The sequence below is a fragment of the Bacillus sp. ME78 genome (assembly GCF_903970865.1).
Lineage (GTDB): Bacteria > Bacillota > Bacilli > Bacillales > Bacillaceae_G > Bacillus_A > Bacillus_A cereus.
This window is the reverse complement of sequence record NZ_CAJCKK010000015.1, coordinates 1-115343: the sequence shown is the minus strand read 5'-3', so window position 1 is coordinate 115343 and position 115343 is coordinate 1. Positions and strand designations below refer to the sequence as shown.

Here is a 115343-nt window from a genome sequence, read left to right as displayed (position 1 = left end):
AGCAGCTCTTACACCGACTGGACTTACTTCATCTTCATGGAAAATAAGTGCATATGCACCATGTGTAGCAAGAACGATATCACTCGTTCCATCTGTCGCAAATATATCGACAACTTCATCATCTTTTTTTAAGTTTACAGCAACGAATGCCCTTGAATAACGCTGAACTTTATATTGATTTAATTCTGTTTTCTTTATCATACCATTTCGTGTTACAAATACGATAAATCGTTTTTCTTCCTCAAAGTTCGGTACAACCGTTGCCCAAATGATCGTTTCATCTCGGTCGAGTGAAACGATATTTGCAACGTGCTGACCTAAATCTTTCCAACGAATATCTGGCATTTCGTATACTGGAAGATATATATAGTTCCCTTTACTTGTGAATAAAAGAACTGTTTCAGTCGTATTCGTATCGAATCGTTCAAGTAAGATGTCACCCTCTTTCATACCGAAGTCTTTGCCGTTTGATGCATTATGTGAGCGCCATCCAGTACGTTTCACATATCCTTCTTTCGTTACAGTAACGATGACATCTTCTTGTGGAATCATCACTTCTACGTCTATTTTAATTTCTTCAATTTGTTCTTCAATAATAGCACGGCGATCATCACTATATGTTTTCTTAACTCTCTTCAAATCAGTTTTAATGACTTGAAGTAATCTTTTTTCACTTTGTAAAATTGACTGTAGCTCTAGAATTTTCTTATTAAGCTCATCTGCTTCTTCTTGTAACGCCGTAATGTCTGTATTCGTTAAGCGATATAATTGCAAGGAAACAATTGCTTCCGCCTGTGCTTCTGTAAAGCCAAATTTTGCACTTAAATTATCTTTCGCATTACGTTTATCTTTTGAAGCTCGAATTGTCTCGATTACTTGATCTAAAATCGATAATGCTTTCTTTAAACCTTCTACAATATGTTGACGATTTTCTGCTTTTCTTAATTCATATTGCGAACGTCTCGTAATAACCTCTTTTTGATGTCCAATATAAGCATCCAAAATTTTTGGTAATGTCATAAGTGTTGGACGACGATTATTAATCGCTACCATATTAAAGTTATATGGAATTTGTAAATCTGTATTTTTATATAAATAATTTAAAATACCTTCGGCGTTTGCTTCTTTCTTTAACTCAACAACAATTCGTAAACCAGTACGATCTGTCTCATCACGCACTTCAGCAATACCATCTAACTTTTTATCTAGACGTAATTCATCCATTTTCTTTACAAGGTTTGCCTTATTCACTTCGTAAGGAATTTCAGTGATTACAATTTGTTGTTTCCCACCGCGCACTGTTTCAACTTCTGCTTTTCCGCGAATAATAATTTTACCTTTACCTGTTTCATACGCCTTTTTAATACCATCAATCCCTTGAATAATACCGCCTGTTGGGAAATCTGGTCCTTTCATAACTGTTAATAAATCATCAACAGTACTATTTGGCTTATCAATACGCATCATTGTAGCATCAATAACTTCTCCAAGATGATGCGGAGGAATTTCTGTTGCATAACCAGCGGAAATCCCTGTAGATCCGTTCACTAATAAATTCGGGAACGCTGCTGGTAATACAACTGGTTCTTCACTCGTATCATCAAAGTTTGACACGAATTCAACTGTTTCTTTATCAAGATCACGTAATAATTCAGATGCGATTGGTGATAAACGAGCTTCCGTATAACGCATTGCTGCCGCTGGATCCCCATCTACACTACCATTATTACCATGCATTTCAACTAAAACATTACGTACTTTCCAAGTTTGGCTTAAGCGTACCATTGCCTCATATACAGAGGAATCTCCATGTGGATGATAATTACCAATAACGTTACCTACTGTTTTAGCTGATTTACGAAACGCTTTATCATGTACATTACCTTCTACATACATAGAATATAAAATACGTCTTTGTACTGGCTTTAAGCCATCACGTGCATCTGGAAGTGCACGATCTTGAATAATATATTTACTATAACGTGCAAAGCGATCACCTAACACGTCTTCAAGCGGGAGGTCATGAAACTTCTCTGCTTGCATGTTATTCCACCTCCGTCTCCATAATCATTTCATTTTCTAAAATATTTCCTTCTTCTTGCATACCAAACTGTACATTACGTTCAATCCATTTACGGCGCGGTTCTACTTTATCGCCCATTAATGTTGTAACGCGACGCTCTGCTCTTGCTGCATCATCAATTTTCACGCGAATTAATGTACGCGTTTCAGGATTCATTGTTGTTTCCCATAATTGATCCGCATTCATTTCACCAAGCCCTTTATAACGTTGTAACATATAGCCTTTTCCAACTTTTTTCGTTACACCGTCTAATTCCTCATCTGACCAAGCGTATTCAATTACTTCACTCTTACCTTTTCCTTTACTTACTTTGTATAAAGGAGGGAGTGCGATAAACACTTTACCCGCTTCGATAAGTGGCTTCATATATCTGTAGAAGAACGTTAATAACAATACTTGAATATGAGCTCCATCCGTATCGGCATCGGTCATAATTACAACTTTATCGTAGTTAATATCTTCAACATCAAATTCATTTCCTACACCGCCGCCAATCGCATAAATGATTGTATTAATCTCTTCATTTTTAAAGATATCAGCAAGCTTTGCTTTCTCTGTATTAATTACTTTACCACGTAATGGTAATACGGCCTGGAAACGACGGTCTCGTCCTTGTTTCGCTGAACCACCAGCAGAGTCACCCTCTACTAAATACAATTCGTTTTTCTGAGGATTACGTGATTGTGCAGGTGTTAACTTCCCGCTTAACGTACCTTCTGATTTTTTCTTCTTCTTACCACTACGTGCTTCTTCTCTCGCTTTACGAGCAGCCTCACGTGCTTGCGCTGCTTTAACTGCCTTTCTCACAAGAAGTGTAGCTACATCCGGGTTTTCCTCTAAAAAGTAAGCTAAATGCTCTGATACAATGGCATCAATTGAAGAACGAGCTTCACTTGTACCAAGTTTCCCTTTCGTTTGTCCTTCAAACTGAAGTACTTCTTCTGGTACACGTACAGAAACGATAGCCGCTACACCTTCACGAATATCTGTACCTTCTAAATTTTTATCTTTTTCTTTTAATAATGAAACTTTACGAGCATACTCATTGAACACACGCGTCATTGCTGTTTTAAATCCAGCTTCGTGTGTTCCACCATCTTTTGTACGTACGTTATTTACAAACGAAAGAATATTTTCTGAGTAACCATCATTAAACTGGAATGCTAGTTCTGCTTCAATCCCGTTTTGTTCACCAGTGAAATATACAACCGGGTGAATTGAATCTTTTTCTTCGTTTAAATATGAAACGAAAGCTTCGATTCCTGTTTCATAATGAAATATATCTTCTAAATCATTACGTTCGTCTTTTATCGAGATTTTCATTCCTTTTAATAAGAATGCAGATTCACGTAATCTCTCACATAATGTTTCATAATTGTAATTTGTCGTGCTGAAAATCGTTGTATCTGGTTTGAAGTGCATTGTCGTACCAGACTCTTTTGTTTTCCCAATTTTCTCTAACGTTGTTGCAGGAACGCCACCATTTTCAAAACGTTGTTCATAAATGTTACCATCACGCTTAATTGTTACTACTAACCATTCTGACAAGGCGTTTACAACTGATGCCCCAACACCGTGTAAACCACCACTCGTTTTATAGCCACCTTGACCAAACTTACCACCTGCATGAAGTACAGTTAAAATAACTTCAGGTGTAGGTTTCCCAAGTTTATGCATTCCCGTAGGCATTCCTCGCCCTTTATCTATAACGCTAATACTATTATCTTTATGTATTACGACTGAAATTTCGTCGCCAAATCCCGCTAACGCTTCGTCAACGGAGTTATCTACTATTTCATATACTAAATGATGCAATCCACGGCTATCCGTACTCCCGATATACATACCCGGGCGTTTTCGAACGGCTTCAAGTCCTTCTAACACTTGAATCGCATCTTCATTATATTGGAACTGATGCTTCGCCAAACTCCTTGCCCCTTTCCTAATCCAAAATCAGAACATATGTTTCTATTATAGAATAACGCCTCGACTATAGTTTTGGCAAGTTATCTTATCTCTTTTATATACCATCTTCAATAGAAAAATCCTTGTTTTCTCACAAGGATTCCTCTAGGCTACTATTTCAGAAAAATAATCGTTTGTCAACGAGAAATGGATATGTATTCCAAGATTACACATTCCAAACCTTTATTATGATCCAAATGATCAAGATCCAAAATGGGATTACAAATAACAATCCCCAAAAACAGCCTTTAAAAAATCTCATGATGAACACCTCGTTCATCGGCCCTACTTATCTATAATGAGGGCTGAATCAATCTTTCTACTTTTAAATCTATACTATTTTGTCATCGCATGTTCTACTTTAATACAACGATCCATTATTACAGTATAGTCTTTTTCTTTTAAAAGTTTATATGTATCTTCATCTTGTACTCCTAATTGTGCCCAAAAAACATCTGCATCAATCTCTACAAATTCTTTTGCAACATCCATTAAAAACTCTGAGCGACGAAATACATTTACTATGTCAACGTGTTCCTTAATATCCTTTAGTGAAGAAACTGCCTTTTCTCCAAGCACCTCATCTACTGTTGGATTAACTGGAATAATACGGTATCCAGCATCTTGCATTGCTTTGGAAACCATATACGATGTACGTTCTGGCTTATCTGATAATCCAACAACCGCAATTGTTTTGCTTTTCTTTAACACTTCACCAATTTCCGTACGAGTTGGGTTTTCAATTGTCATAATTAATCCCTCCTATTCCTTTAGTATAGCCGATAAAGAAAGTCTCTTTCAATATGAAAGAGACTTTCTTTTATTTCGATTATTGATTCTTTGTAGCTGAATTATCTGCTAAAGTAGCCGATTTCGTCATTTTTTGACCGTTACGGTAGAATGTAACTTCTACTTTCTCGCCTACTTTTTTCTTTTCATATAAATATTTACGGAATTGAAGTGAGTTTTCTACTTTTTGATCATCTAATGCTACTACAATATCATATTGCTCTAAACCAGCTTTTTCTGCCGGTGATATTGGGTAAATTTTACCTAATACAACACCATTCGTTACTTCTTTCGGTACTTTCAATTGATTGACTGCATAAGCTTGCACATCTTCTAACGAAACGACACCTACTCCAAGAGCTGGACGTTTTACTACTCCGTCTTTTTCAAGTGATTCAATAACTGGCTTTGCGATATTAATTGGAATAGCAAATCCAATTCCTTCAACTTCTTGCTGTGCAATTTTACTTGAATTAATCCCAATTATTTCACCATTTTGGTTAAATAATGCACCACCACTATTACCTGGGTTAATCGCTGCATCTGTTTGAATAACTTGTGCTTGCCAATCTGGTCGTTTATCGCCATCAATATCAACTGGAATTTCACGTTCTTTACTACTAATAATGCCTTCCGTTACACTTCCATCAAATCCTAGTGGGTTACCGATTGCAATTGCTTTTTCACCCGCACGGATTTTACTTGAGTCACCTAAAGTTGCAACTTTATTCACATTAGAGCCGTCAATTTCAACAACAGCTAAATCTAACCAAGGATCTTTCCCTACTAACTTTGCATCTACCTTTTTACCATCACTTAGTTTTACAGCAAGTTTATTTGCACCATCTACTACGTGGTTGTTTGTTACAATATATGCTTTATTTCCTGCTTTTTTATAAATAACACCTGATCCTGAACCAGCTTGTTGTTCTTGACCTGTCGGTTGCATTGCAAATGGATCAACACTTTGCTGCATATTAATAACACCTACAACAACGTCTTTCGCTCCTTCAATCATACCAGGTAAATCAGTTTCATTTTTCGCTTTATTTACAACAGGAACTACAGTACCTTCTACTTTTGAATCCGAACTAAATGATGATACTGGTGCTCCATTATTTTGAGCCCATGGCATATATGGTGCTGCAAAACTAATCGAAACCGCTCCGACTACAGCTCCCACTAAACCTGTGAAGAAATAGCCTTTTTTACTACCTGATTTTCTCACTTCTCTCGTTTCACTATGCTCTTCATTTAAATTTGGTCCGTCGTAATATCCCATGTTTTATTTCCCCTCTCTGGTGAATTCGTATTTTCAGTATAGTCACGTTTTGTGTCCTTCTTGTGAACTCATCGTGAAATCCAATTAAAAAAATACTCCTATCTAACATTGTAGACAAGAAAAGTATTTTTTGTACATTCTACCTTCAAAAGAGAGTATAAAATCGCCATTTTCCTAGGCTAAATTACACAAATCGTTCTAGATTATTCTTCAAATTTATAACCAACTCGAATAACAGTACCGATATGCTTCGCTTTATCTCCTAACTTATTTCGAAGTTTTTTAATATGGGTATCAACCGTTCGGTCATCACCGTAATAGTCATATCCCCATAACTGGTCTAATAAATGTTGACGTGATAAAACGATTCCTTTGTTCTCCATTAAATAAACAAGAAGTTCAAATTCTTTATGTGTCAATATAATTTCTTCTCCATCTACTAAAACAGTTCTAGATAGACGATTCACTTCAATTCCAGCTAAAGACATAGCATTTTCTTCCGCTACACCTACCGCACCATCCGCACGTTTCAATAACGTCTTTGCACGAGCTACTAACACTTTCGGGCTAAATGGTTTCGTTACATACTCGTCTGCACCTAATTCGAAACCTAGCAATGTATCATCCTCATCCGAACGCGCTGTCAACATAATAATTGGTACTGCTGATTCTTTTCTAATTCGTCTACAAACAGACCATCCATCTATTTCCGGTAACATAATATCTAACATAATTAAATCAATTTCATGCTCTGCAAATAACTCTAACGCTTTTTTCCCATCTTCTGCTTCGATTACTTCAAAGCCTTCATTACGAAAATAATCACTAACAATTTCACGTAATCTTCTTTCATCTTCAACAAGCAATACTGTTTTATTCATATAATCTATCCCGCCTTTTTACTCTTTCAATCGAATAATACGTTGATTGGAGCTTCCGCGAAATGGAAGTGTTAAATCTTTTTTCTCAATTTCATACCTTCCATCGACTAAAACATCCCCATAATGTAACAACTCTATCATATCATTATTTTGAGAACTCTGTATCTCTTCTAACGTATAACCTGTATACATCCATAGGTTTTTTTTCAAATCTTTCACGATTTTTGCTACCTTTTTCACTTCAGCAGCTTGAAAAAATGGATCTCCACCTGAAAATGTTACATCAGTTAATGGATTACTTGCAATCTCTTTCACAATTTCTTCTACTGTCATTTCCGTTCCGTTGCAAATATTCCACGATTTTGGATTGTGGCAACCGACACAACGATGCGGACAGCCCGCAAAAAACACGACTGTCCGCAATCCTTCTCCATCTACTACACTATCATGAATAATATTCATCACTTTCATTTATGTTTCACCCGATCTATCTCTTCACTACGTTTCGCACTATTCCACTTCGACATATCTCCTACAAGATAGCCTGTTATACGGCGAATTCTTTCTATATTAGCCTCATCTTCATTCCCGCAACTTGGACATTCATTTCCAATAACCCCGTGATAACTACAGCACTTACAACGGTCAACAGGATGATTAATTGAACCGTATCCAACGCCATGTTCTGCCATGGCTTGTACAATTTGTTTTAATGCCTTTTTGTTATGCATCGCTGCTCCGTCTAGTTCAATATACGTAATGTGTCCTCCATTACAGAGAGCATGAAACGGGCCTTCTAAACGGATTTTATTTATCGCTTGAATGTTATAATAAACTGGAATATGGAATGAATTCGTATAGTAATTATGGTTCGTTATACCGCTAATCACGCCAAATTCTTCTCTATCTTTTTTCACAAACTTTCCTGATAATCCTTCTGCTGGAGTTGCAATTATTGAGAAATTCAGTTGATGTTCTTCTGTCGCTTTATCCATTCTATCTCTCATAAAGGAAATAATTTCATACCCAAGTTTCCATGATTCTTCATCTTCTCCATGATGCTTTCCTGTTAAAGCTACTAAACATTCCGCAAGACCGATAAAACCAACACTTAACGTCCCTTGTTTTAAAATCGAAGCTACGGAGTCTTCAGGCTGCAATGCTTCTCCACCACGCCATACACCTTGTGAATATAAAAACTGAAAATCTCTTGCTCGCTTCGTACATTGATACGCAAATCTTTCTAATAACTGCTTAATTCCTAAATCTAAATAGTAGTTTAGCGCTTCAAAAAATGCTTCTTTTGAACCACTAATTAACGCTAATTTCACTAAATTGATAGACGTAAATGATAAATTCCCTCTACCAATCGCTGTTTCTTCTCCATGTATATTAGACATAGCACGGGTACGACATCCCATGTAACATACTTCACTTTCTGGTCTTCCATCATAATGCACTGCATTAAACGGAGCATCTAAAAATGAAAAGTTAGGGAATAATCGCTCTGCAGTTGTCTCTAATGCTAATTCAAATAAATCGTAATTCGGATCACTTTCTTCAAAATTCACACCTTTTTTCATCTTGAAAATTTGAATCGGAAAAATTGGTGTCTCTCCTTTACCAAGTCCAGCTTGTGTTGCTTTTAATAGTTGTTTAATTAACATTCTTCCTTCTTTTGATGTATCTGTTCCGTAATTAATAGAAATAAACGGTACTTGTCCTCCGCCCCTACTATGCATACTATTCGAATTATGAACGAAAGCCTCACACGCTTGATACGTATCATTTTCCGTTTCTTTCCATGCAAATTCTTCTATTTGTTCTTTCGTAAGCGGATATGATTGTAATCGTATTTTATGTCTCTCAATTGTTTTTCGTACATAAGGTGCTAAATCAATATCAAAGAGTGCAAACGATTGACCGCCATGCTGCATATTTTGATTCGCTTGAAAAATAATAGACGAAAGAGCCAATGCACTTTTAATGTCTTGTGGTTGTCTCATATGTCCATGTCCAGTATGAAAACCGTTAGCAAGCATTTGCGCTAACGGAATTTGCGAACAAGTCGTCGTTCCTGTCGCATAAAAATCTAAATCATGTGGATATAATATATTTTCATTTATCGCTTTTTTCACTTGATCTGACAATAAATTCTCAACAGCATAATATTTTGCACTCTCAGATGCGAACGTTCCCATTACACCCATTGGAGAGCGGCCGTCTACATTTGCATTTTCTTGCATTAAATCTTGTTCATTGCCGTGGACTATCGTCTCGAACACTTTCATTAATTCTTCTCCACGTATATTATTTTGTAACATTTATAACCCTCCACCAATATGTTGTTGTCTTTTGATTAAAATGTTACTACATATAGTCTTGCTGTTTCTGTGAGAAATGTAACATTACTGTGAAATTTTTTTCACGAAATAATGAATTTTTCATTTACAAAAAAGAAATGTGCTCTTTACAAATGTATGGTACAATATACGGGAAAAACTCTTTTTACCCTTTATCAACACATTTGAATAAAGGAGACTGAACTTATGGTTACTACATATCTTTTATTTATCGTTGCCTACTTGCTTGGCTCGATTCCATTTGCACTAGTTGTTGGAAAAATTGGCTACGGAATCGATATTCGTGAGCACGGGAGCGGTAATCTAGGCGGAACAAACACATTCCGTACATTAGGGAAAAAAGCAGGTTTTACCGTTACAATTGCTGACATTTTAAAAGGGACATTAGCAACAAGTCTACCAATGATTTTCGGATTAGATATTCACCCCCTATGGTTCGGATTAGCGGCTGTTCTTGGACATGTCTACCCGATCTTCGCGAAATTCCGTGGTGGTAAAGCAGTTGCAACTTCTGCTGGGGTGCTATTATGCTATTCACCAGTTGTTTTTGCAATATTGGCTGTTGTATTTTTCACCCTTTTATTTACAACAAGATACGTATCACTTTCTTCTATGGTAACAGCAGTTGTTGCTGTTATTGCATCCATTGTTAGCGGGGATAAAATCTTCATTATTGCGATGTGTTTATTAGCAGGTATGGTTATTTATAAACACCGTGCAAATATCGGACGAATTATAAATAAAACTGAACCAAAAGCAAACTTTTCAAAAAAGCAAAAATAAGATCGTAACCCACATAACGCAAAAAGAAAACGTGAAGCATATTAATAGCGTCTTTTTGCGTTATTTTTTATACTAAAGAAAAAGCAACATAACTTGGAGGAACTATACATGAATCTTTCCGTAACAAAAGAAGCAGCACAATGGTATAAAACTGAATTAAACTTACAATCAAATGAAACACTACGCTTTTTCGTACAATACGGTGGTTGTAGTACTGTGCAAAAAGGACTTTCTTTAGGTATTCGTAAAGATGATCCTGCACACCCTGCTGTTCAAATTCAAGAAGAAGGTATTAACTTCTTTATTGAAGGCGATGATGAATGGTTCTTCGATGGACATAATTTATCTGTTACACTTAATGAAGGTGACGACTTCCCACAATTTAATTATGAAAAATAAAAAAGCGCGGCTTCTGCCACGCTTTTTTATTTTTTCTTAATTTCCTCATATTTCGCATACCACTCAGGATATAACTTTTTAAATGATACAGGGCGGAATCCTTCTTTTTTCGCACAAATATTCGTCGTACTTGCAGTAATACAAAGATCACCATCACCATTATATATTTCATATCCATATACAACGCGAAGCGGGCTCACAGTATCTACCCATGTTTTTACGATTGCCTTTTCTCCATAACGCATCGCTTTACGATATGAAATTTGTAAATCTAACACAGGAGAAATAATTCCTTCTTTCTCCATTTCAACATATGAAAAACCTAAATCTTGTATAAGTTTCGTGCGACCTAACTCAAGCCACACTAAGTAGTTTGAATGGTAAACAACACCCATTTGATCTGTTTCCGCATAACGGATTTCAACTTCATGTTCTGCTACAAACATATGTATTCGCCTTCTTTCACTTCTGCTACCTTGCATACATTTAATCATAATACAGTAACATCAAAAATAAAATAAAAACAGTGAATCTTTTACTGAAAGGAGCCAGCATATGATTCAAATTGTAACTGTTCGTAGTGGTGATAGCGTATATAGCTTGGCATCAAAATATGGATCAACACCTGACGAAATAGTAAAAGACAATGGACTAAATCCAGCTGAAACGCTCGTTGTTGGTCAGGCACTTATCGTTAATACGAAAGGAAATAATTATTATGTACAGCCTGGTGACAGCCTATATCGAATTTCTCAAACATATAATGTCCCCCTCGCTAGTTTAGCTAAAGTTAATAATTTATCTTTAAAATCTATTCTCCATGTCGGACAACAATTATATGTACCAAAAGGCACAAAACGAGCTGTAGAATCCATCGCTTATTTACAACCTTCAACTATACCGATTAAAGAGAGTTTAGTTAATGCGACACGCGCCATCAATCCATTTTTAACATACTTAGCCTATTTTAGTTTTGAGGCAAAAAGAGATGGCACATTAAAAGAACCTACTGAAACAGCTAAAATTGCTAATATTGCAACGCAAGGTAAAACAATCCCTATGCTCGTTATTACAAATATTGAAAATGGTAATTTCAGTGCCGATCTAACATCAGTTATTTTACGCGACGCAACGATTCAAAACAAATTTATTACTAACATTTTGCAAACAGCTCAAAAATATGGCATGCGAGACATTCATTTCGATTTCGAGAGTGTAGCACCTGAAGACCGCGAGGCGTATAATCGCTTTTTACGAAATGTAAAAACACGCTTACCTAGCGGGTACACATTGAGCACAACTCTCGTACCGAAAACAAGTTCAAATCAAAAGGGAAAATTTTTCGAAGCTCACGATTATAAAGCGCAAGGGCAAATTGTTGATTTCGTCGTCATTATGACATATGACTGGGGATGGCAAGGCGGTCCACCGATGGCGATTTCTCCTATCGGTCCAGTGAAAGAAGTACTTCAATATGCAAAATCTCAAATGCCTCCACAAAAAATTATGATGGGGCAAAATTTATACGGGTTTGATTGGAAGCTTCCATTTAAACAAGGAAATCCACCCGCAAAAGCAATTAGCTCTGTCGCAGCTGTTGCACTAGCTCGTAAATATAATGTTCCTATTCGTTATGATTTCACAGCCCAAGCTCCTCATTTTAATTATTTTGATGAAAACGGCGTGCAACACGAAGTTTGGTTTGAAGATTCACGGTCTGTTCAAAGTAAATTCAATTTAATGAAAGAACAAGGTATAGGTGGTATTAGTTACTGGAAAATCGGTTTACCATTCCCGCAAAATTGGCGTTTACTCGTTGAAAATTTCACGATTACGAAAAAGGGCTGACAAAAGTCAGCCCTTTTTTTCATATTACTGCTAAAAACTCATCTTTCATTTCCTCACAAAAAAGAAGAATGATAACATTCTCCTTTTTAACCGTTATCAACAATCGGTTGTTTACCTGTTTGATCTTGCATTTGCTTTCCTTTATTTCCACCAGCTTTTTTCGATTGTGTTCCAATATGATTTGGTGCAAAGTCTTTTGAATTTTTTTTCGGATTACCCATTACTATCGCCTCCTTAACACTAGTATCGTACTAGTGTTAAGAATTATTCAGCTTGCTTAAAAAGTTTCATTTCATAACGTTTTTCAATGCGCTCTTCAATGCGATCAATTGCATCACGATCGCTTAATAATTGTTGTTTATTTTCATTTACAAGTTCTTCAAACGATTTACGGCGACTTCTTCTCATGTTGTTCACCCTCTCTCCTTCGCTTTCTTATTACATAGTATGAGCAAACGAAAAACTCTTTAATCAGATTTGTAAGAAAATTTTATGTTTTAGTACTCCTAAAAAAACTCCGTGTACAATATATTGTACACGGAGTTTTTTATACCATAATATTTAAATACTCTTTCAACTTTTCATCTGCATTCATTTCATTTTCTTTATAATCATGAAGCGCCTGTAACACAAAATCATACTGTTCTAAAATATAACTTTCTAATTTCATAACATCCTCTAAGCTATTAAGCATAATTCTCGTATTACCAACTTCACTTTTTAACGCTGGTTCACATTTTAAGCTTGTACATATTTCTTTCACATCATCTTCTAATATCTCTGTTAATATATATTTCTTTCGCCCTTTTACCTTTACTCTCATAACTGGATAAAAAGCTTTTATATCTAAATAACTTCCTACATTCATACAACGTAGCCATTCTACATTACGTTTATTACGTGCAAGCATTTCTTTCACCGCTTCGTATACTACGATTTCATCAAGTGAGACCTTATTTACTTTTCTCTGTCCTTCTTCTTCAATAGCTGCACACTTTTGATAAACAGCAGCACACGTAATGCAATCGTCAAATGCATTATGAGAGCTTAAACGAATTCCAAGCATTCGCTTTAACGTTTCAAGTTTATGATTAGGCGCATGCTTCATGTATTTCTTCGCTAAAAATACAGTATCAATTACTTTATTTTTAGGTTCAGGTAGCCCTAGCATATTTACATTACTTTTCAAAAAGCGCATATCAAAAGAAGCATTATGGGCCACAATAACATTTGTATGTAAAAATGCTAAAAATAAAGGTAATACCTCTTCAATCATCGGTGCATCTGAAACACGATAATTGGTAATACCGGTTAAACTCGTTATTCGGTCCGGAATTGGCCGCTCTGGATTCACGTATGAAACAAATTGATCTACCAGTTCATGATTACGATATTTCACCGCTGCAACTTGAATAATTTTATCATTATAAGGGTTAAATCCTGTTGTTTCAAAATCAATTACAACATAATCTAACGGTAAGGATACATTCCCCACTCCATACACTCCTTTATCTCTAAACGATTATATTTCTTACATCATATCATGAAGTTATTACTACTTGAAAAAGAAAAGGCAGAAATGGGAACTCTCCACCTCTACCTTTTCACCATTATTTTAATTTAGCAACCCTTTTCTCCATCTCTTTTTGCGTCATCGGCCCAATAAACTTATCTTGAATGACACCTTTTGTATCTATAAAATACGAAGTTGGAATCGTAATTACTTTATACGCTGTTGTCACATCAATGTTCTTGTCCAATAAAATAGGAAAAGTAATTCCTTTTTCTTTAGCAAAATTGCTTACCTTTTCTTCCCCCCCACCTTTTTCTGAAGGCGTATAGTTGATTGCTAAAATTTCTACGTTTTCTTTATGTTCTTTATAGAAAGCCTCCATATCCGGCATTTCTTGTTGGCAAGGTCCACACCACGTTGCCCAAAAGTTTAAAATCACTTTCTTTCCTTTTAAATCTGATAGCTTTACATTCGTTCCATCTAACTTCGTTAATTCGAAGTCTGGCGCACTCTTCCCTATTTCAATACCATTCCTTGCGATAATCTCTTTCATCGCAGCTTCACTTTTTTCTTGCTTCACTTTTACCGCCTGCTCTTTATTACCAAACTGTTCATAAGCTGCGTATCCCGCTAAACAAAGTAACACTACAATAATCGTAAGCTTCCGCCACATTTTATATCACCCTAACGTATTATCTTCTTTTAACACATTCATCAAAATACTATATACCTTATTTTAGCTTATACGGACAAGCTTGGAAATATTCAGAGTCGAAATAATTAGAATATTCTTATTTAAAGTCTAATTTTTTCCTTTTTATCATATAATTAGAAAAACAGATGAAGTGTTGTTTATCTTCTTATGGGCCCATTCACCTTTTTACTTTCGTACTTATATAAACTTCAACAAAAGGGGGATTTTTTATGAATTCATTCGAAAAAATAACATTATATATTCTTAGTTTTCTTTTATACCCAATCGGTATTATTACATGGATCATTTCACTCTTTAGTAACGATCTTGAAAAAAAGAACATAGGGCGTATTTGTCTTTACATCTCTCTAGTCTCATTCGTCCTTTTCTTAATCCTTGGAATTGCAACTTTCCTTATGACTGCTACCTTTAACGTAGATCTAAATCATTCAGAATCTATCCAATATCAAATAAATGATGTTGAATAAAGATAAGGTCACTGCTCTTATCTTTATTCACATCTCTTTCAAAATGAATGACTATTTATTAATTCTTCAGGACTTCCACATGCAACAATACTTCCTTCTCTCATTATGACAACACGATCCGCTAGTATCACTTTCTCTACATCATGTGTTGCCACAATTCTCGTTACATCTCTTCCTAGTCCTTCAATCATATTCCAAACAGTTTCTTGATTACTCGGATCTAACCCCGCAGTCGGTTCATCTAAAATAATAAGATTCGGATTTGAACCAATTGCTCGTAATAATGCAAGACGTTTTCTTTCTCCTCCCGAAAGCTCTTCTCCACTTTTATGTAGTACAGTTTGAATCCCCTTAGGTAAATCTCTAATTATCGGCTTCATATTTATAAGGTCAATATTTTTTTCTAATTCGTTTTCTAAATACTCCTCCCGGAAATACATATTCTCTTTTACTGTCGTCCGAAAGAAACGAGGTTCTTGCCACACTGTAGTCATTCGAGCCTTTTGACCATAATAAACAACACTACCGTTAGATGGTTTATACAAACCTGTCATTAATTTTAAAAGTGCTGTTTTTCCTGCACCACTTTCTCCGACAATGATAACGAATTCACCAGGATTAATTTGCAAATCAATATTATTAATTCTACATTTCTCTTCTTCACTCTCCTGAAATGAAACATTTGTTATTATCATCCCCATCGCTCTTTCTACATTACTATCTGCCACTCTTTTATCTAAAAAGGAAAAAACTCTATTTGCCGAAGCGACTGCAACTTGTGTCATCATTAATAAATCGCCCACGTAACGGACTGGGAAAAAGAGCATTTCAATTGTAGCTAACACTGCAACAAGTGAACCAACTTCCATTTCCCCTTTCATTATTTTTTGTGCGCCTACAATGAGAACAACGATATATGCTCCTGTTTCAATCACTGTTCCAACTACTCCAATGCAATGTTGCATCATCGTCTTCTTTACTTCCGATTTATAAGATTGTGCCGTTACTCCTTTAAATAAGCGAATGGCCCATTTTTCTTTTTGTACACTACGTAAATCTTGTATACCCTTTACAAACTGTGACACCATCTCTACAACACTCGATTGATTTTTTTGAGCAATGCTTGCAATATCCCTTACCTTTTCTCCCATCAGTATTGGAACAATTGCACTGAAAAATAAAAACGGAGTTACCCACAATATAAACTGTATATCTATATGTTGTAGTGCTATGAAAGCTCCAATAAATTGGGCAATAGCGTGTATATACTCTATTAATATAGAACCATATAATCTGACCCAGTTCGGAATATCAGATACGACCAAAGTTTCTAACTCCCCTTGCTTAATCTTCTCACTCTCTTCAAACGGTAATGAGAAATAGTGACGCAATAATTCTATACGTTTCGTTTGTAATATACGTTGACTGGCTTTTGAGCTTATATAACCAAATAAAAGATTGTTCGTCCACATTAAAAAGCGAATACCCGCAAACAAAGCTATATATAAATACGCACCTTTTAGCTCCCTTTGAATAAGATTGTCTACAATTAATCCCATGAAAATTGGGCGTGATAAATTTAAAATGGCAGCAATTATCCCACTACATACAGCTGCCATTACTAATATTTTCTCTTTTCGTAACGGCCACAATATTCTTTTATATTCTTTCATGACGTTCCCTCCACTTTTCGTAGTAAAAAGAAAGGGATGAAACCATATGGTTTCATCCCTTTCCATAAAATAAGGAAGCTAACTATTGTTAGCTTCCTTATTTTTCATTTCAATTATTTAGTTTGACACTTTTGACTCTTCGATTTTCTCACGAAGAACCATTTGCAGAATACCACCGTGACGGTAGTAGTCAATTTCTACTTCACTATCGAAACGAGCTACTACTTCAAATTGTTTTTCGTTGCCATCTAAATCGGTTGCAACTACTTTTACAAGATCGCGTGGTCTAACTGTTTTGTCGATTTGAATTTCAAATGACTCGTTACCAACAAGACCTAATGTTTCAGCGCTTTCGCCATCTTTAAATTGAAGTGGTAATACGCCCATTAACACTAAGTTACTGCGGTGAATACGTTCGAAGCTTTCTGCGATTACTGCTTTAATACCTAATAAGTTAGTACCTTTCGCAGCCCAGTCACGTGAACTTCCCATACCGTAATCTTTACCAGCAACAACTAGAAGACCAGTTCCATCTTCTTTATATTTCATAGCAGCATCATAGATAGATGTTACTTCACCAGTTGGCCAATATGTTGTATATCCGCCCTCTGTTCCTGGTGCGATTTGGTTTTTAATACGGATGTTTGCAAATGTACCACGCATCATAACTTCATGGTTACCACGACGAGAACCGTAAGAGTTAAAGTCAACTGGTTGTACGCCGTTTTCTAATAAGTAGCGTCCAGCTGGTGTGTGCTTACCAATTGAACCTGCTGGTGAAATGTGGTCTGTCGTTACAGAATCACCAAATTTACCAACTATGCGTAAACCTGATAACGTTTCAACTTCACCTGGCTCTTTAGATAATCCTTCAAAGAATGGTGGGTTTTGAATGTATGTTGAATCATTATCCCAAGTATATAAAGCTTCGTTTGAAGTTTGGATTTCATTCCAACGCTCATTGCTATTAAATACTTGTGCATATTCTTTCTTGAATAGTTCAGATGTAACAACGCTTTGAACTACATCTTCAATTTCTTTAGCTGATGGCCAAATATCGTTGAAGTAAACAGCCTTGCCATTTGCATCCTTACCGATTTCATCATTTTTCAGGTCAATATCAACAGTACCTGCAAGTGCATATGCCACAACAAGTGGTGGTGATGCTAAGTAGTTTGCTTTTACAAGAGGATGAATACGACCTTCAAAGTTACGGTTACCAGATAAAACAGATGTTACTAATAAGTCGTTTGCTGCGATTGCTTCTTCTAATTCTGGCGCTAATGGACCAGAGTTACCGATACAAGTCGTACAGCCGTAACCAACTGTTTGGAAACCTAATTGATCTAAATATGTTGTTAAACCAGACTTATCTAAGTACTCTGTAACAACTTTAGATCCTGGTGCTAATGATGTTTTTACGTACTCAGGTACTACAAGTCCTTTTTCAATTGCTTTCTTCGCAACTAGACCTGCCCCAATTAATACGTATGGGTTTGATGTATTTGTACAGCTTGTAATTGCAGCGATTGCAATTGCACCTGTTTTCATCGTTACTTCTTTATCTTCTAATGTAACCTTCACTTCTTTATCGAACTCTTGCTCATTAAATCCAAGTCCTTGTGTTCCAACTGGTGCTACAACAGCTTTGTGGAACGCATCTTTCATGTCTGAAAGTGGAATTAAATCTTGTGGGCGTTTCGGTCCAGAAAGGTTAGATTCAATTGTATTTAAATCAATTTCAACCAGATCAGTGTAGATTGGATCTTTACTGTCTGCTGTATAGAATAAACCGTTCGCTTTACAGTATTCTTCAACAACGCGAATTTGTTCTTCATCTCTACCTGTTAAACGTAAGTATTCTAATGAAATATCATCGATTGGGAAGAATCCACAAGTTGCGCCGTATTCTGGAGCCATATTTGAAATTGTTGCACGGTCAGCTAAAGGCATGCTCTTTAGTCCATTACCGAAGAACTCAACGAATTTACCAACTACACCTTTTTGACGTAATACTTGTGTTACTTTTAATGCAACGTCAGTTGCTGTAGTACCACTTGGAAGTGTACCAGTTAATTTCACACCGATTACTTCAGGTACTGGGAAGTATGAAGGCTGTCCAAGCATTCCTGCTTCTGCTTCAATACCACCAACGCCCCATCCAAGAACGCCGATACCGTTAATCATTGTTGTATGTGAGTCTGTTCCAACTAATGAATCTGGGTATGCAACTAAGTCACCTTCAGCATTTTTCACAGCATGAACAACTGGTGCTAAATATTCAAGGTTTACTTGGTGTACAATGCCAGTAGCTGGTGGAACTGCACGGTAGTTATCAAATGATTTTTGTGCCCAGCTTAAAAATTTATAACGTTCTTCATTACGTTTAAACTCTAAGTCCATGTTGAATGCAAGCGCGTCTGCCGTACCCGCTCTATCAACCTGTACAGAGTGGTCAATTACAAGGTCTACAGTAATTTCAGGATTAATTTTGTCAGGATCCCCACCCATGTCTGCCATTGCTTTACGAAGCGAAGCCAAATCAACAACAGCTGGAACACCAGTGAAATCTTGTAAAATTACACGAGATGGTTTAAATGGAACATCGATATCTTGCACATCTTTCGTTCCCCATTTCGCTAAATTTGTAACATGCTCTTCTGTGATTACACGTCCGTCTACTTGACGAAGTACTGATTCAAGTAAAACTTTCACGGAATATGGTAATTGAGATACGTTGCCAACCCCTGTATTTTCAAGCGCTTTCAAATCATAATAATGATACGTTTTTCCATCAACTTCAAAAGTTGCACGTGATTGAAATGGATTATGTTTGACCATTATGTTTCCCCCCTGTTAAACGTGACTAAGTTGTCTGAATATAAAATGTAGACAAACTTTTCAATACCTTACGATAATATCTTATTACAACTTTCTAAATAAGTAAATAATAAGAAACTTATAGATTATCATAAGTTTTCTTTATGTTTCTAAATTTGAATAGCTTTCATGCTCCTTATGAATACTATTATCATAAAGTAAAGTGCTCTATCAGCAGTTTACTTACAGTTCATACATACTATGAGCTGCTCATCATGCAACATACAAAAAATGTTATAGAGGTGAAATAAAATGGGTAAACGAAAAGCAAATCATACTATTTCAGGAATGAATGCTGCATCCGCACAAGGACAAGGTGCTGGTTATAACGAAGAATTTGCAAATGAGAATTTAACTCCTGCAGAGCGACAAAATAATAAGAAACGCAAAAAGAACCAGTAACGAAAAATCCCAAAAGGTCTATTTTCCTTTTGGGATTTTTTCTAATGTTTATAACGTAGTAATTCCGAAACCGTTACAAATCGATAGCCCTGCTTTTTCAGCTCAGGCAAAATTTTTGCTAGCGCTGCTACTGTTTGACTACGATCATTTCCACCATCATGTAACAATACAATATCGCCACTTTTAGCATTTTTCACTACATGATTGACAATGGATTCAACCCCTGGATTTGCCCAATCACGTGGGTCTTGATGCCACGACCATAGAACGGTTTGATAACCGGCTTCTTTAGCTGTTTTAAATACAGCATCGTTAATATATCCGCCTGGAGGACGGAATAGCAAAGGCTCTTTCACCCATTTTTCAAAATATTTCTTTCCATCCAGAATGTCATTTTTTAATTTTTCATCTGATGAGTTATTTGCATACAAATGATTCATCGTATGATTTCCAATTTCATGCCCATCTTTTAAAACTTGCTTTACTAAGTATGGATTACGCTGAACTCGAAATCCAATCATAAAAAATGTCGCTTCAGCCTTATATTGACGTAATAAATTTAAAACTTGTGGTGTATACGTTGGATCTGGTCCATCATCAAATGTAATTGCAATAATTTTTTCATTATTAGGTACTTCCCATGTTACATAACCGGTTGGTTCTAGCTCTTTTCTGAGCAACATTTTCGCTTCCACTTTTTCCACTTGAAATATATGTACTGCGCATAATAAAGAAAAAACGATTAAAAAAATCTTCTGTTTTAACATAACGTTCATGAAAGCAACAAGGTTGTCGAATACACAACAACCTTATTTACTTTTCTAATCGATCTACATTCTGCATAATATTTTGGAGATTATTTTCATATTGCTCAAGTTGTGGACGTTGTGTTTCTGAAGCTACCTCTAGTGCATTTTGAATTTGTTCATATGCTTCCTGAACCTCTTGGCGTAACTCTTTTAAATCATGACCGTAGTTAGGGTCATTTTTCACAATATTATTAAATGCATTTTCTGCTTGTGTAACTCCTTGCTGTGCCGCTTGAAAGGCTTGTTGCTTATCTTTATGATATGGCATTATATAATCCCCTTTCTATAATTGTTAGTCCCCTTTATCTTTACCTTTTTTTCTAAAAACATTCTCGTATAAAATCGTCAACTTCTCTCATTCTAAAAAGAAAGAGGAGGTGTCATATACAATGGGTAAAAACAATCGTGAATCTAAAGAAAAAAAAGGACAACCAGAACCATTAAGCGGATCTCATAAAGTGAAAAACCGTAACCATTCACGCCAAAAAAATCATGCACATCATGATATGTAATAAAAAACATTCACATACCGTGCACATTCAACATAAAATGTTTGTATTTCATCATTTATTCTTCACCTCTGTTTCATTCATGCATAACATGATATGAATTGATATTTTACGGAGGGTGTCTTACATGGGCAAGAAAAAGAAGAATTGTCTTTTTCATGTTGATGGTTTCGAAGAATGGATGGATCAATTTTGTTCCGATTCTTATAGTAACTTTAGCTTTCCAAATCAAATTTACATCGATCTTTGCGAAACCGAAGAAGAATATATTTTGGAAACAGATGTACAAAATGTCACGGAACAAAATGTACTCATTAAAAAGTTAGAGACAGGCCTAGCTATATGCATACTTCATAAAAACATTTCCTTGCAACGAACAATCCCTTTACCTACTACTATCATTTATAAAAAGATGCTAGCCTGCTTAGAAAACGGATTTTTAGCCATTCATATTTCCAAAAATGAAGTTGCTGATAAGCATGAAAAGAAAGTTCTTTTTTCAAATTAAGAGTTAATATAATACAAACTGAGCCCCAGTTGGTTACTGGGGCTTATGTTATTTCGCATGCATTCCTATATTAGAATTTCTATCATATCTTTTTTTCGATAAACCTTTTGTAACTAAAAGCACAGGAAATGCCACAGTTGAAAATATAGCTAGTGCTGAAAATACTACAAACCCATTTTGGTAGCCGTAGTAATCGAGAAGTACTCCTCCAAACCACGGACCTATTACTGCTCCAATTCCCGAAAAGCCCATCGCACCGAAGTATGTTCCTTTTAGATGCGCAACAGCAATATCATCAATAAATACATCCGTCATCGAAAACATTAAGACTTCTCCAATTGTAAAAATAATTGTACAAACGGCAGCACCTAGCATAGATTCTACTATTCCAAAGCCAAATAATCCCCCGCTCACAAATAAAGTCCCAACCATAATTGATGTTAACGGTGTATACTTTTTGCACATTTGAATAACAGGGTATTGGATAATCACTACAACAATTGCATTTAAAGCGAGCATATATGAGAATAGCTTCACTCCATCCTCAAATATATGTGCATTTGCAAAATATTGAGATACTGTGGTCGTTAAATGTGAAAAACCACAATTACTCAAAATAATACCGACTAAAGCAACTAAAAATACTATATCTTTTCGCAATATACGCATTGCATTTAGCATTGTAACAGGTTTTTCTTTATTCACTTTCTTTTTTTCTATTGGATACTTCTTAAATTGGAACGCTAATATAGCTGTATATAAAATATATACCCCAGCTGCTACTAAAAAAGGAATTGTAGATTTTGCGCTTCCGATTTGTAATCCGACAAGTGGGCCAATCGCTACTCCAACATTGATTGCACCATAACGCAAATTATATACGAGTAAACGATACTCTGGTTTCGTTAAATCTGATAATAATGCTCTTGATGTTGGCTCAAAAAACGACCTACATAATCCATTTAAAGCGTTTAATAAAAAGAAACTTAAAACATGATCCGCAAGTGAAAAACCTATAAACACAAAAATCCAAACGATCATGGACCAGAGCATAATCGTTTTCCGGCCAAATCGATCTGATAAATTCCCTCCGATAAAACTAGCAAAAACACCTACAAGTGCACTCGTTCCAATAATAGCACCAGTCATTCCAGCTGATACACCTTTAACAGTCGTTAAATAAATCGCTAAAAAAGGGATACTCATTGAAGTTGCAAACCTAGCAAACAATGTCCCTAAAATAATACTCATTCCAAGCGGATGAATATGCTGTAACTTCCCCTTCATCGTTAAACCTACTCTCTCTATTTTCACAAAAAAAAGAAAGCAAAGGATCTGCTTTCTTTTCCTTTTTCTATACTTGAGCTGTTGATACCCGAGTTGTTCTCGTTATGTCCATATCAATTCCATATGTGAACTGTAATTCTTTACACACATCTTTAATTAAGATTGCAACATTATACTTTTCATTAAATTGTAAAACTATGTTTTCTACTTCTTCATATGTATACTTATATTCCCCTGTAATGACACTTTTTAGATCAAAGCATTCGTTAATACAAAGTTGTACAAGTAGCTGATCATATTTCTCTATTACATCTTCTTTCTTCCAAAGTAACTCTTTTACATATAATCGATCAAACTTCACACTTTCTCGATTACAATCCGTTAAAATCCGGGTCATTTCGTTTAATTCTCGATATAATTCGGAAATATTTCTACTTAAACTAAGCAGTTTATCTACGCCGTTTTCATATAACATATTTATTCCACCCCCGCATTTTCTTTCCCTTATTATAGCAAGAAAATTCTAAAAATAGTTTCTTTCTTCTGAAATATTAGGAAACTAATTTCAATTGCATTACAATGAAACTAGTTAATGCGAGAGGAGAAAGAAAATTGGAGCACAAATTATATTACACTGACGCTTATAAGCAAGACTTTACTACTAAAATTATAAAGCAAGATTATGATAAAGACGGTAACTTATACGTTGTTTTGAATGAAACAGCATTTTATCCGACAGGTGGCGGACAACCATATGATACTGGTACATTAAATGATATCAATGTAATCAATGTAGAAGAGATAAACGGAGAAATTCGTCACTACATTGCAGAACAATTACATACAGAAGACGTAGAAGGTAAAATCAATTGGGAGCGCCGTTTTGATCATATGCAACAACATGCAGCTCAGCACATTTTATCTGCTGCTTTTTGGGACCATTTTAACATGCCTACAATTGGATTCCATCTTGGTAAAGAAACAGTAACAATTGATTTAGAAACAGAAAATCTTCATGCAGAAACGGTTGAAAAAGCAATACAAATTGCAAACAAAATTGTTTTTGAAAACCATCCAATCCGCATCCAGTGGATGGACTTAGAAGAAGCGAAAACGTTGCCCCTTCGTAAAGAACCGACTATGACAGAAAATATACGGGTTGTTATTATCGAAAACTTTGACTACAACGGCTGTGGTGGAACGCATCCGAAACGAACTGGTGAAGTTGGTCCTATTCAAGTACTAGGATGGGAGCGCAATAAAGGTGGTATACGCTTAACGTTTATCGCTGGTTGGCGTACACTTAAATTAATGGGACAACAGCAACAAATTATGAAAGATGTTTCTAAACAATTAAACAGTAGCGAAAATGATATTCCAGCAAAAGTGGCGCAACTGCTTACTTCTCAAAAAGAAAACGAAAAAACAATACAAACAATGAATGAAAAATTATTATTTGCAGAGGCAAATGAACTACTTCTACAACCTATAAAAATTCATGCCGGCATACTTATTTCTAAAGTATTTACAAATCGTTCTATGCAAGAAATCGCAAAACTTTCCGCTATTATTACAGAACAACAAGAGCATGCAATTACGTATTTCGTCATCGAAAATGATGACAAACTACAATGTATTCTCGCTTGCGGAAAATCAGTATCACTCGATATGAATGCTCTTTTAAAAGACGCTCTTCCTACAATCGAAGGAAAAGGTGGCGGAAATAAGAAGAGTGCTCGCGGTGGCGGGAAAGCAATTATGAGCGGAGATGAATTTTTAAATCAGCTTGTTTCTTCTTTACAGTCGGCGGTGTAAAGCATTTTTAGTAAGGATAGCTAACAGCTATCCTTACTCTATACTTACAAACCAATATTTTGTTTCAATCCTTGGTAACTCCCTGCATTTGAAAAACCTTCACTTATAAGAGTTATAAAAGTTTCTGAAAAACCATAATGACTTATATCTTTAATCGGCACCATTTGCACATCATGAATTGGATTATGATCAAATTCATTTGAGGGTAACGTAATTTCCCCTGTAATCTTTTCAAGTAGAAATGTAATATGTAGTAAAGATGGACTGGCATCCGGTTTATCACAAACATAGAGTAGCTTCTTAATTTTAACTTCTAATCCCGTTTCTTCTCTCATTTCTCTAATCATCGCCTCTTCTAACATTTCACCATTCTCCACTCTTCCTCCAGGTAAAGACCAATTTCGATTAGCCACTTTTTGCTTTACTAGCAATACCTTTTCATCTTCAATTAAAATTCCTGTAACACGAACTTGCATTACATTTTCCATATGCAATCTCCTCTTCCCATTATATTTACAAATTAACCCTTCCATAAAAAGAACATACGTTTTATAATTGAAGAAAATTATGGAAGAAAGTAGTTGTTACATTCATGCGTCCACCTTTAACAAAGTCTATATCACTTGAAGATTTCCAAAACTATTATTGGTTAAAAGCAGAACTCCAAACATTTTGTCGTGAACATGGGTTGCCAGCTAGTGGCTCTAAGATCGAAATAACCGAGCGTATCTCACATTATTTAACTACTGGTAAAATATTGAAAAACAGCTCTGTTCAAAAGGTGAGTAAAGCTTCCCTATCCTATAAAGACCTTTCTCTTCAAACGATTATTACTAACAATCACCGCTGTAGCGAAGATGTTCGTGCTTTTTTCAAAGAAAAAATCGGAACAAACTTCCGCTTTACAGTAGCTCTTCAAAAATTTTTCAAAGAGAATGTTGGAAAAACATATGAAGACGCGATAGCTTTTTGGCATGAAGAAAACGAACGAAAAAAAGACCCTACATACAAAACAACTATCGGTACACAATTTGAATACAATCGCTTTACTCGTGACTTTTTCGAAGATCCAAATAATAAAGGGAAAGCAAAAGCTGATGCGATTGCTGCTTGGAACGAAATGAAAGCGAAGCCTGGTAGCAATATTTATGTTCCTCAAAAAGTAGAAAACTAGTTACTTCGCTAGTCTTCTACTTTCTCAAATAATAGCGCAATCCCTATCCCGCCTCCAATTCCTAATGTAGCAATTCCATATTTCATAGACTCTCTTTGTGCCTGATAAAACAAACGTGTTACAAGCATAGCACCAGATGCACCGTACGGATGACCGAGCGCAATTGCTCCACCATTTACATTTACTTTTTCGTACGGAATTTGTAACTCTTTTGCGCAAGCAACAACTTTTGAGGCGAATGCTTCATTTATTTCAAAATAATCGATGTCCTCTACTTTTACATTCATTTCGTTTAATAATTTGTTCACCGCAAATATCGGACCAGTCCCTGGAAGCTTGGGATCCACTCCCACTACAGCACTACGAACGAAACGAAGGACAGGTTTATAACCTAACTTTCGGGCTTGTCCCTCTTCCATTACAAGAACAGCACATGCCCCATCATTTACACCACATGAATTACCTGCCGTCACTGTTCCATTTTGTAAAAATGCGGGCTTTGTTCTTTTAATGATTCGTTCATAATTCATTTCTGGCTTTATAGATTCATCTAATAATCCATTAAAAGAAAATATTTCATCATGTATATATCCTTTTTCTAACGCTTGCAGTGTCCGCTTATAACTAAGACAAGCATACTCGTCTTGCATTTCTCTCGTTATATTATAACGCTCCGCAACATATTCAGCCGCTACTCCCATGTCAGGATCACCAATTGTTTCAGGTGAAAATCGTGCTCTTTTTTGAAAAGGTGACGTACTTGTACTCTCTACTCCCCCGGCGATATAACACTTACCTGCCCCGCCTTGAATGAGATGACACGCAGTTCGAATTGCTTCTAAACCAGCACCACATTGCCGATCAATCGTTACACCAGGAATATGATAGCCAAGTCCCGCCTCTAAAGCAGATAGTCTCGCAACATTCCCTCCTGGCCCAACAACATTACCTAATATGACATCATCTATTTCCCTCTCAATCCCTTTACTTAAAAACGTAAGAAGCGGCGTTGTTAATTGCTGAACTTCATACTCTTTTAACATCCCATTCTTCTTACCAATAGGTGTTCTTTTCGCCTCTACAATGACTGCTCTATTCATATATTTTCTCCCGGTTTTCAATCATACTTTTTGCTTCCATACGAGCGATTTTCCCACTATTTGTATAAGGTATTCCATCTACAAAATGCCATTCTTTCGGTATTTTAAAAGAGGATAATCTCTGTAAGCAAAAACTCTTTAATTGTTGTTTCGTAGCACTTCCTTTTACGATCGCGACGGGCTTTTCACCCCAGTAACTATCTTTCACACCAATTACAACTATTTCATCAACAGCTGGGTGTTCATGTAATACACTTTCTATTTCTTCTGGATAAATATTGATTCCTCCAAATAAAATCATATTCTTCTCTCTACCAACAATATATATAAAGCCTTCTTCATCTTCATAGCCTACATCTCGCACTGTCATCCAACCTTCTGCATTCAACTCCCGTGTTAAAACCCCATCTATTATGTATCCCATAAAAAACTGATCACTTTTCACATAAACAGTTCCTATTTCACCTTTTTGTACTTCTTCGCCTGCTTCATTACATATTCGAACTTGCACATTATGACAAGGTTTTCCCACTGAATTTGGCCTTCTTTCGCTTTCTGCATCGACTAGTGCTGTTACAAAACTTAACTCTGATGCACCATAAAATTCATATCTTTTCGCATAAGGAAATATATTCTTTATTTTTTCTTTCGCTTCAGCTTCCCATTTCGCTCCTGACGAAATAATTTTCACTTTATTTTCTATTAATCTACTTTCTTTATATAAAGATTCAAGCATTGTCGGAACTGTATACATAACTGATATATTTTCAGTTTCTAACTTATCTAATACTTGATTTGGAAAGAACTTTCTCATAATGTGCACTGTTTGTCCTACATATAATGCACTTATTGCCCCGTATAAGAAAAGAGAATGAACGAGCGTCCCAGCTATTAAAATCGAATCCTCCCTTTTCATATGAAAGTCATGTACATTACAATCAAAACTATGAACCCACGATTGTTGTGCACGTAAAAATGCTTTTGCTGTTCCTGTTGATCCTGATGTAAATCCAATATAAAAAGGAGCATGTTGTACACTTTCTACAGTGGAATATGTAGGAAGATATTTCTCTATCATTCTTTTCCACTCATCAATTTCAATTACTCTTCCTTCTTCATCCAATAGATCATTCACCTTATATCGTTCTGTCACAATCATATCCGGATTACTAATTTCAATTCTTTCTCTGAGCTCATCTTGTTTCCACTTTATATCTAACGGAACACAAACCCACCCGGCCATAGCGGCACCAGAAAATAGTTGTAAAAACTCTATACGATTTTCTAATAGGATTGCTATCGTTTTATTCTTCGATTTTTTTTCATTTAACCAGCTTGCTACTTTACAAACTGATTCAAACCACTCTTTATATGTTAAAACTCTATCATTTTCCTTTATCGCTATTTTATTTGGTTGTAAAGAGGCATGCTTTTTATATTCTTTTGTAATCCCCATATGAGACGTCCTTTCTTTACAATAATAATAAAAAGAAACACGCAATTAACGTGTTTCTTCCCTTTATCATCCCGCATTTGTATATTTTCCATTCTTTAAAGCGGGCGTAATAATATGTTTCAATGAACGATGTAATTTTGTTACGAGAACTGCCGCAATAATTGCTTTTATACAATCCCCTGGTAAAAACACAGCACTCACTTTCATTGTCTCCCATACAGAAACATCCATTAAGAACGCTTGTACAGTAATACCAAATACATAAACTACGAAAATACCACCAATTATATTAATACATAATACTTTTATAATAGAAACTTCACGTAAACGCTCAATTAAATAACCAATGACAAACGCTCCAATGATATAACCAAGTAAATATCCTGCACTTGGTCCAACAAATACACCTGGGCCACCGCGTCCACCAGCAAGTAATGGTGCTCCAACTCCTACAATAAGTAAGAAAATAAGCTGACTTATTGCACCTAGACGTGATCCTAACAGTCCACCAGCAAGCATAACACCGAGTGATTGTAATGTAATCGGAACTGGTGTAATAGCAAGAGCAATCGGAGGTATTAACCCTAACACTCCCATAATAGAACTAAATAAAGCGACAAAAACTAAGTTTTTTGTATTCATATTTGCTTCTCCTATTTGTAAACTTAAAATTTATTTTAGGTAACATATCACAAAAAATATATTATCTTTCCACTCCTCTTTTGTCAACTATTAATGTATTAGAGTTTACAAATAGAAGTTCACTTATTTCTCTCTATGCAAATGCTCCAGTTCTTTCCGAAGCGCCTGTTTTAAAAACTTCCCAACAGATGTTTTCGGTATTTCTTCCATAAAGACAATATCGTCTGGCAACCACCACTTCGCAAACTGTGGTTTTAAAAACTCATATATTTCTTCTTTTGTAACCGTACTATTTTTCTTTTGAACAACGCAGGCAATTGGTCGCTCTTGCCACTGAGGGTGAGGAACTGCAACGACAGCCGCTTCAAATATAGCATCATGTGCCATTAAAGCATTTTCAAGATCGACCGAAGAAATCCATTCTCCCCCGCTTTTAATAACATCCTTCGTACGGTCAACAATTTTCACGCAACCTTCCTCATCCACTGTGACAACATCACCAGTATATAACCATCCATCGCGAAAACCTTCGACAGTACGATCATCGTTATAATAGCTTTCAGCGATCCAAGGTGCTCGTAAACATAGTTCTCCCATCTCCGTACCGTCCCACTTCACTTCACCATTTGTACCGACTACTTTCATCTCTACACCAGGGACAAGATACCCTTGCTTCGATCTAATTTCTAATTGCTCTTCATACGATAATTCTGTTTCATAACTTTTTAAACGTGCAAGTGTTACGAGTGGGCTTGTTTCGGTCATACCATATGCATGGATGAAAGGAACATTGTGTTTCTGTTCAAATGCTTTAATAACACTTTTCGGTGCGGCTGCACCACCACATAGTATTCTCGTCATACTAGATAAATCATAACTATTATTTTCTAACTCTTGTAATACACCGAGCCAAATTGTCGGCACACCGGCAGCTAACGTCACTTTTTCAGATTGGATCATTTCTAATAAAATTTTCGGCGTAAACATCGGTCCTGGAAGAACTTGTTTTGATCCAAACCAAGTAGCAGCGAAAGGAAGTCCCCAAGCATTCACATGGAACATCGGTACAATTGCCATCGCCGCGTCACTTTCCGATAAAGCAGCTGTATCCGCTAAACCGAGTGCCATGCAATGCAGTACAGTACTACGATGCGTATATACAACACCTTTCGGATTTCCTGTAGTCGCTGACGTATAACACATACCAGCAGGTGTATTTTCATCAATATCTTTTACAAATTGGAAAGTTGGATCGCCTTCTTCTAATAGCTTTTCATAATGATATACAGGCTTCAGCGTAGTATTTGGGAGTTCATCTTTATCAGTCATAATAATGTAAGCTTGTACAGTTGATAATTGTGATTGAATATTTTCAACAAGCGGTATGAGATCTTCATCTATAAGTAGAATTCGGTCTTCTGCGTGCTGAATAATGTATGAAATATGTTGAGGAGATAAACGAATATTAATTGTGTGTAAAACGGAAGCAATACCAGGAATAGCAAAATACGCTTCCACATGTCGATGATGATTCCACGCTAACGTTCCTATACGCTCGCCTTCCTTAATCCCAAGCTTTTTTAACGCACTAGAAAGTCTTCTCGTCCTTTCTCCTAACTGCTTATACGTTAATGTCGTAATGGTATCATGTGTGCGAGAAACAATTTCTTTCTTTGAGAATAACTTTTCTGCTCTTTCCATCATAGAACTAATTGTTAGCGGTACATTCATCATCATATTGGTTATATCCCCCTTTAAAGCGTTTTCATTTTTCGTTTATTATAACAGACTTCTACAAATGATTACGATATTTTTCTGTATTTTCTGAATTATTCCTTTGGAAATAAATCTAAAGTAGAAATTCCAGGGTGTTTACATAAAGAAGTATATTGCGCTATATACCACTTATAAGTTCGGGATTTACGGATTTGAAATTTCCAATGGTTTGTTACCTTATTTATAGGATCTAGGTGGGATAGCAAAATGGGCAATAGGGGTATTTGTCAAAACTTATTTTGCGGTCCATCTTCAAATTCCACCTCCAATTTATAAAGGTAAGGGGATAATTATGAAAAAACAAGCAATCACTGTCATTGCAACCGTGTTAACGTATTTTTTATTTTTAAATGTAGGACATGCTCAAGAAAAACCTAAGCAATATTACACCGTTTTATTAAAAGACCCATCAAAATTAGACCAAGGCATTACCGAAATAAAACAGAAGGATGGAGAAATTACTTACACTGTCCCGGAGATAGGACTCATTCAATTCAAAGGAGATACACAAGTGTCTACAAATCAATCTCCTTTATTCGAATCAGTTAATCCTTCTTTGCAAGTCGAAACACCAGAGATTTCTCATTCCATAAAGATACCTAATTTATCTAATTTTTCAACAAAAACCTTAGATACAAACCTACCTCCCTTATGGGATATGCAGTGGGACATGAAGGAACTTACTCATAATGGAGAAAGTTATAAAAAGGAAACTGGCTCTCATAATGTGGTTGTTGGAATTATTGATTCGGGAGTCGATGTGGATCATCCTGACTTAGTAAAAAACCTTATTCCCGGATCTAAAAATTTCGTTCCAAAAGGAGGATTGAGAGGTACTGAACCTGAAGAAACAGGCGATATTAATAATATCAATGATATCAACGGCCATGGAACTCTCGTTACTGGATCTATTGCTGCAAATGGGGAAATAAAAGGTGTTGCTCCTAATACGGGAATCAGAGCATATCGTGTATTTGGAAATAAATCAGCTGATGCAGCTTGGGTCATTAATGCCATCATCGAAGCAGCTAAGGATGATGTAGATGTCATCAACCTTAGTCTTGGTTCCTATTATGTAAATGGAAAAGTCTATGAAAATGGAAAACTTGTAGACAATGGATGGGCAGAAGTAGAAGGTTACAAACGTGCTATAGAATATGCCAATCAACGTGGTAGTATAGTAGTAGCTTCTGCAGGAAATGATTCTATAAACGTGGCTAATAAACAGGAGCTAAATAACTTTCTTAAACAAAAATATGAAAAAGAGGGTAAAACATATACTGGTGTAGGAATAGAAGCACCTGGGGAATTACCAGGAGTAGTAACAGTATCGTCTACTGGTCCAACTGGACAACGTTCTGTATTCTCTAATTACGGAGAAGGATTCATTGACATATCTGCTCCAGGAGGAGATTATCGTTTGTGGCAACAATATGGCGAAGAGGTATGGTGGAATACTGGTCTTTTCCGACAAGAAGAAGTACTGACAACTTTTAATACTGGAAGATACTTATTTGCCGCTGGAACATCGATGGCAGTTCCGAAAGTATCCGCTACACTAGCTCTAATTATCAATCACTATAATTATAAAAATCAACCAAATCGATCAATTTCACACCTTTACAAAAATGGAATAAAGAAAGATATAGCACCTGATAAAGCTTCTTGGGGGTACGGACAGCTGGATGTATATAATGCTATTAAATAACGGAGAAGGAACTATGACAATTCATAGTTCCTTTTTTTATTACTAAACAGAGCGTGTATCGTGAATGAAATCCGAGCTCCTTGAATCTCATTATTTTCAGCATGAATTTCTCCACCATGTTTTTCAACCAATTTTTCTACAATATACAAACCTAGTCCATGATGTAGTTGATTTGACCTTGAAAGATCCCCTTGGTAGAATTTACTAAATAAAAATGGAATATCTTTAGTATTAAATCCAACTCCAGAATCCGAGATAGAAAAAGACATAACGTCTTTTTTCACCTCCACTTGCACATTAATCCTTCCTTTTTTTGGCGTAAAGCGAATACTATTAGAAATAATATTCGTCAGAATTTGATGCAAGCGATTTGGATCAAGTGCAAACTTAAGATTTTTTTCTTCTGGTTTAATAAGTAAAGTATAGGTTAATTGGATATCTTCATTTTTTGCCAATTCCTTAAACTCTTCAAGCATTTCTGGAATCATTTCAGCTGGAGCTATATTACAAATCATAAGAGTGAAATCAGGGTTATCCACTTCAGAAATTCTTCTCATCTCTTCGGTTAAATGCAATACTCTTTCGGTATTATTCTTTATTGTTTGTAAGTAGTGATGAAGTCGTTTTTGATTATTTGGCATGGGCTCCATTAATACTTCTACATGAGACAAAATAATAGTTAGCGGTGTTCGCAAATCATGTGCAATGGAAGCAACCATATCCCGACGTTCCTGTTCTAATTTCCATTGAACATATAATGAATTTTTTAATTCTTCCTTCATACTGTTAAATGAATCAATTAATATACCTATTTCATTTTCACTTTCATATTTTATTTCAAAGTCTAAATCTTTGTTTTTAATTTTTTGTGAGGCCATTATTACTTCTTTAATAGGTTTATTCAATTGTTTTCCTAAACGTTTAGCTAATAGATAAGAATAAAGCGTTAAAAATATAAAAGGAATAAGAAAAGCAATAATAAAAACATATTCTATGTAATAATCAATAGATGCAGCTAGTATGTATCGTACAGCAAGCACACCAACTAGTTGATCATTACTCATAATTGGAATGTATTTTGTAATTAGTTTACCATTTTGAGTAGAGGTATTTATTTTATGATACACTTCTTTATCGTTTTTCAATAATTCATCACTCAATGTACCATATAACCTATTTCCATTCGTATTCATAACTTGATAAGTAATTCCTTGCATTGGAATCACTTTCTCTATTTTTTTTTGATAGGATAAATCTACTATTTTATCTCCATTCATTTCTACAAATTTTTCAATGCTAGGCACTTGTTTTTCATAATGGTTGGCAGGTAAAACAGATTTTTCATTATAAATAAAAAGAAAAGAGTATATTAAAATTAACGTACAAACCGTACTGACAATACTTAAAAATATTACAGCTGCAAATGTTAGAATAAATTGGTTTTTCAACGATAATTTTTTTAACATTAACATTTCTCCAACTTATAGCCAACTCCCCATACGGTTTTAATATGGTAAGTTGACATACCCAAACTTAATTTAGCTCTTAAGTTATTAATATGCACTATTATTGTATTGAGATCTCCTACTGCATCCAATCCCCAAATTTTCTCATAAATTTGTTCCTTAGAAAAAATTTGTCCTAAATTTACCGTTAAAAGCTCTAATATTTTAAACTCTTTACTCGTTACATCTATTTTTACTCCATCAATAAAAACATCATGCTGTAAATAGTTAATGGTCAAGTTTCCTAAGAAACGTTGATTTTGCAAGTTTACACGTTCTCTTTTCTCACGCCTCAAGTGGGCCTCCACACGTGCGATGAGCTCCTTAACTTGGAATGGTTTTGTAATATAATCATCTCCACCTAAAGTAAAGCCTTTCACTTTATCTATTTCTGAATGTTTAGCACTCAAAAATAGAATCGGGCATTTTATTTGTTCACGAACGACCTTACAAAATTCAAAACCGTCCATTTTTGGCATCATAATATCTAAAATGACTAAATCAACTTGTGTTTTCAAATGATTTAGAGCTTGTTCTCCATTGTAGGCCTTGAGAACTTTATAACCCCGATCACAGAATATATCAGAGAGTACATCTACAATTTCTGACTCATCATCTACAACAAGAATCGTTCCATTCAAAAAAACACTCCTCTCTAGTTTATTTTAAAACTCTTATTATTTTGTGAAATATATTTTCTTGCTAATTAATATTCTTTTCATGAACAACCTTCTTATAATAAACGTGGTTTGAAATGAAGCAAAATACCAATTGGAATACCAAGAAAATAAAAAATATTAATATTATTGAGTAAATTTTAAATCCTCCCAATATATTTTGCAAGGCATAGATTGCTATGAATAGATTTATTCCCCCGAGAATAATTGGTACAAAGAAAATTATTGCAATTTGAACTCTTAATGTTTTTTTTATTTCATTGAAATTCAAACCAATTTTTCTTAAAGCGTGAAATATTTTTCTATCATTAGATATATCTTCGTATAACTTAAACCAAAGAAGACTGGATAAAGCAATTAGCAAGATAAAACCAATAAATAATGCTATTATCCATAAAACTGAAGTTAATTGAACTGTATTTTCATAATGAAGAAGACGAACGCTGGACTGTTCCTTTATCTCTAAAGGGAGTGCCTCAAATAAAGTTTTTAGTGCACTATAACTCTTATTATCTTCCTTGAAATCTAATGTATAAAATGAAACATGTTGAGTAGGTAATATTCCCTTCTCTAATTCATTAAGTATATCTGCTGGTACAAAAACTACATTATCTATCCCAGATACCGGGTTTATCGCATGTCCTTCAACTACATTTTTTACTATCAATTTTGTATTCCCTTTATTTGTTTGGATATTCAACTTATCGATATTAGCATTTTTTTTACTAAATAACAGGTTATCTTTTTTTGTTTTTGTCCAGTTCTTTATAAAGAATGAATTTGTTTGTAGTATAAGAGTTTGTCCTTCTTCCTTTGATGATTTCAGTAATACACCTTCCCATTTTTTCTTATGAAATCCCTCAACCTCTCCTTTGAAATTTTTTTCTAAATCAGATTCTAATGTATTCTCTTGTTTTTTATCAACAATAAATACAGCTGGCTGTGGGTGGCTACTTCGCATTCTTTGATCATTCAACTCCGAATATAAATATATAGAGCTGATTAATATCATTATCATTGATAAGAATATTGAAACAAGAAAGATGATTTTAGCATTATAATAAAGTTTTTTCCTTAGACTTATAAATATTAGCATTCGAATGCCATTTAAATGTTTTTTTTCTTTATTAATTAAATACGATACAGTTCCTACTAATCCGTGTGAACAAAAAAGGTACGTCCCTAACAATAAAAGAGCAGATAAAGGCAAAAAAGAAAATAATAGTACAGGTAAAGTTGCATAAAGGATAAAAACATACGAAATAACCAAAATTAACAGGGAAATTATGAATTTCTTCTTAGAAAACCTAGGTAAATCTTTTGTTTTTTTTGTCTCTTGAAATAACTCCAAAACAGAAATGCGTCCAATTTTATAATAACTACGTAATGAAACAAAAAAGAATAGAACTCCAAACAAAATAACTGTAAAAAAAGTAGCAATTGGAGAGAAGAAATAGGAAAATGACTCACTTAAGAAGAGCGATTTCCCGATGAATTCAAAAAAGCTTTTTGATAGTGCTATACCAAGTATAATTCCAATTACGATAGAAATTGCTCCAATTATCGTATTCTCTAAAACAATGATAATAAATAATTGTTTTTTAGAAGCTCCGAACGTTTTCCAAATACCAATTTCCTTTTTCCGTTCAGTAAGAAAATGGTCATAAGAATAGGAAATGAAAAAACATGAAAATAGCAGGATAATGAATTCACATGCAATTAACAGTTGCTCTATTCCAGAAACTTTTGGATATGAAAGAAATGCTGCATACATATAAAAAATTGTAACTGATAGAATACTACTTACAAGATACACTATATACAGTGAAAAATTGCGAGTTATATTTTTAAGTGCGAGTGAAAATATTGACATCATTCTCCCCCACTTCTTTAGAGATATACAGTAGTATACGTTGATTGAAACTGAATTGCTTTTCTTCATAGGAACGTTGCATCTCATGAACAATCTTGCCATCTTTCAAAAATATGACCCTGTTGCAAAAACTAGCAGCTACAGAGTCGTGAGTTACCATTAAAATAGTTGTTTTATGTGTTTCATTCAATGTTTTTAGTATATTCAATACATCATAAGCAGATTTTGAATCTAGATTTCCCGTCGGTTCATCAGCAAATAACAGATAAGGATCATTAATTAATGAACGGATAATAGCTGCTCTTTGTTGTTGTCCCCCAGAGATTTCATAGGGATACTTTGGCAAAAGTGATTCAATATTTAGTTCATTCCCTAATGTATTGAGTTTATCCCTGACACCTTTTTTACTCCCCATTCTTAAAGCTGCGGGTAGAAGAATATTTTCTTCAATTGTTAAATGATCTAACAAATTATAATTTTGAAAAATAAAACCAATATTTTCACGACGATAATTGCTTAATTGATCACCATCCATATTAGTTAAATTTTGTCCTTTAATTGTAATATCTCCATTTGAAGGAAAATCAAGAGAGGAAAGTACATTTAAAAGTGTAGACTTTCCACTCCCTGAAGGTCCCATAATTCCTACAAAATCTCCTTCATGAACAGTTAAGTTGACATTATTTAAAACTGGATATTCTCGGAATTTAGTTTTGTAAACTTTTTCGATTCCTTTAGCTTCTAACATAATCATGGTATACCTCCATTCTATCCTGTGCATTAACATGTAAATTCTTTTTTATTCCAAATGCTTATACAAACGCTAACACTAATAATCATGATACCTAGAATCAGAACGTATAAAGTGTTACTTCCTGTGCTGAGCGCATGGAAGATACTCTGGACAGATAATAAAAAGAACGATAATTGACTAATGTACAAGCACCCGATGTAGATTCCGATCAGAAGGAAAAAGCTAATAACTGCATTTGAAATTATGACACTTATTAAACTAGCAAGAGCTAAGCCACACATTTGAATAATAAAAAACAATCCATATACTTGTACTGTATATAATATCGCTTCTATCGCGGTCTTTTGTTGGCCGTAGAACATAAAAGCATCATCGGCTTTAAAAAACACCAACCCAAGTACTATGCCAACAAAAAGAACAACAAATAAGTAGAGTAACACCATTATAGAAAGAGAAAACCATTTTGACATAAGAAAGGTTATACGTTGAAAAGGCCTAATTAAAAATAGACGATATGCTCCTGAGTTGTATTCTACATTTAAGCTATTCAAGAAACATACAGGCATGAAAATCAAAGTAATTAAGAAAGAAGATTCCTTTAATAAAAACCATGAAAAATTCCAAGAATTTAGTGGAACTTGTTGCCCATCATTATAAATCCCCACTCCATAGTACTTTAAAAACCAAGCCTGAAGAAAAACAATGACAGTAAAAATCCCCAACATCCATTTGCTTTTTTTCTGATTCCATAGTCGTTCCCATTCACTTATAACTAATGCTTTCAATTAAACTCCCTCCTAGTTTTCAAATAAAATAATCTCTTTTCACAAATGACAGGTATGCGAACATTCCAAATAGGAAAATATAAATCGCTTCCACTATAACAATATAAATGTTTATACTATTACTTGTTGAAAGTATAAATGCTATACCTGTATGCTGAATTTTAACGATTGACATGTACATAAGGTGTAGTACAGTATTAGCGCTAATTATCGTTTGGTTAGAGAATTCTAAAATCTGTGGAATTGCAATAGCAAAGAAAATAAAGGCTACTCCTGATCCAAGAGTAATCATCGTACTTCTACTTAACGCCCCTATTAATGTAAATACAGAAACAATACAAACCATAGTAATGAAACATGCGAAGAAATACTTTAAGTTATATAATATCGCCCCTGCAATAGACACCTTGGTTTCATCTATAAATGTTATTAATGTATCTACCTTTGGAAAGAATAAATAACCCGCTATAGAATTAAAAATCCAAAACAAAGTTAAATATAGAAACATGGTAGTTAATATAGTAGCAAGTTTAGCTACAAACAATTGTGAGGTAGAGAATGGACGAATTAAAATCATTCTTAATTGTCCATTTTCTACTTCATACGCTATAACAGTGGAAATCAGTATTATAGCGATAATATTAAACGAAACCACAAGATGCTCAGAAATACTTATTATAGGAAAATTTAAAGCAGTAACGTAATCTGGTCTTCCAGGAGAAGTATGTTGATTCCAGTTTAAGTAATATTTCACTGACGCAACTACCATTAAAGGTAAGAAAAGCAAGATTAACCAAGTTATTTTTTGCGTCCAAAGCCTTTCGAATTCAGAAATAAAAAGTCCCCTCATGATGTCATCATCTCCACAAACACATCTTCCAACCTTTTTGTTGGATCTGTAATTAATTCATCTTTCCTTCCTTGCGTAATAAGTTTTCCATTTCTAATTATGACAAGACGGTCACACATTTGCTGAATTTCATCTAGTAAATGGCTTGAAATAAAAAAGGTTAAATTTTTCTTTTCACGAAGTTCAAGAATTAATTCCCTTAACTCTCTCATGCCCATAGGATCCAGGCCATTTGCTGGCTCATCTAACAAAATAACATCAGGATCACCTAGAAGAGCTTGTGCAATGCCAAGTCGCTGTCTCATTCCTAATGAATAATTTTTAATTTTCACATCCGCATCCTCAGTTAACCTTACAATAGATAGTATTGCTTCTACTTGTTCCAATTGTTCTTTTCGCGAAAGAGCAGGGTATAATCTCGCTAAATTTTGTAGCATTTTTCTACCCGTCATATATGGGAAGAATATTGGTGATTCAATAATTGCCCCCATATTCATCAAAGCCTGTTGTCTATTTTGATTTACATCTTGACCACTTATTTTTATGGCCCCTTTTGTCGGGCGAATTAATCCTGTAAACATACGCATAACAGTTGTTTTTCCTGCCCCATTCGGCCCCAGAAAACCACAAATATCTCCTTTATATATTTTAGTTGAAAAATCATTTACTATTGTCTTACCACCTACTGTTTTTGTTAAGTGATTTGCTTCTAAAACTATTTCATTATTCATATAAAATCCCTCCTTATGGACTAATATAGAAGACAAATATAAAAAAAAAATAAAGAAAAGAAAGAAAAAAATAAAAAACTCACATTTTTGTGAGTTTTAGTGCATTTCAACTGTTTCATGTACAGTTACTGACTTTCTTTTCTCAAATTCCTTAAAGAGTATATGCAATACTTCTTGATTATTAGGTAAAACATAGTTCGGTTTCAAAGACATAGTCGCAATTTCAAAAGCCGTTGTTTTCAAAGGCGGAATCACTATATGATCATATTCTCCTAAAAGACTAACATTATTCTGAACTACTTTTTTCTCCCACATTAATTTGTTCATATTAGGAAAAAAGAGAACTGGTTTATCATGAGCAAGAATGACTGTACTTAATAAATCATCAGCTAAACCATGAGCTACTTTTGAAATAGTATTTCCTGTAGCCGGTAGTACCATTAGTAAGTCTGCCCATCTAGCCAATTCCACATGACCTGGTTTACCACTTAGAGTAAGTTCCTCATCAACAAATACCTCATTACAATATAATTTCACAGTTTCTGCAGGGATAAGCTTTATTGCACTTTTTGTCATGATAACCTTTACTTCACTAAAATTCGCTTTCAATATAGCTAAATATTGAAAAATCCCAGCTACTGCAATAGATCCGCTTACTCCTACTAATATTTTCTTAGAACTGAGCAATTGCTTCATTTGGTCCATACTGTAACATCCTCTCAATTTTTTATTAGGAAATTAAAAATACTCCGTCCCACCATGGCTCCTCTACTGCGCTTAGACTTAATAAAGTTAAAAGTACACCACTTACACCTTCCAATAGTCCAACCTTGTTTAACTCATTGGATGTTTGCTCATTGGATTGTAAGTCTTTAAAACCAAATGGTGCTTGAGGATCATATGCATCCATTACATAATCTATTAATTTTATAATGGACTGCATCGATATCTCCCCATTTTCATCCTTTGCCATCCTAATAGACATTTGTAATAATCCCGCTCTTCCATGACAAAATGTTGGAGATGCTAAATCCCATTCCTCCTCACTTTGCAAAAGTGTATCTTGATAAGAACTTAAAGCTATTTTCATGGATTTCTGATCCTTCAAAGATCTCCCAGCCAAATAGAGAGCTCTTGCTACTCCTGGATTTCCATAGCACCAACCTTTTCGCTTTGGATACACATGGTATGCTTGGTCATTGACCACTTCTTTAAAACTAAGCCTGGCAGGCCACGAACCTTCATCTTGCCATCTTATTAACCAATCTATCATTTTACGAATCGCTTGCTTTTGCCCAGGGACTTCAATTCCTTGTTCAATAGCCAACGCCATCAAGGAAAGCGGGCCAGGCATTCCATGAGCATGGCCACAATTGAAATTCCCATCCGGAAATAGTATCTTATCAGTTTCCAAAAACTGATTGGCGTACGGTACGTACCAACCAGGTACAACTTCACCATTCACTTCAATGTCATTAGACATATTAATAAAACAATTGAGAATTTTTTTGAGTGCTTCTGAATTTGATTCAAGTTGAATATTTTGCAACAAATAACGACCTACTCCAGTAGCGCCCTGAATTGTATCGTACATAAATGGATGAACACCACACTCTTCTTTCTGATAGTTCAATACAAGATGTAACTGCGATAATACAAATTCATTTAACTTTTTCAAAAATATATGATATCTTTCATAGTTACGCGAAGCATATGAAGTCGCATACGCAATACCAGAAACACCGCCAAACATAGAAATACTATTCACACCTTGTTTTTCTATTGCCTTTTGTATTTCTATCAAGTGACTATGTGCAATAAGATCCCATCCCTCTTCTGGAAACTGTCGATCTAATTCTGCAAATAACATAATAGTTCCTGGATAACCATGGGATAAAGTAATGGGGTCCCATGGATGAAGTGTTCCTCCGTTTGGTATATTATCAGGCTCCATAACAATTTTTTCTACATACATCGGATCCTTTAATCGCTCTGCTATATCACGAACTAACTTTAATGCTTTATTTCTTTTTTCAATACTAATTCCCTGTAACCAAAATGATTTTTTTTCTGTAGTTAATCGCATAGTTTTCTCCTCTCTAATTACACCTTCACTTGAATTTTAGAATGATTTATAAAATTTTTAGCTTGCAACTCAAATAGTCTTGCGTATATTCCTTTTACTTTTAGTAATTCATTATGAGTACCTAGTTCCGCGACTCTACCTTTATCAAGGACCATAATCTTTGTAGCATGCCTTACAGTTGAATACCGATGAGATATAAAAAGCCCCATACAATTCTTTGTAATTTCTTTAAAATCTCTAAAAACCTCTTCTTCTGCTTCTGGATCTAATGCGGCAGTAGGTTCATCTAGAATATATAGGCCCGCATCCCTCATGTATGCTCGTGAAATGGCGATTCTTTGCCATTGTCCTCCAGATAACTGTATTCCGTTCGCAAAAGTTTTACCAAGTTGTGTATCCATTTTGTTAGGCAAATTATTAATCATCTTTAATGCTCCAGATTTTTTAGCAGCCGCTTGTATAGCCATCACTTGATCGGCTTTTTTATAATCACCATAGCCAATATTATCTTTAACATCTAGTTCATATCTAACAAAGTCTTGGAAAATGGCACTAACCTTATCCTGCCATTCATTTGTACTGTATTGATGAATGGATTTTCCATCTAATAGAATAATCCCTTCAAAGTCCGTATAAAGTTTTGTAATTAACTTTACAATTGTAGATTTACCCGAACCATTAGATCCGACAAGAGCCAATGTTTCACCTGGTTTTATGTGAAAATTCACTTTTTTTAATATATATTCTTTTTGACCGGGATACTTAAAAGAGACATTTATAAATCGAATACCTTTTTCTTCAAAAGAGATACTTTCTATATAAGTATTGTCTCTATTATTTGAAGCATCCCTTTCTTCAGGGATGTCCAAAAATGAGAATAGTTGAGTCATATAAAGATTGTTTTGATGCATATTAAAAATCATATACATTAATTCATTAGATGTTTTTTGTGTAGTATTTACAGCTTGAAAATAAGCGATAAGACTTCCAATAGCAATAATCCCTGTTACAGCATCCATAACCACCATAAACTGCACAAACATTACAAAAGCAACACTAATTAATTGGAAAAACAGGTCAATCCTCATCTTTTTTAAAAGCAAATGTCTATCTTGCTGATAAAATAGATTGAAGATATTCGAATAATTTTTGAGAAGCAAATTGCCTAATCCAAATAATTTCACTTCTTTTACTGTGATGTCTGTTGTTAGCAAATAGTAGTAGTAAAATTGTTTTCGTGTTTCTTCAGCACGCTTATGACTAATTAAAAAAATTTCTTTTCCAATTTTCATGATGGACCAAGAAGAGATTAGTGGTAACAAAATTAAAATTAGGGTAAACTGCCAATTCCAAATCATTAAGATACCGGAAATAGAAATCACAGTTATTCCACTTTTTATAATCCCCATAAGTTCTTCAAAAATGGCAAATGGTTTATATGTGGAATCTTGACGCGCTCTTTGAAGTTTATTGTAAATTTCTGGGTTCTCAAAACTGGAATAAGGTAATCTTTTTGCTTTTTCTATTAATTTTACATTGATTTTATTAGAAAGAAGATTTCGGTAAAGCTGTTTATATGTTTCCAAAACGGATCCTGTAACACCCGTTAAAATTGTAACTAGTGCAAAAGCTATAAAAAACGGTAAAACATGGGTAAAATAAGCATCCTGATACCCATTCTGGTAGATGTTCTGTACTGTATTAACGAGGTATTGGATTGTCAAAATCAATGCTGCAGGTAATAATCCATTTAAAAAATTTAAGGTAAGCACACAGAAGAAATACCCTCTGTGCGTTTCCCATAAAAGTTTAAATAAACCAGGCCAATAATGAAAAGACTTTAGAATATTTATAAATGATAGTTTCTCATCTTCAGGTACGTGATTGAGTATCTGTTTCATTCTGATTCCTCCAATATCGCTGGCTTGATAAGATATGCCGCGTAAAGGCAAGTGCTTTTTTCTCTAGTTCTCGATTAGCTCCCAATAGTCGATTACAATGCATATGAATAATTGCTCCCATAATTGTTTGTTGTTTATTCCAGAGCATGTCTTCATTTTTATATTGTTGAATGCTGGAAACATATTCTTTTAAGGATTCTCTCCGAACTAATAAACTTTTATAAATTTCTTGTCCAATTGCTGAATTGTAATTACGTAAATTACTCCAATCACCTTCAGAATTTCCAATGTTACTTAATAATTTTCTCATTGGTCTAAATTCATCAATGAATTCATATTTATCCGTATTGCTTTCTATGGTTTCCAATTGTTGTTCATAAGTTAATCCAAAATTATCCATGATCTCAATTATGTTTAAGGATGCTAATACATGTACTGGCAGTTCCGCTTGTTGTCCTATCACATTAAGAAGCATTGTTACTGACCTACTATCGTAATGGAAGAAATTCTCGGCCAATTCTATCAGATACGGACCACCATATCGTTCTACTTCTCGTTCATACGTATCAACCGTCATTTTGTGGATAAATCCAGAGTCCATTAAATTATTTGCCCAATCCCTTAAATAGGTAAGAACAGATGCATTCAACTTCTCGGGATCTCCATAAAAACGCAAACGAATATGAGCATCCGGATCACGATATCGCATAAAGAACCATGATTGAGCCATACCACTTTGCACAATATAATTAGAAAATGATGTCATATATTTTGAAATAAATTCATTCTCTCTTGCTTGTGGAACATAAAGCTTAACATATAGCCATTCACTTCCAGGCAAACGGTAAATCATTTTCTCACTAACCATTTCTTTTTTCCCGTCTTCAACAGCTCCTATACTTTTTCTTTTAGCGACATCGTTCATTTTTTTCAATGGAAAAACAACTTCCATTGCATGACTACCAAGCGGACTGCTTAGACAATTTTTATTGATGTCCTGTAATGACTCTCTCAACTGTAATCTACCCTGCTTAAAAAGTTCATTCTTTAATTCTCGAAGGTGAAGAATATTTTCAAGATCAATTAAAATCCTGTTGTCGCTATACGTCATATATACATGGCGTGGAACCGTCCATTTCTCTCTCCATTTTTCAAATAGGATTAAAAATTCATCATCACTTTTAGGTTTATTTTTCATGCCAATAGTCTCTCTATTTAACTTCCAAATTGCAGGAGAAAGAATGATATTTTTGTAACGAATCCTTGGATAATAAGGTGAAGATGTCATATTACCCCAATTAAATATTCTCCAGTGGTCTAAATCATTTAGAGAAACTTCTCTCATGAAGCGATAAATATTAGGGCCACTTTGGTAATTTAATACATTACCAGCTACTACTTTAATTCTTTTCCCTAATTTTTTAGATTTTAGATAAAAGTTTTCTAATGATGCTCCAACAACAATGTCATCAATTGGAATTTGCAAAGTATCGTCATCTCCATTTGTTCCAAGAGTTACCGTTACTTCTCTTGTAGTTTTTCCAATTGCCACATTCGCTGAACGGCCAGTTGCCGGAAGAAAACTTCCCTCTACCATAACAATATCGTTATTAAATTGATGGTCAATCTCCACTTCTTGTTGCTGAATTTTACGTCTAACATTTGGATCTAAGATATCTAGAAATCGACCAAATGTGCTTCCTGCTGCATGAGACCCTGGATTTGGGCTTAGGCATAGCGTGTACTTTCCATTGTCTAATTCCTCTTGCGAAGTAGCATACAATTCTCCATATACTTCAAATGAATCCGGAGCGTATCGAGTATCTTTTTCTATTCCAATTCTGCTAATTATTTCATCTGTAATTTCAATTTCTTTTTGCTGATTATGAATAGCTTCAATAAGCATATATGATAATTGAACATTACGTTCTTCATCTAAAGGCAGCGTAAAATTTTCTCCATCCCTATTCCCTTTTGGGTTTTTATATGTCGCGGGTGCTCCAAGCCCTAATTCCTCACTTAAAAGTTCTACCAATGGAACTTCCCTGGTAGTTCCATATTTCTCCAAAAAATCAATATGATATTTTTGGAGATGAGGGAATCCAACTCCACTATCAGCTATACTCCATAACACCTGAGCTGCTTTACTAACATCATTTGCTACGTTTTTTCCAATGGCTAAATCTTGCGTATTTAGAGCGAAATCGACTTGAAGGGGTGTTGTAACTTCATAAATCCTCTTCATTAATAGGATAAGATTGTTGTAAACAGAAAGCCCCTTCCCAAGCGGTAATTGATCATAAACAAGTATTAAATCTTTTACCTTCAGTAAATCTTCCCATATTTGATTTTCACCAACTCTTATTTTTAACTTGTCAATCACATAATCAAATGGAGAGTCATATGTAAGTGGCGGTCTTAGTTCAGTTATAAGGTATTCTTGTTCTACCAACTGGAGAATAAAGTTTTCCATTACCTTTACTTCTGTGCCTGGATAGTCATTTTGCAACTTTTGGAGAAGCTCTTTCACTTTAATATGTGTTTCAGCTAAATCTAGAACTTTCCTAACAACTTCACTATACAAAATTGAAATATTCTCCTTTTTCTCCATATCCTTCTTGCGAAGTTGTCCACATTCAGTTGAAAAAGGTAAATATAGGCGATTTCCGACACGATAAGCAGCATGATTTTTACTAACCATTAAAGATTGGAGAATACTAGGATTTTTTTCAAGTGATGAAACCACTCCCAATAACCATTCCATATCAGGACGAGTTCTTTTCTTAAATTGTTCAAAATGGCTCATTTCAAGTAAAGATTTTTCCTTAAACTCTCCGGATGCTACCCCAGAAAAAGCTCCAAAAGGTGTTGGGCGTGTTGTCATTCTTAACATATATCTTAATACAGAAGATATTACTTGTTGTGTTTTCCTACTACTTAAATCACCATGTATATGTTTAAGAGATTCAAGCAATGAAGGACTTGCAATGGCAATAGCTTCCTTAATGTAATCCATTTCTGCATATTCTCTTAATTTTTTAATCAATACTTCTTGATTCTTAATTTGATATAACGCGTTAAATGGTAAAAACGGGGATCTAATCATAAAAAATGGTAGAGGTTCAAATATATTATTACATGCGGTTTTATTTGATGTATGGATAGGCTTCCTTTTTTCTGAAATCATTTTGAATCTTCCTTTCTGTTCTAATCAAGTATTGTAATAGGAGAAAAGAGGGACACATCTGTGTTCCCTCTTTTTGGGCATTCAATTAGCAACAGAAGCTATTGAATGAACCTGTGTTTCCACAACCAGGCGTACAAGCTGAGATACTTGTAATTTGTGGATCTACATCGCCTGTAGCTGTTGTTACTTGTACATCTAAATCAAAAAGGTTTTTTTCATTAATCATTTTCTTTTCCCCCTAAAGTTTTTTTAAGACAATATGTCTTATTTAGCAATTAGCAACAGAAGCTATTGAATGAACCTGTGTTTCCACAACCAGGCGTACAAGCTGAGATACTTGTAATTTGTGGATCTACATCACCTGTAGCTGTTGTTACTTGTACATCTAAATCAAAAAGGTTTTTTTCATTAATCATTTTCTTTTCCCCCTAAAAATTTTTTAAGACGTTATGTCTTATGTGTCTAATTTATCAGATAAATATCCTAGTAGAATCCGTATATTCCGCAAGCTTATATTGTAAATTCACGCATTATAAAATAAAAAATATGTAAATTAAGTATTGAAAATTTAAGGACTATATTGAAAACATACCGTTTTTATTGTATTTTTTTATATAGAACCAAAATACAGAATATTTAGAAAGAGGGTTGTTTTTATGAATAAAGCACTATGGGAATTTCTAATGGAGATGAAAAAAAACAAACTTACCTTTGAAAATTATGAATTATGTCCTTCATTGGAAACTCTATCAGTTGAAGAGCGAATTGTATTAGATGAGTATGCAAAGGATTTCCGGGTGAAAAATGATGGTGGAAATCAGTGGGTTTAGAGATTGTTTAATCAATCACATTGCTTACCATATCTCCTACCGTAATCAAAGTGATGAATCTGAAATACTTCTATTTATTCAGAAATGTCTTTCCCAAAAAGGAAAGGTTTTAAATCCAGAATCTTCCGGTTTCTCTTGGGGAGAGCTATATCTAGCTCTTTCTTTTTTGACCAAACGACAACCAATAACAAAGAGAGAATTGGATAAGGCAATGGGGATTGAATTTATTTTTTTATCAGCGGATATAATAGATGATTTGTGTGATGGAGACATATTAAATCCATTATATTTTAAAAATGAATATCCCCGTTTTTTGTTAGTTTCTCAATATTTACTTATGCAAGGACTGATATACTTAACTTATAAGACAAAAGATACTGCAACAGGAGATCTTCTCCAACAACTAATACATTCGTGTTGTGGGGAATGGAAAGATATCCAATTTTGTTTTTCAATAGATAAAAAAATAATTTTAAGTGAAGAAGAATATATGAAGCTTATTGAAAAGAAATCGGGTCTACTAACAGAAACTATCTTTCGAACTATTAATCCTGAAAATAGAATTTTAAAAGAAATCACATCATATATAGGGATAGCTGGCCAGCTAAGAAATGATGCTAATGATGCCATGACAGATAATAAAAATGACCTTCAGGAATTAAAGGCTTATCTTCCTTTTTTAAAAGCTTATGAATATAGTTACATAACACAAGATGATTTTTTTAAAAATTTAACAGACAAACAAATTTCTTCTTCACCTGAAGTACGGGCATTGGTTCGGGATTACATAGAACAATCTGGAGCACTTCACTATTGTCGTATCCTATCTCGGCTATATTATAGAAAAGCATTTGCACTCTTAGAAAAGAATTTTATTCTTTCTACAGACGAAATGACTTATTTTCAAATGATGGTTATAGGCAGGGATCACTTCTATGCGTAATATTGGGTTCTGTATTCCTTTAAGCATTTTATATTTACTAATACTTTTAACGAATAACTACTATTTTCACTCTAGTAATTTTAAAGAAAGTGTTAACTCTTTATTAATTAGTCATTTTTATATGATCAGCGTTATTAGTCTTATTTTTTTCACTATAGGGTTAATTAGCTTTTTAAAAAAAAGACAATCTATTGTAGCAAAAAAATTCTTTTCTCTAACATCTGTCTTTGGGATAGCCATTCTAACATCTTTATTATCTAGCTATGATATAAATATTTTTAAAGCTATAGAGGTGAGTAGCATTTTTATGCTTTCTTATCTATTAATAAGTTTTTTCTCTAATTTCCCTGTATCTACCAAACCAAAATATGTGAAAATATTCAACCTTGTATCATTTTTAATTTCAACAGGATTGACTATTATTTATATATTTTTTTGTTGTTTTGGATATATGTCTAACAATAATTTTAGCTTTTTATTTAAAGTTTTACTAATCACTAACCTATTTCTCAGTATTAGCATCTGTGTTTTTCTTATTTCATTACATTTACGAGAAAATAATCTTAAGGTGAAAAGTCAATTATATATTCTAATTTTTGGTATTATCCTTAGTTTTTTACCAATTGTTCTACTTAATCTGATTCCTGGTCTACTTTTTGGGGAATCTAAAATTCCATTTACATATTGTTTACCTAGTATTATTATATTTCCTTTAACTATTTCTTATTTATTAATAAAGCAAGAAGTTATTGAATTTGAGATTAGAATTTCTAAATGGCTAACAAACTCACTCTTTTACTTGCTCAATTTATTCCTTTTAAATTTATCGGTTGAACAATTCATAGATTTGTCACAAAAAGAAATATTCATACTATGCAGCTTAAGTGTATTATCTGTTGTACTCTCTGTATATATATATAAACTTATTCTCTCATTATTTAGGTATTTCAACATAAAAAATGATGCGCAATCAGGTTTACATAAGATTGAACTTTTTCAAACACTCTCTAAGGAGAAACATGCTAAAGAGCTTGCAAAATTAATAGGACAGCTTATTAACCAGATGTTCAACATTAATGGTGTGTCTATAATATGGAACTCAAATAGTATTTATCATTCATTATATGAGACAGGTATTTTTCAGGATATGGATAAATTTGAGCTATTTAACCAATTGAATCAACTTGAACAGAATCTGTTACTAAAGGAAGGTACTACTCCTATTCATATTCAGTTTGAAAAATACCACTTAATTTGTTTTCCAATACTTATTTACCAAGGCATGCAGGGAGCTATTATTATTGGTGAAAAAAATGATTATACATTATTTAAACCTAAAGAAATTAATGAACTTGAAGAGGTTGTAATAAACTCGGCAAATTTACTATTAAGTGTTAATACCCTCAATAGTAATAAAAAAGAAATTCGAAAAGCAAAGGTAAAGGCTCAAAACTGGAAACAATTTAACTACCAAATTATACAGTCTCTAGAGGACGAAAGGAAAAGGCTTTCGATTTTCTTACATGATGAAATTCTTCAAATTCTTATTTTGCAATTAAACGAAATAAGAATGCTTCAGACTAAGAGAAACTTTTCTATAGATATATTAAATTCAATGGATGAGCAACTTGAAGATATTATCTATAGTATTAGAAAAATGTGTCATAATCTTCACCCTATTATCGTAGAAGATTTAGGCTTAGAAGCGAGTTTACACACACTAAAACGCGAGTTCGAATTAAATTATCGCATTCTCATTCATATACAATTTAATTGCAAATTAAAAATTCTCTCGAAGAATCTCGAAATACAGATCTATCGCATAATAAAAGAGCTACTGAATAATGCTATTAAGCATTCCAAGGGAAATAATGTTCAAATACATATCATAGAAGAAAAAGGCTGCTATGTTTGTACTGTAGAAGATGATGGCATAGGCTTTTGTGTTCCAAACAGTTTTTCTGAATTTAGTACAAGCAACCACCTTGGCCTAATGACTATCCAGCGTCAAGTTTCCGAGTTAAACGGAAATTTGAGAATATCTTCTGAAAAAGAACATGGGACATTAGTCACATTTACCATTCCAGTAAATTGGGAGGAAAAAAATGAGTATACATACACTACTAGTGGATGACCATTTGCTAGTTATGCTAGGCATCCAAAGACTACTAGAATCTGAGGAAGATATTAAGGTAATTAATACCGTCAATGATCCTTCCATATTAATTAAAACCGTGGCAGAAACCCGTCCTGATGTAATTGTTACGGACATCAGGATGAAGCAATATAACGGCATTGAACTTACAAAAGATTTATTGGCAAAATTTCCGGATGTAAAGGTTGTAATTCTATCAGGATATGATCATGAAGAATATTATAATGCGGCCTTTGAAGCTGGAGCAAGTGCATACATCACGAAAGAAAGATCAGCATTTGACCTAGCTAACGCCATTCGTCAAAGTCACATGGGATATATACTATTTTCTAAAAATCAAATTATGGGAAATAATATTGAAGCACTAACTTCTGCTGAACAAAGAATACTTCACTTAATCTCAAAAGATAAAACAAATTATGAGATTAGTATGGACCTTTCCATCAGCAAAAGAACTGTAGAATATCACATTTCTTCAATTATTAGAAAATTGGGTGTAGATTCAAGAGTTGGAGCAGTCGTAAAAGGGATTAAAAAAGGATTAATTGAGGGTTTTTAATTACAAAGTCTCTTGAAAGATAAGGTAATGCGGAAGTATAGCTCATTACTACCAGAGCCATAAAATGAAGAAATAGGTCCCAGTGATGAAGGCCTATTTCTTCATTTTAAACAACTGTTATCCTAATCATTTATTGATATTTTTTAAAACCCCAAAAATAAAATCCTTTCTTACATTAACTGTTACGCATACATCGGAAACTTAAAAGCTTCTCACAACCTCCATATAAATATGCCTCCTTTGTTTTGATAACTAAACTGTATGTAAACACCGTTCCTATTTCTATATACTTTATCAAGTTATGATTACACTGATGTTATTTAGGAGGTTTTATGTTATTCACCTGTCCACCTTATATTTTGACTTCATAGCGTACATTTTTTCCTAATACTAGAGTATAACAATGCCGATAACAGTTCCTCTTAATAATAGCTTTACTAAACTGTACTTTCGTTAGAAGAGAGAGACCCTTAGACAAAAATTATCTAAGGGAAAAATAGCGTAACATTTTTATAAATCTTCTTTATTTTTCGTATCACTCAGCGATTTATGTACCCTTATGCGATATAAATTACCAATTATTTCCCTATATCATATTCACATATATGTAAAATATCACTTATATCAATTTCCTTAATATAAGACGATTCGTAAACAAGTTGGGGTATAATCATCTTTTAATCATCATAACGGTTTCTGCTTAAACTTTTGATAGTTCCGTACCTTTAACAGAAGTATACTGCCACAATCTGTACAAATATAAGCATCTACTGGTGAAGATGTGAACATCGTCTCCTTTTTCCGTATTTGTGCATATCCGACAAACTCACCTTCTCCTATGTTATGAGAACCACAATTAGAGCATGTCTGCACGACTTTTTGTTTCATGAGAGCACCACCTTTAATCTGTTTCCACTCCCTTCGACAGTTCAATTCCATTTCCCTTCCAAAAAACTTCTTATTCTCCTACATTACAACAGGAATCTCAAAACAAAAATCGTATATATACTATGAAATATATTTATTAACGGAGGAATTTTATGACTACTGTTATGACACTCGATATAGCAACAGAAATTGAAAATGCAGAAATTGATATGCTCTCTTCTAGATTAGAGGGACTACAAGCAATGAGTGGAAATCCAATGCAAGTGCAAATGAAAAATTTCGGTAGTGCCACTGCCTTTTCATCAAAAATAATTGCCGGTCCTGCTTTTAATACGGTAAAAGGTATTACAAATGCAGATGCGATTGATGCAATCATTTCTTATTATAAATCACTACAAATTCCTTGCCGTTTTGAAATTACACCAGCGCAAGGCACAACTGAACTATTTCAATACTTATCTCAAAAAGGTTTTTACCAATCTAGCTTCCATACTGCTTTGTATAGTATACCGAGAAAGGGTTCATCACTTCTTCCTTCTAATATTACATTACGAAAACTGAAAGAAAATGAATTTGATATTTTTGCAGACATATATGTACGTGGATTTAATATGCCATCCTTTACAAAAGATGGTGTTCGCCAAAATAACGAAATTCTTTACAATGAACCAGGATGGCATTTTTTCATAGCAGAAATTCAAAATAGCCCTGCTGGTATTGGTGTCCTGTATATAAATAAAGGTGTCGCATCATTAGCTGCTTCTGCTACTTTGCCAGAATTTCAGCGTAAAGGCTGTCATACTGCATTAATTCAAAAGCGAATTAAGACAGCTATTGAATCCAATTGTACTTTAATAGTTGGACAAGCAAGGTTCGGTAGCGGCAGTCAAAATAACATGGAGCGTGCCCACATGAAAATTGCTTATACAAAATCAATATGGACCGCAAAAGACATATAATTTACTTTATTTCTCCTTCCGTTACATTTTTAAACATTTTATGACAAATCCTTTTCTATCCTATTAATAATTTGAATATTCAAACTAGATTTGTTACGATATTACTAGATACATCATTCAACTTGCAATATGAAAAGAGAATTCTAATCAAACTACAAGGAGGAGAAATGTATGACTAAACATGATCATGGTTTAAAAGAAAAAGTAGAAGGTGCCATTGATAAGGTAAAAGGTGAAGTAAAAGAAGTTGTTGGGAAAGTAACTGACAATAAGAAATTACAAGCTGAAGGAAAATGGGATAAGGTGAAAGGCACTGCTAAAGATACAGTTGGTAATGTAAAAGAAAAAGTACATGAATATAAAGAACATAAGAAAGAAAAATAAAAAAAGAGCCCATCGGCTCTTTTTTTATTTTCCTTCATTCTTCTCTAGCACGTATAAATCTTCTTCGATATTCGTTAATTTCTCACTTACAAGCTTTCTTGCATCTCCAATTGCTTGATTATATGCAAACGGTCCAACTAATTTAATCATTTCTTCTATTAAACGCTCTGCTTGGAAACGTCCAATTTCATCTAAATCTTCTTCCATAAAAAATTGCTGAATTTGTGCTACAAGTTCTTCTTTTTTATCATTTGGTATTTTTATATTCATCATCGTTGTTACTCCTCTATATTTAAGATAGTATCTTCCTTAACTCTACCATAGAAAAACGATTACCAGGACAGCTTTTTGTAACTCCTTCTAACTCTCTATGACCGAGTATATTTTCTTTCTTTATAGCAAATTGCTTCATAAACAGTTTGCATAAAGAATATAATGCATTCACTTGTGCAGGAGTTGGATCGTATTTATCGAAATTTCCCGTCATACATATTCCAATTGTATGGCGGTTATGGTCTTTCGCGTGCGCTCCAATATGTAAACCTCGTCCTTCCACTACAGTTCCATCCTTTTCGATAAAATAGTTGTAACCAATTCCGCTCCACCCCCTTACAGTTTGATGAAATTCATGCGTTTTATACACGTCCCATCCATCTTCAGCTGTATGGTGAATAATCAGTTTGTTTACTTTTTCTAAAGGAACTAATTCATCTTGAAATGTTAGATTGACACGTTTAATTTCCATTTGAACTGCCTCCTCTTAAAAATCAATCATAATAATCGTTTTATCATCTGGCCTTATTCTCTTTTCCGCTTCTAGCTCTTCAATAATTGCTATATATTCGTTTATACTATTCTTTCTTATATATGCAACAGTTTGTTCTAATGACCAATCTGGGTGAAATAACCCGTCTGAACAAATAAAAATCCCACTCACTTCATCTGTATGTAATTCACCATGTTGTAAATAATGTATCGCTTCTTTCATTCCATTTGCAACTGAATAACCATCTGGCATATTTGCAAGATAACGATTGTATTTTAACTGTTCTCGAACATCTTGAAAAACATATTCTTCTGGTACAGATAACCCTTTTTTACGATCTTCTTCCCTCTTCTTTTTTGCTCTTTTACTAATTCCTTCAACTGTGTCTTTCGTTAATACTTGCATCGTTCCATTTTGAAAAGTTGCGACAATCATACAGTCCCCAAGCTGCGCATATTCAATTTTCTCACCAACTATTTGGACTGCCGCGATACATGTGCACCACAAATGCTCTTTTTTTCTCGTGTCTACTTCATATTCTAACATTTTGCTTTGCAATGCTTCATTTGCTTTGGCAACTGCAAATTGTAAACTATGATTCTCTCGTAATGCAGTAAAATAACTTGCAAATAAATGCGAAGCGATGTATGCTCCATTATGTCCCTTTTCATCACGAAACGGGACAAGTGGTGTTGCACCGTCACATACACCATAAATCTTTTTTTCTTTATTACAAAAATAAGAATCCTCACATTCTTGCTTCAACGGGCTTTTCTGTTGATATGTTTTTATCTTCACAACTGTATCCCCTTTCAAATGATAAAATACTCAAATTCTTTTGATTAATCTAATTTACCTAAATAAACTGTTTTTACCCAAAACTTTCAATATCATATATAATCTTGAAATAATATGAATTTTTCAGTGAAGGACGGGAAAGAAATGGTCAGATTCCTTGGTGTTATTATCGGTTCTATTATTATTGCGGTTGCCTTTAATCTTTTCCTTATCCCCCACAAAATTTTAAGTAGTGGAATTGGCGGAATTGCTATTATTTTAGGGATTGTAACCCCTGTAAACACAGGCATTATTAACTTTGTATTAAACTTACCTATCCTTATTTTAGGGTACATAGGTCTTGGAAAAAAAGTAATTTTTAACACAGTTGTCTCTGTAGTTGTATTATCTGTTGCATTATACTACGTTCCAGTAAAAGTCGTAGCAACAGATCCATTGTTATCTTCTATCTTCGGAGGTGTCATCGCCGGAGCTGGTATTGGTCTTGTTTTTAACTGTAATGGATCCACTGGTGGATTTGATATTATCGGTATGCTTTTATCCCGCAAGCGAGACATTAAACTTGGCGGATTCCTTATTATTTTAAATGCAGTCGTTGTAATAATCGCAGGATTTTTCTTCACCTGGGATGTTGCACTTACAAGCTTACTTTCAATTTATGTAACTGGTAAAGTAATTGATGCTGTTCATACAAAACATCGTAAAGTTACACTTATGATTGTAACAAATGAAGCAGAAAAAATGAAAAAACAACTTCTTTCAACTGTTGTACGTGGAATAACGTTACTTGATGGCGAAGGTGCTTATTCAAGCGAGAAAAAGCGTGTACTTATGACGGTCGTTTCTCGTGAAGAATTAGCAAGTATGAAACTAACAATTTCTGAAATCGATCCGAATGCATTCGTTAATATTACAGAAACTGTAGAAGTGTTAGGACTTTTCAGAAGAAGTTAAAGACTAGGTGGGAATCCACCTAGTCTTTATTTTGCATAAATTCAATTCGGTTTCCAAATGGATCTGACACGTAAAATCGAATTACATCTGGTCGTGCATAATCATCAATCACTTTAACACCTTGCTCTATAAGTGTTTGCTTAAATTCATTAATTTCATTCACATAAAAAGCTGGATGAGCCTTTTTAGCTGGTGTAAAGTTCCGCTCGACACCAATATGGATTTCTTGATTTCCACATTTAAACCAACATCCACCTCGTTTTTTCAACTCTTCTGGCTTTGGAATTTCTTCCATACCAATCGTATTCCCATAAAAATCACGCGCCTCTTCTTCACACCCTACAGGTGCAGCTACTTGCACGTGATCAATCCCTTGAATATAATTTTTCATTTTCTCTCCCCCTCCTCTACCCTAATGTTATACGGAAAACGGCCGTCTGTAACTTACAAAAGGTTTATAAAACAATATAAGCTCCCCTTATTACCATCCTGCATTCACCTTGCAAAAAATAAAAAAAAACAAAATTTATTCTATAACTTCCATTTTTTATAGAAATACACATTACATCTATATTATAGTTATAAATAGACAAATCTTTTTAGATGCTATTTGTACGGAGGAACTATTATGAGTCGTAAAAAATATTCACCAACTCAAAAAAAACGTCATCCGAACATTTCTAGACGTTTGCGAAACCATATACAAGATCGTTCATTAACAGAAATGTACGCATCTCTGTTCGAACACAATCCTGATAGTATTATTTCATTAAATTTAGAAGGAGTTATTCTACATATAAATCCTTCTGCCGAAAGAATATTAGGTTACACTTCTTTAGAATTAGAACAGAAAAATATTACCTCTATTTTAGAAGCCCATATTTCTGAGCAAGTATTACAAAATATAAAGAATACTGAAGCGGATAATCAACAAGAGTATATCTTATCTATTTATCATAAAAATGGATTCTTATTAGATGTTGTGACAAAACTAGTTCCTATTTTTGTTCAAAATCGTCTTACTGGCGTATATGCTATTATGAAGCCGCTTGAAAAATCAGAAAGAATTGAGAATATGCTAAAAGAAAGTGAGAAGAGATTACGTACATTAGTAAACTCCATGCCTGCGTTTGTTATTTTTAAAGATCATGAAGGGCGCTGGCTTGAGGCAAATGATTACGCACTTTCTTGCTTCAATTTCCATCATGTACCTTACCACGGGAAAAAAGATAGCGAACTCATTCAATATAATGAAGCATACCGAGAAGCTTTTTTACATTGTGAAGAAATCGATGAACTAGCATGGCAACAAAGACAAATTCTTCATGGCGAGGAATTTATTATACATAGAGATGATTTCGATCTAATCTTAAGTATATCAAAAGTTCCGCTTTATCATCCTGATGGTTCTCGCAAAGGTCTTATCGTGATGGGGAGAGATGTTACTGAGCTAAAAGAAACTGAAAAGTTACTACGAAAATCAGAGAAGCTCGCAGTAGTCGGACAACTGACAGCTGGAATTGCCCATGAAATTCGAAATCCACTCACTTCTCTAAAAGGTTTTCTAACGTTGCTCCTCCCTGAAATAAGTGAGGAGCAGAAATGGTATATCGATGTTATGTTAAGTGAGATTTCACAAATGGAATCCATCACGAGTCAATTTATGGCGATGTCTAAGCCACAAGTATTATCTATCCAAACTTGTAACATACAAACTTTAATTGAAGAGGTAGTTACATTTATTTTACCGACTGCAATTATGCATAGCGTTCATATCATCATGGATCATTTTGATTACGTATATGATATTCAATGTGACGGTAACCAATTAAAACAAGTGTTTATAAACATATTAAAAAATGCGATAGAAGCAATGCCAAATGGCGGAAATATTTTCATCCAAACAAAACCATTAGAGGATAATTTCATCTTAATACGAATTATCGATGAAGGTTGCGGCATTCCTGAAGATCGTATCTCCCGTCTAGGCGAACCTTTTTATAGTTTAAAAGAAAAAGGCACAGGACTAGGATTAATGATGTGTTACAAAATAATTGAAGAACATCATGGTAGATTACACATTTCAAGCGAATTAAATAAAGGTACGATTGTTGATATTGAGCTACCACTTTCTTCATCTCATCTTGCAATCCAGTCTTAAATAAAAAAGAAGCATCTGCTAATCGTTAGCAGATGCTTCTTTTTTTAAAATGCTTTGTCATACCACTCTTTTGCTTTTTCTACTTCACCCATCGTTAATTGATGCCCTCGATTTTCCCAATGCATTGTTACATTCGCATTTGCATTTTCTAATAGTACCTTCAATTCCTCTGACTCTGCTGATGAACAAATTGGGTCATTTGTCCCAGCAGCAATAAACACAGATTTCCCTGCTAAATTTGCTAATTGCATTCCTCTTCTTGGTACCATTGGGTGATGAAGCACAGCACCTTTTAATGCATTTTCGTAATGGAATAATAAGCTTGCTGCGATATTTGCCCCATTCGAATAACCGATAGCTACAATGTTATTTCTATCGAATTTGTATTCTTTAGCCGCTTCATCTAAAAATTCATTTAATTCCTTCGTACGGAAAATTAAATCCTCTTCATCAAAAATGCCCTCTGCTAATCGGCGGAAGAAACGCGGCATCCCATTCTCTAACACATTTCCCCTAACGCTTAATACCGACGCTTCCGGATCAATTATTTCTGCAAGTGGTAGTAAATCTAATTCATTACCACCTGTGCCATGAAGTAATAACAACACTGGTTTTGACGTATCTTTTCCTTTTTGAAAAACATGTTTCATCATAATCCTGTTCCCCCTTCAATCACTTTAATCTAAATTTCTCACTTCAAATGGTAAAAGCGTTTGTTCAATCTGTTTTCTATGTTGTTCATATTGTTCCGGTAACTTTAATTCCTCACCCATCGTCTCTAACGATTCATCATGAGCGAAACCAGGAGGATCTGTTGCAATTTCAAATAAGATTTCACCATGTTCTCTAAAATAAATCGCGTTAAAATAATTTCGATCTTGTACAGGAGTTACGTGATATCCAAAACGCGACACATGCTCTTTCCAGTCTAGCTGATCAGCATCGTCAATCGCTCTCCAAGCTATATGATGAACTGTACCAACGCCCATTTGGCCACGACCGATTGTTGATAATTTCAAATCAATAATATTTCCAATATCAGCAGAAGAACGGAATCGAACAAATTCACCCTCTTCTCCAATTTTCTCAAGACCCATAATATGTTCTAACAATTCAGCTGTTTTTTGAGGCTGTGCAGATAAAAGAACAGCACCTCCAAACCCTTTAATTGCTACTTCTGGTGTAACTTCTCCAAAACTCCAATTATTTAATTCGCCTGCTTCTCTTTCAACTAATTCTATATGCAAACCATGCGGATCATCAAATTCTAAATACTGCTCTCCAAAACGAGTCATTTTCGTATACGAAACATCGAATTTTTCTAATCTATTTTCCCAAAACTCCATTGCACCTTTTGGTACAACGTAAGACGTAATTCCTACTTGACCATCCCCAATAATACCTTGACGAGCACCTGCCCATGGGAAAAACGTAATAATTGTTCCAGGTTTTCCTCCTTCATTTCCAAAATAAAGATGGTACGTACCTGGATCATCAAAATTCACTGTTTGTTTCACTAAACGTAACCCTAATACACCAGCATAAAAGTCTACATTTTCTTGTGGATGCCCTACAATCGCTGTAATGTGATGGATTCCCATTGTTTTCTTTTCCATTTCTTCCACTCCTTTTTTATTTCATTATAAAAAATTCTTTTACATTTAAATTCATTATTCATTTTGTCCATGCTACAAAGTAAAATCCGTCATTATAATTTTATCTCGAATTCGAGATATTGATTATAAAAATACACATTAACTTTTAGCTTGTCAATTCATCTCAAATTCGAGATAGTTTTTAAAAAATATTTACTCCATTTAAAATCTTTATTCAAAGTATAAATTAACTTGAACTCAAATTTATTATAAGTTACTTACTTTTAGTTGTCAATAAGTTCCTTATTTTCATTTTAAATAAAAAGAGAGTAAACGCTAGTTTACTCTCTTCACTAATCATTTCGTTTCTTCTTCCAATATTGCTTCCATCTCATTAAATTCACGATGAACTGCCTTAACGGGTTCTTTCGTTAATAAACTTACAACGATAACAGTTAATAAACTACAGAAGAATCCAGGTACCATTTCATACATAATTGCTTTTAAACTTGGAATTTGTACCCATGCTATAACAACTACTGCACCAACAATCATACCTGCAAGAACGCCCCATTTATTCGTCCTTTTCCAATATAAACTTAATAAAATGGCTGGTCCGAACGCTGAACCAAATCCAGCCCAAGCATAACCTACAAGTGTTAAAATTGTATCACTTGGATGATACGCTAAAACAACTGCGATCATAGCTACTACTAATACTGACAATCTACCGATAAATACAAGTTCTTTGTCACTTGCGTTACGACGGAAAAATGTTTTATAAAAGTCTTCCGTTACTGCACTTGAAATAACAAGTAATTGTGAGGAAATACTACTCATAATCGAAGCCAAAATAGCTGATAATAAAAATCCTGTAATATACGGATGGAATAAAATATTTGAGAATGTTACAAAGACCATTTCTGGGTCTTGTAATGTCGCATTATTTTTAGCATAATAGGCGATACCAATTAGACCAGTAAGCATTGCACCTATAATTGAAATCGTCATCCAACCGATACCGATTCTACGAGAAGTTTTTAAATCTTTAATAGAGGTAATTGCCATAAAGCGGACAATAATATGTGGTTGACCAAAATATCCAAGGCCCCATGCTAAAAATGAAATAATACCAAGTATTGTGGTCCCTTTAAACATATCTAAATGCGATGCATCGACTTGCTTAATCGTATTAAATGTTTCTGTTACACCACCGACATCCGTAAAAGCAACAATTGGCACTAGTACAAGCGCAATAAACATAATACAACCTTGCACAAAGTCCGTCCAACTTACGGCTAGAAAGCCACCAAATAGTGTATACGCAACAACGACACCTACTGTTACAAATAAACCAATTTTATAATCAAGGTTAAAAGAATTTTCAAACAAACGTCCACCTGAAACTAAACCAGCCGACGCATAAAATGTGAAAAATACTAAAATGACGATAGCGGAGACAAAACGAAGTATTTTCGTACGATCTTTAAACCGATTCTCTAAAAAGTCTGGAATCGTAATTGAATCATTTGCCACTTCTGTATACGTTCGTAAACGCGGGGCAATGATTAAATAGTTTGCATACGCACCTATTAATAAACCTATCGCAATCCATACACTTGATAATCCTGTTGCATACATCGCACCAGGTAATCCCATTAGCATCCAACCACTCATGTCAGAAGCACCAGCTGATAAAGCTGTAACTGCTGGGCCGAGTCCCCTCCCGCCTAACATATAATCTGATAAATCGGATGTCTTCTTATAAGACCAATATCCGATATACAACATACCTGCCATATAAATAGCAAGCGAAACCATAATTTCAATCTTCACCAAATCTCTCCCTTAGTCCATAAGCCATTCAAAATTTCGAAAAATGACTTTTTCTATTTTCTTGTTTTCGCTTATGGTTCCCTACCTTAACAAACATTTTTTGTTCTTTCAAGTGAACGAGCACTTTTCATTACATGTGAAAACCTTTATAAACGCCTTTATCCCAGTGGATTACAATGATTTTTCAAGAAATTAAAGTAATAATATTCAGAAAATAAAAAAGCCATACAAATGTATGACTTTTAACTCTATTTAAGCATAGCTCATCTTCTATTTACTAGTAGGAAACAATTCTGAAAGAGAAACTACCCGCCCCACCTCATCTTTAAACACAATATGCTCTCTCATTAAATGGCGCGGACTCTTTACTCCCGCTGCTGCTGCGAGTGAGAACACACTATATCTCATACTTATTATATAATTCATGACTCGCCACTTCTTCTCATACGGATCTAACGCTTTTTGATAATGCGGATTCGTCGTGGCTACACCAGATGGACATTGGCCAGAATTACATTGAAGGGCCATAATACAGCCGCTTGCCATCATAAACCCACGGGCTGAACTTACAGCATCCACCCCAATCGCTAAAGCAATCGCCACTTTATCTGGTGTGATTAATTTACCCGATGCAAATACTTTAAACTTATTACGGACACCATAATGATTTGCTGTATCGATAAATGTAAGTAATGCTGGAATAAGCGGTAGTCCCATACAATCTGCCATCGATTTATACGTTGCCCCTGATCCGCCTTCTGAACCGTCTATTGTAATAAAATCCGGGTAAATGTTTAGTTCTTTCATTGTTTTTATTAAATCTTCCAAAGGCTCCTGCTGACCAATTACAATTTTCATTCCAACTGGTTTACCGCCGCTTTCTTGCAACTGTTGAATAAAACAAAGTGTATCCACTGCATTCTTTAAAAATGAAAATCGATTCGGTGAATTAATCGTCTCTCCCTTTCGGACGTTGCGAACAAAAGCAATTTTCTCATTTACTTTTTGTCCCTCTAGATGACCACCACGTATTTTAGCACCTTGCCCAAATTTCAATTCGAATGCTCTAATATTACTTTCTTTCGCTTTCTCCATGAATTTTCCCATTGAAAAATTACCGTCCTCATCACGGTATCCAAATAACCCTGGACCAATTTGCGCAACGATATTCGCTCCTGTATGTAAATGTTCTGGAATAACGCCACCTTCACCAGTATTAATCCACGATCCGCCTGCCATTTTCGCTCCAAAACCACTCGCTAAAATATAATTTTCTCCAATCGCGCCGTAAGAAGTCGCAGATGCTCCAAACATGCCATGTAGTTTCCACGGATATTTACGGTTTTCACCGACTATAATTGCATCATCTTCTTCGTACAGCCAAAGATTCGTTGTATCCGCTGTCAATTTTTCTCTTCTTGAAAATAATCCTTCTTTATGAATCACGTACTTTTTACCTTCCCGCTCTTGCGAAAGATTCACACTTAATTCCTCAGTTAATATCGGAAATAATGTATTAGCAATATAATAGCCAGAAGCTTCAAAATCTCGTTTTGATCCAAAACCCAGTATTTCAGAGCGATATTTCGCTAAAAACATAACACTTTGAAAATCATAACGTGAGAAAGGCTTTCCATCCGTATCATGATCAAACCAATATTGTCGAAATTCAGGCCCTATCTTTTCCAGTAAGTAGCGCATTCTTCCTAAGTACGGATGTAACTTTAAAATAGAATGATGTGTTCGTTTTTTTATAAAAAATGTAATGATAAAAAAGATGCTTAAAAGCAACATTAAAAATAGTAATATACTAATAATAACGAGTAGCGTTTCACTCATCCCGCTTCCCCCTATGAAATCCCATAATAAAAGGAGAACACTCGGTGTGCTCTCCTTTTATCTTTATTCATACTAACGTAGCAAGATGCTCTTTTGCGTCATATTCAACTAAACTTTCAGCATGTTTAATTCGATGAACAAAGTCTGGATTAGCAATTAACGGTCTGCCGAATGCCACTACATCAATTGTTCCTTCTTGCAACGCTTCTTCGGCCTCTTTCGGATTTAAATTACCAACCCCAACAATCGTACCATCCCAATATTTTCTTACTAGTTGATGAAAATTCTTTCCGTCAGCAATCTCTTGCGTATAATTCATCGTTGAAGGATGGATCATCGTTAATCCAACTTCTTTGAACATATTTACGAACGTTTCAATTGCAAGCTCAGGGTTTTCCCACATATAAGTAGGATTATCACCTTTGAAAGCAGAGAAGCGAAGAAGTGTTTTATTAGCTCCAACAGCTTCTATTACAGCCTCCGTTACTTCTTTCATAAACGTTAACCTTTGTTTTAAATTACCGCCATATTTATCTGTTCGCTTATTCGCAAACTCATACGTAAATTGATCGATTAAATATCCGTGTGCACCGTGAATTTCTACTCCATCAAATCCAGCTTCGATCGCATTTTTCGCAGCTTGTGCGTATTGACCAATCACTTCTTGTATTTCTTCTAACGTCATTGCTTCTGGCGTATCAAACGGTTTACGAAAACGTGGAACATTTCCCTCTGCAGCGATAGCAGATGGTGCTTGCGGCATTTGACCACCAATTATTTCATGATGACTCATACGCCCAACATGCCATATTTGAGCAATAATCGTCCCGCCTTCTTTATGTACTGCCTCTGTAACAGGTTTCCAAGAATCGATTTGTTCTTGTGTATAAATACCTGGTACTCCTGGGTTCCCTTTTGCTCTCGGACTAATGACAATTCCTTCTGTAATAATTAGTCCAATTCCATCCGCAGCACGTTTTCTGTAGTATTCCACTACATCAGCGCCAACTACTCCAGTCTCATTATCTGCAAAGCATCTTGTCATCGGTGCCATTGCTATACGATTACGAAGAGACAAAGCTCCAATTTGAATTGGATCAAACAACTTTGTTTCTTCAACGTTTTCAAAAGATCCACCAGCGTTTACATTTGTTCCTTCATAAATACTCGCTGCTTTATTACTTGAACTTGTCATTTTTCTTCCCCCTTAAAAATTCTAACTATATTCGCATCATACTTACTTTTAAATAGTAACGTCAATTTTTACGACTTTACAATAAAAAATTCGAATATTAAAAAAATAGAATGCTATAAATAAAATTAAAAAGATTTCCTTAGTAGGAAACCTTTTTTAGTTGATCATATATGGCTGTCAATTTGTTTATCTCTTTAATATAAAGGATCCCTTATCAATAGAAGTGAAAATGGTTCAGTATTCTTCTAAAAATAATAACTTATATACCTAAAACAATGAAAGCCCTACCTCTCTTTCATCCTTACGGCTCCTCGTCCGTGCCAGTGTGAATCAGGATTGCAAAAATCAAGTAACTATTTTATCGAAGTATTGAATTAAACTTCGAACATTCGTAAAAGAAATTTAAAATAAAAATGGATTTGATTGTAGTAATAACAAAAGAGGTTAATGCTTTAAAAGTGGTTTGAAAGAGTTGAATGTCTTTGAAATGATTGATTGCCTATAATTATGTTCCCAAAAAATTCAAGATCTTTTTTGGGATGCAATACATTATTTGTAATGAACCTTAACAAAAGCTTTTTATTTGATTTTCTGTGATACCTTCAATTAATCCAAGTTCACTAATCAAAAATTCATGTGCGTTATCTAACATTTTCTTTTCGCTTGCATTAAGTGCTTTTTCTTTCTGTATACGCATTAAATCACGCACAACTTCAGCACCTTCTTGCATTTTACCCGTTTTTATTTTATCAGTGTTCACTTTATACCTTTGTTTCCACGTAAGTAATCTATCTGATTCCCCATGCAAAAAAATATCTATTATGTGTAGTAATGCCTTGATATCTGTAACTGGTCGTATATTTGAGTTCAATATTTTGCCTTCAGGAATCATTATTTCCATATTGTTAGCCGACATTTTTATAACATAATATTGTTGTTTTTTTCCTGCGATTTCTTTCTCTTCTATGGCTTTAATTATACCTGCTCCTTGCATTGGATAAACAATGTTATCGCCAATTTGAAACAAATAATCCACCTCCATATATGGTAACCTTCTTAAGCTTAACACACATTCATTTTTTTAGCAAAATTTTTATTTTATCACAAAATTATTTTACACGTCAACACTTCAGAAGCAAGAAATTAAATTTACACAATACACTATAAAAACCGCAATTCCATTAACGGTTCCACACACATTCATTCTCTTTTAACACAAAAACACATCACTACATTTAAGTAGTGATGTGTTTTTGATAAGACATAAATAAAGATCTACTTTTCTGTCTATATACTAACCTGCTTACGAATCGTCTCCCGCGCTAAAAGAAAACTCATAATCACTTGCGCAGCTACTCTACTCGTCATATCCCTAAAATCAAGAGTTGGATCAATTTCTACTATATCCATCCCTTGAACGAGTGGCTCTTTACCAAGAAATTCAATTGCATCAAGTAAAGTAGTACTATCCATCCCACCAGGGCCAATTGCTGGACAACCTGGCGCAAATGCTTGGTCTAGTACGTCCATATCAAGAGAAATGTAAATAGAAGTCACACCCTGATTTCTTAATACTTCAATACTTTCCGTGATAATATCTTTTATTTCTCGTTTTCGTACGTCTTTCATTGTGTACACTGTCACACCATGTTCTTTTGCATATTCATGGTACGCACGTGCATTTGAAAAATTACGAATGCCGATTTGAACGAGTTGTTTTCCTGTTATGACATCATTTTCTAGCAAACTACGGAACGGTGTACCATTTGATGGACCACCATCATCTAAATTACGTAAATCATGATGAGCATCAAATTGAATAATACCGATTTTCCCTTTACTATTTGCAAATCCTGTTATACTCGGAAAACTAATTGAGTGGTCACCACCAAGTACAATTGGTATCATGTTCGGATTTACTTTCGTTACATGACCAACTGTTTTCGCAATTCGGTTATGACTTTCTTTTATATCCGTCACATGCATCGTAATATCACCGCAATCATACAGAACACTTTCTTTCATATCGTGTTCTTCTGTAATTGCGTATGTACTATATGCATCTAACATCGCACGAATTGTTTTTGGCGCAAAACATGCACCTGAATGACTAATAGATGGTTTAGAAAGGGGGGCTCCAATTAAGGCAGCACCGAATATTTCTACACCTTCCTCCCAATCTTTAATCATTTCACTCCATTTCGTCACTTCACGATCAATAAACTTTGCATTTTTCTTTAAATAGTGGCCGTGCTCCACGATTGTTCACCTCTTGTATATGCAATATTCCCATTCTTCCATACTGTATTTACATGACTTACGCCATAATGGTACGGTACGTAAGCATAATTGTAAGCATCCCATAACACTAAATCTGCCTTACGACCAACTCTAATTTTCCCAGCTACATCACCACGGTTAATGGCATAAGATGAGTTAACTGTTACGGCATTCCAAACTTCTTCTGGTGTCATTTTCAGTTTTAGCATTGCAATGCTCATAATAAGCTGAATGTTTTCAGTTGGACAGCTACCTGGGTTAAAGTCTGTAGCTAATGCAACTGCAACACCTTCATCAATCATTTTACGACCGCGAGCGAAGCTTTCTTTATTTAAATAGAAAGTTGTTCCTGGTAATAGAGTTGCTACTGTATTCGAGTTTGCAAGCATTTCAATTCCTTTATCAGAAGCGCCAACTAAATGATCTGCTGATGCTGCACCGATTTCAGCAGCAGCTTCCGCACCACCAAGAGGGTCGATTTCATCTGCATGAATTTTCACATCAAAGCCAAGCTCTTTCGCTTTTAGTAAAAACTCTTTTGACTCTTCGACAGAGAACACACCTGTTTCACAGAAAATATCGACGAACTCAGCCAATTGCTTCTCTTTCATTTCTGGTAATAAATCTAACATCCATTGTAAAAACTCTTTTGATCTTCCTTTATACTCTTTTGGAACTGCATGAGCACCTAAAAATGTTGAAACTAAATCGACTGGATGCTCTTTTTGTAATTGTGCAGTTGCCTCTAATTGTTTCCATTCCGTCTCATCATCTAATCCGTAACCACTCTTCGCTTCTACAGTTGTAACTCCGAAAGATAACATACGGTCTAAATGGAATTTCGCTTTTTGAACAAGTTCTTCTTTCGATGCTTGTTTCGTTGCATTTACAGTCGAAAGAATGCCTCCGCCTTGTTCTAAAATTTCTAAGTACGGAACTCCTTGTAATTTTAGTGCGATTTCATTTTCACGAGATCCACCAAATACAAGATGAGTATGCGGGTCGACAAGACCAGGAGAAACCATTTTCCCGCCGCAATCAATAACTTCTTTCGCTTGTAATCCTTTCGCTTCTTCCGATGTTCCAACGAAAGTAATTACATCGTTTTCAATTCCAACCGCACCGTTTTCGATAACAGGAAGCGTGTTCATCGCTTCCCGTCTTAACAAGCCATCTTCTTGATCCATTGTTAGTAATTGACCGATATTTATTAGTAAAGTGTCCAGCATGTTTTCTCCTCCTTATTTCATCATTGGAATGTTAACGCCTTTTTCTTTCGCAGTTTCCACAGCTAAGTCATATCCAGCATCCACGTGACGAACAACACCCATACCAGGGTCAGAAGTTAATACGCGCTCAATACGTTTTGCTGCTGCTTCTGTTCCATCTGCAACGATAACCATTCCAGCGTGAAGTGAATACCCCATACCAACGCCGCCACCGTGGTGAACAGACACCCAGCTTGCACCGTTTACACTGTTAATTAATGCATTTAAAATTGGCCAGTCTGCTACTGCATCACTACCGTCTTTCATCGCTTCTGTTTCACGGTTTGGAGATGCTACTGATCCGCAATCTAAATGGTCACGACCGATTACGATTGGTGCTGATAATTCACCATTTGCCACCATTTCATTAATGATGCGACCAAATTTCGCACGCTCACCGTAACCTAACCAACAAATACGTGATGGAAGACCTTGGAATTCAACTTGCTGACGAGCCATACGAATCCAGTTACATAAATGTTCATTATCAGCGAACTCGCGTAAAATTACTTCGTCTGTTTTATAAATATCTTCTGGATCACCAGAAAGTGCTACCCAGCGGAACGGTCCTTTTCCTTCACAGAATAATGGACGGATAAATGCTGGAACGAATCCTGGGAAATCGAATGCATTCTTCAAGCCTTCATCGAAAGCAACTTGGCGAATGTTATTTCCATAATCAAATGTAATTGCGCCTTTTTCTTGCATTACAAGCATTGCTTCTACATGTTTTGTCATACTTTCTTTTGATAATTGTACGTAACGTTCTGGATCTTCTTCACGAAGTTTCGCTGCCTCTTCTAACGTATAACCTACTGGAATATAACCGTTTAATGGGTCATGAGCAGATGTTTGATCCGTAACTAAGTCAGGGATAATATTACGATTTACTAACTCAGGTAAAATTTCTGCTGCATTGCCTAATAATCCAATTGAAATAGGCTCTTTCTTCTCTTTATACTCGTTTGCAATAGCCAATGCTTCTTCTAATGATTCTGTATACTTATCACAATATCTCTTTTCAATACGACGATCGATACTACGCTTATCTACATCAATAGCAATGACAACACCGCCATTCATCGTTACAGCAAGAGGTTGTGCACCACCCATACCACCTAAACCAGCAGTAAGTGTTAATGTACCTTTTAATGAACCTTCAAAATGTTGACGAGCTGCTTCACCAAATGTTTCATATGTTCCTTGTAGAATCCCTTGTGTTCCAATGTAAATCCAGCTACCAGCTGTCATTTGTCCGTACATCATAAGACCTTTTTTCTCTAGTTCTCGGAAGTGATCCCAATTCGCCCATTTTGGTACTAAGTTTGAATTCGCTAACAGAACACGCGGCGCGTCTTCATGTGATTTAAAAATAGCAACTGGTTTTCCTGATTGAACAAGTAACGTTTCATCGCTTTCTAACGTTTTTAATGAATCTACGATTGCATTGTAGCTTTCCCAGTTACGAGCTGCACGGCCAATTCCACCATATACAACTAATTCTTCTGGTTTTTCAGCTACCTCAGGATCTAAATTGTTCATTAACATTCGAAGTGCTGCTTCTTGCACCCAACCTTTCGTTTGTAACTCTGTACCTCTTGGCGCGCGAATTGTTTGTTGTACTTTTTCCATTTCAATCTCTCCCTTTTCTCATTTTATAGTGCTGCGTTTACATCTAATCTTTCTTTTATCGAATAATTCGTTTTTAACCAATGCGCAATATTTTCAATATCAGTTGAGAATATGCGGTCATTTGTAATAGAAGGTACTTGTTGACGGCCTTGATGGTAGAAGCTCTTCGTCACTGTACTCATGTTTTCAATACCGCGATATTCTGCTGCTTGCATTGCACAAATCATCTCAATTGAAAGAACACGTCTTGCATTTTGAATGATCTGATGTGCATGGCGTGAAGCAATTGTTCCCATACTTACATGATCTTCTTGGTTAGCAGAAGACGGAATTGAATCTACACTCGCCGGATGTGCTAACGTTTTATTTTCAGAAACTAGTGACGCTGCAGCATACTGCATAATCATTGCACCTGACTGCAGTCCTGGTTCTGGACTTAAAAATGGTGGTAAATCATTTAATTGCGGATTTACTAAACGCTCAATACGACGTTCTGAAATATTTGCAAGTTCTGCCATCCCTACTTTTAAGAAGTCCATCGCAAACGCAATCGGTTGACCATGGAAGTTACCACCTGAAATTACTTTTTCCCCGCCATCAAAAATTAGCGGATTATCTGTTGCGGCATTCATTTCAATTTCTAATTTTTCTTTCACATAATTCAAAACTTGCCAAGAAGCACCGTGTACTTGCGGGATACAACGAAGTGAATAGGCATCCTGTACACGTAGTTCTCCTTGTTTTGTTGTTAACTTACTATCATGAAGAATGTCACGAATTCTGCTTGCTACATCCACTTGCTCTTTATAACCACGTGCTTTATGAACATTTTCATCAAATGCATCAATAATGCCTTGTAACCCTTCAATTGTCATCGAAGCAATTAGTTCAGCTTGATACGCGGTTGCTTCTGCTTCTATATAAGAAAGAACTCCTTGTGCTGTCATCGCCTGCGTACCATTAATTAACGCAAGACCTTCTTTCGCTTCAAGTTCAATTGGCTCAAGCCCTTCTTCTGTAAGAGCAACCATTGCATGAACTCTTTTCCCTTTATAGAACACTTCACCTTCGCCTAATAATACGAGCGCAAGATGAGATAAAGGTGCCAAATCTCCACTCGCACCAAGTGAACCTTGTTGCGGAACGACTGGATGAATTTTACGATTTACAAACTCAAGAAGCATATTTACAACAAGCGGCCTTACGCCTGATACTCCTTTAAGCATCGTGTTTGCTCGTAAAATTAACATTCCGCGCGATACTTCTTCAGGGAATGGATCACCAATCCCGCATGCATGTGACTGAATTAAATTATGCTGAAGTGCCTTTACATCATCTTTTTGGATAAGCACATCACTAAACTTTCCAAATCCAGTTGTAATACCGTAAACGACTTTTCCGTCCTCTACAATTTTCTCAACTACTTCGCGGCACTCCGCTACCTTTTGCATACTAGTTGGACAAGCTGTTACACCTTCTCCTTCAAGTAATAACCTCTTCATTTCTTCAACTGTCAATGTATGTCCTGTTAACGTAATCATCATTTTTCCTCCTTAAAAAGGCAAAAGGGGACCTTATCTTTTTAAGACAGACTTCTGTCCTAAAAAAGTAAGGCCCCCTTCTAACTAATAGACTATGGGCAAATCATATGTGATTAATTCCTAAACCAATCGCCTCATGCTCAGATCCTTTTACAGGTGCACCAATCGTTCCATATAATGCAACAGCAACCCATTCGCCTTCTTTTTTTCCGTCGTATGGTGTACCGCGCACAATCGCAAAACGAAGTCCTACTGTACGAAGAACGTCTGCTAACTGAATTTGACCTCTCGTCACTCCGTACAAAGCTTCCATAATTGCATGATAAAGTGCATGTGTTTCTCTGTAAACGTCTGTTTCAATAACTTGGTTGCTCTTAGCCGCTGTTTCCATTGCTGCGACAACCTTTTGCGAATTCATCGAACCCACTTTCCCCGTACAATACTTCCAACCTTTTGGAATGGATAATACAGGGCTTTCATTCTCATCCGCAAGTGCCAACAGCATGGCCATGCGACCAATTCGATGTGTTCCTTGAAGAAGCATGTGACTCTCTCATTTCTTTTGAATTATTTGAATATTACTTAATTTAAGAATATATGAAAACGGTTAAATCGTCAATAGTTTAAACTCACATTCAAACAATTTTTTCATCCCCTCCATATTGTGTACACAAATTATTTACACAATTTTTCCAAGCGTGCTATAGTCTCACTAACAGATGCAAAGGGGCGAGATTTCAATGACAAAGCGAAAAGATATTCATTTTCGAATTGAAGAAAAATTACTTGAAAGGTTTGAAGCTGCACTCCATTACGAAGGTTTAAAGAAAACCGACGTATTAACACATGCGATTCAGCAATTTTGCACGAAGGTGGAATGTGAAAAAATGAATGATGTAAAACGTCAATATAACGTTAGCAACCATTTACAAACACGCATAGACACACATGCACATTACGAAGAAAAACACGTAGATTTAGATACGATTGTCATTAAACATTTACAACTTCAAGGGGAAGAAAACATATTTGAGGTTGGATGTGCTAGCGGAAAATTCCTTTCCCTTTTACAAACAAATGGTCATAAAGGCCCATTAACCGGATTGGATCAATCCGAAGCTATGCTTGCTGAGGCTGCTAAGACAAATAACTTAATAGAATGGAAACGAGGGGATGCTAGTAAACTCCCTTTCGAAACAAATTATTATGACCTAATAATCGCAAGACATATGTTATATCACATGAAAGATGTTGAAAAAACAGTTCAAGGATTCCATAAAGTAATTCGCCCAGGTGGCTCACTTTTAGCTACAACAAATTCTAGCGTTACACTACCTCGTATAGTTGAAATGTGTAACCGCATGTTAGACGCATTTGATTTACCGAAAACAACATCATCAGTCACTCCATTTTGTTTAGAAAACGGTAAAGAGATATTACAATCCGTTTTTCCAACTGTTGAAGAAACAGTTATTCATAATGCGCTCGTTTTTCATCATGCTACTCCAATAGTAAACTATATTTCTAGCATGTTTCCGTCGCTAAATATACCTGATAATACATACCTTCACGCGGAAATGAAGGTATGGCTAAAAGAAGAAGTAGAAAATGAATTGTCACTTCATAACGGTATATGGCGTGACCCAAAAACGTTAGCCATTTATCGATGTCAAAAAGAAAAAAGCTAGCATTTGCTAGCTTTTACACGTTTTCTCGTAAAAGTTTCTCCATGACTACATTGCCTTTACCACCATAAAAATCTGTATTATGTTCGTCTGCCACTCCAAAATAAGAGGCAATTGCTATTCCGAATGGTACAAATGCATGCCCTTGTGCTGTAATGATATTTGAGTGTTGCACAACTTCTTTATACACGAAATTTTCTATTGGAAAACAATCGAACTTTTGATAATCTATAGTCGCAGTATAAGAAATCCCCTTAAATAAGCCCGCTTTTGCTAGCGCATACGGTCCAGCGCAAATTGCCGCCACTAATTTTTCTTGTTCATGAAATTGACGAATGATTGAAAAAAGAGATTTTGCATCTTCCAACTGTACTTCTTCTCCACCTGGAATAAGTATCCCCTCATACTCATCTACACGTACTTCACTTACTTCTATATGCGGCTGCACTTGCAACCCTGTTTCACTTATAATCAATTCGTTCGTTAAGCCCGCTGTAATGATTTCATATTTATTTTTCAGCAATGCCGTTGCTACTGTTATTTCAAACTCTGCAAATGTTGGGTATACAAATAAAAGTATTTTTTTCATAGCCCTCTCTCCTTTAACCAGTCCATAAAATATACCTCTAAATCGTCCACTGTTAATCTATTCGTGTCCACATAAGTTACAGGAAATTGTTTATACCAGTCTTTTTCAGTTTCTACTAATTTAAATTGCTCCTCAAACGTACTTCTGTTTCTTGTTCTATCATTATTTTTTCTATCATATACATTCTTTTTCGTAACATCTAAGTAAAAAATCACATCCGAACGGCATTCTCTTAATTTATATAATTCATCTTTCAATTCAGTTTCTATATCCCACTCTTCTCCTATAATCGTTGGATAAAAGAGTGTAAAAAACTCAATGTCTTCTGGTCCGCGATCAAAAATTACGACTGAATCTTTCACATTTTGAAACTCCTTTATTTTTGCTTCCATAAACATTTTTTGATTCATAATAAACCCTACTTTTGAATTCATATCTAAATTCAATTTTTTTCGCTTCTCTACAATTGGATATGGATTTTCATATATAACTCGAAACCCTCTCTTTTCTAACCTTTTTGCTAATGTTGTTTTTCCGCTAGCCATCGGCCCTTGCAGTGAAATTACGTATGCCACGCCTCTCATTCCCTTACACTTTAGTACACCTATAATATACAGAATCTTGAAAACTCTCAACATTATATATATCATCTTGTTTCTTATTCTTATCTAACTTATAATGAAAAATAGAGATTATGACGGACGCATCAATAATGTAAGCTTGGAAATCCAAGCTTACATTATTTTTTGCTTTCCCTTTTCTAATAAAAAGAGTATACTAGATTAGAACGTATGTTCTTAATAATTACATACAGTAAGGAGATAGAACAATGGTATACGACACAAAAGCAATTTCTTGGAATGAATCTTTAAAACAACTTCAACGCCGCTATACAAACAAACAAGTTGACCGAAAAGAATTTGAGGATATTGAACTGATGGAATTCTTCCGCGATAACGACTACATTTCTTTACCTACACATATAAGCGGCCTATCAAAAACACGTTTTACTTCTTACTCTATTTTCACAACTGAAGATAAAGATCGTAAAGTTGGCACACTTATTATTGAGTATGTTGAAGATGATAATAATAATTTATGTGTTGAACAACTATACTTCGTTTAAACTATAACGCTTGGTCAAAATGACCAAGCGTTCTTGCTTTCTATGAATCTCACTGTATATAATATGAATAAAAGAAAACCGCTATCATTAAGGGGGGATATGCTTGCTCGAAGGATGGTTCAGTTGGTTCATTGTATTATGGACGGTTATTTTATTAGGGCTTATGTCTATCGGTGGATACTTTATGTTCAGAAAATTTTTAAAAAGATTACCAAAAGAAGACGGCATGTCCATTTTGGATTGGGAAGAACACTACATAAATAAAACGAGACATTTATGGGCTGACGAACAAAAACAATTGTTAGAAGAGCTTGTAAGTCCTGTTCCAGAACTATTTCGCGATGTTGCAAAATCAAAGATTGCTGGAAAAATCGGGGAACTTGCATTACAAGAAAATGCCTCTCAAATTACACAAGACTTAATTATTAAAGGATATATCATTGCCACACCAAAGCGTGATCATAAATTTTTAATTAAAAAACTACAAGAAAAAAAGATTGATTATTCTAACTATCAATCTTTACTCGCAAAGTAACTTCATATTATTTTCGATAAAAAAGACAGCGCCTTTGACGCTGTCTTTTTATTTGGTACATATACAGTTTTTAAGTTAGCTTCATATCTTTTTCATTGTAAAAACCATCTTCTTTTTCCATTTCCTTCTGTAATTTCGTAAAGGAACGGTACATTGCAATTCTCCATGACACAATCATCGCGAACGCAAGTAAGAAGAACATGCCACTAAGTTGTCCTAAATCAAGAGATTGGCTTAAGTATGTTTTAAATACAATCCGCACTACAAGTAATCCAATTAATATAAAAACAAATGCTTTTGAACGCTTCAAATAAATCTCTTGTCCTCTAATTTCAAATTTAGATGTTTTAATAAGAAAAATAGAGAAAATCAAACCGACACCAATTGCTTCTAACATTTCTGCTGGAGTTAATCGAAATTCAGGAAAAACATACATCAATGCGCCCGTACTCATAAAAAATGGTGGAAGTATAATTTTTTTCAATGTTGCAGGTTTCTTAGCTGCTTTTAAACGAATAAACATCGCACCGACAGCCATACAAACAGCAACGATACTGGATAAAACAACTATGTTCATATTTTCTCATCCTTTTTTGTGGCTATATGCAAAATATACTTTCATTATATGCTTTTCCGTTAGTATTTCCAACATTTTCGCAGAATAATACTAAAAACCGGTAAAACCACCAAATAAACTTGAGAAATATACGATAATTTTCGTCATCCAGTTAAAGTATAGGAAGACACCCATAACAATCATAATGTATCCTCCGACTTTCATGAAGGCCATACTATTTCTTTTAATCCAAGACATTTTCGTAATAAAGAATGACAGTACGAAAAACGGGATTGCAAATCCAAGTATGTAAGCAATCATGTATATCATTGCTGATTCTGGATTTGTTGCTGCTAATCCAATTACGGACACTAGAATTGGTCCGGTACATGGCGTCCACCCTGCTGCAAAAGCTAATCCAATTAGTACTGATCCAAAATAGCCACTTGGACGATTTTTAAATGTAAATTTACGGTCTTGCATTAAAAATTTCGGCTTAAACACCCCGACAATAATTAAACCGAACACGATGATAAAGATACCACCTAACTGTCTGATTAAATCTTTATAGTCAGTAAAGATTCCTCCAATAAAACTTGTACCAAATCCAATTGCAATAAATATAATTGAAAATCCAAGTAAGAAAAACGCTGTATGTATCATACTTCTTTTGCGAAGCATTGCATTTTCTTCTTTCAATTCAGAAACCGACATACCTGTTATGTACGATAAAAATGCCGGATAAAGCGGTAAGCAACATGGGGAAATAAATGATAAGAACCCGGCGCCAAACGCTAAAAAAATACTAATATCTTGCATCATTCCACTCCTCTCCCTAAATATTGTAACAAAAACACATAAAAATACTATGAACAATTCGTGAAATCACTTTTACAACGTGGCAATAAGAAAAAACATATTTTCTCACAGTTTCTAATAAAACGCTTTCATTTCCTTCTATTATATAGAAAAAACTCAAATGCATTATGAAACTCCTTTAATTGTTATTAACATAACAAAGGTAACATAGTTTCTCAAATAATTAGCACGCTACTAGTACGCCTATTTACATATTTGTTTAAAAATTATTTTTTTCAAATGCTGTCTCTATACAATGCAAAGTTGATTTTATAATACTTCTACTATTAATAATTTCAAGATTATGCATAAATATCATACTTTTATTATTATTCTATAAAATGTCATACTTTTCTTTCATTTGACCCTTTATTTCTAATTTTGTATACTTCCCTCTAGTTATATATTTTCGATACGGAACAACTTCATATAGATGGGAGGAATTTTTCATGCTTCGTTATTCTCTTTTAGTTTTATTAGGAGCGTGTAGTTATGGAATTTTAGCTATTTTTGTTAAGCTTGCATATGCAGAAGGATTTTCACTTGGAGAGGTAATTGGCAGCCAATATTTGTTCGGTTGGATTATTTTGCTTGCTATTACACTTCTATTTTCTAGACATCGCGTTCCTTTAAAGCAAGCATTACTTTTATTCGTTGCAGGAACATCTGCAAGTTTTACCGGAATTTTTTATTATGCTTCATTAAAAACTGTACCAGCTTCTATTGCAATTATTCTTTTATTCCAATTCGTTTGGGTCGGAATTATCATTGAAGCAGTCGCAACAAAAACATTACCTTCAAGAGAAAAAGTTATTTCTGTTATTTTCTTACTTGTAGGGACATTTTTATCCAGTGGTTTATTAGAACAATCAGCAAGTGCTTTCGATACGACTGGAATCATTTTAGGTTTATTATCTGCTGTTACATTCGCAACATACATTTTCGTGAGCGGAAAAGTTGCTGTTGAAGTACCTTCATTACCGCGCGGTGTTCTCTTAATGACTGGTGCTTTAACTTTAGTCATGATTGTATTCCCACCAACATTTATTTTTAATGGTGCCATTTCTCAAGGTCTTTGGAAATACGGTTTAGGATTAGGAACATTTAGTATCGTCATTCCATCTATTGCCTTTACAATCGGGATTCCAAAAATCGGTTCTGGCTTAGCGACTATTCTTGGTGCAGCGGAACTACCAGTTACAACAATTATGTCCGTATTCGTTTTAAAAGAGGCTGTACTATCTTCACAATGGTTCGGTGTATCACTTATATTAATTGGGATTGCAATCCCGCAAATTGCATACGCAATGCGTGGACGTTATCGTAAACATCATACGCATAAAAAAGTCGCAGCATAAAGTGAAACTTTAATTAGTTGAACCAATCGGGCTTTTATGGGATAAACGAGAGAGGATTTTCATTTGAGAATCCTCTCTTTTATTGTTGTATACTTATGGTAAATATTTTGCTGAAGAAAGAAGGCATACTACATGGTATCTATTTCAAATCAACTAAAAGAAAAACTTATTTCCATCCGTCGACATTTACATGAGTATCCAGAACTATCATATGAAGAGTTCGAAACAACAAAAGCAATAAAAAATTGGTTAGAAGAAAAAAATATTACTATCATTGATTCCAATTTAGAAACAGGAATTATCGCTGAAGTGTCTGGTAATAAAAACGGACCAATTGTAGCAGTTCGTGCTGATATTGATGCCCTTCCTATTCAAGAAGAAACACATTTGTCCTATGCATCTAAAGTACGAGGGAAAATGCATGCTTGTGGACACGATTTTCATACAGCTGCTATTTTAGGTACTGCTTTCTTATTAAAAGAAAGAGAATCTTCCCTAAATGGAACGGTTCGCTTCATATTCCAACCAGCTGAAGAAAGTAGTAATGGCGCTTGCAAAGTTATTGATGCTGGACATTTACGTAATGTGCAAGCGATTTTCGGCATGCATAATAAACCTGATTTACCAGTAGGTACAATTGGCATTAAAGATGGTCCACTGATGGCTGGAGTTGATCGATTTGAAATTGAAATTCACGGAGTTGGTACACACGCGGCTGTACCAGATGCTGGCGTAGATCCTATTGTCGCATCCTCTCAAATTGTGATGGCACTGCAAACAATTGTAAGCCGAAATATAAGTTCATCTCATAATGCGGTTGTTAGTGTTACAAATATTCATGCAGGAAATACGTGGAACGTGATTCCTGAAAAAGCTACGTTAGAAGGAACGATTCGCACGTTCCAAGCTGAAACACGTGAAAAGATTCCAGCACTCATGGAGCGTATTATTAAAGGTGTATCTGATGCATTAGGTGTAAAAACGAAATTCCGTTTTTATTCAGGTCCTCCTGCTGTTCACAACGATAAAGCTCTTACAGACTTATCTACTCAAGTTGCCACAAAGATGAATCTTAATATCATCTCGCCTAGTCCGTCAATGGCTGGAGAAGATTTCTCATTTTACCAACAGGAAATACCAGGTTCATTCGTCTTTATGGGAACGAGCGGTACACATGAATGGCATCATCCTGCTTTTACAATTAATGAAGAGGCACTGCCTATAAGTGCAGAATACTTTGCTTTACTAGCCGAAAGAGCACTTAAACAATTCTCATAAAAAAAGCCGTTCAAAGTGCATCTCAGCACCCTGAACGGCTTTTCTTATTAAGTTAAATCACGTTTTAAAAACACAGTATATGAAATACATAAAAATACGAACAAATAAAGTAGCAACATACATGATGCAAACGGGAATGTTACTCCATCAATAAAACTTCCATTCTTTGAAATACTATATAAATCTGTGTTTGCTGGCAATAAATATTTCGCCCAGTTATATCTAGTGGCTGCTAATAACGCAATATTGCCTGATAAAGCAAGGAATAGTGAAATACCAATTGCACCTCCACTAGATCTCGTTAACACAGAAATCATAAATGCAAACGATGCGTACACAACCGTTGGTAACCACGATAAAACATAATATTTACTTGCTTCCACAAAAATATTTTGTTTTATTATATTTCCATCTTGGAAAATAAACTCACTCCATGCAGGCTGTTGGAATTTATAAATAACAAGTCCACATAAAGCGGAGAAAATCATATTAAATATAAACAATAAAGCTGCAAATATAACGATTGCTAAAAACTTTGCTGTTAAAATTTTAAATCGACTCGCCGGACGGATTGTTAAAAATTTATATGTTCCCCAGCTATATTCATTCGCAAAAATTGTACTTGCATACACGAGGATAAATGGGAGCAAAATTGGAAATACGATAAAACCTGTATCTCTCATGAAAGAAAGTGGAGAACTGCTTGCCGGTGCTGTATCCGTATCTAAATGCTTCATCTTAAGCTGGTATTCTTTTACAAGCTCATCCCCTGATTTTTCTGCTAAAATAGCTTCTTTTTTCATGCCAAGCTTTTTCTCAATTTCTACAGTACGTTCTGTATAATCTACTTTCCATCCTTTTGTTTCCGGTTCAAAATACTTTACCGTAACCCACCCTAATCCGATTATTAATACTGCAATAACCGCAAATGGAATAATCGTTCGCTTCCGCTTAAATATTTTATACAGTTCGTTATATACTAAATTAAACAATATCTTTTCCCCCTGTTAATTCTAAAAATTGCTCTTCTAACGTTTTTCTTTCTTCATATACACGATACACTTGAATATTTTTCTCAAGCAATGTACGAATAACATTTGGGATTTCTTCATCTTTTACGTTAATAATTAATTCATTATCCTTTACTAAAACATCATACCCTAACATTTCCGCTGCTTTATTCGCATCATCTACACGTATACGGATCGTCTCCATCTCTTCACTTTGACTATGCTGAATATTTTGCGTAGCCACATATTCCCCGTGCTGAATAATGATAACTCTGTCACACATTAATTCAACTTCTGAAAGTAAGTGACTCGATACAAGTACAGCTTTTCCTTGTTCGTGTGCAATTTTTTTTATGTACATTCTCATTTCATGTATTCCACTAGGGTCTAATCCATTCGTCGGTTCATCTAGTACCAACACATCCGGATCGTGAATAAGCGCCTGAGCGATTCCTAAACGTTGTCTCATGCCAAGTGAATATGCCTTTACTTTACGATTAATTACTTGTCCCATTCCTAACAATTTCACTACTTCATCGATACGCTCTTCGGTCACATTACCATTCATTCGTCCGAAATATGTTAAATTTTCATACCCGCTCAAAAAAGGATAAAATTCGGGTGTCTCAATTACCGCCCCAATTTTCGCAGCGGTTTTTTCAAATTGCTGTTTCACAGATTGACCATCAATCCATACTTCACCTTCTGTCATACGGATCATACCAACCATCATTCTCATTAAAGTCGTTTTTCCAGCACCGTTTGGTCCGAGTAAACCGACAACCTCGCCTTTTTTCACTTCAAAACTAATATTTTGTACAAGTGTCTTTGAGCCGATTCGCTTCGTTAACCGATCGACTTTTACAATTGATTGTTCATTTGTCATTCTATACAACCTTTCCTTCCCATTCTTTGTCAGGTCTTTTCACTGTAACATGATTATTTTTATGTGTAAAATTGAAAAAAGCATGATTTCTCATGCCCTTTCTTTTAATCGCAACGAATTTTCATCTTTTAAACTTCGAACAAATCGATAACATTGCATCATCGTTATTAAAACGACAGTCATCATAATTATACTAATAATTACAAATGCATATATTGTAATTGGCGCACTATTTACTCCTTGTATCCCTGCGATTTTCATAAAGATAACCGTAAATAATTTTAAAAATAACATCCCATTAACTAATCCAAAAACAAACGCTGCTCCATAAATGAATAATTGCTCCTGACATAATAAACATAGTACTTCTTTTCTTTTTATATTTTCTGCTACATAAGATGTAAACTCCTCTCTCCTCACTAGCAAAAGGGAGTACATCATTTTATATGTAGTAAAAATACATATGAAAATTAGTACAATAAACAGTGTGTAAAAATACATTTGAAATACAAATGCATCCCCTACTTTCAAAATAGCTCCTTCATTAAATTGTAACGATATCATAAAAAACAAAATCATAGTACTCATAGCAATCCACATAAATTGCTTCATCCTTTTGGTAGCAAATGTTCTAATATTTTTTCTCGCTAACCGACATAAAGACATAAAATTCTTCCCCTACCTTATTACATACGCATTCTATACTACTAGTGTATAAAAATATGACATTTTAAACATCGCACTACAATCGGAATTTCTTCTAAGTCTTTAGTCCTAGAAAACGAAATGATAAAAAATCACATTTAGAATATAATTGTAAAAAGGAGGAGATTGCATGCGTATAAAATTACTATCAATCTTGTGTTTATTATTACTCACAAGTTGTAGCCAAATAAAAAACAATGAAGTTGCCATTGTTGAGCCATACAAATTAACAAAAGAGCAAGCTTCTATTTTACAAATGACTCCTTTTCAAGAAGGAAATAGCATGTTTTATAACGTTACTCTTAAAAATGATAAAGATGAAATAAATGCTACAATTGATTATTATAACAATGGTAAAAAAACAAAAGAAATTGCTAATATAGCTACCTCACACTTTTCAAAAAAGAAAGTAAAGCTTTCTTTTTTACCACCACATTTCCAATTCGATAAAGATATACAAGAAAAAAGGCAGTGGTATCTGAATATTGAAGGTGGTTCAACACTTGTTCCTGAAGAAGCGCCACCAAGCGTAAATAGCTCTGCAACTACTACAATCCAATCTATAAAAAATTTAAAATACAATCAAAAAACAACTTTAGCTGCTGTAATCCAAACCAGTAAAGAAACTGTAAGCGTTCCTACCATTGATGAAGAAACAGGTATTGATCTACTCTTAAAAGAAAATGAACACGTTTATCTATTTAGTATCGAGCTAAAAAAAGAACAATAAAGCGGAAATGCAACTTAAGTTGCATTTCCGCTTTATTGTTTAATAAGGTGTACTTTTATAGATTTGAATTAAATCCATATTCTGTTACTACTATTGCTCATCTTCTACTTCTATTCTTTTCTTCTCTCTTGCAATTTTTAAAAACTCTAGCAGCTCTGGATTACTATTCATTTTTTTGTAAGCCACTGACATTTCTGCAACAAAATTAGAATCATATAACTCTTTATATACAACTTCTGTTTTATATAACTTATTTGCCGACACGGGTATTACTGTAATTCCAATCCCTGCTGCTACAAGCCCCATAACTGTTTGATACTCTGTTGCTTCTTGTACAATACGCGGACTAAATCCAACTTCTCTGCAAAGAGATAAAATTGTATCATACAAAGCTGGCCATACTGGTCTCGTAATAAATACAAACGGCTCATCTCGTAAATCTTCTATATGTATTTCATCTTTCTCTGCAAGTGGATGTGCCTTTGGTAAACATAAGGTGCAAGATAACCTTTGAATTGGCTCTAATTCTAATAATTGTGTTGGAATTGGTGGACGTAAAAAGCCAATATCGATACGGTTATCATGAAGTGCATGAACTTGATCTGGTGTTGACAATTCATGTAATGCAACAGACACTCTCGGAAATTTTTTTCTATATTCCCTAACAATTGATGGTAAAATATCATATATCGCCGCACCTACAAAACCAATTGAAAGTGATCCTACTTCTCCCCTTTGCGCACTTTGTGCAACTTCTACTGCTTTTTCAATTTGTTCAAACGCCTTTTTTACTTCTTTTAAAAACATTTCTCCTGCTTCTGTTAGTTCAACCTTTCTTTTCGTTCTTGAAAATAATGTAACTCCCATTTCTTTTTCTAATTGCTGTATTTGTTGACTAAGTGGTGGTTGTGTCATTTGTAAACGAGCAGCCGCCCGTCCAAAGTGTAACTCTTCTGCCACAACAACAAAATATTGCAAATGCCGTAATTCCATTTTTGGACACCCTTTTCACTTTCGATTAATATGTCTAATATATTAATAACATATAATTTATATATTAGACAAATATTTTGAATGAACGTATAGTAGAAATTGTTAATTCTTTTTTACAATTTTTATGTAAAAAAAGAAAGAGGTGGTTACTGTATGAAATGGTGGAAGTTAAGCGGACAAATTTTATTACTATTTTGTTTCGCTTGGACAGGTGAATGGATTGCAAAACAGGCACACCTCCCAGTTCCAGGAAGTATAATCGGTATTTTTTTATTATTAATTTCATTAAAATTTAACCTAGTTAAAAAAGAATGGATACAGGACGGAGCAGATTTTTTATTAAAAGAACTTATTTTATTTTTCATCCCTTCTGCAGTCGCTGTCATACGTTACAGAGATACACTAACACAATATGGAATCGATCTCATTTTAATTATTATGATTAGCACTCTTTGCGTTACCTTAGTTACAGGACTTTTAACAGAATTGCTACTAAAGCGGAAAGGATCAACGCAATGATCGGATTTCTTTGTTTACTATTAACACTATTCACATATTGGATATCAAAAAAAATGTATCAACGCTGGAATTGGAGTCTACTTTCTCCTCTTCTCGTATGTCCCATTATTTTAATTGCTTTATTGCTCGGATTAGATACGCCTTATGAAACATATGAATCTGGTGGTCACTGGTTAACTGAATTATTAAAACCCGCAACAGTTGCTTTTGCATGGCCAATCTATAAATACTTTGATTTATTAAAGAAACATGGAATGGCTATCTTACTTAATGTCATTGTCGGTTCGTTTTTATCAGTCATTACTTCAGCACTACTAGCAAATTATTTTCAAATTGATTCATCACTAGAACATAGTTTAGCGCCACATATCGTAACAACACCAATCGCAATGGCTATTTCAGAAATGATTGGTGGTATGTCACAATTAACTGCTGTATTTGTCGTTTTAACTGCCTTAACAGGAGCATTGCTCGGCCCTTCTCTCATACGTATTTGCCGTATTAAAACAGCAATCGCAAAAGGTATTATGTTAGGAACAAGCGCAAATGGAACCGGTACATCAAAAGCATTCGAAATCGGTCCTGTGGAAGGAACAATTGCAAGTTTATCTATGCTTTTAACAGCAGGCGCTAGTTTAGTTATCGTTCCGCTTTTCTTGTCTTGGATACATTAAAGAAGCAAGTATTTACATACTTGCTTCTTTATCTATATATTGGCACAGCAATTCATAATCCTCTGGAAAAGCTAAACACAATTGTTCAACTTCATGTATCCCTTTCCAAGCAATTTCATGTATTAACTCATCAGGATCTTGGATTTTCATATTACCGCCTATTTGTTTAACAAAATAATAATGGACATACACTGGAACACCGTATGTAATACCCTCTTTTTCATATATTTTATTTACAACTTCCACATTGTAACCTGTTTCTTCCCAAACTTCCCTGATACAACATTCTTCTAGTGTCTCTCCCTTTTCAAGTCCTCCACTTGGGACAGACCACCTTTTTTCTTCTCCCTCTTTGCCCTGCAATACCATTAAAACTTTATTTTTTTCATTTACACATACCGCTGCACTACCTATCCATCTCTCCATAAACATCCCTCCCCTACTAAAATTCGCCTTCTTTATTATTTTCCCCTTGAAAAAAAGAGGAAAATAATAAAACAATGACGAAAAGTTACATCAACTTCATAGACAATCCCTTCTTAGAAATTAAAACTGGAAGGATGAAAATATGATTTCTAATTATGTTGTGGAATGTGTCTTTTGTGAAGAAAATCGAAAACCTCGCCAAGCTATTGTCACAGTTCCCGCCACTACTCAACTACTAGCCCTTGAAAAAGTGCGCGCGGAATGCAAACGTCGCTTCGGAAAAACTGTATTATTGCAAACAGAAATTAAAGAAGAAATAATTTTCGAACAAAAAGAAAGCTGACCATAAATTGGTCAGCTTTCATATCCGATCATATTTTCACATGAAGATTAGGGGCATCCTCTTTAAGGATCGGGATTTTCCCATTATGTACGTTCCATAATGGTCATCGAACAATATATTTCTATGCAATTAACTATTGAATAGAATAGGGCAAAACTTGTTCGCATTTTTAGAAAAGGGATAGGGATATAATTCAAGTAGTACTTCGAATACTCGAACTTTACACTCATAATATTAAAACAAATCCTTTTATATGGGAAATATGAATTACCTATATAATTCATTCGTAAAATATATTAATAGTTTGCTATATTAATTTTATCTCTCTATTTGTAGGCAGTAACCCCCTACTGATTATAATTTCACTTTATTCCATCAATAGCATACATCCAGCTAAAACCGGTGTCATAATCATCGAAAACCTCAAAAGCGTTCGCGGTGCATAATTTGTAAACTTCGCACCAATGTATGCCCCTAACATGGTCCCAATCAATACTTGCAATAACAATATATAATCTAAATATCCTTCCGAACTATATCCTATCCCGCCTCCAATTGCAATCGGTAATATAACAAGCATTGTTGTCCCTACAGATTGCTGAATCGTAAGTCCCAATAGAACCATTAATCCAAGTTGAATAAACGGTGCAGAACCAATCCCAAATGAACCAGCCATCATTCCAGTAACTAATCCAAGGCATACACATTTCAACAAGTAGTTCACGGAAAACTCTTTATGTTTATATAAAGACGACTTTTCTTTGTTTTGGAACATAATTAATTTAATAAACATAAAAATTGCCGATAAAAATAACATCCCAGCTGTAAACCAATGAAGAAGATGTGCTGGTATAAGTGAACCAAATTTAGAACCAATATAAGAGCCAATTGCGCCAAATCCCCCAACAATCCCGCCTATAATAAGTGCAACATTGCCTTCACGGTAATGACTTACAACACCTGATAATGTCGTAAATGCCATTGCAGTTAAAGATGTTGCAAGAGCAACATGAATAGGAATTTGGAATACTAAAGTGAGTATCGCGATAATAAACCCAGCTCCTCCAGCTCCAACAAATCCTAATAAAATACCCATTACTAACATTGTTATAATTATTGCCACAGACTTTCCCTCCAGTAACACAATTATCCATCATATTTATCCTTACATACAAATAAAAAGCATCCTAGATGGATGCTTTTTATTTCAATGATATGTACTTAATCTTGATTAATCAAAATAACTGCTGGACCAGCGACCACCACTCCAGCTACTTCTATCTTTTCAAATTCCTTTACTGTAATAGAGATAACTCCTTCTCTTTCCATCAATTCTTTACTCAGGACATCAGTCGGGATTGCTTTCACCGTCTTACCTCCTTTTCATTTATACAATATGATAAAGTGAAACTTTAATGAGTGGGGTTTTTGTCCGTACTTATTAATTATTATCCCTCACCAATCGGACTAATAATCACCCAATGCATCTATATATATGCATCACCTCCGCTTTCATTCCTTATTCCACTCAAAAACCTTCTCCCCCTTCCGTGACATATTGAAAAATAAAAAAGAAGCTATAACATATAGCTTCCCTCTACGTTTCTTTAATCTTTATGCACCGTATATTCCATGACTTTTCCATCTCTATCAAATTGGAAAACAAGCTGTTCGCTATCTATTGGAATAAAGCCACGTTCAGTCCCAAGATAATACAAAGTGGTAACTCCTTCTTCCCCACTTCTCGTTTCCGTTGGAGCCCCTAATAATTGTATAATTTCTTCATTTGATTTCCCTATTAATTTATATTTTTGTAATAGATCATCTACCATATATACCCGCTTATCTGCATGATTTAACCATCTATTTTGATTAAACTTTGATGTATATTCATTTACACTTAGTTGTACAGTGCATACTATTAATGGTATGAGTGCTACTATTACCCCCCCAACATTTGCTTCTTTTCTTCATTACGATTTTTAGAAACATATAAAATAGCCCTTTGAATCATGACTAATAAAACAAATGGTATGAATACTACAAAAATGCTCCTTACACTTAAGGGTATATGGACCATATCAATGACGAATATAAATAGAATGTACATTACTATATACAAACAAAAATAGACATACAAAATGCCACGTAGCATAGCGTTCAGAAAGATCTCCCCTTTTAACTCACTATATAATTCATCCGGCTAATCATTTCTCGAATCTGTTCTAATTCTTGCACTGTATATACTACTTTCCCTGCTAAGATTTCATTTCTGAAGAACGTTACAATTTGCTCCCGATCTTTTAATCTAGGTGTTTCCTCACTAGAAAGATCTATTATTTCTTTTCCATTTTCATTATAAAAATATACAACTGGTTTTACCTTTTCTTTTATACTATTAGCCTGCATTTCTTTCAAACAATTGTATAAAATTTGAGATAGTTTCTTCGCCTTATATACTGGATTTCCTTCATTTTTCACTTGCATAGTTGACGAATCTTTACCTACTATATATTCAAATGTCTCTTCTTTTTCAACTTCTTGTTGATACTTACCCATTTCATCAATCATAAATGAATATATACCAGCATTTTCTTTCGTTAAACCATGAATTAATTTCTCTTCCCATTCTTTCGTCTCAAGTAGATAAATACCAGTTTTGCACAAGATGAGATGATGGATTCGATTATCGTTTATTTCACTATTATTTTTAATAAAAACATTCGGCATGATTTCAATTTCAGCATCTAATATGATGCCTTGCTCTATGAATCCTCGCTTCATATAATGTAATGTTTCGTACGTATTCATTTCAGCGCCGTTTTTAGTATATTCTCGTAAATTTGCAATTAATTTTTGAAACATATGTATTTCGTTATTATGTTTATTTTGTATTTCACTACGTTCTTTACTATGTTGCATAGCTAATTGATTTTTCATCATACGCATATTTTCAATTTCTCTATTTGCACTTACTTGTAAATCATTGTATTTTTTCTGTTCCATATTTTTTAAATTATTTTGTTGTTCTTTATGCTCTATCACCGTAGCTGCAATTTCGTTTTCATACGTTTCAATTGCTTGTTTCTTTTCAAATTCTACTTGCTGACTCTCTGATTCTAACTGTTTATTTTTATAAAACAGCACAAATACTACAGCTAATAATATTAAAACCGCACCTATTAGCACATAATTCATATTTTTACCCCTTTATTTCATTTTCTATTATTTTTTTAAAATATATCTACTATAGTATACTATGGTTTCGATATAGACTTTGTAAAAGTTGTATATTTTTAATAAAGTGAAACTTTAATCAGTGGGGGTTTTGTTCCTTCCCCACTGATTATTAGTTGAACCAATCGGGCGTTTACTGGCAATTGATCCCCCCTAACTTCTTTGCTTCCGCTGAATTTTGAGGTGGGGGGTCTTACCGCCAGTTAATGCGGGATAAAAGGCACCTCTGACGGGGCACCTTTTATTTTCACTCTATTGTACACCATACTGAATATAACTTGGATCGTAGTATATCCATTGATTTGTCCCTAAGCAAAGCCATCCATCTTGCTTACTCCATACTCGATACGATTCACCATGATGTAACTGTCTTATAACATTTCCTTTTAATGATGGAGCGTCACGTAAATTTACATTATCACCAGTAATAGTCGCCACATAATGTTTATACTGAATATAACTCGGATCATTATATACCCACTGATTTGTCCCTAAACAAAGCCATCCATCTTGTTCTCCCCAAACTTCATATGTTTCGCCACGATTTAATTGGCGAATTACACTAGACTGCAAAGATGGTCCACTTCTCAAATTCACATTATCTCCATTAATTATAGCAACCCCGTACACTGGAGTTGCATTATTAGGCGGAGAAACATTCCCTCCACCACTTGCTCCATTCCCTTGTAAAGCTTCTAGTGAAACTGCAGCTGATACATCACAATTTCCTACACCTGAAATTTGTCCAGAATCTGTGTACTGCCATGCTGTCCACGCTGTCCATCCACCAGCATCAGCAGGCGGTGTACTCGAGTATTTAGCAATCCAAAGTGGAATATCACTTAATCCGCTAATTCCGAACTCATTAATATACCAAACTCCTGTATATAACATTACATCTTTTCCAGTAGCCTGTTTCACATAATTTATGAAGCTTCTTGCCCAATTCGATATAGCGCTACCAGTTAAATTACTATTACTCGGATCTTTTGGTGATTCTAAATCCAGAACTGGCATTAAGTCTGTCTGGTTACTTTGTAATATACTCACAAAATATTTCGCCTCTGAAATTGCATCATTTTGTTCTGGACGTGCAAAATGGTATGCACCAATTAATACATTCGCACTTCGGGCTGCTTGTACATTTTTAGTAAAAGTAGGATCAATGTAATTTACACCTTCTGTCGCTTTTGCATACGCTGCTGGAATTCCAGATGCCTTCACTGCATTCCAATCAATATTCCCTTCCCAATGAGACACATCAATAAACGTAACATTTGAACTCGATCTGTTTTGCATATAAAATCTCCTATCAATTTTTTTACTTCGTATACATACAATATGTACAAGTTTCATAAGAGGACACGACATTTATGCTATAGAAACAAAGAGTAAATATATTTTGTATACAAAATAAAAAAGACCTTGTATTTACAAGGCCTTTTGCAAACTCCCTTTATTTTGTAACAAGTACATATTATAATACAAACCTTGCTCACTTAGTAATTCTTGATGTGTTCCTCTTTCTACTATCTCTCCATCATGCATCACAAAAATTTGATCTGCATCTTGAATTGTAGATAACCTATGCGCAATGGCTATCGTCGTTCTACCTTTTCGCATTTGTTGCAACGCTGTTTGAATAGCCTCTTCTGTTTCTGTATCGATATTAGCTGTTGCTTCATCTAATACTAATACTTTCGGATTCGTTGCTATCGTTCTAGCAAAAGCAATTAATTGTCGTTGACCGCTTGAAAATGCTGCACCTCTTTCTACTACTTCTGTTTCATACTGCTCTGGTAACTTTTCAATAAACGTATTCGCTTGCACAAATCGAGCAGCTTCTTTTACTTCTTCATCCGTAATTTCTTCATTATACATACGAATATTTTGCTTTACATTTCCAGCAAATAAAAATGCATCTTGCAATACGAGTCCTATTTTCTTTCTAATTTCTCGTTCTTCAAATTTTTCTAAATCTACACCGTCTATTACAATATTTCCTGACTTAAGATTATAAAATCGCATTAACAAATTCATAATCGTACTTTTTCCGCTACCAGTATGCCCAACAAAAGCAACCGTTTGCCCTTGTTTCACGTGAAATGATACATTTTTTAAAACGTCACGCTTTCCATCATACGAAAAAGTAACATTTTTAAATTCAATATCTCCATCTACAACTTGAGGATTCTCATTGCCTTTTTGAACCGGTGCTAAATCTTTCTCGTCCATTAAATGAAATACACGTGATGACGAAACAAGTGCCTGTTGGAAAAAGGACAATTTCATCATCATCTCATTTACAGGTTGGAAGAAACGATGTATATAGTTAACAAAAGCATATAAAACTCCTACTTCAACAGGGCTCTTTAAAGCATCAATCCCAAATAAACCTAGTACTAAAGCAATAGCTACAATATGTACTAAATCCGTAGCTGGTCGTAAAAGTAATGCGTCTAACTTCAATGTACGTCGCCCTGCACTATAATGTTTATTATTCACTTCTTCAAACTCTTTTCTCATACGTTTTTCTTGTCTGAACACTTGAACAATATTCATTCCTTGTATGGACTCGTTCAATTTTGCATTTAACACGCTTAGTTGATTACGTACTTCTAAATAAAAAGCTGCACTTTTCCGGCGATATAATACCATAATCGCGAACATTATCGGAATTAATACGAGAGAAAATAACGCTAATTTTACATCTAATAAAAACATCGCTATTAAAATACCTACTAAAAAGACTACATTTTTCACAAATGTTGATAATACACTGACATAAAAATCTTTAATCGCTTCCGTATCATTCGTTATACGAGATACGAGCGTACCAATTGGCGTACGATCAAAGAAACTTAATGATAGCTTTTGAACATGTTCATATACTTCAACTCGCATATCTTGAACAATCTTAAAAGCAATGTTCTGAAAGTACAATAGATTTAAATACGTAAATAATACTTTTAATAAATGAGCAACTATGTAAATTACAAATAAAGTAACGAGTGCTGATCGTTCAAAATCCTGCGGTACTAGGTGTTCATCGAGGAATTGTTTAATTAAAAAAGGCCCCATCATTTCCGTTACTGTCGCACCAACTAAAAAGATAAATGCTAAAGATAGCAACCCTTTATATGGCTTCATATAAGAAAGCAATCTACTTAAATCACTTCGCTTCTTCTCTACCATCATACGCCTCCTTTCTCAACTAAAGCTTCTAATTGCTGACTTTCATACATTTCTTTATACCAGCCGTTTTCCTTCATTAATTCCTCATGTGTACCTCTTTGTACAATTCTACCTTCATCAACAACAAGAATAAGATTGGCATGCTGAATTGCACTTAATCGGTGTGCAGTAATAATCGTCGTTTTCCCTGCTCTTTCCCTCTTTAAGGCACTTAAAATTGTCTCTTCTGTTTTTGCATCTACCGCTGATAAACAATCATCCAAAATTAAAATTTCAGCATTTGTTAATAAAGCACGAGCAATAGAGATTCGCTGTTTTTGACCACCAGATAACGAAACGCCTCTTTCCCCTACTACTGTTTCATATCCTTCTGAAAATTGGAGGATATCATTATGAATACAAGCAATATCTGCAGCTTGGGTAATTTCATTATATGTAGCATCCGCCTTTCCAAAGGCGATATTCTCACCAATACTTGCTGAAAATAAAAAATGATCTTGTGGCACATATGAAATAGCAGAACGGACACCATGAAGTGTTAAATCTCGAATATCTCGCTCCCCAACTTTTAATTCACCATTAAAATGATCATACTCACGGATTAAACATTTTAATAAAGTCGTTTTCCCTGCACCTGTACGTCCTACAACTCCTAGCGTTTCGCCCTTCTTCAAATCAAAGTGAATATCGTTTAAATGTAACAGTTCATTTTTCTTATACGAAAATGAATCAACGGCAAACGAAACATTACCGCTCGCTATCGTATGTACAGCATTTTCTCTATTTACTACATCTGATTTTTGTGAAAGAATTTTTTCTACACGGTCATATGAAGCACGCCCACGCTCCATAATATTGAACAACCATCCAAACGCTAACATTGGCCAAACGAGGGTACCTAAATATGTCGTAAATGTAACGAGATCACCTACTGTTAATTCACCTCTTACAACTAATACCGATCCGTAACATACTGCAATTAAAAAAGAAAATCCAACGATAAGAGCGATTGTCGGATCAAATAACGAATCAATACGTGCAACTAACACATTTTTATGCACAACATCTTCTGATTTTTTTCGAAACGCCTGCAAATCTTCTTTCTCTTGTCCAAGCGATCGAATCACTTTCATTCCACTCATACTCTCTTGCACTTTATCATTAATTTCCGAAAACGATTGCTGTGCTTTATGAAACCTTTTATGTAATAACGTTCCATAATAATTTGTCGAAATGGCTACAATCGGCATCGGAATTAAACTTAACAATGTTAACTTCCAACTAATTGTAAAACCCATCGCTACGAGTACACATCCCCCAACAGCTAATGAATCAACAAGCGTTAAAACACCCGCTCCAGCAGTTTGCTGGATCGCTTGAATATCATTGGTCGCATGTGCCATTAAATCACCTGTTCGATTTGACTGATAGAAAGATGGACTCATCTTTGTAAAATGTTCATATAAATTTTTTCGTAATTGGCGAGCTAATTTTAACGAAGACCCGAAAATCATAATACGCCATATGTAACGTAATATGTACATCGTAATACCTACAATTACTAATAGTACAACCCAATTTAGTAACTTATTGGTCGTCAATGTTCCATCATTAATTTCATCTACAACGATTCCAATTACTTTTGGTGCTACAAGTTCTAAAAGTGCAACGCCAAATAATAAAATAATTCCGGTTATGTATGCTCGTTTTTCTTGTTTAAAAAACCACGCTAAATTCATAAACACTTTCATTTTTTTCCTCCTCCCTTAAAATGAGCGATGTTTTCAGTTTATCAAAAATACAGAATTTTTAAAAGTTTTAAAAACTGTAACTAACAAAAAGAAAGACACTCTTAGCGAGTGTCTTTTAGCGCTTATTTCATTTGTTGCTTGTTCATTGCGCTCATCATTTGATTGATTTTCTTTTGGGAAGGTTTTTGTCCCATTTGCATCATCATCATTTTTAACATTTGTTCGTTAATTGGTGGATTTTTTTGTAAGTAATTCATCATGTATTTGCGGGCAATGAAAAATCCTAACGCCACGCCTGCTACTAGTGCTACTACGCCCACTAGAATACCTAACCAAATTGGCATATATTTTCCTCCTTCATGTTGTCTACCTTACAGTGTACTAAAACCTTTTCAATAAGACAAGATACAATTCGACATTTTTTACACATATGTTCGTACTTGTTTTAGAGGATTCAGCCATCCGTACTTTGTATTTTCATAATCCATAGCTAAAAATGTTAATTCACACTTTCTTAACACCTCAAAGAAAGTCGTTTCCATAGAGACATTTCCAGAGGTATTCATACGAATATAGTGCGGTTTCACCATTATTTCACCGTACTCCGCTCCCGTATAAAGTGTATGTGTATGATGTGTTCTATCATATTTACCAAGAACGCGCAAAGCTTGTTCTAATTTATGATGAATTTTCATTACTTGCAATGGTTTTGTTATATACATCATTTGTTTATATAACACTTTTTTCTCCGAAAGGGACCCAGATTCTGAAAATCGAGCAAATAAATCAAAAAACAAATATTCACGACCAAAATAAGATTTCGCAATATCCTCTTGAATTAAATACAATTCATACGTTTTCATTTTTCCCCTCCCAATCTGGACAACCTTTTCTCTTCATTATATATAAGAAAATTTGCAATGATTGTCTGACTGCGGAGAGATAAAAAACTTTTTCTGTCGAAAAAACTCATTTACATAGAAAAATCTCTCCATGCCGGAGAGATTTTTCTGAAATCATTAAAGCATTTCTTTTACTTTACGAACAACGTTCTCTACAGTAAATCCATACTCTTCCATAATCTTCTCACCAGGAGCAGAAGCACCGAATGTATCGATACCTAACACATCTCCTTCAAGACCTACGTAACGGTGCCATCCGAATGTAGCACCCATTTCGATTGCGAAACGTTTTGTTACTGCTTTTGGTAATACAGATTCTTTGTACTCTGCAGTTTGAGCTTCAAAACGATCCATAGATGGCATGCTGACAACAGCTGCGTCAACACCGTCTGCTGCTAATGCTTTTTGAGCTTCAACAGCTAGGCTTACTTCAGATCCAGTTGCAAGTAAGATAACATCAGCCGTTTCTTTCTTGCTTGCAGAAACTACATATGCACCTTTTGCTACTTTTTCATACGTATCATCTTTTGCACCTTCTAATGTTGGAAGGTCTTGACGAGTTAATACTAAAGCAGTTGGTTTGTTTGTAGATTCTAAAGCCAGTCTCCAAGCTGCAACAGATTCGTTACCATCAGCTGGACGGATAACAGAAACGTTCGGCATTGCACGAAGCGCTGCTAATTGCTCGACTGGTTCATGTGTTGGACCATCTTCACCAACAGCGATACTGTCATGTGTGAATACATACGTTACTGGCAATTGCATTAATGCTGCAAGGCGAATTGCTGGACGTAAGTAATCAGAGAATACGAAGAACGTACCACCGTAAGTTTTTAAACCGCCATGTAATGCAATACCGTTCATTGCTGCACCCATTGCGAACTCACGTACACCGTACCAAATGTTTTTACCGCTGTAATCATCTCTTGTAAAGTCTTTTTCGTTATTCATGTATGTTTTGTTAGAACCAGCAAGGTCAGCAGATCCACCGAAGAATGATGGTACAGACTCTGCAATTGCATTAATTACAGCACCAGAAGAATTACGAGTTGCTGCTTTTGATCCTAATTCATAAGTTGGTAAATTTTGCTCCCAACCTTCTGGAAGTTGACCGTTCATTGCTGCTTGGAATTCGTTTGCTAATTCTGGGTATGCTTGTGCATATTCACCTAACATAGTGTTCCACTCTGCTTGCGTAGTTTCACCAACATCTTGTACTGTTTTACGGAAGTTGTCGTATACCTCTTCTGCTACGTGGAAATCTTGCTCAGCAGTCCAAGCATATGCTTCTTTCGTTAATTTTGTTTCTTCTACACCAAGTGGAGAACCATGTGAAGCTGATTTTCCTGATTTGTTTGGAGAACCGAAACCAATTGTCGTTCTTACTTCAATTAGCGTTGGGCGTTTTTCGTCAGCTTTCGCTTCTTCAATTGCTTTCGCGATTGCTTCAATATCGTTTCCATCCTCAACACGGATTACTTGCCATCCGTATGCTTTGTAACGATCTTCTACACTTTCAGAGAATGAACGATTTAAATCGCCATCTAATGAAATATCGTTTGAATCATAAAGCACAACAAGGCGACCTAATTGTAAATGAGCAGCTAATGAAGATGCTTCAGCAGAAACGCCTTCCATTAAATCTCCATCACCACAAATAGCGTATGTATAATGATCTACTACATTATACGCATCACGGTTATATTTAGCAGCTAAATGTCTTTCAGCCATTGCCATACCTACAGCAGTTGCAATACCTTGTCCAAGTGGACCAGTCGTTGCATCTACACCAGCTGTATGACCGTACTCAGGATGTCCTGGAGTTTTGCTTCCCCATTGACGGAAGTTCTTTAAGTCATCCATTGTTACATCATAACCAGATAGGTGAAGTAGGCTGTATAATAACATTGAACCATGACCTGCAGATAATACGAAACGATCACGGTTAAACCACGTTGGGTTATTTGGATTGTGTTTCATAAATTGAGTCCATAATGTATAAGCCATTGGTGCTGCACCCATTGGCATTCCTGGGTGACCAGAGTTTGCTTTTTCAATCGCATCGATGGATAATGTGCGAATCGTGTTGATAGAAAGTTGTTCGATTGAATGTGACATGCTATTCTTCCCTTCGCTTATATTAGTAAACGTTTTATACATTTATATGATAGCTTCCCACGCAAGATTATACAACATGTATCGACAAATATGTTGATATTTTTTTGATTTTTTATAAAAAAATCAATGTTTCCGGGAATGTATGGGCATTCAATATGACATACTTTTTCATTATTTTTATTTTAAAAAGAAAGGGAATTATCTGTATATTTATACAAATTTCTTCTATTCTTACTTTTTTAAATACGTTTTTAAAAACATAAAAAAGCATCTAACTTCGATGCTTTTCAAATAAGTTAAACAATCCGTTTCCGAATCGAACTTGAAATCAAATCAATTATAATTACCATTAAAATAATACCTAATAAAATAATCCCAACACGAGACCAATTCCGTGAACTCAGCGCAAAAATTAAAGGTGTACCAATCCCTCCCGCTCCAATAACCCCTAAAATCGCAGCGGATCGTACATTAATTTCAAATCTGTATAACGTATACGATAGAAAATCTGGTAACACTTGTGGTAACACTGCATACCAAAGTATTTGAAAACGGTTTGCTCCTGTTGCTAGCAACGCTTCCGTCGGTCCTTTATCTATGTTTTCAATTCCTTCTGAATATAGTTTCCCTAACATTCCAATAGAATGTAATCCTAAAGCTAATACTCCTGCAAAAGAGCCTGGACCAACAGCTTTTATAAATAAAAGAGCCATAACTAATTCAGGAAACGTACGAACAAAACTAAGTACAAATTTCCCAGATCCTGAAGTTAATTTTCCACTACTCATATTCGTTGCCGCCCAAAAGGCAAACGGAACAGATAAAAATGCAGAAATAAATGTACCTAATATCGCAATTGCCAACGTATCAATTAATCCATGTAATAAATCTTCACCATCTGGCAAAGATACATACGACCAGTCTGGATTTAATATCCCTGTCATAATTGCTTTCGTGATTTCACCTGCTGTGTCCTTTATCCCTTCTAATGGTACTCCTGAAAAGGCCCATACATATACAACTGTAAGTGCTATTAAAATAATCCAGCGATATATACTCGGTTTCTTCGGTTTTGGCACAATCATCGTCGTTCTATTCATTATAGTTTCTCCCGCAACAATGTACTAATGTAGTCAATTAACAAAACAACAATAAGGGTATAGATAATTATAGAAGCAGTTTGTTGATATTGTAAAAATCCAAGTGTACGATCATAATATAGTCCAATACCACCTGCTCCTACTAAACCTAGGACAGCCGCTGCACGTACATTCACCTCAAATGTATATAGTACATAGGAAACAAAGTGTGCTTTTACTTGTGGAATGACTCCATAAACAATCCATTGTACCTTAGTAGCCCCTACAGCTGTCATCGCTTCTAGTGGGCCAGGGTCAATTGATTCAATTGATTCATACAACAATTTCGCTACAAGTCCAATTGAAAAAAAAGTAAGAGCCAAAATACCTGGAAGTGGCCCAATTCCAAAAATCGCTACGAAAATAGCCGCCAATAATAAATCTGGTATTGTTCGTATAAAATTTAAAATCATTCGAGCTAGACTGTATAAAAATGTGTTAGTAAACACATTACTTGCTGCAAACAATGCAAGTGGAATAGCTAAAATCGCTCCTAAGGTCGTCCCAATAATCGCCATACGTATTGTATCTAACATCGCTGTTGTAATTACTTGAAAATAACTCCAATCAGGTGGCACCATTTCTTTCAATAGATCTACCATATTTGGAAAACCGTCCACCAGTTTTGAAAATGATGCATCTACTTGTACACTACTACTCCACAGCATTAAAATAACTAAAATAAACGTTAACATATGTTTCAATTTACTCGGCGGCTTCGGTATTTCATTTGAATATATCGTCACGTCATTCATTTTACTGCCACCTCTAATAATTCGCTTTTCTGAGCAACGTCCCCATAAATTTCAGCAAATTTTTCATCCGTTGCTTCTTCTACTAAACCGTCAAAAACAATTTCTCCTGCATGTAATCCGATAATGCGTGTCGCATATTGTCTAGCCAAATCAATAGAATGTAAATTTACAATTGTCGTGATTCCAAAATCTTCATTAATTTTTTTCAAATCATCTAGCACTTGCTTTGTCGTAAGTGGATCTAACGATGCAACAGGCTCATCTGCCAATATGATTTTTGCTTCTTGCGCCAATGCTCTAGCTATCGATACACGTTGCTGTTGTCCTCCTGATAATTCATCAGCACGCGCATATGCTTTTTCTAAAATATTCACTCTTTTTAATGCTTGAAATGCGAGCTCCACATCTTCTTTCGGAAACAAACCTAACGTTGTACGTAATGTGGAATGATATCCAACACGACCAGCTAATACATTTTTTAATACTGTTGATCGCTTTACAAGGTTAAAACTTTGGAAGATCATACCGATATCCCGGCGCATACGCCTTAATCCTTTTCCTTTCGCAGAAGTAATAGACTCACCTTCAATAATGATTTCTCCTTCGGTAATCTCATGAAGACGATTTACGGATCTGAGAAGTGTAGATTTTCCAGCTCCGGATAATCCGACCATTACAATAAACTCACCTTTTTGAATCTTTAAATTTATATTATTCAATCCCTTTGTGCCATTCGGATACATTTTGGAAACATTTCGAAACTCTATCACACATCTTACCTACTTTCAATGTATTATCAATAACTAAAAAACGGCAAACTAACTGAAATCTCACACCTTCCAGCTAGCCGCCATTTCACTATGTATTATTGCGTCTTCACTGTCTTTCCATATTCACGAACAATATCAAATTTACTATCATCAGATTTAATATATCCTTCATGAGAATATACTTCTTTAATGATTTTACGGCCTTCCTCATTTTTTCCAATTTCAATGAAAGCATCTTGTAATTTCTTGCTCCACTCTGCATCTAAATCCGAGCGTACAGAAATTGTATCGTTCGGAATTTTCTCAGTAAATTTCACTATTTTCGTTTGATCAAATATATTCGGATAATCCTTTTTTACAATATTACGAGCATCTTGGAATACAACAGCTGCATCTACATCACCATTTAAAAGAGCAATAAGTGACTGATCATGCCCTTTTAATGTAACAGGTTTCACATCCTTTAGCGGATCAATTCCCTCTTTTAATAGAACAGCTGCAGGCCATACATATCCTGCTGATGATGTTACATCTTGATAACCAATTTTTTTACCTTTTAAATCTTTTACACTATTTATATTAGAGTCTTTTTTAACAACAAACTCAGATTTATAATAATCTACTAAATCTTTTGTAGGAGCTCCTGTTTCATCCTCTACTCCAAAACGTTGTGCTTGCAAAATTACATTTGCAGCCTTCTTTTCATGTGCTAATACGTACGCTGTTGGCGGTAAAAATCCTACATCTACTTGTTTAGATGCCATCGCTTCTACAATTGTATTGTAGTTAGTTGAAATACTAACTTTTACCGGAATATTTAATTTATCGCTTAATAGCTTTTCCAATGGTTTTGCCTTTGCCTCTAACGTATCCGCATTTTGAGAAGGAACAAATTGAACATTTAAGGTCTTTGGTACATAACCTTTTTTCGTATCTTCATTTTTACTTGCACTGGACTCTTTCGTCCCGCAGCCACTTAATAATCCGGCCGCTAGTACAACTGTTGTACTCATTGCAAAAACTTTTTTCAACATATTAATGCCTCCATTTTTCTTGTTATAAAATAACCTTCCGTAAACATGAAGAAATATATCACATATTTTGATACACAATTGGTTATTTACAGAATCTTTACACATTCTATACATTCACATCAAAATTCACTTCACATATTTGATATGATTAATTGGAAGATAACAATAGAAAAGGTGAGTCATATTGGAACAAAATCAAACTGTAACTTTAAACATCTTATTAACAAGCGATATACATGGCACTGTTTATCCTATTCACTACCAAGATAACTCCCCAGCAGAACTTGGTTTAGCTAAAATTTCTACTCTTATAAAAAAAGAACGTTCCCAAAATACAAACGTTCTTTTAATTGATAATGGCGACTTTATTCAAGGAACACCATTTACTTATCATTACGTTACATACGAAAAAAACAAAAAAAATCCAATGTCCTTATTAGCGAATTACTTACAATATGACGCTGCAATTATCGGCAATCATGAATTTAATTACGGGATGAATATATTAAATAATGCTGTGACTACTGCGAACTTCCCGTACCTATCAGCAAACATATTAGATAAAAACATAAACAAACCCTATTTCGGAAAACCTTATTTAATCAAACAGATTGAATCCAATATAAAAATCGCTATTTTAGGGGTAACAACACATTACATCCCAAATTGGGAACAGGCCCATCACATTAAAGATTTACTATTTGAAGATGCATTAAAGACTACAAAAAAATGGGTTTCTTATATTCGCGAACATGAGAAACCCGATTTATTAGTCGTAGCCTATCACGGTGGATTTGAAAGAGATTTACAAACCGGGGAACCTACTGAAGTGTTAACAGGTGAAAACCAAGGATATGCAATGTGCCATGAAATTGAAGGCATAGATCTTTTACTAACAGGTCATCAACACCGAGAAATTTCTCACACAATGGCTAACGGTGTAACAATTTTACAGACCGGATGCAATGGACACTCAGTCGGAAAAGTAAAAGTAACATTCGAAAAAACGAAACATAAATGGGTGAAAAAAGAGAGCTCTTCTGAATTATTATCTGTACAAGGAATTGAAGCGGACCAAGATGTACTTTCATTGGTAGCCGATTACGAAGAGAAAACACAAAAGTGGCTTGATCAACCTATTGGAATCATTCAGGGGGACATGCAAATTTCAGATGCTATGCAAACTCGTTTGCACGATCATCCTTTTATCGAATTCATAAATAAAATACAGATGGATATAGCTAAGGTATCAATTTCTTGTACAAGTATGTTCCATAATACATCTCCAGGTTTCCCGGAACATGTAACAATGCGTGACATCGTTTCTAATTATATTTATCCAAACACATTAAAAGTAATTAGAATAACTGGAGCTGATATAAAAGCCGCTCTTGAACTCTCTGCTTCTTATTTCACATTAAAAACAGATGGATCCATCATCGTAAGTCCTACCTACATAGAACCAAAACCACAACATTATAATTACGATATGTGGGAAGGGATTTCATATGTATTAAACATTTCAAAACCAATTGGTGAAAGAGTAGAATCTTTACAGCATAACAGTGCACCTCTTAATATGAATGAAGAATATGAAGTTGTAATGAATAATTATCGTGCAAGTGGCGGGGGAAATTTCTTTATGTTTCAAAACAAACCGGTAGTAAAAGATATACCCACAGATATGTCTGAACTTATCGCTAATTATATATTGGAACATAAAACGATAGAAGCAACAGTTAATAACAACTGGAAAGTTATTAAATAACGATTTTTACAAATAAAAAAAGATGGGCTTCGCCCATCTTTTAATTTAATTTTGCATTATCTTGCTTTTTTAAAGCTTTTAATTTCGTCGGTGTAACATCTGTACCTTCTTCGTTAACAACTTTAATTCCTTTAAGTTCGTTTAACATATTTTGACGAAATCCTTTTAAATATTGTTCACGTAGCGATTGACGCTCACGTTGCTCTTCTTCAGTTAAACCTTCAGCTTTTGCTTTTTTCGCTAAGAAGTTAATGCGTTCAACGAGTTCGTGATTAATCATCTCGAATCCCCCTTCTAATCAAAACTGATTATTATCATACAATAGTTACTCTTCTTTATCAAGCAATTGCTTTGTATACTCTACATATCTACGATGTACAGTCGCCTTTGAAACATTATGACCAAATCCACGTAATGTTGCTGCAATTTCTTCAAACGTGAGTTCACTTTTTCGCAAACGTACAATTTCCTCAATTGGCACTTCTTTTTTCTCTCTTCCTACACTTAAATGACGATTTTTTAAATTATTTTCTGGACGATAACCTTTTTCTACTGCACGTTGCATACCTCGTTTAATTTTCAAATTATGAATCTTTCTTTGATATTCTTCAACAATACCAATAATATCTAATACCATCGAATCAGAATCCGACAATTGTAATTCACCATTATGTGTATGCGTATATACTTTTATGCCTTCTTTATGTAAACAATGCATTAATGCGATCTTCGCATTTCCTCTACCAAGGCGCGTTTCATCTTGTATAAGTAACACATCAATTTGTTCGTCTCGAATTGTATCCAACACCTCTAATATACCGTCACGTTCAATTGTATATCCACTAGCCTGCTCTTCAATCACCTTAGTAACATTCATTTGATAGCGCTCAGCTAAATGCAATAATTCATCTTTTTGCCGTAATAATGATGTTTCTTGCGCTTCTTTCGTTGTACTCACACGTGCATAAATAATTGCATTCATTTTGAACCCCTCTTTCTCCCTATTATTTCCCTATAGTGTAACATAAATCCGCCATTTGTTCGAACTTATGTTTGTAGAATGTTTTTTCACATGTTATACTTATTAATAAGAAAAATGAAAGAAAACGAGGTGTTAGAAAACATGGAAAAGTTAACGAAACGCCAGCAAGACATTCTCGACTTTATTAAGCTAAAAGTACAAGAAAAAGGATATCCACCTTCCGTACGTGAAATTGGGCAAGCAGTCGGCCTCGCTTCTAGTTCTACAGTGCACGGACATTTATCACGATTAGAAGAAAAAGGATACATTCGACGCGATCCAACAAAACCACGTGCCATTGAAATTTTAGGTGAAGACCGAATGGATACGGAAACACAATCTGTTATTCAAGTTCCAATTGTCGGAAAAGTTACTGCCGGTTTACCAATTACAGCGGTTGAAAGCGTAGAGGAACATTTCCCACTTCCAGCTAGTATTGTTGCTGGAGCAGACCAAGTGTTCATGTTACGTATTTCTGGAGATAGTATGATTGAAGCTGGTATTTTCGATGGAGATTTAGTTGTTGTTCGCCAACAACAGTCTGCATATAATGGTGAAATTGTAGTCGCTTTAACAGAAGATAACGAAGCAACTGTTAAACGTTTCTATAAAGAAAAAGACCATTTCCGTCTACAACCAGAAAACTCTTCATTAGAACCTATCATTTTAAAACAAGTGTCAGTTATCGGGAAAGTAATTGGCGTATATCGTGATTTACATTAAAAATAATAAAAAGAAGATAATTACCTTATTTATATACGGTAATTATCTTCTTTTTTTGTATTTTGATAGATTTCCATACATTCTATTTCTTATTAACGAGTTTCAATCGTCACATCTCCCGCAGCCGTTTTACCGCTAATCTTTTTACTACCAGTGCCAATTGTTACGTTATTATTTTCTTCATTAAAAATTGTTACATCTCCGGCAGCACTTTGCCCAGTAATTACCGCATCTTGTGGTTTTTCCGATAAAGTAATATCTATATCTCCCGCAGTTGAACTTGCTTCTAGATTATACTTAGAATCATGATCTTGAATATTTATTTCCCCACTTGTTGTTTTTGCGGTCACTTTCCCTAATACCTTCTTAAAGTTCACCTCACCAGCTTTTGTCGATCCCTCCACATTCTTAGCCGTTACTTGTTTCAACTCTACTTCTCCAGCAAGTGTTCTAACACTTACGCTATCACTTTTCACATCACTCATTTCGATTTGTCCAGCAGATGAATTTACTTTTACATCTTGATAAGAGCGTTCGGGCACAAGGAGAGTCAATTTAGACGTTTGAAACCTAAAATCATAAAAAGAAAAATCAAATGAAGCACCTTTTTCTCTTTCCCCAATAATTTTTAATGTGTCACCATCTTCTGCAATACGAATCTCTTGTTTACGTACATCTCCTGATTGCTTTACATAAAAAGAAGAATCAGGAGATTTTTGGATAACAATATCTCCGGCATCTAACTTAACTTCTATATTTTTTAATGTTTCGTTTTTAATTACATCTTCTTTATCGCCTTTTTCAGCAGTTTGTACTGCTTTTTCATATGTTTGGGAAATTCCTATTACTCCAATAATGATACAAGCGATAGCGATTAAAAATAGTTTTTTCATCATTTACTCTCCTTTTATCATTTTGAAGTTCCATATTACATATCGTACACACAATCTCTTAAACCACTTTGTACTATAAAAAGCGATAATACATAACAATAAACCTACTCCAACAAACGTTATACTAACGAAAAGATCCAACCATATAAAAGTACCCATAAACACTTTTCCAATAACGAAAAATGGTGTTACTACACTAGCAATACCACCAATCCAAAAAGAAAATATAAAAGCAACAATTGCGACTAACGGGCCTAACACAATAATAAAATTAAACAAACTAAGTCCAATCGCTGCCATAACAGCTCTTGTCACATTTGAAGTCGATGGATTTTTTTTCATTTCATCGAAGCGATACATCGCAAGTAACTCTTTTGCGATTACTTTCGGAGAACCAAGGCCCTGAATTATTTCTGATTCAGTTTTCCCCTCTTCTAGTCCAAACTGAAAGTGCTCTTCATAATCCAATAAAATATCTTGCCTCTCTTCCTCTGGTAACTTTCTAAGATAACTTAATAATTCTTTAAGAAACCCTTCTTTACTCATCCCATTCCACCCCTTCAATAATTTCTTGTACCCCTTTCGCAAAATCACGCCATTCTGTTACTAACAAATGAAATTGCGTCTCCCCTTGCTCTGTTAATTGATAATATTTACGAGGTGGCCCTTCCGTAGATTCCTTTAAATACGTTTGAAAATACCCTTCTTTCGTCAAACGACGTAATAAAGGGTATACTGATCCTTCCGATATTAAAAATTTATTAGAGATTTGCTGAACAAGTTCATAACCGTAACTATCTTTACGTTTTACAAGTGCTAATACACAAAGTTCAAGCACACCTTTTTTAAACTGAACGTTCAAGTGCCATCCTCCTTCCCTATCTTAGTACTATTCAATACACGGTACCTGATTTATCCATAATATACCACTTAGTATTATTTATTGCAAGGTACTAAGCTATATTTATTCCCTAAATTTAGAAAATGAACTAACGAAATTCTGAATAAGACTGTGTTATAACTGAGCATCATTACGTTAATATCATTGAGTAATAATCTGATTCACAAGCCACAAACTTATAGCCTTGCAGATGAGGACATAAAAATCATCGCTCGCGTTGTACAAGGCAGTAAAGAATTATTAAGTTATAGCACAAGTGATTAAAAAAGATAAGATCAATTCTTTTGAAAAGATTTTCTTAGTAACATGATTCAAAATAACCAAAAACAATCCATTATCTAGTAGTTAACATATCCAATAACTTCACTAAAAAAGCCCTGATACCGTAGTATCAAGGCTTTTTCATTTTGCAACCATATAAAATTGTAATAATAGGGAATTAAAAACCCTTGATACGAGTTGTATCAAGGGTTCAAGCCTCTTAGTAAAGAGACATATATTGATCGCGTTCCCATTGGTGAACTTGTGTTCTAAAGATATCCCACTCAATCTCTTTCGCTTCGATGAAGTGCTCAAGTAAGTGTTCTCCTAGTGCACCGCATACTACTTCATTAGATTGTAATGTAACTAACGCTTGCGCTAATGTTGCTGGTAAGTCAACGATACCTGCTTCTTCGCGCTCTTCTTTTGTCATTACATAGATGTTACGGTCTACTGCAGCTGGTGGAGTTAATTTGTTTTTAATTCCATCAAGACCTGCAGCTAATAATGTAGCCATTACTAAATATGGGTTTGCAGCTGGGTCAACACTACGTACTTCTACGCGTGTACTAATACCACGAGATGCAGGGATACGTACTAACGGGCTACGGTTTTGTGCAGACCATGCTACGTAACAAGGTGCTTCATATCCAGGTACTAGACGTTTGTATGAGTTTACAGTTGGGTTTGCTATCGCTGTAAATGCTGGTGCATGTTTTAAAATACCTGCGATGAAGTGACGAGCATCATCACTTAATTGTAAGTCACCGTTTGCATCAAAGAATACGTTCTCACCATTTTTAAATAATGATAAGTTACAGTGCATACCTGAACCGTTCACACCGTATAGTGGTTTTGGCATAAACGTTGCGTGTAAACCATGTTTACGAGCAATTGTTTTTACAACAAGTTTGAATGTTTGAATGTCATCACATGAGCGAATTGCATTTGCATATTTAAAGTCAATTTCGTGCTGCCCTGGAGCAACCTCATGGTGAGATGCTTCAATTTCAAATCCCATTTCTTCAAGTTCAAGAACGATATCACGACGACAGTTTTCCCCTAGATCCATCGGCGCAAGGTCGAAGTATCCACCGTTATCGTTTAATTCTAATGTTGGATTTCCTTTTTCATCAACCTTAAATAGGAAGAATTCTGGCTCTGGTCCAAGATTGAAGTCTGAAAATCCTAAAGCTTCCATTTCTTTTAACACACGTTTTAAGTTGTTACGTGGGTCTCCATCAAATGGAGTGCCATCTGCATTGTAAATATCACAGATTAGTCGAGCTACTTTACCTTTTTCAGCTGTCCAAGGGAAAATTACCCAAGTGTCTAAATCAGGATATAAATACATATCAGATTCTTCAATACGTACGAAACCTTCAATCGAAGATCCATCAAACATCATTTTGTTATCAAGAGCTTTCGTTAATTGTCTCACTGGAATCTCTACGTTTTTAATTACCCCTAAAAGGTCCGTAAATTGTAAACGGATATACTTTACATTCTCTTCTTTCGCCAAACGGAAAATATCTTCTTTTGTGTATCTAGACATTATAAATTCCTCCTTAGTCCCTCTAATCGCCTTCAGAATCAGTTATCTTTAGTGAAAAAATCTTGAAATGTCACCTTGTCGCAATGAAGTTCGATTGAATCTACCTGTATGTTGTAGTTCATCTCGAAGTATTTTGCGAAGCTCAGTTTTTGAAATTTCTTTCGTTTCTTCTTTTACTTTCACTGCTTCTGTTTGATTTTCTTTCATTAGTAACACTTGCTTAATACCAGCCATATTCAAGCCTTGATCTAACAAATCTTTAATCTCTAACAACTTATCTACATCGTTAAATGAAAATAATCTACGATTCCCCTTTGTACGGGTTGGAGAAACAAGATTATGCTCTTCATAGTAGCGAATTTGACGTGCAGACAATTGTGTTAAATCCATAACAATACCAATTGGAAACAGCGGGGCAGAACGTCTATCTTCTTTCATTTTTCAGTTCCTCCTTCGCCTTAACTGCTTCTCATTTTATAACATGTTATGTTTAGTGTCAATAGATGTTAGCTTTTCTTACATGATTTTTTTATAAATTTTTTCATTCTTTTTTCTAATCGCATAAATCGTTACTTTTATACGAAAAAAGCTGCCGATATCGACAGCTCCCCTTTAAGAAATTGTTAATAAATTCTTTTCAATCAATTCATCAATCGCAGAACAAATCGCAATTTTAACATGCGAATACGTTAATCCACCTTGCACATATGCAACATACGGTGGTCTAATCGGACCATCAGCAGACAATTCAATACTTGCACCTTGAATAAATGTTCCCGCCGCCATAATTACATCATCTTCATAACCTGGCATATAGTTTGCATACGGAGTAAAATGCGAATTAATTGGAGATGCATATTGAATCGCTTGACAGAAGGCAACCATACGGTCTTTATCATCAAATTGAACAGATTGAATTAAGTCTGTTCTTGGTGCATTCCACGCTGGTGACGTGTTCATTCCTAACTTTTCTAAAAACGCAGCTGTAAAAATTGCACCTTTCAGCGCTTGTCCTGCAACATGTGGCGCTAAGAAGAACCCTTGATACATTTCTTGCAGACTGTATAAAGACGCTCCAGCTTCCGCACCAATTCCCGGAGATGTTAAACGATATGCACACGCTTCAACATACTGTTCTTTACCGACAATGTAACCACCAGTTTTTACAATTCCCCCGCCTGGGTTTTTAATAAGCGAACCCGCCATTAAATCTGCACCAACATGACACGGCTCTTGCTCTTCAATAAACTCCCCATAACAATTATCTACAAACACAACAACATCAGGTTTAATTTCTTTAACAAACGCGATCATCTCTTTAATTTGAGAAATAGTAAACGATGGACGAGTAGCATAACCTTTCGAGCGCTGAATACCGATCATTTTCGTATTACTATGAATCGCTGCTGCAACAGCTTCAAAATCAACAAGCCCACCTTCAGTTAGCGGAACTGCATTGTAACCAATATTATATTCTTTAAATGAACCTACACCTTTCCCACGCACACCAACGATTTCCTCTAACGTATCATACGGTTTCCCAGTAATGTACAATAACTCATCTCCTGGACGTAAAATACCGAATAACGCTGTAGAAATAGCGTGAGTACCTGAAATAATTTGCGGACGAACAAGTCCAGCTTCCGCCCCAAATACATCAGCATACACTTTTTCTAACGTATCACGGCCAATATCATCATAACCATAACCTGTCGTCGGGATAAAATGCGAGTCACTAATTTTATGTTTACGAAAACTTTCTAATACACGAAACTGATTACTTTCAATTACTTCATCCGCACGTTTATGTACTTCTGTAATCTGATTCTCTACTTCTTTTACGATTGGAGCAATTTTTTCTCCATTTTTCAAACGATCAAACATTTTTATTTTCTCCTTCTTCCACTAAAAATCTCTTTAATTGCACATTAAGCGATGAATGAGTAAAAATATACCCTGCACAATCATATACAAATTTATCTTCCAGAAACTCCATCTTTGCTAATAGCGTTTCCGTCTTTAAAAGCGTTAATAACTTACCTTCACTCGGAGGGATTTCTACTCGATAACGATCCATTTCTTTCTTCATTTTCATTTCTATCGCTTCTTTTATACGCAATAAATCACTTTCTTCAAAAGCACTAGTCATTAAGAAATCACTTTTCGGAAACGGAATAAAGTTTTGATGTAATTCATCTTTTTTATTATATAACGTAATAATAGGAATATGATTAATTTCAAGTTCTGATAATAATCGTTTTACTGTTTTTTCATGCCCTATGTAGTTAGGATCCGCAGAATCAACTACATGTAAAATAACATCTGCTTCCCCCGCTTCTTCCAGTGTTGAACGAAAAGCAGCAATTAATGAAGTGGGTAAATCTTGTATAAAACCAACAGTATCAGTTAGTAATACTGTATAACCAGAAGGTAGGGGCATCTTCCTCGTCGTTGGGTCTAGTGTTGCAAACAGAAGGTTTTCTTCAAACGTATTAGCTTCCGTTAATCTATTAAACAGTGTCGATTTCCCTGCATTTGTATAGCCTATTAATGAAATTTGAAATACTTTATTGTCTTTTCTTCTCTCACGATATCTTTTTCGGTGTTCCACAACAACTGCAAGTTGTTTCTTTATTTCATCAATACGCGATCGAATATGACGACGATCCGTCTCAAGTTTCGTCTCACCCGGTCCTCTCGTTCCAATACCACCACCAAGACGTGATAAGGACACCCCTTGCCCCATAAGACGTGGCATTGTATATTGCAACTGAGCTAATTCTACTTGAAGCTTACCTTCCCTCGACTTCGCACGTTGCGCAAAAATATCTAGTATTAGTTGCGTTCGATCAATTACTCTCGCATCTAATACTGAGGATAAATTCCGAATTTGACTCGGCGTTAATTCATTATTAAATATAATAACATCCGGCTCTAATTCTTCAGTTAGCATTGTAAGCTCTTCTAATTTCCCTTTACCTATGTAAGTTGCCGGATGAAACTTCGGTCGTTTTTGCGTTGTTGAAACTAACACTTCCGCTCTCGCAGTCTTAGCTAGTGATGCAAGCTCTTTCATGGAATGCATAAATTTTTCATCATCATCTTGCGGCAATTGACAGCCTACTAATATGACTTTTTCTTTTTCTTCCATCAAATATGTTCACTCATCCTTTTCGAAATTTAAACCTTCTAATATAATAGCAGAGGAAGCACATTTCATCTAGTTAGCGGGGGAGAAAATTCATGGCATGGGAGATTTTTAGCATCATAGGCACAATCGCTTTCGCACTAAGCGGAGCCATTGTTGCAATGGAAGAGGATTATGATATTTTCGGGGTGTATATTTTAGGAATGGCAACCGCATTTGGGGGAGGTGCCCTTCGTAATTTATTAATCGGTTATCCGATTGTCGCGTTTTGGCAACAAGACATGTTATTCCAAATCGCACTTTTATCAATGACTATTATTTTTCTTTTTCCAAATAAGTTAATTAGACATTGGAAAAAGTGGGAAAATATCACTGACGCTATCGGCTTATCAGCATTTGCTGTACAAGGAGCATTATATGCTCAAAAATTAAATTTACCAATTAGTGCCACAATCGTGGCAGCTGTTTTAACTGGTATCGGCGGCGGTATCATTCGCGACCTTTTAGCCCGCAGAAAACCTCTCGTTCTTCGAGCTGAAGTATATGCCTTTTGGACAATTTTAGCAGGTTTCTTAATTGGCGCTCAAATTATTGTTAGCGATTGGGCCCTTTACATTTTATTTATTTTAATTGTTTGCTTCCGCATGGTTTCTATTCATTACAAATGGCATTTACCGCACAGACGTATCGAAACGAAAGAACGTTCAATGCATAAATAGCAATCTAACCTCTTTACATATCGTAAAGAGGTTTTTCTTTTCTAACGATTTTTTCTTTATATAATGTTTATACTAATTTTTAAAGTGAGGTGAATACAAATGACAAACCACGTTAATAAAGGAGCTCAAAAAAGTTCAGTAAACCAATTTGGACACGACCCTAATTCAGCACACGAAAAGAGCGCTAAAATGGAACGCTTCCATAAAGCGCACCAAGAAAAAGCAAAAAAAGAGTAAACGAACTTATACACAAAAATAGACGCACAGTTTATGTACTGTGCGTCTCCTCTTCGAGCATCAAATCCATACTCGATATTCCAATTAAATCATTTTTATCATACGTATCTTCTTGCAACAACCGCATCGCCTGTGTACGAATTGATTTTTCAACAATATTCCGTACATACCGCCCATTACTAAATGATGTAATTTGCGACGAATACTTCACCGCATGTAAATGATCCCTAAATTTCCATTCAGCTTCTTTTGATAACTGATATTCACGATCTTCATACATTCTCTTTCCAATTTCCAATAGCTGATTTACCGAGTAATCCGCAAATTCAATAATAAATGGAAAACGAGATTGCAGCCCTGGATTTAATGAAAGAAAGTGATTCATCTCTCTTGAATATCCAGCTAAAATCAATACAAAACCATGTTGTTTATCTTCCATATGTTTTACAAGCGTATCAATTGCTTCTTTTCCAAAGTCCTTCTCTCCTCCTCGAGCTAAAGAATACGCCTCATCAATAAACAAAATACCTCCCATTGCTTTTTTTATTAAGTCTCTTGTTTTTTGAGCTGTATGGCCGATGTACTCTCCTACAAGATCAGCACGTTCAGCTTCAACCAAGTGGCCTTTCGATAGAATATTCATCTCAAACAGCAATTTTCCTATCATTCTAGCAACAGTTGTCTTCCCTGTACCCGGATTCCCTTTAAACAGCATATGAAGCACTTGCTTCTCAGACTTCAATCCCTTCTCTTGTCTTTTTTTATTCACATAAATCCAAGCATATATTTCTTTTATTATCTTTTTTATATCATCCATCCCAACAAGCTTCCCCATCTCTTCTTCAATTCTCTGCAGCATTTCATGTTTAATTGTAGTTTCATTTGAAATTACCGTTTTATTTTCTGCGGCTGGCAAAGAAATTTTCTTTCGATGGTTTAACACAATATTAATTTGATTGTTGTTTTTCTTTCGCATCGATTGTTCCATACAATCACCTCATTTTATCCCGCTATTTGCGAGCAGTAAGACTCCCACCTCGACATTCAGCAAACGTTTGGTATTTAAGCGGGAGATAACCGCCCGTAAATGCCCGATTGGTTCAACTAATAATCGCAGAGGATGAACAAAATCCCCACTGATTATAGTTTCACTTTATCCACTCACCAAATATTATTATTCCTGTCCCCCTTGTAAATGCCTATTTTCAGAAAAGTTTGCTATAATATAAGAAATAATTAAGGTGGTGGGACTATGGAGACAACGGAATTCCATGATACAATACAAGCCTTTTCTATTTTTTTATTGAATAAAGGCCGAAAACCCTCAACTATTAAACGTTATGTTTATGACGTTGAAGACTTCGGACATTGGTTAGAAAAAAACAAAAAGCTCCCTTCCAGTAATATATGGGCTACACTTTGTACAAAAGACTACGAAGATTACTTTTCCGATTTAAAAACGAATCGACATTACTCAGAAAAAACGATGCATCGTGTATTTACTGTATTAAATAGAATGCATCACTTTCTAAACATTCCCAATCCATTGAAGAATATGGAAATATCTATTCAACCAGACCGTACACTTCGTAACGAAGATTTCATTTCACCTGATGAAGAAAAAAGATTAAAGTATATAGTCACTTCATTAGAAGGACTTTCAGAAAAACAACTTCCTGTGCGCCCTTTATTAATGGATCGCAATATTGCTATTTTAAATCTATTGATCGACTACGGTTTATCCTTACAGGAACTTACAGCATTAACAATGCATCACGTTCACTTTGAAACTAACACATTGTCAATCCCAGCAACCGCAGGTGTAGAAAGAACAATTACATTAGCAAAAGAAGACAAAAAACAACTATATAATTATTACAAAAGTATCCCAGAACCAGTTCGTCCTAAGTATCATAGTGATGATTCATTGTTTGTCGCATTTGATTTTAACCGCGGAACATACAGGTGGGTATATGAAAATGATGCACCAAAGGCATTAACGGAAATTGCTATACAAAAAATGATTCGCCTCGAAGTGGCTAGAGCCAATTTACGTAAAGGAATTTCAGGACAACATTTTCGTAACACCTATATTTTAAACTTAATAAAAAAAGAAACTCCTGAATCAGAAATTATAAAACTCGCTGGATTCAAATCAAAAATTTCATTAAAGCGATATTATCAATACGCAGAAAATAGAAAAAACGCCTTATTGTAAGGCGTTTTTTCTATTTTTTCTTTAAACAAACGATTTTACTATGACCATTTAACTAATTTCTGCATCTACTATGATGAGTTTCGTTCACATTTTCGTGAGAAAGGAGAGATTTAATGTCTCGTTATAACGACAATCAAAACAAATTCTCCAAACCATGCTTTCCAAGTAGCGCTGGACGAATCCCAAATACTCCATCAATCCCAATTACTAAAGCTCAACTTAGAACATTTCGTGCGATTATTATTGATTTAACAAAAATAATCCCAACACTTTTTGCAAATCCATCTCCCCAAAATATTGAAGATCTAATCGATACATTGAACCTACTAAGTAATTTTATTTGTTCACTAGACGCTACTTCCTCCCTGAAAGCACAAGGGTTAGCTATTATTAAAAACTTAATAACTATATTAAGAAATCCAACCTTTGTAGCAAGCGCTGTATTTATTGAGCTTCAAAATCTCATTAACTATTTACTATACATTACAAAATTATTCCGAATTGACCCTTGCACACTTCAAGAGCTTCTTAAATTAATAGCAGCATTACAAACTGCTCTAGTTAATTCTGCTTCGTTCATTCAAGGACCTACCGGACCTACTGGACCAGCAGGCGCTACTGGTGCTACCGGACCTCGAGGTAACACGGGCGCTACTGGCGCTACTGGCGCTACTGGCGCTACCGGACCTCGAGGTAACACGGGCGCTACCGGTGCCACTGGACCTCAAGGTAACACGGGTGCTACCGGCGCTACCGGTGCCACTGGACCTCGAGGTAACACGGGCGCTACTGGCGCTACCGGTGCCACTGGACCTCGAGGTAACACGGGCGCTACCGGTGCCACTGGACCTCAAGGTAACACGGGCGCTACTGGCCCTACATCTCCTAAGCGCGGCGTGTAGCGATAGAGCGCTCAGAGCCGTTCAACACTGCTTGCCGTCCGCCCGATACACAGCGTACGCCCACTC

General features: G+C 35.0%; 117 protein-coding genes and 2 pseudogenes (1 of these 119 running past the window's edge). 33 read left to right on the top strand and 86 right to left on the bottom strand.

Features of this window, described 5'->3' with window-relative positions; genetic code table 11:
• The 7 genes from parC to H6481_RS17500 all read right to left on the bottom strand — a co-directional run.
• Positions 1 to 2043 carry the 5' portion of a DNA topoisomerase IV subunit A gene (gene parC, locus H6481_RS17530; RefSeq protein ID WP_001147467.1) on the bottom strand. Its footprint begins 381 nt before the window's first position, so 2043 of the gene's 2424 nt are visible here — the first part of the coding sequence; the start codon lies at positions 2041 to 2043; its stop codon lies off the left edge, out of view.
• A gap of 1 nt (position 2044) precedes the next feature.
• Positions 2045 to 4009, bottom strand: coding sequence for a DNA topoisomerase IV subunit B (gene parE, locus H6481_RS17525; RefSeq protein ID WP_001062197.1), 1965 nt, complete (start codon positions 4007 to 4009; stop codon positions 2045 to 2047).
• A 375-nt stretch (positions 4010 to 4384) separates the two neighbouring features.
• The gene (locus tag H6481_RS17520; protein ID WP_000151390.1) at positions 4385 to 4798 is read right to left on the bottom strand and encodes a CoA-binding protein; all 414 of its coding nucleotides are present in this window, start codon (positions 4796 to 4798) and stop codon (positions 4385 to 4387) included.
• 79 nt (positions 4799 to 4877) lie between these two features.
• A complete protein-coding gene (locus H6481_RS17515) occupies positions 4878 to 6119 on the bottom strand; it encodes a trypsin-like peptidase domain-containing protein (RefSeq protein ID WP_000542643.1) in 1242 nt (413 codons plus the stop codon).
• Positions 6120 to 6322: 203 nt separating this feature from the next.
• Positions 6323 to 7000 carry a response regulator transcription factor gene (locus H6481_RS17510; protein ID WP_001044679.1) on the bottom strand — a complete coding sequence of 226 codons (678 nt, stop codon included), beginning with the start codon at positions 6998 to 7000 and terminating at the stop codon, positions 6323 to 6325.
• A gap of 18 nt (positions 7001 to 7018) precedes the next feature.
• Positions 7019 to 7471 (bottom strand): anaerobic ribonucleoside-triphosphate reductase activating protein, encoded by a 453-nt coding sequence (gene nrdG, locus H6481_RS17505; protein WP_182812487.1) that lies wholly within the window; start codon positions 7469 to 7471, stop codon positions 7019 to 7021.
• Complete coding sequence (locus tag H6481_RS17500) at positions 7468 to 9324, bottom strand: anaerobic ribonucleoside triphosphate reductase (protein WP_182812484.1); 1857 nt, start codon at positions 9322 to 9324, stop codon at positions 7468 to 7470. The genes nrdG and H6481_RS17500 overlap by 4 nt, the downstream gene beginning before the upstream one ends.
• 225 nt (positions 9325 to 9549) lie before the next feature.
• On the opposite strand from H6481_RS17500, the gene plsY reads away from it, so the two are divergent.
• Positions 9550 to 10146, top strand: a complete 597-nt coding sequence (plsY, locus tag H6481_RS17495; protein ID WP_000258974.1) for a glycerol-3-phosphate 1-O-acyltransferase PlsY — start codon at positions 9550 to 9552, stop codon at positions 10144 to 10146.
• 108 nt (positions 10147 to 10254) lie between these two features.
• Positions 10255 to 10545, top strand: a complete 291-nt coding sequence (locus H6481_RS17490; RefSeq protein WP_001054455.1) for a HesB/YadR/YfhF family protein — start codon at positions 10255 to 10257, stop codon at positions 10543 to 10545.
• A 26-nt stretch (positions 10546 to 10571) separates the two neighbouring features.
• Here the strand turns inward: H6481_RS17490 and H6481_RS17485 are convergent, their stop codons facing one another.
• The gene (locus H6481_RS17485; protein WP_000495808.1) at positions 10572 to 10991 is read right to left on the bottom strand and encodes a thioesterase family protein; all 420 of its coding nucleotides are present in this window, start codon (positions 10989 to 10991) and stop codon (positions 10572 to 10574) included.
• 109 nt (positions 10992 to 11100) lie between these two features.
• Between H6481_RS17485 and H6481_RS17480 the strand changes: the two genes are divergently transcribed.
• The gene (locus H6481_RS17480; protein ID WP_000614858.1) at positions 11101 to 12393 is read left to right on the top strand and encodes a glycosyl hydrolase family 18 protein; all 1293 of its coding nucleotides are present in this window, start codon (positions 11101 to 11103) and stop codon (positions 12391 to 12393) included.
• An 86-nt stretch (positions 12394 to 12479) separates the two neighbouring features.
• On the opposite strand, the gene sspN is transcribed toward H6481_RS17480, so the two are convergent.
• The 4 genes from sspN to H6481_RS17460 form a co-directional block, all read right to left on the bottom strand.
• Positions 12480 to 12614, bottom strand: a complete 135-nt coding sequence (sspN, locus tag H6481_RS17475; RefSeq protein ID WP_000527987.1) for an acid-soluble spore protein SspN — start codon at positions 12612 to 12614, stop codon at positions 12480 to 12482.
• Positions 12615 to 12657: 43 nt separating this feature from the next.
• Entirely contained in the window at positions 12658 to 12801 is a 144-nt protein-coding gene (locus tag H6481_RS17470) for an FbpB family small basic protein (RefSeq protein WP_001254699.1), read from the bottom strand.
• Between the two features lie 139 nt (positions 12802 to 12940).
• Entirely contained in the window at positions 12941 to 13888 is a 948-nt protein-coding gene (locus H6481_RS17465; protein ID WP_182812481.1) for a 3'-5' exonuclease, read from the bottom strand.
• A gap of 115 nt (positions 13889 to 14003) precedes the next feature.
• Entirely contained in the window at positions 14004 to 14579 is a 576-nt protein-coding gene (locus H6481_RS17460) for a redoxin domain-containing protein (RefSeq protein WP_000269083.1), read from the bottom strand.
• Positions 14580 to 14830: 251 nt separating this feature from the next.
• Here H6481_RS17460 and H6481_RS17455 point away from each other — a divergent pair, with 251 nt between their 5' ends.
• Complete coding sequence (locus H6481_RS17455; protein ID WP_016123225.1) at positions 14831 to 15088, top strand: hypothetical protein; 258 nt, start codon at positions 14831 to 14833, stop codon at positions 15086 to 15088.
• Between the two features lie 38 nt (positions 15089 to 15126).
• Here the strand turns inward: H6481_RS17455 and H6481_RS17450 are convergent, their stop codons facing one another.
• Positions 15127 to 16761 carry an ABC transporter ATP-binding protein gene (locus H6481_RS17450; RefSeq protein ID WP_182812478.1) on the bottom strand — a complete coding sequence of 545 codons (1635 nt, stop codon included), beginning with the start codon at positions 16759 to 16761 and terminating at the stop codon, positions 15127 to 15129.
• Positions 16762 to 16878: 117 nt separating this feature from the next.
• Complete coding sequence (gene acnA, locus H6481_RS17445; RefSeq protein ID WP_098818245.1) at positions 16879 to 19602, bottom strand: aconitate hydratase AcnA; 2724 nt, start codon at positions 19600 to 19602, stop codon at positions 16879 to 16881.
• Between the two features lie 291 nt (positions 19603 to 19893).
• Between acnA and sspO the strand changes: the two genes are divergently transcribed.
• Positions 19894 to 20043 (top strand): acid-soluble spore protein SspO, encoded by a 150-nt coding sequence (gene sspO, locus H6481_RS17440; protein ID WP_000518052.1) that lies wholly within the window; start codon positions 19894 to 19896, stop codon positions 20041 to 20043.
• A gap of 41 nt (positions 20044 to 20084) precedes the next feature.
• On the opposite strand, the gene pdaB is transcribed toward sspO, so the two are convergent.
• A complete protein-coding gene (gene pdaB / locus H6481_RS17435; RefSeq protein WP_109737209.1) occupies positions 20085 to 20810 on the bottom strand; it encodes a polysaccharide deacetylase family sporulation protein PdaB in 726 nt (241 codons plus the stop codon).
• 46 nt (positions 20811 to 20856) lie between these two features.
• Positions 20857 to 21120 carry a hypothetical protein gene (locus H6481_RS17430; RefSeq protein WP_023522728.1) on the bottom strand — a complete coding sequence of 88 codons (264 nt, stop codon included), beginning with the start codon at positions 21118 to 21120 and terminating at the stop codon, positions 20857 to 20859.
• A 121-nt stretch (positions 21121 to 21241) separates the two neighbouring features.
• Between H6481_RS17430 and H6481_RS17425 the strand changes: the two genes are divergently transcribed.
• Together H6481_RS17425 and H6481_RS17420 are read left to right on the top strand one after the other, a co-directional pair.
• Complete coding sequence (locus H6481_RS17425) at positions 21242 to 21364, top strand: small acid-soluble spore protein P (RefSeq protein ID WP_000517651.1); 123 nt, start codon at positions 21242 to 21244, stop codon at positions 21362 to 21364.
• 124 nt (positions 21365 to 21488) lie between these two features.
• Positions 21489 to 21869 carry an Hsp20/alpha crystallin family protein gene (locus H6481_RS17420; protein WP_023522729.1) on the top strand — a complete coding sequence of 127 codons (381 nt, stop codon included), beginning with the start codon at positions 21489 to 21491 and terminating at the stop codon, positions 21867 to 21869.
• A gap of 48 nt (positions 21870 to 21917) precedes the next feature.
• Here H6481_RS17420 and H6481_RS17415 read toward each other — a convergent pair whose 3' ends face one another.
• Together H6481_RS17415 and H6481_RS17410 are read right to left on the bottom strand one after the other, a co-directional pair.
• Complete coding sequence (locus tag H6481_RS17415; protein ID WP_043924692.1) at positions 21918 to 23156, bottom strand: MFS transporter; 1239 nt, start codon at positions 23154 to 23156, stop codon at positions 21918 to 21920.
• A 67-nt stretch (positions 23157 to 23223) separates the two neighbouring features.
• A complete protein-coding gene (locus H6481_RS17410) occupies positions 23224 to 23631 on the bottom strand; it encodes a hypothetical protein (protein ID WP_000965149.1) in 408 nt (135 codons plus the stop codon).
• A 137-nt stretch (positions 23632 to 23768) separates the two neighbouring features.
• Between H6481_RS17410 and H6481_RS17405 the strand changes: the two genes are divergently transcribed.
• Positions 23769 to 24971, top strand: a complete 1203-nt coding sequence (locus tag H6481_RS17405) for a DHHA1 domain-containing protein (protein WP_182812475.1) — start codon at positions 23769 to 23771, stop codon at positions 24969 to 24971.
• A gap of 44 nt (positions 24972 to 25015) precedes the next feature.
• On the opposite strand, the gene H6481_RS17400 is transcribed toward H6481_RS17405, so the two are convergent.
• A complete protein-coding gene (locus tag H6481_RS17400; protein ID WP_182812472.1) occupies positions 25016 to 25459 on the bottom strand; it encodes an NUDIX hydrolase in 444 nt (147 codons plus the stop codon).
• 104 nt (positions 25460 to 25563) lie between these two features.
• On the opposite strand from H6481_RS17400, the gene H6481_RS17395 reads away from it, so the two are divergent.
• The gene (locus tag H6481_RS17395) at positions 25564 to 26145 is read left to right on the top strand and encodes a DUF6434 domain-containing protein (protein WP_182812469.1); all 582 of its coding nucleotides are present in this window, start codon (positions 25564 to 25566) and stop codon (positions 26143 to 26145) included.
• 8 nt (positions 26146 to 26153) lie between these two features.
• Here the strand turns inward: H6481_RS17395 and H6481_RS17390 are convergent, their stop codons facing one another.
• From H6481_RS17390 to H6481_RS17375, 4 genes are all read right to left on the bottom strand, one after another.
• Positions 26154 to 27245 carry an acetyl-CoA C-acyltransferase gene (locus H6481_RS17390; protein ID WP_001078003.1) on the bottom strand — a complete coding sequence of 364 codons (1092 nt, stop codon included), beginning with the start codon at positions 27243 to 27245 and terminating at the stop codon, positions 26154 to 26156.
• Positions 27238 to 28701: an acyl-CoA synthetase gene (locus tag H6481_RS17385; protein ID WP_097961065.1), complete on the bottom strand. Its 1464-nt coding sequence runs from the start codon at positions 28699 to 28701 to the stop codon at positions 27238 to 27240. The genes H6481_RS17390 and H6481_RS17385 overlap by 8 nt, the downstream gene beginning before the upstream one ends.
• Before the next feature lie 66 nt (positions 28702 to 28767).
• Positions 28768 to 29343: a biotin transporter BioY gene (locus H6481_RS17380; protein ID WP_097961064.1), complete on the bottom strand. Its 576-nt coding sequence runs from the start codon at positions 29341 to 29343 to the stop codon at positions 28768 to 28770.
• A gap of 123 nt (positions 29344 to 29466) precedes the next feature.
• Positions 29467 to 31080, bottom strand: a complete 1614-nt coding sequence (locus tag H6481_RS17375) for a long-chain fatty acid--CoA ligase (protein WP_097961063.1) — start codon at positions 31078 to 31080, stop codon at positions 29467 to 29469.
• A gap of 331 nt (positions 31081 to 31411) precedes the next feature.
• On the opposite strand from H6481_RS17375, the gene H6481_RS17370 reads away from it, so the two are divergent.
• On the top strand, positions 31412 to 32827 hold the full coding sequence (locus H6481_RS17370; protein ID WP_078994804.1) for a S8 family serine peptidase: 1416 nt from the start codon (positions 31412 to 31414) through the stop codon (positions 32825 to 32827).
• An 11-nt stretch (positions 32828 to 32838) separates the two neighbouring features.
• Here the strand turns inward: H6481_RS17370 and H6481_RS17365 are convergent, their stop codons facing one another.
• From H6481_RS17365 to H6481_RS17305, 13 genes are all read right to left on the bottom strand, one after another.
• Positions 32839 to 34293 (bottom strand): HAMP domain-containing sensor histidine kinase, encoded by a 1455-nt coding sequence (locus H6481_RS17365; RefSeq protein WP_043924693.1) that lies wholly within the window; start codon positions 34291 to 34293, stop codon positions 32839 to 32841.
• Entirely contained in the window at positions 34293 to 34973 is a 681-nt protein-coding gene (locus tag H6481_RS17360; protein WP_023522741.1) for a response regulator transcription factor, read from the bottom strand. The genes H6481_RS17365 and H6481_RS17360 overlap by 1 nt, the downstream gene beginning before the upstream one ends.
• A gap of 61 nt (positions 34974 to 35034) precedes the next feature.
• Entirely contained in the window at positions 35035 to 36882 is a 1848-nt protein-coding gene (locus H6481_RS17355) for an FtsX-like permease family protein (protein ID WP_063548347.1), read from the bottom strand.
• On the bottom strand, positions 36857 to 37636 hold the full coding sequence (locus tag H6481_RS17350) for an ABC transporter ATP-binding protein (protein ID WP_023522743.1): 780 nt from the start codon (positions 37634 to 37636) through the stop codon (positions 36857 to 36859). Before H6481_RS17350 ends, H6481_RS17355 begins: the two co-directional genes overlap by 26 nt.
• A 26-nt stretch (positions 37637 to 37662) precedes the next feature.
• On the bottom strand, positions 37663 to 38421 hold the full coding sequence (locus H6481_RS17345; RefSeq protein WP_023522744.1) for an ABC transporter permease: 759 nt from the start codon (positions 38419 to 38421) through the stop codon (positions 37663 to 37665).
• Positions 38422 to 38440: 19 nt separating this feature from the next.
• Positions 38441 to 39271, bottom strand: coding sequence for an ABC transporter permease (locus tag H6481_RS17340; protein WP_063548349.1), 831 nt, complete (start codon positions 39269 to 39271; stop codon positions 38441 to 38443).
• Positions 39268 to 40002, bottom strand: a complete 735-nt coding sequence (locus H6481_RS17335) for an ATP-binding cassette domain-containing protein (RefSeq protein ID WP_063548351.1) — start codon at positions 40000 to 40002, stop codon at positions 39268 to 39270. The genes H6481_RS17340 and H6481_RS17335 overlap by 4 nt, the downstream gene beginning before the upstream one ends.
• A gap of 96 nt (positions 40003 to 40098) precedes the next feature.
• The gene (locus tag H6481_RS17330) at positions 40099 to 40707 is read right to left on the bottom strand and encodes a flavoprotein (RefSeq protein ID WP_023522747.1); all 609 of its coding nucleotides are present in this window, start codon (positions 40705 to 40707) and stop codon (positions 40099 to 40101) included.
• 25 nt (positions 40708 to 40732) lie between these two features.
• On the bottom strand, positions 40733 to 42088 hold the full coding sequence (locus H6481_RS17325) for a lanthionine synthetase C family protein (protein WP_023522748.1): 1356 nt from the start codon (positions 42086 to 42088) through the stop codon (positions 40733 to 40735).
• 17 nt (positions 42089 to 42105) lie between these two features.
• Positions 42106 to 43989, bottom strand: a complete 1884-nt coding sequence (locus tag H6481_RS17320) for an ABC transporter ATP-binding protein (RefSeq protein ID WP_182812465.1) — start codon at positions 43987 to 43989, stop codon at positions 42106 to 42108.
• Entirely contained in the window at positions 43961 to 47176 is a 3216-nt protein-coding gene (locus H6481_RS17315; protein ID WP_088021344.1) for a lantibiotic dehydratase, read from the bottom strand. Before H6481_RS17315 ends, H6481_RS17320 begins: the two co-directional genes overlap by 29 nt.
• 85 nt (positions 47177 to 47261) lie before the next feature.
• Positions 47262 to 47402: a gallidermin/nisin family lantibiotic gene (locus H6481_RS17310; protein WP_023522751.1), complete on the bottom strand. Its 141-nt coding sequence runs from the start codon at positions 47400 to 47402 to the stop codon at positions 47262 to 47264.
• Between the two features lie 49 nt (positions 47403 to 47451).
• Positions 47452 to 47592: a gallidermin/nisin family lantibiotic gene (locus H6481_RS17305; protein ID WP_023522751.1), complete on the bottom strand. Its 141-nt coding sequence runs from the start codon at positions 47590 to 47592 to the stop codon at positions 47452 to 47454.
• 240 nt (positions 47593 to 47832) lie between these two features.
• On the opposite strand from H6481_RS17305, the gene H6481_RS17300 reads away from it, so the two are divergent.
• From H6481_RS17300 to H6481_RS17285, 4 genes are read left to right on the top strand one after another with little or no spacing between them, the layout of a single operon-like run.
• The gene (locus H6481_RS17300) at positions 47833 to 48006 is read left to right on the top strand and encodes a hypothetical protein (RefSeq protein ID WP_023522753.1); all 174 of its coding nucleotides are present in this window, start codon (positions 47833 to 47835) and stop codon (positions 48004 to 48006) included.
• Positions 47981 to 48949: a class 1 isoprenoid biosynthesis enzyme gene (locus tag H6481_RS17295; RefSeq protein ID WP_063548357.1), complete on the top strand. Its 969-nt coding sequence runs from the start codon at positions 47981 to 47983 to the stop codon at positions 48947 to 48949. Before H6481_RS17300 ends, H6481_RS17295 begins: the two co-directional genes overlap by 26 nt.
• Positions 48942 to 51083 (top strand): ATP-binding protein, encoded by a 2142-nt coding sequence (locus H6481_RS17290; protein ID WP_063548359.1) that lies wholly within the window; start codon positions 48942 to 48944, stop codon positions 51081 to 51083. Before H6481_RS17295 ends, H6481_RS17290 begins: the two co-directional genes overlap by 8 nt.
• Positions 51055 to 51663 carry a response regulator transcription factor gene (locus H6481_RS17285; protein ID WP_023522756.1) on the top strand — a complete coding sequence of 203 codons (609 nt, stop codon included), beginning with the start codon at positions 51055 to 51057 and terminating at the stop codon, positions 51661 to 51663. Before H6481_RS17290 ends, H6481_RS17285 begins: the two co-directional genes overlap by 29 nt.
• A 684-nt stretch (positions 51664 to 52347) precedes the next feature.
• On the opposite strand, the gene H6481_RS17280 is transcribed toward H6481_RS17285, so the two are convergent.
• Positions 52348 to 52551 carry a hypothetical protein gene (locus H6481_RS17280; RefSeq protein ID WP_063549354.1) on the bottom strand — a complete coding sequence of 68 codons (204 nt, stop codon included), beginning with the start codon at positions 52549 to 52551 and terminating at the stop codon, positions 52348 to 52350.
• 152 nt (positions 52552 to 52703) lie between these two features.
• Between H6481_RS17280 and H6481_RS17275 the strand changes: the two genes are divergently transcribed.
• Positions 52704 to 53510, top strand: a complete 807-nt coding sequence (locus tag H6481_RS17275; protein ID WP_065484961.1) for a GNAT family N-acetyltransferase — start codon at positions 52704 to 52706, stop codon at positions 53508 to 53510.
• Between the two features lie 171 nt (positions 53511 to 53681).
• A complete protein-coding gene (locus H6481_RS17270) occupies positions 53682 to 53894 on the top strand; it encodes a CsbD family protein (RefSeq protein WP_000160410.1) in 213 nt (70 codons plus the stop codon).
• 24 nt (positions 53895 to 53918) lie between these two features.
• Here H6481_RS17270 and H6481_RS17265 read toward each other — a convergent pair whose 3' ends face one another.
• From H6481_RS17265 to H6481_RS17255, 3 genes are read right to left on the bottom strand one after another with little or no spacing between them, the layout of a single operon-like run.
• Positions 53919 to 54167, bottom strand: coding sequence for a DUF2164 domain-containing protein (locus H6481_RS17265; protein ID WP_000981064.1), 249 nt, complete (start codon positions 54165 to 54167; stop codon positions 53919 to 53921).
• Between the two features lie 19 nt (positions 54168 to 54186).
• Complete coding sequence (locus H6481_RS17260; RefSeq protein ID WP_000403999.1) at positions 54187 to 54639, bottom strand: peptidoglycan recognition family protein; 453 nt, start codon at positions 54637 to 54639, stop codon at positions 54187 to 54189.
• Between the two features lie 15 nt (positions 54640 to 54654).
• Positions 54655 to 55476, bottom strand: coding sequence for a protein phosphatase 2C domain-containing protein (locus H6481_RS17255; RefSeq protein ID WP_140157221.1), 822 nt, complete (start codon positions 55474 to 55476; stop codon positions 54655 to 54657).
• Between the two features lie 126 nt (positions 55477 to 55602).
• Here H6481_RS17255 and H6481_RS17250 point away from each other — a divergent pair, with 126 nt between their 5' ends.
• On the top strand, positions 55603 to 56412 hold the full coding sequence (locus H6481_RS17250) for a YitT family protein (RefSeq protein WP_000251344.1): 810 nt from the start codon (positions 55603 to 55605) through the stop codon (positions 56410 to 56412).
• 19 nt (positions 56413 to 56431) lie between these two features.
• Here the strand turns inward: H6481_RS17250 and H6481_RS17245 are convergent, their stop codons facing one another.
• The gene (locus H6481_RS17245; protein ID WP_000800772.1) at positions 56432 to 56803 is read right to left on the bottom strand and encodes a VOC family protein; all 372 of its coding nucleotides are present in this window, start codon (positions 56801 to 56803) and stop codon (positions 56432 to 56434) included.
• Positions 56804 to 57040: 237 nt separating this feature from the next.
• On the opposite strand from H6481_RS17245, the gene H6481_RS17240 reads away from it, so the two are divergent.
• Positions 57041 to 58573 (top strand): BA3702 family sensor histidine kinase, encoded by a 1533-nt coding sequence (locus tag H6481_RS17240; protein WP_000087652.1) that lies wholly within the window; start codon positions 57041 to 57043, stop codon positions 58571 to 58573.
• A gap of 44 nt (positions 58574 to 58617) precedes the next feature.
• Here the strand turns inward: H6481_RS17240 and H6481_RS17235 are convergent, their stop codons facing one another.
• The 11 genes from H6481_RS17235 to hutP all read right to left on the bottom strand — a co-directional run bounded on the left by H6481_RS17235 (position 58618) and on the right by hutP (position 72303).
• Entirely contained in the window at positions 58618 to 59226 is a 609-nt protein-coding gene (locus tag H6481_RS17235) for an alpha/beta hydrolase (RefSeq protein ID WP_000975455.1), read from the bottom strand.
• A gap of 24 nt (positions 59227 to 59250) precedes the next feature.
• Entirely contained in the window at positions 59251 to 60189 is a 939-nt protein-coding gene (locus tag H6481_RS17230) for a ring-cleaving dioxygenase (RefSeq protein WP_000412727.1), read from the bottom strand.
• A gap of 336 nt (positions 60190 to 60525) precedes the next feature.
• Positions 60526 to 62004, bottom strand: a complete 1479-nt coding sequence (putP, locus tag H6481_RS17225) for a sodium/proline symporter PutP (RefSeq protein WP_065484965.1) — start codon at positions 62002 to 62004, stop codon at positions 60526 to 60528.
• Between the two features lie 270 nt (positions 62005 to 62274).
• On the bottom strand, positions 62275 to 63843 hold the full coding sequence (locus H6481_RS17220; RefSeq protein WP_182812463.1) for an FMN-binding glutamate synthase family protein: 1569 nt from the start codon (positions 63841 to 63843) through the stop codon (positions 62275 to 62277).
• Between the two features lie 67 nt (positions 63844 to 63910).
• On the bottom strand, positions 63911 to 65038 hold the full coding sequence (locus H6481_RS17215; RefSeq protein ID WP_065484968.1) for an alkene reductase: 1128 nt from the start codon (positions 65036 to 65038) through the stop codon (positions 63911 to 63913).
• Between the two features lie 565 nt (positions 65039 to 65603).
• A complete protein-coding gene (locus tag H6481_RS17210; protein ID WP_175056340.1) occupies positions 65604 to 66065 on the bottom strand; it encodes a CarD family transcriptional regulator in 462 nt (153 codons plus the stop codon).
• Between the two features lie 260 nt (positions 66066 to 66325).
• Entirely contained in the window at positions 66326 to 67297 is a 972-nt protein-coding gene (hutG, locus tag H6481_RS17205; protein ID WP_023522766.1) for a formimidoylglutamase, read from the bottom strand.
• Positions 67276 to 68547: an imidazolonepropionase gene (hutI, locus tag H6481_RS17200; protein WP_065484971.1), complete on the bottom strand. Its 1272-nt coding sequence runs from the start codon at positions 68545 to 68547 to the stop codon at positions 67276 to 67278. The genes hutG and hutI overlap by 22 nt, the downstream gene beginning before the upstream one ends.
• A gap of 12 nt (positions 68548 to 68559) precedes the next feature.
• On the bottom strand, positions 68560 to 70218 hold the full coding sequence (gene hutU, locus H6481_RS17195; RefSeq protein ID WP_023522768.1) for a urocanate hydratase: 1659 nt from the start codon (positions 70216 to 70218) through the stop codon (positions 68560 to 68562).
• 23 nt (positions 70219 to 70241) lie between these two features.
• Complete coding sequence (gene hutH, locus H6481_RS17190) at positions 70242 to 71759, bottom strand: histidine ammonia-lyase (protein WP_000631871.1); 1518 nt, start codon at positions 71757 to 71759, stop codon at positions 70242 to 70244.
• Positions 71760 to 71862: 103 nt separating this feature from the next.
• Complete coding sequence (hutP, locus tag H6481_RS17185; protein WP_000926516.1) at positions 71863 to 72303, bottom strand: hut operon transcriptional regulator HutP; 441 nt, start codon at positions 72301 to 72303, stop codon at positions 71863 to 71865.
• A 196-nt stretch (positions 72304 to 72499) separates the two neighbouring features.
• Here hutP and H6481_RS17180 point away from each other — a divergent pair, with 196 nt between their 5' ends.
• Positions 72500 to 73447 (top strand): class I SAM-dependent methyltransferase, encoded by a 948-nt coding sequence (locus H6481_RS17180; RefSeq protein ID WP_182812461.1) that lies wholly within the window; start codon positions 72500 to 72502, stop codon positions 73445 to 73447.
• A 13-nt stretch (positions 73448 to 73460) separates the two neighbouring features.
• Here the strand turns inward: H6481_RS17180 and H6481_RS17175 are convergent, their stop codons facing one another.
• Together H6481_RS17175 and H6481_RS17170 are read right to left on the bottom strand one after the other, a co-directional pair.
• Positions 73461 to 74033, bottom strand: a complete 573-nt coding sequence (locus H6481_RS17175; protein ID WP_097961052.1) for a DJ-1/PfpI family protein — start codon at positions 74031 to 74033, stop codon at positions 73461 to 73463.
• Positions 74030 to 74617, bottom strand: a complete 588-nt coding sequence (locus tag H6481_RS17170) for an AAA family ATPase (RefSeq protein ID WP_043924694.1) — start codon at positions 74615 to 74617, stop codon at positions 74030 to 74032. The genes H6481_RS17175 and H6481_RS17170 overlap by 4 nt, the downstream gene beginning before the upstream one ends.
• Positions 74618 to 74862: 245 nt before the next feature.
• Here H6481_RS17170 and H6481_RS17165 point away from each other — a divergent pair, with 245 nt between their 5' ends.
• Both H6481_RS17165 and H6481_RS17160 read left to right on the top strand, forming a co-directional pair.
• Positions 74863 to 75159, top strand: a complete 297-nt coding sequence (locus tag H6481_RS17165) for a hypothetical protein (protein ID WP_000262400.1) — start codon at positions 74863 to 74865, stop codon at positions 75157 to 75159.
• A gap of 103 nt (positions 75160 to 75262) precedes the next feature.
• Positions 75263 to 75694 (top strand): DUF2621 domain-containing protein, encoded by a 432-nt coding sequence (locus H6481_RS17160; RefSeq protein ID WP_000889371.1) that lies wholly within the window; start codon positions 75263 to 75265, stop codon positions 75692 to 75694.
• Positions 75695 to 75764: 70 nt separating this feature from the next.
• Here H6481_RS17160 and H6481_RS17155 read toward each other — a convergent pair whose 3' ends face one another.
• The 3 genes from H6481_RS17155 to H6481_RS29140 form a co-directional block, all read right to left on the bottom strand.
• Positions 75765 to 76271 carry a cytochrome c biogenesis protein CcdC gene (locus tag H6481_RS17155; protein ID WP_001028640.1) on the bottom strand — a complete coding sequence of 169 codons (507 nt, stop codon included), beginning with the start codon at positions 76269 to 76271 and terminating at the stop codon, positions 75765 to 75767.
• A gap of 90 nt (positions 76272 to 76361) precedes the next feature.
• A complete protein-coding gene (gene ccdA, locus H6481_RS17150) occupies positions 76362 to 77069 on the bottom strand; it encodes a cytochrome c-type biogenesis protein CcdA (RefSeq protein WP_001152676.1) in 708 nt (235 codons plus the stop codon).
• A 16-nt stretch (positions 77070 to 77085) separates the two neighbouring features.
• Positions 77086 to 77235 (bottom strand): peptidase T, encoded by a 150-nt coding sequence (locus tag H6481_RS29140; RefSeq protein WP_346655884.1) that lies wholly within the window; start codon positions 77233 to 77235, stop codon positions 77086 to 77088.
• Positions 77236 to 77557: 322 nt separating this feature from the next.
• Here H6481_RS29140 and H6481_RS17145 point away from each other — a divergent pair, with 322 nt between their 5' ends.
• Together H6481_RS17145 and H6481_RS17140 are read left to right on the top strand one after the other, a co-directional pair.
• Positions 77558 to 78466 carry a DMT family transporter gene (locus H6481_RS17145; protein ID WP_182812459.1) on the top strand — a complete coding sequence of 303 codons (909 nt, stop codon included), beginning with the start codon at positions 77558 to 77560 and terminating at the stop codon, positions 78464 to 78466.
• Positions 78467 to 78598: 132 nt separating this feature from the next.
• On the top strand, positions 78599 to 79744 hold the full coding sequence (locus H6481_RS17140; protein ID WP_000253676.1) for a M20 peptidase aminoacylase family protein: 1146 nt from the start codon (positions 78599 to 78601) through the stop codon (positions 79742 to 79744).
• Between the two features lie 47 nt (positions 79745 to 79791).
• Here H6481_RS17140 and H6481_RS17135 read toward each other — a convergent pair whose 3' ends face one another.
• The 3 genes from H6481_RS17135 to H6481_RS17125 all read right to left on the bottom strand — a co-directional run bounded on the left by H6481_RS17135 (position 79792) and on the right by H6481_RS17125 (position 82306).
• Positions 79792 to 80736 (bottom strand): ABC transporter permease subunit, encoded by a 945-nt coding sequence (locus tag H6481_RS17135; protein WP_000482759.1) that lies wholly within the window; start codon positions 80734 to 80736, stop codon positions 79792 to 79794.
• Positions 80729 to 81640, bottom strand: a complete 912-nt coding sequence (locus H6481_RS17130) for an ABC transporter ATP-binding protein (RefSeq protein ID WP_182812457.1) — start codon at positions 81638 to 81640, stop codon at positions 80729 to 80731. Before H6481_RS17130 ends, H6481_RS17135 begins: the two co-directional genes overlap by 8 nt.
• A gap of 90 nt (positions 81641 to 81730) precedes the next feature.
• Positions 81731 to 82306 carry an ABC transporter permease gene (locus H6481_RS17125; RefSeq protein ID WP_097961049.1) on the bottom strand — a complete coding sequence of 192 codons (576 nt, stop codon included), beginning with the start codon at positions 82304 to 82306 and terminating at the stop codon, positions 81731 to 81733.
• A 169-nt stretch (positions 82307 to 82475) separates the two neighbouring features.
• On the opposite strand from H6481_RS17125, the gene H6481_RS17120 reads away from it, so the two are divergent.
• Positions 82476 to 83075: a hypothetical protein gene (locus H6481_RS17120; RefSeq protein ID WP_023522779.1), complete on the top strand. Its 600-nt coding sequence runs from the start codon at positions 82476 to 82478 to the stop codon at positions 83073 to 83075.
• Between the two features lie 90 nt (positions 83076 to 83165).
• Here H6481_RS17120 and alsR read toward each other — a convergent pair whose 3' ends face one another.
• Positions 83166 to 84068, bottom strand: coding sequence for an acetoin biosynthesis transcriptional regulator AlsR (gene alsR, locus H6481_RS17115; protein WP_000423235.1), 903 nt, complete (start codon positions 84066 to 84068; stop codon positions 83166 to 83168).
• Between the two features lie 153 nt (positions 84069 to 84221).
• On the opposite strand from alsR, the gene H6481_RS17110 reads away from it, so the two are divergent.
• Positions 84222 to 84587 (top strand): CidA/LrgA family holin-like protein, encoded by a 366-nt coding sequence (locus tag H6481_RS17110; RefSeq protein ID WP_000872365.1) that lies wholly within the window; start codon positions 84222 to 84224, stop codon positions 84585 to 84587.
• Positions 84584 to 85261: an LrgB family protein gene (locus H6481_RS17105; protein ID WP_000578954.1), complete on the top strand. Its 678-nt coding sequence runs from the start codon at positions 84584 to 84586 to the stop codon at positions 85259 to 85261. Before H6481_RS17110 ends, H6481_RS17105 begins: the two co-directional genes overlap by 4 nt.
• Positions 85262 to 85273: 12 nt before the next feature.
• On the opposite strand, the gene H6481_RS17100 is transcribed toward H6481_RS17105, so the two are convergent.
• Entirely contained in the window at positions 85274 to 85687 is a 414-nt protein-coding gene (locus H6481_RS17100) for an NUDIX hydrolase (RefSeq protein WP_097961048.1), read from the bottom strand.
• Positions 85688 to 85829: 142 nt separating this feature from the next.
• Between H6481_RS17100 and H6481_RS17095 the strand changes: the two genes are divergently transcribed.
• Complete coding sequence (locus tag H6481_RS17095; protein WP_000625226.1) at positions 85830 to 86030, top strand: DUF3903 domain-containing protein; 201 nt, start codon at positions 85830 to 85832, stop codon at positions 86028 to 86030.
• A gap of 367 nt (positions 86031 to 86397) precedes the next feature.
• Here H6481_RS17095 and H6481_RS17090 read toward each other — a convergent pair whose 3' ends face one another.
• The 14 genes and pseudogenes from H6481_RS17090 to H6481_RS17025 form a co-directional block, all read right to left on the bottom strand.
• Positions 86398 to 87153, bottom strand: coding sequence for a sulfite exporter TauE/SafE family protein (locus H6481_RS17090; RefSeq protein ID WP_000974667.1), 756 nt, complete (start codon positions 87151 to 87153; stop codon positions 86398 to 86400).
• A gap of 98 nt (positions 87154 to 87251) precedes the next feature.
• Complete coding sequence (locus H6481_RS17085) at positions 87252 to 87398, bottom strand: BC1881 family protein (protein ID WP_000644411.1); 147 nt, start codon at positions 87396 to 87398, stop codon at positions 87252 to 87254.
• Between the two features lie 239 nt (positions 87399 to 87637).
• Positions 87638 to 88185: pseudogene (locus tag H6481_RS17080) on the bottom strand (hypothetical protein).
• Positions 88186 to 88208: 23 nt separating this feature from the next.
• Complete coding sequence (locus H6481_RS17075; protein WP_063548385.1) at positions 88209 to 89228, bottom strand: NERD domain-containing protein; 1020 nt, start codon at positions 89226 to 89228, stop codon at positions 88209 to 88211.
• Between the two features lie 291 nt (positions 89229 to 89519).
• On the bottom strand, positions 89520 to 90566 hold the full coding sequence (locus H6481_RS17070; RefSeq protein WP_001181402.1) for a GH25 family lysozyme: 1047 nt from the start codon (positions 90564 to 90566) through the stop codon (positions 89520 to 89522).
• Positions 90567 to 90698: 132 nt separating this feature from the next.
• Positions 90699 to 92462, bottom strand: a complete 1764-nt coding sequence (locus tag H6481_RS17065) for an ABC transporter ATP-binding protein (protein WP_023522786.1) — start codon at positions 92460 to 92462, stop codon at positions 90699 to 90701.
• Positions 92462 to 94213, bottom strand: a complete 1752-nt coding sequence (locus H6481_RS17060; RefSeq protein ID WP_023522787.1) for an ABC transporter transmembrane domain-containing protein — start codon at positions 94211 to 94213, stop codon at positions 92462 to 92464. Before H6481_RS17060 ends, H6481_RS17065 begins: the two co-directional genes overlap by 1 nt.
• Before the next feature lie 122 nt (positions 94214 to 94335).
• Positions 94336 to 94557 carry a YneF family protein gene (locus H6481_RS17055; protein ID WP_001123317.1) on the bottom strand — a complete coding sequence of 74 codons (222 nt, stop codon included), beginning with the start codon at positions 94555 to 94557 and terminating at the stop codon, positions 94336 to 94338.
• Positions 94558 to 94635: 78 nt separating this feature from the next.
• Complete coding sequence (gene sirA, locus H6481_RS17050; RefSeq protein WP_000860652.1) at positions 94636 to 95076, bottom strand: sporulation inhibitor of replication protein SirA; 441 nt, start codon at positions 95074 to 95076, stop codon at positions 94636 to 94638.
• Positions 95077 to 95232: 156 nt separating this feature from the next.
• A complete protein-coding gene (gene tkt / locus H6481_RS17045; RefSeq protein WP_016512442.1) occupies positions 95233 to 97233 on the bottom strand; it encodes a transketolase in 2001 nt (666 codons plus the stop codon).
• Positions 97234 to 97529: 296 nt separating this feature from the next.
• Positions 97530 to 98333 (bottom strand): phosphonate ABC transporter, permease protein PhnE, encoded by an 804-nt coding sequence (gene phnE / locus H6481_RS17040; protein WP_001082388.1) that lies wholly within the window; start codon positions 98331 to 98333, stop codon positions 97530 to 97532.
• Positions 98333 to 99127: a phosphonate ABC transporter, permease protein PhnE gene (gene phnE, locus H6481_RS17035; RefSeq protein WP_001000774.1), complete on the bottom strand. Its 795-nt coding sequence runs from the start codon at positions 99125 to 99127 to the stop codon at positions 98333 to 98335. The genes phnE (H6481_RS17040) and phnE (H6481_RS17035) overlap by 1 nt, the downstream gene beginning before the upstream one ends.
• Positions 99124 to 99897, bottom strand: coding sequence for a phosphonate ABC transporter ATP-binding protein (phnC, locus tag H6481_RS17030; RefSeq protein ID WP_000569232.1), 774 nt, complete (start codon positions 99895 to 99897; stop codon positions 99124 to 99126). The genes phnE (H6481_RS17035) and phnC overlap by 4 nt, the downstream gene beginning before the upstream one ends.
• Positions 99898 to 99992: 95 nt before the next feature.
• Positions 99993 to 100931 (bottom strand): phosphate/phosphite/phosphonate ABC transporter substrate-binding protein, encoded by a 939-nt coding sequence (locus H6481_RS17025; RefSeq protein WP_000915063.1) that lies wholly within the window; start codon positions 100929 to 100931, stop codon positions 99993 to 99995.
• Between the two features lie 184 nt (positions 100932 to 101115).
• On the opposite strand from H6481_RS17025, the gene H6481_RS17020 reads away from it, so the two are divergent.
• A complete protein-coding gene (locus tag H6481_RS17020; RefSeq protein ID WP_182812455.1) occupies positions 101116 to 102699 on the top strand; it encodes a bifunctional metallophosphatase/5'-nucleotidase in 1584 nt (527 codons plus the stop codon).
• Between the two features lie 40 nt (positions 102700 to 102739).
• Here H6481_RS17020 and H6481_RS17015 read toward each other — a convergent pair whose 3' ends face one another.
• On the bottom strand, positions 102740 to 102979 hold the full coding sequence (locus H6481_RS17015) for a DUF896 domain-containing protein (protein ID WP_000607015.1): 240 nt from the start codon (positions 102977 to 102979) through the stop codon (positions 102740 to 102742).
• Between the two features lie 45 nt (positions 102980 to 103024).
• Positions 103025 to 103681 (bottom strand): recombinase family protein, encoded by a 657-nt coding sequence (locus H6481_RS17010; protein ID WP_000991471.1) that lies wholly within the window; start codon positions 103679 to 103681, stop codon positions 103025 to 103027.
• Between the two features lie 141 nt (positions 103682 to 103822).
• Between H6481_RS17010 and lexA the strand changes: the two genes are divergently transcribed.
• Positions 103823 to 104443, top strand: a complete 621-nt coding sequence (gene lexA / locus H6481_RS17005) for a transcriptional repressor LexA (RefSeq protein ID WP_000413738.1) — start codon at positions 103823 to 103825, stop codon at positions 104441 to 104443.
• 92 nt (positions 104444 to 104535) lie between these two features.
• Here lexA and H6481_RS17000 read toward each other — a convergent pair whose 3' ends face one another.
• The 7 genes from H6481_RS17000 to hflX all read right to left on the bottom strand — a co-directional run bounded on the left by H6481_RS17000 (position 104536) and on the right by hflX (position 111204).
• Complete coding sequence (locus tag H6481_RS17000) at positions 104536 to 105339, bottom strand: DUF4097 family beta strand repeat-containing protein (protein WP_023522790.1); 804 nt, start codon at positions 105337 to 105339, stop codon at positions 104536 to 104538.
• A complete protein-coding gene (locus H6481_RS16995) occupies positions 105340 to 105882 on the bottom strand; it encodes a DUF1700 domain-containing protein (RefSeq protein WP_023522791.1) in 543 nt (180 codons plus the stop codon).
• Entirely contained in the window at positions 105875 to 106198 is a 324-nt protein-coding gene (locus tag H6481_RS16990) for a PadR family transcriptional regulator (RefSeq protein ID WP_001102628.1), read from the bottom strand. Before H6481_RS16990 ends, H6481_RS16995 begins: the two co-directional genes overlap by 8 nt.
• Positions 106199 to 106718: 520 nt before the next feature.
• Positions 106719 to 108053: a type I glutamate--ammonia ligase gene (gene glnA / locus H6481_RS16985; protein WP_000092763.1), complete on the bottom strand. Its 1335-nt coding sequence runs from the start codon at positions 108051 to 108053 to the stop codon at positions 106719 to 106721.
• A gap of 48 nt (positions 108054 to 108101) precedes the next feature.
• A complete protein-coding gene (glnR, locus tag H6481_RS16980) occupies positions 108102 to 108491 on the bottom strand; it encodes a transcriptional repressor GlnR (RefSeq protein ID WP_000656783.1) in 390 nt (129 codons plus the stop codon).
• A gap of 174 nt (positions 108492 to 108665) precedes the next feature.
• Positions 108666 to 109937 carry a methionine gamma-lyase family protein gene (locus H6481_RS16975; protein WP_000460282.1) on the bottom strand — a complete coding sequence of 424 codons (1272 nt, stop codon included), beginning with the start codon at positions 109935 to 109937 and terminating at the stop codon, positions 108666 to 108668.
• Positions 109930 to 111204, bottom strand: a complete 1275-nt coding sequence (hflX, locus tag H6481_RS16970) for a GTPase HflX (RefSeq protein ID WP_182812452.1) — start codon at positions 111202 to 111204, stop codon at positions 109930 to 109932. Before hflX ends, H6481_RS16975 begins: the two co-directional genes overlap by 8 nt.
• A 92-nt stretch (positions 111205 to 111296) precedes the next feature.
• On the opposite strand from hflX, the gene H6481_RS16965 reads away from it, so the two are divergent.
• Positions 111297 to 111920, top strand: coding sequence for a trimeric intracellular cation channel family protein (locus H6481_RS16965; protein ID WP_000312267.1), 624 nt, complete (start codon positions 111297 to 111299; stop codon positions 111918 to 111920).
• Positions 111921 to 112019: 99 nt separating this feature from the next.
• Entirely contained in the window at positions 112020 to 112157 is a 138-nt protein-coding gene (locus tag H6481_RS16960) for a hypothetical protein (protein WP_000181505.1), read from the top strand.
• A 31-nt stretch (positions 112158 to 112188) separates the two neighbouring features.
• Here H6481_RS16960 and spoVK read toward each other — a convergent pair whose 3' ends face one another.
• On the bottom strand, positions 112189 to 113145 hold the full coding sequence (spoVK, locus tag H6481_RS16955; protein WP_000438177.1) for a stage V sporulation protein K: 957 nt from the start codon (positions 113143 to 113145) through the stop codon (positions 112189 to 112191).
• 264 nt (positions 113146 to 113409) lie between these two features.
• Here spoVK and H6481_RS16950 point away from each other — a divergent pair, with 264 nt between their 5' ends.
• Together H6481_RS16950 and H6481_RS16945 are read left to right on the top strand one after the other, a co-directional pair.
• On the top strand, positions 113410 to 114375 hold the full coding sequence (locus H6481_RS16950; protein WP_000450330.1) for a site-specific integrase: 966 nt from the start codon (positions 113410 to 113412) through the stop codon (positions 114373 to 114375).
• 113 nt (positions 114376 to 114488) lie between these two features.
• Positions 114489 to 115256: pseudogene (locus tag H6481_RS16945) on the top strand (collagen-like repeat preface domain-containing protein); the annotation flags it as partial.
• Between the last annotated feature and the right edge of the window lie 87 nt (positions 115257 to 115343).

Bases quoted from the DNA above. Each gene is read 5' to 3' on its own strand.
- H6481_RS17520 (WP_000151390.1), bottom strand. From the start codon at position 4,798: ATGACAATTGAAAACCCAACTCGTACGGAAATTGGTGAAGTGTTAAAG.
- H6481_RS17515 (WP_000542643.1), bottom strand. From the start codon at position 6,119: ATGGGATATTACGACGGACCAAATTTAAATGAAGAGCATAGTGAAACG.
- H6481_RS17510 (WP_001044679.1), bottom strand. From the start codon at position 7,000: ATGAATAAAACAGTATTGCTTGTTGAAGATGAAAGAAGATTACGTGAA.
- nrdG (WP_182812487.1), bottom strand. From the start codon at position 7,471: ATGAAAGTGATGAATATTATTCATGATAGTGTAGTAGATGGAGAAGGA.
- H6481_RS17500 (WP_182812484.1), bottom strand. From the start codon at position 9,324: ATGTTACAAAATAATATACGTGGAGAAGAATTAATGAAAGTGTTCGAG.
- plsY (WP_000258974.1), top strand. From the start codon at position 9,550: ATGGTTACTACATATCTTTTATTTATCGTTGCCTACTTGCTTGGCTCG.
- H6481_RS17490 (WP_001054455.1), top strand. From the start codon at position 10,255: ATGAATCTTTCCGTAACAAAAGAAGCAGCACAATGGTATAAAACTGAA.
- H6481_RS17485 (WP_000495808.1), bottom strand. From the start codon at position 10,991: ATGTTTGTAGCAGAACATGAAGTTGAAATCCGTTATGCGGAAACAGAT.
- H6481_RS17480 (WP_000614858.1), top strand. From the start codon at position 11,101: ATGATTCAAATTGTAACTGTTCGTAGTGGTGATAGCGTATATAGCTTG.
- sspN (WP_000527987.1), bottom strand. From the start codon at position 12,614: ATGGGTAATCCGAAAAAAAATTCAAAAGACTTTGCACCAAATCATATT.
- H6481_RS17470 (WP_001254699.1), bottom strand. From the start codon at position 12,801: ATGAGAAGAAGTCGCCGTAAATCGTTTGAAGAACTTGTAAATGAAAAT.
- H6481_RS17460 (WP_000269083.1), bottom strand. From the start codon at position 14,579: ATGTGGCGGAAGCTTACGATTATTGTAGTGTTACTTTGTTTAGCGGGA.
- H6481_RS17455 (WP_016123225.1), top strand. From the start codon at position 14,831: ATGAATTCATTCGAAAAAATAACATTATATATTCTTAGTTTTCTTTTA.
- H6481_RS17450 (WP_182812478.1), bottom strand. From the start codon at position 16,761: ATGAAAGAATATAAAAGAATATTGTGGCCGTTACGAAAAGAGAAAATA.
- acnA (WP_098818245.1), bottom strand. From the start codon at position 19,602: ATGGTCAAACATAATCCATTTCAATCACGTGCAACTTTTGAAGTTGAT.
- sspO (WP_000518052.1), top strand. From the start codon at position 19,894: ATGGGTAAACGAAAAGCAAATCATACTATTTCAGGAATGAATGCTGCA.
- pdaB (WP_109737209.1), bottom strand. From the start codon at position 20,810: ATGTTAAAACAGAAGATTTTTTTAATCGTTTTTTCTTTATTATGCGCA.
- H6481_RS17430 (WP_023522728.1), bottom strand. From the start codon at position 21,120: ATGCCATATCATAAAGATAAGCAACAAGCCTTTCAAGCGGCACAGCAA.
- H6481_RS17425 (WP_000517651.1), top strand. From the start codon at position 21,242: ATGGGTAAAAACAATCGTGAATCTAAAGAAAAAAAAGGACAACCAGAA.
- H6481_RS17420 (WP_023522729.1), top strand. From the start codon at position 21,489: ATGGGCAAGAAAAAGAAGAATTGTCTTTTTCATGTTGATGGTTTCGAA.
- H6481_RS17415 (WP_043924692.1), bottom strand. From the start codon at position 23,156: ATGAAGGGGAAGTTACAGCATATTCATCCGCTTGGAATGAGTATTATT.
- H6481_RS17410 (WP_000965149.1), bottom strand. From the start codon at position 23,631: ATGTTATATGAAAACGGCGTAGATAAACTGCTTAGTTTAAGTAGAAAT.
- H6481_RS17400 (WP_182812472.1), bottom strand. From the start codon at position 25,459: ATGGAAAATGTAATGCAAGTTCGTGTTACAGGAATTTTAATTGAAGAT.
- H6481_RS17395 (WP_182812469.1), top strand. From the start codon at position 25,564: ATGCGTCCACCTTTAACAAAGTCTATATCACTTGAAGATTTCCAAAAC.
- H6481_RS17390 (WP_001078003.1), bottom strand. From the start codon at position 27,245: ATGAATAGAGCAGTCATTGTAGAGGCGAAAAGAACACCTATTGGTAAG.
- H6481_RS17385 (WP_097961065.1), bottom strand. From the start codon at position 28,701: ATGGGGATTACAAAAGAATATAAAAAGCATGCCTCTTTACAACCAAAT.
- H6481_RS17380 (WP_097961064.1), bottom strand. From the start codon at position 29,343: ATGAATACAAAAAACTTAGTTTTTGTCGCTTTATTTAGTTCTATTATG.
- H6481_RS17375 (WP_097961063.1), bottom strand. From the start codon at position 31,080: ATGATGATGAATGTACCGCTAACAATTAGTTCTATGATGGAAAGAGCA.
- H6481_RS17370 (WP_078994804.1), top strand. From the start codon at position 31,412: ATGAAAAAACAAGCAATCACTGTCATTGCAACCGTGTTAACGTATTTT.
- H6481_RS17365 (WP_043924693.1), bottom strand. From the start codon at position 34,293: ATGTTAAAAAAATTATCGTTGAAAAACCAATTTATTCTAACATTTGCA.
- H6481_RS17355 (WP_063548347.1), bottom strand. From the start codon at position 36,882: ATGTCAATATTTTCACTCGCACTTAAAAATATAACTCGCAATTTTTCA.
- H6481_RS17350 (WP_023522743.1), bottom strand. From the start codon at position 37,636: ATGATTATGTTAGAAGCTAAAGGAATCGAAAAAGTTTACAAAACTAAA.
- H6481_RS17340 (WP_063548349.1), bottom strand. From the start codon at position 39,271: ATGAGGGGACTTTTTATTTCTGAATTCGAAAGGCTTTGGACGCAAAAA.
- H6481_RS17335 (WP_063548351.1), bottom strand. From the start codon at position 40,002: ATGAATAATGAAATAGTTTTAGAAGCAAATCACTTAACAAAAACAGTA.
- H6481_RS17330 (WP_023522747.1), bottom strand. From the start codon at position 40,707: ATGGACCAAATGAAGCAATTGCTCAGTTCTAAGAAAATATTAGTAGGA.
- H6481_RS17325 (WP_023522748.1), bottom strand. From the start codon at position 42,088: ATGCGATTAACTACAGAAAAAAAATCATTTTGGTTACAGGGAATTAGT.
- H6481_RS17320 (WP_182812465.1), bottom strand. From the start codon at position 43,989: ATGAAACAGATACTCAATCACGTACCTGAAGATGAGAAACTATCATTT.
- H6481_RS17315 (WP_088021344.1), bottom strand. From the start codon at position 47,176: ATGATTTCAGAAAAAAGGAAGCCTATCCATACATCAAATAAAACCGCA.
- H6481_RS17310 (WP_023522751.1), bottom strand. From the start codon at position 47,402: ATGATTAATGAAAAAAACCTTTTTGATTTAGATGTACAAGTAACAACA.
- H6481_RS17305 (WP_023522751.1), bottom strand. From the start codon at position 47,592: ATGATTAATGAAAAAAACCTTTTTGATTTAGATGTACAAGTAACAACA.
- H6481_RS17300 (WP_023522753.1), top strand. From the start codon at position 47,833: ATGAATAAAGCACTATGGGAATTTCTAATGGAGATGAAAAAAAACAAA.
- H6481_RS17295 (WP_063548357.1), top strand. From the start codon at position 47,981: ATGATGGTGGAAATCAGTGGGTTTAGAGATTGTTTAATCAATCACATT.
- H6481_RS17290 (WP_063548359.1), top strand. From the start codon at position 48,942: ATGCGTAATATTGGGTTCTGTATTCCTTTAAGCATTTTATATTTACTA.
- H6481_RS17285 (WP_023522756.1), top strand. From the start codon at position 51,055: ATGAGTATACATACACTACTAGTGGATGACCATTTGCTAGTTATGCTA.
- H6481_RS17280 (WP_063549354.1), bottom strand. From the start codon at position 52,551: ATGAAACAAAAAGTCGTGCAGACATGCTCTAATTGTGGTTCTCATAAC.
- H6481_RS17275 (WP_065484961.1), top strand. From the start codon at position 52,704: ATGACTACTGTTATGACACTCGATATAGCAACAGAAATTGAAAATGCA.
- H6481_RS17270 (WP_000160410.1), top strand. From the start codon at position 53,682: ATGACTAAACATGATCATGGTTTAAAAGAAAAAGTAGAAGGTGCCATT.
- H6481_RS17265 (WP_000981064.1), bottom strand. From the start codon at position 54,167: ATGATGAATATAAAAATACCAAATGATAAAAAAGAAGAACTTGTAGCA.
- H6481_RS17260 (WP_000403999.1), bottom strand. From the start codon at position 54,639: ATGGAAATTAAACGTGTCAATCTAACATTTCAAGATGAATTAGTTCCT.
- H6481_RS17250 (WP_000251344.1), top strand. From the start codon at position 55,603: ATGGTCAGATTCCTTGGTGTTATTATCGGTTCTATTATTATTGCGGTT.
- H6481_RS17245 (WP_000800772.1), bottom strand. From the start codon at position 56,803: ATGAAAAATTATATTCAAGGGATTGATCACGTGCAAGTAGCTGCACCT.
- H6481_RS17240 (WP_000087652.1), top strand. From the start codon at position 57,041: ATGAGTCGTAAAAAATATTCACCAACTCAAAAAAAACGTCATCCGAAC.
- H6481_RS17235 (WP_000975455.1), bottom strand. From the start codon at position 59,226: ATGATGAAACATGTTTTTCAAAAAGGAAAAGATACGTCAAAACCAGTG.
- H6481_RS17230 (WP_000412727.1), bottom strand. From the start codon at position 60,189: ATGGAAAAGAAAACAATGGGAATCCATCACATTACAGCGATTGTAGGG.
- H6481_RS17220 (WP_182812463.1), bottom strand. From the start codon at position 63,843: ATGAGTGAAACGCTACTCGTTATTATTAGTATATTACTATTTTTAATG.
- H6481_RS17215 (WP_065484968.1), bottom strand. From the start codon at position 65,038: ATGACAAGTTCAAGTAATAAAGCAGCGAGTATTTATGAAGGAACAAAT.
- hutI (WP_065484971.1), bottom strand. From the start codon at position 68,547: ATGCTGGACACTTTACTAATAAATATCGGTCAATTACTAACAATGGAT.
- hutU (WP_023522768.1), bottom strand. From the start codon at position 70,218: ATGGAAAAAGTACAACAAACAATTCGCGCGCCAAGAGGTACAGAGTTA.
- hutH (WP_000631871.1), bottom strand. From the start codon at position 71,759: ATGATTACGTTAACAGGACATACATTGACAGTTGAAGAAATGAAGAGG.
- hutP (WP_000926516.1), bottom strand. From the start codon at position 72,303: ATGCTTCTTCAAGGAACACATCGAATTGGTCGCATGGCCATGCTGTTG.
- H6481_RS17180 (WP_182812461.1), top strand. From the start codon at position 72,500: ATGACAAAGCGAAAAGATATTCATTTTCGAATTGAAGAAAAATTACTT.
- H6481_RS17175 (WP_097961052.1), bottom strand. From the start codon at position 74,033: ATGAAAAAAATACTTTTATTTGTATACCCAACATTTGCAGAGTTTGAA.
- H6481_RS17170 (WP_043924694.1), bottom strand. From the start codon at position 74,617: ATGAGAGGCGTGGCATACGTAATTTCACTGCAAGGGCCGATGGCTAGC.
- H6481_RS17165 (WP_000262400.1), top strand. From the start codon at position 74,863: ATGGTATACGACACAAAAGCAATTTCTTGGAATGAATCTTTAAAACAA.
- H6481_RS17155 (WP_001028640.1), bottom strand. From the start codon at position 76,271: ATGAACATAGTTGTTTTATCCAGTATCGTTGCTGTTTGTATGGCTGTC.
- ccdA (WP_001152676.1), bottom strand. From the start codon at position 77,069: ATGCAAGATATTAGTATTTTTTTAGCGTTTGGCGCCGGGTTCTTATCA.
- H6481_RS29140 (WP_346655884.1), bottom strand. From the start codon at position 77,235: ATGCATTTGAGTTTTTTCTATATAATAGAAGGAAATGAAAGCGTTTTA.
- H6481_RS17145 (WP_182812459.1), top strand. From the start codon at position 77,558: ATGCTTCGTTATTCTCTTTTAGTTTTATTAGGAGCGTGTAGTTATGGA.
- H6481_RS17140 (WP_000253676.1), top strand. From the start codon at position 78,599: ATGGTATCTATTTCAAATCAACTAAAAGAAAAACTTATTTCCATCCGT.
- H6481_RS17130 (WP_182812457.1), bottom strand. From the start codon at position 81,640: ATGACAAATGAACAATCAATTGTAAAAGTCGATCGGTTAACGAAGCGA.
- H6481_RS17125 (WP_097961049.1), bottom strand. From the start codon at position 82,306: ATGTCTTTATGTCGGTTAGCGAGAAAAAATATTAGAACATTTGCTACC.
- H6481_RS17120 (WP_023522779.1), top strand. From the start codon at position 82,476: ATGCGTATAAAATTACTATCAATCTTGTGTTTATTATTACTCACAAGT.
- alsR (WP_000423235.1), bottom strand. From the start codon at position 84,068: ATGGAATTACGGCATTTGCAATATTTTGTTGTTGTGGCAGAAGAGTTA.
- H6481_RS17110 (WP_000872365.1), top strand. From the start codon at position 84,222: ATGAAATGGTGGAAGTTAAGCGGACAAATTTTATTACTATTTTGTTTC.
- H6481_RS17105 (WP_000578954.1), top strand. From the start codon at position 84,584: ATGATCGGATTTCTTTGTTTACTATTAACACTATTCACATATTGGATA.
- H6481_RS17100 (WP_097961048.1), bottom strand. From the start codon at position 85,687: ATGGAGAGATGGATAGGTAGTGCAGCGGTATGTGTAAATGAAAAAAAT.
- H6481_RS17095 (WP_000625226.1), top strand. From the start codon at position 85,830: ATGATTTCTAATTATGTTGTGGAATGTGTCTTTTGTGAAGAAAATCGA.
- H6481_RS17075 (WP_063548385.1), bottom strand. From the start codon at position 89,228: ATGAATTATGTGCTAATAGGTGCGGTTTTAATATTATTAGCTGTAGTA.
- H6481_RS17070 (WP_001181402.1), bottom strand. From the start codon at position 90,566: ATGCAAAACAGATCGAGTTCAAATGTTACGTTTATTGATGTGTCTCAT.
- H6481_RS17065 (WP_023522786.1), bottom strand. From the start codon at position 92,462: ATGGTAGAGAAGAAGCGAAGTGATTTAAGTAGATTGCTTTCTTATATG.
- H6481_RS17060 (WP_023522787.1), bottom strand. From the start codon at position 94,213: ATGAAAGTGTTTATGAATTTAGCGTGGTTTTTTAAACAAGAAAAACGA.
- H6481_RS17055 (WP_001123317.1), bottom strand. From the start codon at position 94,557: ATGCCAATTTGGTTAGGTATTCTAGTGGGCGTAGTAGCACTAGTAGCA.
- sirA (WP_000860652.1), bottom strand. From the start codon at position 95,076: ATGAAAACGTATGAATTGTATTTAATTCAAGAGGATATTGCGAAATCT.
- tkt (WP_016512442.1), bottom strand. From the start codon at position 97,233: ATGTCACATTCAATCGAACAACTTTCTATCAACACGATTCGCACATTA.
- phnE (WP_001082388.1), bottom strand. From the start codon at position 98,333: ATGAATAGAACGACGATGATTGTGCCAAAACCGAAGAAACCGAGTATA.
- phnE (WP_001000774.1), bottom strand. From the start codon at position 99,127: ATGAATGACGTGACGATATATTCAAATGAAATACCGAAGCCGCCGAGT.
- H6481_RS17025 (WP_000915063.1), bottom strand. From the start codon at position 100,931: ATGTTGAAAAAAGTTTTTGCAATGAGTACAACAGTTGTACTAGCGGCC.
- H6481_RS17015 (WP_000607015.1), bottom strand. From the start codon at position 102,979: ATGATTAATCACGAACTCGTTGAACGCATTAACTTCTTAGCGAAAAAA.
- H6481_RS17010 (WP_000991471.1), bottom strand. From the start codon at position 103,681: ATGAATGCAATTATTTATGCACGTGTGAGTACAACGAAAGAAGCGCAA.
- lexA (WP_000413738.1), top strand. From the start codon at position 103,823: ATGGAAAAGTTAACGAAACGCCAGCAAGACATTCTCGACTTTATTAAG.
- H6481_RS17000 (WP_023522790.1), bottom strand. From the start codon at position 105,339: ATGATGAAAAAACTATTTTTAATCGCTATCGCTTGTATCATTATTGGA.
- H6481_RS16995 (WP_023522791.1), bottom strand. From the start codon at position 105,882: ATGAGTAAAGAAGGGTTTCTTAAAGAATTATTAAGTTATCTTAGAAAG.
- glnA (WP_000092763.1), bottom strand. From the start codon at position 108,053: ATGTCTAGATACACAAAAGAAGATATTTTCCGTTTGGCGAAAGAAGAG.
- glnR (WP_000656783.1), bottom strand. From the start codon at position 108,491: ATGAAAGAAGATAGACGTTCTGCCCCGCTGTTTCCAATTGGTATTGTT.
- H6481_RS16975 (WP_000460282.1), bottom strand. From the start codon at position 109,937: ATGTTTGATCGTTTGAAAAATGGAGAAAAAATTGCTCCAATCGTAAAA.
- hflX (WP_182812452.1), bottom strand. From the start codon at position 111,204: ATGGAAGAAAAAGAAAAAGTCATATTAGTAGGCTGTCAATTGCCGCAA.
- H6481_RS16965 (WP_000312267.1), top strand. From the start codon at position 111,297: ATGGCATGGGAGATTTTTAGCATCATAGGCACAATCGCTTTCGCACTA.
- H6481_RS16960 (WP_000181505.1), top strand. From the start codon at position 112,020: ATGACAAACCACGTTAATAAAGGAGCTCAAAAAAGTTCAGTAAACCAA.
- spoVK (WP_000438177.1), bottom strand. From the start codon at position 113,145: ATGGAACAATCGATGCGAAAGAAAAACAACAATCAAATTAATATTGTG.
- H6481_RS16950 (WP_000450330.1), top strand. From the start codon at position 113,410: ATGGAGACAACGGAATTCCATGATACAATACAAGCCTTTTCTATTTTT.